Annotated in this window: 87 protein-coding genes and 1 pseudogene (2 of these 88 only partly in view); 36 read left to right on the top strand and 52 right to left on the bottom strand. The window is 60.0% G+C overall.

What is annotated here, in order from left to right; genetic code table 11:
• The 3 genes from KUV52_RS03970 to KUV52_RS03960 all read left to right on the top strand — a co-directional run.
• A protein-coding gene (locus tag KUV52_RS03970; protein WP_222524622.1) for an HAD-IIB family hydrolase crosses the window boundary here: on the top strand, positions 1-469 show its 3' portion. It extends 371 nt beyond the left edge of the window; only the last 469 of its 840 coding nucleotides appear in the window; its start codon lies beyond the left edge, outside the window; the stop codon is at positions 467-469.
• Positions 470-537: 68 nt separating this feature from the next.
• Positions 538-1,767 (top strand): glycosyl transferase, encoded by a 1,230-nt coding sequence (locus tag KUV52_RS03965; RefSeq protein ID WP_222524621.1) that lies wholly within the window; start codon positions 538-540, stop codon positions 1,765-1,767.
• A 1-nt stretch (position 1,768) separates the two neighbouring features.
• Positions 1,769-3,508 carry an alpha-amylase family glycosyl hydrolase gene (locus KUV52_RS03960; RefSeq protein ID WP_315900176.1) on the top strand — a complete coding sequence of 580 codons (1,740 nt, stop codon included), beginning with the start codon at positions 1,769-1,771 and terminating at the stop codon, positions 3,506-3,508.
• Here KUV52_RS03960 and KUV52_RS03955 read toward each other — a convergent pair.
• From KUV52_RS03955 to KUV52_RS03875, 17 genes are all read right to left on the bottom strand, one after another.
• A complete protein-coding gene (locus KUV52_RS03955) occupies positions 3,488-4,174 on the bottom strand; it encodes an adenine nucleotide alpha hydrolase (RefSeq protein ID WP_222524620.1) in 687 nt (228 codons plus the stop codon). The genes KUV52_RS03960 and KUV52_RS03955 overlap by 21 nt on opposite strands.
• Positions 4,175-4,322: 148 nt before the next feature.
• Positions 4,323-5,699 carry a hypothetical protein gene (locus tag KUV52_RS03950; protein WP_222524619.1) on the bottom strand — a complete coding sequence of 459 codons (1,377 nt, stop codon included), beginning with the start codon at positions 5,697-5,699 and terminating at the stop codon, positions 4,323-4,325.
• Between the two features lie 260 nt (positions 5,700-5,959).
• A complete protein-coding gene (gene hypD / locus KUV52_RS03945; protein WP_222524618.1) occupies positions 5,960-7,060 on the bottom strand; it encodes a hydrogenase formation protein HypD in 1,101 nt (366 codons plus the stop codon).
• Complete coding sequence (gene hypC / locus KUV52_RS03940) at positions 7,057-7,335, bottom strand: HypC/HybG/HupF family hydrogenase formation chaperone (protein WP_222524617.1); 279 nt, start codon at positions 7,333-7,335, stop codon at positions 7,057-7,059. The genes hypD and hypC overlap by 4 nt, the downstream gene beginning before the upstream one ends.
• Positions 7,326-8,429, bottom strand: coding sequence for a hydrogenase nickel incorporation protein HypB (gene hypB / locus KUV52_RS03935; protein WP_222524616.1), 1,104 nt, complete (start codon positions 8,427-8,429; stop codon positions 7,326-7,328). Before hypB ends, hypC begins: the two co-directional genes overlap by 10 nt.
• On the bottom strand, positions 8,430-8,765 hold the full coding sequence (gene hypA / locus KUV52_RS03930) for a hydrogenase maturation nickel metallochaperone HypA (RefSeq protein ID WP_222524615.1): 336 nt from the start codon (positions 8,763-8,765) through the stop codon (positions 8,430-8,432). It abuts the gene before it with no gap.
• The gene (locus tag KUV52_RS03925; protein WP_222524614.1) at positions 8,758-9,702 is read right to left on the bottom strand and encodes a hypothetical protein; all 945 of its coding nucleotides are present in this window, start codon (positions 9,700-9,702) and stop codon (positions 8,758-8,760) included. The genes hypA and KUV52_RS03925 overlap by 8 nt, the downstream gene beginning before the upstream one ends.
• A complete protein-coding gene (gene hypF / locus KUV52_RS03920; protein ID WP_222524613.1) occupies positions 9,699-12,020 on the bottom strand; it encodes a carbamoyltransferase HypF in 2,322 nt (773 codons plus the stop codon). Before hypF ends, KUV52_RS03925 begins: the two co-directional genes overlap by 4 nt.
• 1 nt (position 12,021) lies before the next feature.
• Positions 12,022-12,264, bottom strand: a complete 243-nt coding sequence (locus KUV52_RS03915) for a HypC/HybG/HupF family hydrogenase formation chaperone (protein ID WP_222524612.1) — start codon at positions 12,262-12,264, stop codon at positions 12,022-12,024.
• 13 nt (positions 12,265-12,277) lie between these two features.
• Positions 12,278-13,960 (bottom strand): hypothetical protein, encoded by a 1,683-nt coding sequence (locus KUV52_RS03910; RefSeq protein ID WP_222524611.1) that lies wholly within the window; start codon positions 13,958-13,960, stop codon positions 12,278-12,280.
• Positions 13,944-14,504 carry a HyaD/HybD family hydrogenase maturation endopeptidase gene (locus KUV52_RS03905; protein WP_222524610.1) on the bottom strand — a complete coding sequence of 187 codons (561 nt, stop codon included), beginning with the start codon at positions 14,502-14,504 and terminating at the stop codon, positions 13,944-13,946. The genes KUV52_RS03910 and KUV52_RS03905 overlap by 17 nt, the downstream gene beginning before the upstream one ends.
• Positions 14,505-14,555: 51 nt before the next feature.
• Positions 14,556-15,224 (bottom strand): Ni/Fe-hydrogenase, b-type cytochrome subunit, encoded by a 669-nt coding sequence (gene cybH / locus KUV52_RS03900; RefSeq protein WP_222524609.1) that lies wholly within the window; start codon positions 15,222-15,224, stop codon positions 14,556-14,558.
• 8 nt (positions 15,225-15,232) lie between these two features.
• On the bottom strand, positions 15,233-16,936 hold the full coding sequence (locus KUV52_RS03895; RefSeq protein ID WP_222524608.1) for a nickel-dependent hydrogenase large subunit: 1,704 nt from the start codon (positions 16,934-16,936) through the stop codon (positions 15,233-15,235).
• A complete protein-coding gene (locus KUV52_RS03890; RefSeq protein WP_222524607.1) occupies positions 16,933-18,078 on the bottom strand; it encodes a hydrogenase small subunit in 1,146 nt (381 codons plus the stop codon). Before KUV52_RS03890 ends, KUV52_RS03895 begins: the two co-directional genes overlap by 4 nt.
• A 33-nt stretch (positions 18,079-18,111) precedes the next feature.
• Positions 18,112-18,276: a hypothetical protein gene (locus KUV52_RS03885; RefSeq protein ID WP_222524606.1), complete on the bottom strand. Its 165-nt coding sequence runs from the start codon at positions 18,274-18,276 to the stop codon at positions 18,112-18,114.
• Positions 18,277-18,298: 22 nt separating this feature from the next.
• Positions 18,299-19,318 (bottom strand): hydrogenase expression/formation protein HypE, encoded by a 1,020-nt coding sequence (hypE, locus tag KUV52_RS03880; protein WP_222524605.1) that lies wholly within the window; start codon positions 19,316-19,318, stop codon positions 18,299-18,301.
• Between the two features lie 325 nt (positions 19,319-19,643).
• Positions 19,644-21,182, bottom strand: coding sequence for a sigma-54-dependent Fis family transcriptional regulator (locus KUV52_RS03875; RefSeq protein WP_222524604.1), 1,539 nt, complete (start codon positions 21,180-21,182; stop codon positions 19,644-19,646).
• Between the two features lie 427 nt (positions 21,183-21,609).
• Here KUV52_RS03875 and hutH point away from each other — a divergent pair, with 427 nt between their 5' ends.
• From hutH to KUV52_RS03855, 4 genes are all read left to right on the top strand, one after another.
• Positions 21,610-23,217: a histidine ammonia-lyase gene (gene hutH / locus KUV52_RS03870; protein WP_261389881.1), complete on the top strand. Its 1,608-nt coding sequence runs from the start codon at positions 21,610-21,612 to the stop codon at positions 23,215-23,217.
• A 402-nt stretch (positions 23,218-23,619) separates the two neighbouring features.
• Complete coding sequence (locus tag KUV52_RS03865) at positions 23,620-25,179, top strand: flavocytochrome c (RefSeq protein ID WP_222524602.1); 1,560 nt, start codon at positions 23,620-23,622, stop codon at positions 25,177-25,179.
• 17 nt (positions 25,180-25,196) lie between these two features.
• Positions 25,197-25,592, top strand: a complete 396-nt coding sequence (locus tag KUV52_RS03860; RefSeq protein WP_222524601.1) for a cytochrome c3 family protein — start codon at positions 25,197-25,199, stop codon at positions 25,590-25,592.
• Between the two features lie 209 nt (positions 25,593-25,801).
• On the top strand, positions 25,802-26,902 hold the full coding sequence (locus tag KUV52_RS03855) for a porin (RefSeq protein ID WP_222524600.1): 1,101 nt from the start codon (positions 25,802-25,804) through the stop codon (positions 26,900-26,902).
• Positions 26,903-27,028: 126 nt separating this feature from the next.
• Here KUV52_RS03855 and KUV52_RS03850 read toward each other — a convergent pair whose 3' ends face one another.
• Complete coding sequence (locus KUV52_RS03850) at positions 27,029-28,162, bottom strand: alpha/beta hydrolase (RefSeq protein WP_222524599.1); 1,134 nt, start codon at positions 28,160-28,162, stop codon at positions 27,029-27,031.
• A 310-nt stretch (positions 28,163-28,472) separates the two neighbouring features.
• Between KUV52_RS03850 and KUV52_RS03845 the strand changes: the two genes are divergently transcribed.
• Both KUV52_RS03845 and KUV52_RS03840 read left to right on the top strand, forming a co-directional pair.
• Positions 28,473-29,405 carry a LysR family transcriptional regulator gene (locus KUV52_RS03845; protein ID WP_222524598.1) on the top strand — a complete coding sequence of 311 codons (933 nt, stop codon included), beginning with the start codon at positions 28,473-28,475 and terminating at the stop codon, positions 29,403-29,405.
• A gap of 362 nt (positions 29,406-29,767) precedes the next feature.
• Positions 29,768-30,439, top strand: a complete 672-nt coding sequence (locus KUV52_RS03840; protein WP_222524597.1) for a hypothetical protein — start codon at positions 29,768-29,770, stop codon at positions 30,437-30,439.
• A 61-nt stretch (positions 30,440-30,500) separates the two neighbouring features.
• Here the strand turns inward: KUV52_RS03840 and KUV52_RS03835 are convergent, their stop codons facing one another.
• The 3 genes from KUV52_RS03835 to KUV52_RS03825 form a co-directional block, all read right to left on the bottom strand.
• Complete coding sequence (locus KUV52_RS03835; RefSeq protein ID WP_222524596.1) at positions 30,501-31,682, bottom strand: MFS transporter; 1,182 nt, start codon at positions 31,680-31,682, stop codon at positions 30,501-30,503.
• 198 nt (positions 31,683-31,880) lie between these two features.
• Entirely contained in the window at positions 31,881-33,272 is a 1,392-nt protein-coding gene (locus KUV52_RS03830; RefSeq protein WP_222524595.1) for a thioredoxin family protein, read from the bottom strand.
• A gap of 245 nt (positions 33,273-33,517) precedes the next feature.
• Complete coding sequence (locus tag KUV52_RS03825) at positions 33,518-34,069, bottom strand: YSC84-related protein (protein WP_222524594.1); 552 nt, start codon at positions 34,067-34,069, stop codon at positions 33,518-33,520.
• A gap of 206 nt (positions 34,070-34,275) precedes the next feature.
• Here KUV52_RS03825 and gndA point away from each other — a divergent pair, with 206 nt between their 5' ends.
• The gene (gene gndA / locus KUV52_RS03820) at positions 34,276-35,799 is read left to right on the top strand and encodes an NADP-dependent phosphogluconate dehydrogenase (RefSeq protein WP_222524593.1); all 1,524 of its coding nucleotides are present in this window, start codon (positions 34,276-34,278) and stop codon (positions 35,797-35,799) included.
• A 95-nt stretch (positions 35,800-35,894) separates the two neighbouring features.
• Here gndA and katG read toward each other — a convergent pair whose 3' ends face one another.
• Both katG and KUV52_RS03810 read right to left on the bottom strand, forming a co-directional pair.
• Positions 35,895-38,084, bottom strand: coding sequence for a catalase/peroxidase HPI (gene katG, locus KUV52_RS03815; RefSeq protein ID WP_222524592.1), 2,190 nt, complete (start codon positions 38,082-38,084; stop codon positions 35,895-35,897).
• 315 nt (positions 38,085-38,399) lie between these two features.
• Entirely contained in the window at positions 38,400-39,863 is a 1,464-nt protein-coding gene (locus KUV52_RS03810; RefSeq protein ID WP_222524591.1) for a pyridoxal-phosphate dependent enzyme, read from the bottom strand.
• Between the two features lie 225 nt (positions 39,864-40,088).
• On the opposite strand from KUV52_RS03810, the gene KUV52_RS03805 reads away from it, so the two are divergent.
• Positions 40,089-41,423, top strand: coding sequence for a DUF3943 domain-containing protein (locus KUV52_RS03805; protein ID WP_222524590.1), 1,335 nt, complete (start codon positions 40,089-40,091; stop codon positions 41,421-41,423).
• Between the two features lie 6 nt (positions 41,424-41,429).
• On the opposite strand, the gene KUV52_RS03800 is transcribed toward KUV52_RS03805, so the two are convergent.
• A complete protein-coding gene (locus tag KUV52_RS03800; RefSeq protein WP_222524589.1) occupies positions 41,430-42,410 on the bottom strand; it encodes a lipid A deacylase LpxR family protein in 981 nt (326 codons plus the stop codon).
• A 311-nt stretch (positions 42,411-42,721) separates the two neighbouring features.
• On the opposite strand from KUV52_RS03800, the gene KUV52_RS03795 reads away from it, so the two are divergent.
• Positions 42,722-43,900 carry a chemotaxis protein gene (locus tag KUV52_RS03795; protein ID WP_222524588.1) on the top strand — a complete coding sequence of 393 codons (1,179 nt, stop codon included), beginning with the start codon at positions 42,722-42,724 and terminating at the stop codon, positions 43,898-43,900.
• Positions 43,901-44,533: 633 nt separating this feature from the next.
• Here the strand turns inward: KUV52_RS03795 and KUV52_RS03790 are convergent.
• Positions 44,534-45,280, bottom strand: a complete 747-nt coding sequence (locus KUV52_RS03790; protein ID WP_222524587.1) for a hypothetical protein — start codon at positions 45,278-45,280, stop codon at positions 44,534-44,536.
• 222 nt (positions 45,281-45,502) lie between these two features.
• On the opposite strand from KUV52_RS03790, the gene KUV52_RS03785 reads away from it, so the two are divergent.
• Positions 45,503-47,725 (top strand): S9 family peptidase, encoded by a 2,223-nt coding sequence (locus tag KUV52_RS03785; RefSeq protein ID WP_222524586.1) that lies wholly within the window; start codon positions 45,503-45,505, stop codon positions 47,723-47,725.
• A gap of 540 nt (positions 47,726-48,265) precedes the next feature.
• Here the strand turns inward: KUV52_RS03785 and KUV52_RS03780 are convergent.
• Complete coding sequence (locus tag KUV52_RS03780) at positions 48,266-49,978, bottom strand: amidohydrolase (protein ID WP_222524585.1); 1,713 nt, start codon at positions 49,976-49,978, stop codon at positions 48,266-48,268.
• A gap of 174 nt (positions 49,979-50,152) precedes the next feature.
• On the opposite strand from KUV52_RS03780, the gene KUV52_RS03775 reads away from it, so the two are divergent.
• From KUV52_RS03775 to KUV52_RS03750, 6 genes are all read left to right on the top strand, one after another.
• Positions 50,153-50,452 (top strand): DUF134 domain-containing protein, encoded by a 300-nt coding sequence (locus KUV52_RS03775; RefSeq protein ID WP_222524584.1) that lies wholly within the window; start codon positions 50,153-50,155, stop codon positions 50,450-50,452.
• A complete protein-coding gene (locus KUV52_RS03770) occupies positions 50,449-50,928 on the top strand; it encodes a NifB/NifX family molybdenum-iron cluster-binding protein (RefSeq protein ID WP_222524583.1) in 480 nt (159 codons plus the stop codon). Before KUV52_RS03775 ends, KUV52_RS03770 begins: the two co-directional genes overlap by 4 nt.
• Positions 50,929-51,030: 102 nt before the next feature.
• Positions 51,031-51,435: a hypothetical protein gene (locus KUV52_RS03765; RefSeq protein ID WP_222524582.1), complete on the top strand. Its 405-nt coding sequence runs from the start codon at positions 51,031-51,033 to the stop codon at positions 51,433-51,435.
• 238 nt (positions 51,436-51,673) lie between these two features.
• On the top strand, positions 51,674-53,962 hold the full coding sequence (locus KUV52_RS03760) for a multiheme c-type cytochrome (protein WP_222524581.1): 2,289 nt from the start codon (positions 51,674-51,676) through the stop codon (positions 53,960-53,962).
• A gap of 96 nt (positions 53,963-54,058) precedes the next feature.
• Positions 54,059-55,297, top strand: coding sequence for a transcriptional regulator (locus KUV52_RS03755; protein WP_222524580.1), 1,239 nt, complete (start codon positions 54,059-54,061; stop codon positions 55,295-55,297).
• 292 nt (positions 55,298-55,589) lie between these two features.
• On the top strand, positions 55,590-59,972 hold the full coding sequence (locus tag KUV52_RS03750; RefSeq protein WP_222524579.1) for an ImpA family metalloprotease: 4,383 nt from the start codon (positions 55,590-55,592) through the stop codon (positions 59,970-59,972).
• A gap of 78 nt (positions 59,973-60,050) precedes the next feature.
• On the opposite strand, the gene hemL is transcribed toward KUV52_RS03750, so the two are convergent.
• The 5 genes from hemL to KUV52_RS03725 all read right to left on the bottom strand — a co-directional run bounded on the left by hemL (position 60,051) and on the right by KUV52_RS03725 (position 66,164).
• A complete protein-coding gene (hemL, locus tag KUV52_RS03745) occupies positions 60,051-61,340 on the bottom strand; it encodes a glutamate-1-semialdehyde 2,1-aminomutase (RefSeq protein ID WP_222524578.1) in 1,290 nt (429 codons plus the stop codon).
• A gap of 260 nt (positions 61,341-61,600) precedes the next feature.
• Complete coding sequence (gene pyrI / locus KUV52_RS03740; protein ID WP_222524577.1) at positions 61,601-62,065, bottom strand: aspartate carbamoyltransferase regulatory subunit; 465 nt, start codon at positions 62,063-62,065, stop codon at positions 61,601-61,603.
• Positions 62,066-62,076: 11 nt separating this feature from the next.
• Complete coding sequence (gene pyrB, locus KUV52_RS03735) at positions 62,077-63,006, bottom strand: aspartate carbamoyltransferase (protein ID WP_222524576.1); 930 nt, start codon at positions 63,004-63,006, stop codon at positions 62,077-62,079.
• A 483-nt stretch (positions 63,007-63,489) separates the two neighbouring features.
• Positions 63,490-64,395: a winged helix-turn-helix domain-containing protein gene (locus KUV52_RS03730; protein WP_222524575.1), complete on the bottom strand. Its 906-nt coding sequence runs from the start codon at positions 64,393-64,395 to the stop codon at positions 63,490-63,492.
• 98 nt (positions 64,396-64,493) lie between these two features.
• Complete coding sequence (locus KUV52_RS03725) at positions 64,494-66,164, bottom strand: chloride channel protein (protein ID WP_222524574.1); 1,671 nt, start codon at positions 66,162-66,164, stop codon at positions 64,494-64,496.
• A 65-nt stretch (positions 66,165-66,229) separates the two neighbouring features.
• Here KUV52_RS03725 and KUV52_RS03720 point away from each other — a divergent pair, with 65 nt between their 5' ends.
• Entirely contained in the window at positions 66,230-66,982 is a 753-nt protein-coding gene (locus tag KUV52_RS03720) for a DUF6776 family protein (RefSeq protein ID WP_222524573.1), read from the top strand.
• Between the two features lie 67 nt (positions 66,983-67,049).
• Complete coding sequence (gene erpA / locus KUV52_RS03715) at positions 67,050-67,400, top strand: iron-sulfur cluster insertion protein ErpA (protein WP_222524572.1); 351 nt, start codon at positions 67,050-67,052, stop codon at positions 67,398-67,400.
• 50 nt (positions 67,401-67,450) lie between these two features.
• Here the strand turns inward: erpA and KUV52_RS03710 are convergent, their stop codons facing one another.
• From KUV52_RS03710 to KUV52_RS03700, 3 genes are all read right to left on the bottom strand, one after another.
• Positions 67,451-69,739, bottom strand: a complete 2,289-nt coding sequence (locus KUV52_RS03710) for a prolyl oligopeptidase family serine peptidase (RefSeq protein WP_222524571.1) — start codon at positions 69,737-69,739, stop codon at positions 67,451-67,453.
• Positions 69,736-70,311, bottom strand: coding sequence for a hypothetical protein (locus tag KUV52_RS03705; protein WP_222524570.1), 576 nt, complete (start codon positions 70,309-70,311; stop codon positions 69,736-69,738). Before KUV52_RS03705 ends, KUV52_RS03710 begins: the two co-directional genes overlap by 4 nt.
• Before the next feature lie 138 nt (positions 70,312-70,449).
• Positions 70,450-71,595: an energy transducer TonB gene (locus KUV52_RS03700; RefSeq protein ID WP_222524569.1), complete on the bottom strand. Its 1,146-nt coding sequence runs from the start codon at positions 71,593-71,595 to the stop codon at positions 70,450-70,452.
• Between the two features lie 225 nt (positions 71,596-71,820).
• Here KUV52_RS03700 and KUV52_RS03695 point away from each other — a divergent pair, with 225 nt between their 5' ends.
• The 3 genes from KUV52_RS03695 (at position 71,821) to KUV52_RS03685 (ending at position 76,982) form a co-directional block, all read left to right on the top strand.
• On the top strand, positions 71,821-72,891 hold the full coding sequence (locus tag KUV52_RS03695; RefSeq protein ID WP_222524568.1) for an efflux RND transporter periplasmic adaptor subunit: 1,071 nt from the start codon (positions 71,821-71,823) through the stop codon (positions 72,889-72,891).
• The gene (locus tag KUV52_RS03690; protein WP_222524567.1) at positions 72,888-76,007 is read left to right on the top strand and encodes an efflux RND transporter permease subunit; all 3,120 of its coding nucleotides are present in this window, start codon (positions 72,888-72,890) and stop codon (positions 76,005-76,007) included. Before KUV52_RS03695 ends, KUV52_RS03690 begins: the two co-directional genes overlap by 4 nt.
• Positions 76,008-76,166: 159 nt before the next feature.
• A complete protein-coding gene (locus KUV52_RS03685) occupies positions 76,167-76,982 on the top strand; it encodes a DUF4097 family beta strand repeat-containing protein (protein WP_222524566.1) in 816 nt (271 codons plus the stop codon).
• A gap of 73 nt (positions 76,983-77,055) precedes the next feature.
• Here the strand turns inward: KUV52_RS03685 and KUV52_RS03680 are convergent, their stop codons facing one another.
• The 3 genes from KUV52_RS03680 to KUV52_RS18990 all read right to left on the bottom strand — a co-directional run bounded on the left by KUV52_RS03680 (position 77,056) and on the right by KUV52_RS18990 (position 80,902).
• Positions 77,056-78,726, bottom strand: coding sequence for an Ig-like domain-containing protein (locus KUV52_RS03680; protein ID WP_222524565.1), 1,671 nt, complete (start codon positions 78,724-78,726; stop codon positions 77,056-77,058).
• A gap of 152 nt (positions 78,727-78,878) precedes the next feature.
• On the bottom strand, positions 78,879-79,523 hold the full coding sequence (locus KUV52_RS03675; protein WP_222524564.1) for a response regulator: 645 nt from the start codon (positions 79,521-79,523) through the stop codon (positions 78,879-78,881).
• Positions 79,523-80,902: a sensor histidine kinase gene (locus KUV52_RS18990; RefSeq protein ID WP_222524563.1), complete on the bottom strand. Its 1,380-nt coding sequence runs from the start codon at positions 80,900-80,902 to the stop codon at positions 79,523-79,525. Before KUV52_RS18990 ends, KUV52_RS03675 begins: the two co-directional genes overlap by 1 nt.
• Before the next feature lie 179 nt (positions 80,903-81,081).
• Here KUV52_RS18990 and chrA point away from each other — a divergent pair, with 179 nt between their 5' ends.
• Positions 81,082-82,227 (top strand): chromate efflux transporter, encoded by a 1,146-nt coding sequence (gene chrA / locus KUV52_RS03665; protein ID WP_222524769.1) that lies wholly within the window; start codon positions 81,082-81,084, stop codon positions 82,225-82,227.
• Between the two features lie 39 nt (positions 82,228-82,266).
• Here the strand turns inward: chrA and KUV52_RS03660 are convergent, their stop codons facing one another.
• A complete protein-coding gene (locus KUV52_RS03660; protein ID WP_222524562.1) occupies positions 82,267-83,370 on the bottom strand; it encodes an anhydro-N-acetylmuramic acid kinase in 1,104 nt (367 codons plus the stop codon).
• Between the two features lie 10 nt (positions 83,371-83,380).
• A complete protein-coding gene (locus KUV52_RS03655) occupies positions 83,381-84,622 on the bottom strand; it encodes a peptidoglycan DD-metalloendopeptidase family protein (protein WP_261389840.1) in 1,242 nt (413 codons plus the stop codon).
• A gap of 251 nt (positions 84,623-84,873) precedes the next feature.
• Between KUV52_RS03655 and tyrS the strand changes: the two genes are divergently transcribed.
• Positions 84,874-86,061: a tyrosine--tRNA ligase gene (tyrS, locus tag KUV52_RS03650; protein ID WP_222524560.1), complete on the top strand. Its 1,188-nt coding sequence runs from the start codon at positions 84,874-84,876 to the stop codon at positions 86,059-86,061.
• A 63-nt stretch (positions 86,062-86,124) separates the two neighbouring features.
• On the opposite strand, the gene KUV52_RS03645 is transcribed toward tyrS, so the two are convergent.
• Positions 86,125-87,087 (bottom strand): TDT family transporter, encoded by a 963-nt coding sequence (locus KUV52_RS03645; protein ID WP_222524559.1) that lies wholly within the window; start codon positions 87,085-87,087, stop codon positions 86,125-86,127.
• A gap of 91 nt (positions 87,088-87,178) precedes the next feature.
• On the opposite strand from KUV52_RS03645, the gene KUV52_RS03640 reads away from it, so the two are divergent.
• The gene (locus KUV52_RS03640) at positions 87,179-88,063 is read left to right on the top strand and encodes a LysR substrate-binding domain-containing protein (protein ID WP_222524558.1); all 885 of its coding nucleotides are present in this window, start codon (positions 87,179-87,181) and stop codon (positions 88,061-88,063) included.
• On the opposite strand, the gene KUV52_RS03635 is transcribed toward KUV52_RS03640, so the two are convergent.
• From KUV52_RS03635 to KUV52_RS03610, 6 genes are all read right to left on the bottom strand, one after another.
• On the bottom strand, positions 88,053-89,963 hold the full coding sequence (locus tag KUV52_RS03635) for an alpha/beta hydrolase family protein (RefSeq protein WP_222524557.1): 1,911 nt from the start codon (positions 89,961-89,963) through the stop codon (positions 88,053-88,055). The two genes, KUV52_RS03640 and KUV52_RS03635, sit on opposite strands and share 11 nt — an antisense overlap.
• A 93-nt stretch (positions 89,964-90,056) precedes the next feature.
• The gene (locus KUV52_RS03630) at positions 90,057-91,847 is read right to left on the bottom strand and encodes an acyl-CoA dehydrogenase C-terminal domain-containing protein (protein WP_222524556.1); all 1,791 of its coding nucleotides are present in this window, start codon (positions 91,845-91,847) and stop codon (positions 90,057-90,059) included.
• Positions 91,848-92,009: 162 nt separating this feature from the next.
• Positions 92,010-92,732, bottom strand: a complete 723-nt coding sequence (locus tag KUV52_RS03625; protein WP_222524555.1) for a hypothetical protein — start codon at positions 92,730-92,732, stop codon at positions 92,010-92,012.
• Positions 92,733-93,065: 333 nt separating this feature from the next.
• Positions 93,066-93,899, bottom strand: coding sequence for a S1 RNA-binding domain-containing protein (locus tag KUV52_RS03620; RefSeq protein ID WP_222524554.1), 834 nt, complete (start codon positions 93,897-93,899; stop codon positions 93,066-93,068).
• Between the two features lie 60 nt (positions 93,900-93,959).
• Positions 93,960-94,619, bottom strand: a complete 660-nt coding sequence (locus KUV52_RS03615; protein ID WP_222524553.1) for a potassium channel family protein — start codon at positions 94,617-94,619, stop codon at positions 93,960-93,962.
• Positions 94,620-94,640: 21 nt separating this feature from the next.
• The gene (locus KUV52_RS03610) at positions 94,641-95,333 is read right to left on the bottom strand and encodes a pseudouridine synthase (protein ID WP_222524552.1); all 693 of its coding nucleotides are present in this window, start codon (positions 95,331-95,333) and stop codon (positions 94,641-94,643) included.
• 169 nt (positions 95,334-95,502) lie between these two features.
• Between KUV52_RS03610 and epd the strand changes: the two genes are divergently transcribed.
• The 4 genes from epd to KUV52_RS03590 all read left to right on the top strand — a co-directional run bounded on the left by epd (position 95,503) and on the right by KUV52_RS03590 (position 99,778).
• Positions 95,503-96,528 carry an erythrose-4-phosphate dehydrogenase gene (gene epd / locus KUV52_RS03605; protein WP_222524551.1) on the top strand — a complete coding sequence of 342 codons (1,026 nt, stop codon included), beginning with the start codon at positions 95,503-95,505 and terminating at the stop codon, positions 96,526-96,528.
• A 20-nt stretch (positions 96,529-96,548) separates the two neighbouring features.
• Entirely contained in the window at positions 96,549-97,727 is a 1,179-nt protein-coding gene (locus tag KUV52_RS03600) for a phosphoglycerate kinase (RefSeq protein WP_222524550.1), read from the top strand.
• Between the two features lie 110 nt (positions 97,728-97,837).
• A complete protein-coding gene (gene fba / locus KUV52_RS03595; RefSeq protein WP_013346584.1) occupies positions 97,838-98,905 on the top strand; it encodes a class II fructose-bisphosphate aldolase in 1,068 nt (355 codons plus the stop codon).
• 120 nt (positions 98,906-99,025) lie between these two features.
• On the top strand, positions 99,026-99,778 hold the full coding sequence (locus tag KUV52_RS03590; protein ID WP_222524549.1) for a YdiY family protein: 753 nt from the start codon (positions 99,026-99,028) through the stop codon (positions 99,776-99,778).
• A 321-nt stretch (positions 99,779-100,099) separates the two neighbouring features.
• On the opposite strand, the gene KUV52_RS18985 is transcribed toward KUV52_RS03590, so the two are convergent.
• The 4 genes from KUV52_RS18985 to KUV52_RS03570 form a co-directional block, all read right to left on the bottom strand.
• Positions 100,100-100,654 carry a type II secretion system protein gene (locus KUV52_RS18985; RefSeq protein ID WP_222524548.1) on the bottom strand — a complete coding sequence of 185 codons (555 nt, stop codon included), beginning with the start codon at positions 100,652-100,654 and terminating at the stop codon, positions 100,100-100,102.
• A gap of 155 nt (positions 100,655-100,809) precedes the next feature.
• A complete protein-coding gene (locus KUV52_RS18980) occupies positions 100,810-102,966 on the bottom strand; it encodes a PAS domain-containing protein (protein ID WP_222524547.1) in 2,157 nt (718 codons plus the stop codon).
• 98 nt (positions 102,967-103,064) lie between these two features.
• On the bottom strand, positions 103,065-104,393 hold the full coding sequence (gene srmB / locus KUV52_RS03575) for an ATP-dependent RNA helicase SrmB (protein ID WP_222524546.1): 1,329 nt from the start codon (positions 104,391-104,393) through the stop codon (positions 103,065-103,067).
• Positions 104,394-104,398: 5 nt separating this feature from the next.
• On the bottom strand, positions 104,399-105,103 hold the full coding sequence (locus tag KUV52_RS03570; RefSeq protein ID WP_222524545.1) for a tRNA1(Val) (adenine(37)-N6)-methyltransferase: 705 nt from the start codon (positions 105,101-105,103) through the stop codon (positions 104,399-104,401).
• A 367-nt stretch (positions 105,104-105,470) separates the two neighbouring features.
• Between KUV52_RS03570 and brnQ the strand changes: the two genes are divergently transcribed.
• The 4 genes from brnQ to KUV52_RS03550 all read left to right on the top strand — a co-directional run bounded on the left by brnQ (position 105,471) and on the right by KUV52_RS03550 (position 113,018).
• Positions 105,471-106,799 (top strand): branched-chain amino acid transport system II carrier protein, encoded by a 1,329-nt coding sequence (gene brnQ, locus KUV52_RS03565; RefSeq protein ID WP_222524544.1) that lies wholly within the window; start codon positions 105,471-105,473, stop codon positions 106,797-106,799.
• A gap of 222 nt (positions 106,800-107,021) precedes the next feature.
• Positions 107,022-109,433, top strand: coding sequence for a TonB-dependent receptor (locus KUV52_RS03560; RefSeq protein WP_222524543.1), 2,412 nt, complete (start codon positions 107,022-107,024; stop codon positions 109,431-109,433).
• Between the two features lie 48 nt (positions 109,434-109,481).
• Positions 109,482-111,455 (top strand): alkyl/aryl-sulfatase, encoded by a 1,974-nt coding sequence (locus KUV52_RS03555; protein ID WP_222524542.1) that lies wholly within the window; start codon positions 109,482-109,484, stop codon positions 111,453-111,455.
• Between the two features lie 36 nt (positions 111,456-111,491).
• Positions 111,492-113,018, top strand: coding sequence for a DUF1254 domain-containing protein (locus KUV52_RS03550; protein ID WP_222524541.1), 1,527 nt, complete (start codon positions 111,492-111,494; stop codon positions 113,016-113,018).
• Positions 113,019-113,057: 39 nt separating this feature from the next.
• Here the strand turns inward: KUV52_RS03550 and KUV52_RS03545 are convergent, their stop codons facing one another.
• Complete coding sequence (locus KUV52_RS03545; RefSeq protein WP_222524540.1) at positions 113,058-114,074, bottom strand: AraC family transcriptional regulator; 1,017 nt, start codon at positions 114,072-114,074, stop codon at positions 113,058-113,060.
• A gap of 359 nt (positions 114,075-114,433) precedes the next feature.
• Between KUV52_RS03545 and KUV52_RS18815 the strand changes: the two are divergent.
• Positions 114,434-114,574, top strand: a pseudogene (locus KUV52_RS18815) (excalibur calcium-binding domain-containing protein); the annotation flags it as partial.
• 42 nt (positions 114,575-114,616) lie between these two features.
• Here KUV52_RS18815 and KUV52_RS03535 read toward each other — a convergent pair.
• On the bottom strand, positions 114,617-115,343 hold the 3' end of the coding sequence (locus tag KUV52_RS03535) for a leucyl aminopeptidase (protein ID WP_222524538.1). It continues 791 nt past the right edge of the window; 727 of the gene's 1,518 nt are visible here — the last part of the coding sequence; its start codon lies beyond the right edge, outside the window — the gene reads right to left on this strand; it ends in the stop codon at positions 114,617-114,619.

Below are 115,343 nucleotides of genomic sequence, written 5' to 3'. Positions count from 1 at the left end.
TTCCGACTGGGACAGGGATACCCTGATCCAGCACACCGGGCTGGACCCGGACAGCGCCGCCCAAGCGTTGGACCGGCACTTCTCTGAACCGCTGCTTTGGCAGGGCAGCGATGCCGAGCTCAAGCTGCTGGAGCGGGCACTGCGGCGACACGGATTGCGGTTGCTGAAGGGGGGCCGGTTTGTGCATGTGATCGGCCAAAGCGACAAGGGGCGCTGCCTGGGACCCTTGCGACGAGCCTATCAGCGCCACTGGGGCAGCATGCCCCGGGTGATCGCTTTGGGGGATGGGGAGAACGATGTGGCGATGCTGGACGCGGCGGATCATCCGGTGCTGGTGCGCTCTCCGGTCAACCCGCTGCCCCGCCTGAGCGCCGCAGCCCGCCCCCGAGCCTACACCCCCGAGGCGCTTGGTCCCGAGGGCTGGAACGACGCCATCGAGCGTCTGCTGGCACACTATCAGCTGCGCTGAAAGCAGGGTGGCATTCCCCTTGCTAACCTTGGTTAGTGCATTGAAATGTCACGACACAGGGAGGCGCCATGGGTGACTTTTATCAGAACGGCATCATTACCACGCTGCACAATCTGACTGACCGGTCGGTGGAGGATCTGGAAGCTGAGCTGCTGATGCACAGCAAGTCGAGGCCCATGTCCCTGGTGCTGCCCTCCCTCTACAGTGAACTGACCGGCCCGGCTCTGGACAACATCGTTAACGAACTGACCCAGGTGCCCTACCTGTCCGAAGTGGTGATCGGTCTGGACCGGGCGGACAGGGAACAGTATCAGCATGCCCTGTCCTTCTTCAGCCGACTGCCACAAACCCACCGGGTGCTCTGGAACGATGGCCCGAGACTGAAGGCGATTGATGCCCGGCTGCGGGCTGAGGGTCTGGCTCCCACCGAGATGGGGAAGGGGCGCAACGTCTGGTACTGCCTGGGTTACGTGCTGGCCCGGGGCCAAACCGAATCGGTGGCGCTGCACGATTGCGACATCGTCACCTACGACCGCAGCCTGCTGGCAAGGCTGATCTACCCGGTGGCCAACCCCACTTTCAACTACGAGTTCTGCAAAGGGTTTTACGCCCGGGTGGCGGAGGGCAGCCTGAATGGCCGGGTCACCCGCCTGCTGGTCACGCCGCTGCTGCGCTCTTTGAAGAAGATCTTTGGTCCTCTTGATTACCTGGAGTATCTCGATTCCTTTCGCTATCCGCTGGCGGGGGAGTTCTCCTTCCGCATCGATGTGATCAACGACATCCGCATCCCCAGTGACTGGGGCCTGGAGATTGGTGTGCTGTCGGAGATGAAGCGCAACTACGCCACCAACCGCCTCTGTCAGGTGGACATCGCCGACCGCTATGATCATAAACACCAGGATCTCTCCCGCGACGATGACAGCGGCGGGCTGTCCAAAATGTCCATCGACATCAGCAAGGCGATCTTCCGCAAACTGGCCACCAATGGTGTGGTGTTCTCCTCGGAAACCTTCCGTTCCATCAAGGCCACCTACTACCGCATCGCCCTGGACTTTATCGAGACCTACCGTAACGACGCGGTGATCAACGGTCTGGATTTCGATGTCCACAGCGAGGAGGAGTCGGTGGAACTGTTTGCCGAGAACGTGCTGAAGGCGGGACTGCACTTTCTCGAACACCCCAAGGAAAAGCCCTTTATTCCCAGCTGGAGCCGCGTACGCAGTGCCATTCCGGACATCTTTGAACAACTGGTGGACGCGGTAGAGGCCGACCACCGGGAGTTTACGGAGGGCCGCTAGGGTGCATACCAGCCTGGACGAACTGCGGCAGCGGGTGGAGGAGCATCTGCAGCTGATCTACCCGGAGCGGGAGGCTGCTCCGCTGGCACGGGAGCTGATTGAGGCGCTGGGCAGCGAGGGGCACTGCGCCATGCCCAAACCCCGGGACGAACCCTGGGATCAAACCGACCTGATTGTGATCACCTACGGGGACAGCCTGAAGCGGGAGGGGGAGGCGCCCCTCCACACCCTGAAGGAGTTTCTGGATCACTACCTCGCCCATGTGGCGACCGGAGTCCATATCCTCCCCTTCTTTCCCTACAGCTCGGACGATGGCTTCTCCGTTATCGATTACGCCAGGGTCAATCCGGCACTGGGTGAGTGGGCCGACATTCGTGCCATCGCTGGCGGTTCCCGGCTGATGGCCGATCTGGTGATCAACCATTGCTCCAGCCGAAGCCGTTGGTTTGAACAGTTCAAGGCGGGGGAGATGCCCGGCAAGGAGTACTTTATCTGTGTGGATCCCGAAGCCGATCTGCATCAGGTGGTGCGGCCCCGAACCTCACCGCTGTTGAAGCCGGTGCAGACGGTCGACGGGAAGCGGCATGTCTGGTGCACCTTCAGCCATGATCAGGTGGATCTCAACTTTGCCAATCCCCGGGTTTTGGTGGAGATGGTCAAGATCATCCAGCTTTATCTCAGCCAGGGGGTGACCCTTTTCCGCCTGGACGCGGTGGCCTTTCTTTGGAAAACGCCGGGCACATCCTGCCTCAACCTGCCGCAGACCCATGAGATCATTCGCCTGCTCCGCACTCTGGTGAGCTTTTACGACCCCCGCATTCTGCTTATCACCGAAACCAACATCCCCAACCGGGAGAATCTGGCCTATTTCGGCAATGGCAACGAGGCGCACGCCATCTACAACTTTTCCCTGCCGCCCCTGCTGCTGCATACCCTGCTGACCGGGGACTGCAATGCCCTCAAGCTGTGGCAGATGAGCATGCCACCGGCGCAGATGGGCACCACCTACCTCAACTTTATCGCCTCCCATGATGGCATCGGCCTGCGTCCGGTGGAGGGGCTGCTGGATGAGAAGGCGATCGCCGACATCGCCACCACCATGGAGGCGTTCGGGGGGCGGATCTCCTGGCGCAGTCTGGGCGAGGGAGGGTTGCGCCCCTACGAGATTAACATCGCCCTCTATGACGCCATGAAGGGAACGCTGAAAGGGGAGGATCACCACCAGCGCGACCGCTTTCTCTGTGCTCACGCCATCATGCTGTCGTTGGAGGGGATGCCCGCCATCTATCTGCACAGCTTTCTGGGCACCGGGAATGATCAGGACAAGGTGGTCCACACCGGCAACAACCGCAGCATCAACCGCCATTGCTGGGATGCGGATCAGCTGGAAGCCCAATTGGAGTCGGTGGAGAGTCACCACCATCAGGTCTTTGTGGGGCTTTGCCAACTGGTCCGGCTGCGTCAGCAGCAACCGGCGTTCCACCCCAGCGCTACCCAGTTTGTGCTGCATCTGGGTGAAGCCCTGTTCGGGGTATGGCGTCAGAGCCGGATGCGGGACCAGAGCATCTTTGCGGTGGCCAATGTCACCGACCAGCCACAAATCCTGCGGCTGGCCAGCCTCAACCTGATTGGTACTCAACTCTGGTGGGATCTGCTCACTGGGGAAGATTATCCCGACCTGCATGGGGAGATAACCCTGGCCCCCTACCAGAGTGTCTGGTTAACCAACACGCTCCGATAAGGGCAGCAGATCCACAAAACTGGCCCACTCCTGAATCACCCGCTCCCCGGTGACCACCGGCAGGGGGTAACGAAACATCGGGCCATCCCAGGCAAAGGTGTGGAACTCGCCATTCTCGCCGCAGGGGTCGATCCCATCCGGCAGCGTGTCGAGCAGCGCGCTATCAAACTCCCGCCCCAGGAACTCTTCGCTGAGCTTGTCATTCTGGATGCAGGATAGGGTGGCCCTCAGCCCAGACGCCACCATGGTGCGGGCCAGCGCCCCGGTGTCCTCTCCCCACAGCGGAAAGCGTGGCTCAAGGCCGGTGCCTTTCAGGATTTCAATGCGGTAATCCCGTACGTCCTCCAGCAACAGATCGCCAAAGGCGACCGCCTCAACCCCCATTGCCACCGCCTGCTGATGAAAGCGGGCCATGCAGGCCTGGTACGCCTCATTGCTGCAGGGGTAGGGCAGGGGGATGACGTAGAGCGGCAGGCCGAGGCTTTGCGCCTGAGCCTCCAGCAGCGACTGACGCACCCCGTGAATCGCCACCCGTTCCGCCTCGCTGTTGACCGTGGTGAACAGCCCGACAACGTCAATGCTGGGATCCTGACGCAGGGTATGCAGTGCCCAGGCACTGTCTTTGCCACTGCTCCAGGAGAGCAGGGTCTTAACGGGACGGGTCATGATAAGGCTCGGGGATGGTCAGGGCTGAAAAGAGAGTAGGGGGATGGTAGAGGGAAACGGTCCGGGAACCAAGGTGGGCTCCAAATGAGTACCGTACAGGGCCAGCCCCTGAGAGAGGCTGACCCTGTACGAGCCCCTGAGTGCGTAACTACAAACAGGCAGGATCCGTAAAGCCGCTGCAGTTATCCGGTGTGTTGTTGATCAGGCTGGTGTTGAACAGCAACACCTCACCGGGTGGACTGGCTGTGTCATCGAGCCAGATGCCACCGGTGATCAGCCCCAGGTTGCCCTGAACTCGACTGCCGGTGAGGATCACCCGGGCTTGTTCGCCGATATGGACACTACCGGTCTGGCCTTCGTTATTTCGGATGATCACCTCGTTGCCGTAAAACTGGCTGTCGTTGCTCACCAGCAGTGCGCCGGCATTGGCCCCGGTTGGGCTTAGGGAGGCCAGGTTGTCGCGGATGGTGGTTCTGAGCAGGCTAGCCCGGGCGTTTCCCCGCACGGTCAGGCCCGCCGCGCCACGATGATAAACTCCCGGAGCCAAGTTGCCCCGGATGGCGCTGTCCATCATCTCAAGCACGCCACCTTGTACCAGCAGCCCTCCGCTGCCATCGGTGTCGCCGGTTCCCAGCAGTTGGTTATTGCGGATCTGGGTATGCTTCAGCACCGCATGGCCAAGAATGACGCCGCCACCGGCAACCGACGTATCCCAGCTGCTGCGATTGTCCTGGACCCGTACGCCCTCCATCAGCAGGAAACCATCTCGCCAGACTGTGAAACCTGCGCCGCTGGAACCTGAGTCGCTGCCAGTTTCGTTATTGCTGATATGCCCGCCCTGCATGATGCAGTGGCCGTAACACTCCAGACCGCCGCTGCTGCCCCCATCGGTCAAATTGAAGTTGCCACTCAATTCGGTGTTGTACAGTTGCAGATACCCCTGAAGTCCAAGATGCAAGCCTCCGATCACATGCCCGTCGAGGGAGATATTGCTGATACCGTTGTTAATGATGGCGGAGTTCCGCAAGGTCAGCTTTACCGGGCCAGAGGTCCCTACCCCACAGGCTCCGAATGCGTCGCCATCATTGCCGGGTAGGGTGTTATCAGCGATGGTGACGTTCTCCAGCTGGGCGATAAGGGGCTCACTGGCGCTGTTGAGCAGCAACAGCCCCCCCGCGGCCATTGGTGCAGTCAGATCGGTTGGCCCCAGACCACCGTTTCTTATCTCAAGATCCTTCAAGTAAATCAGGGGCGGGGTAGTGCCATTGGTCAGCGTCAGCACAGTGCCATCACCAATGCCGGAGAGAACCGCTGGTGCGCCCAATATGGTGAGATCCTTATCGACAGTGAAATGGCCCTCACACCAGCCGGTTAATCGGATCACCGAGCCCGGATGCGCTGCATCAATGGCTTCCTGTAGGGGGTGGGTGCTGCAATCGACCTCAGCAACTGTTGGGGCAGGCCAGGCGGCCGGAGTGAGGAGCAGCGACAACAGCAGGAGACCGCGCAGGTAAGTTGCGAGCATGGAATACCTCCTTTTACAGCGAATCAGGTGGCAGGTTCGATTTGGCAAAGCGGCGAGAACTTTAGGTCAGGGCTGAAAGATGGGCCAGGTTAAAAGTTGATCTGGATCACATTTTGGGCGGTGTTATTCCCGGCCTGAGAGCGGGCACTGAGCCTAAAATCCGGGCAAGCTGCTGTATTACTTTGCCCCTTGCCCGATTGCGACAACTGCAAAAAAAAACGCCCCGAGTCGGGGCGTTTCTTTGCTGCAGATGCGGCGTATCAGCGGTACTGGAAGTACGCCGCGCAGGCGCCCTCGCTGGAGACCATCAATGCCCCCACGGGGGTTTGCGGCGTACAGCGCTGGCCGAACAGCGGGCAATCCGCCGGTTTGATCTGGCCGCGCAGCACCTTGGCGCAACCGCAGCCCTCCGGCTCCTCCACATGGGTGGGCTTGAGGCCGAAGCGGCGCTCGGCGTCAAACTCGGCAAAGGCCGGGCTCAACATCAGGCCGGACTCGTCGATGGCACCCAGTCCGCGCCAGTCGCTTTTCGGCGCCAGGGTGAACACCTCCGACATCGCCCGCTGGGCCACCGCGTTACCGGCGCTTTGCACCGCCCGGGTGTAGGCGTTCTCCACCTCAGCACGCCCCTCGGCGATCTGGTGCACCACGCCCAGTAGGGCGGTGAGGAAGTCGATGGGTTCGAATCCGGCGATCACCACCGGTTTGCCGTAGTCATCAACGATGAACTGGTAGGGAGACTGCCCCACTACCATGGAGACGTGCCCCGGTGCCACCAGGCCGTCCAGGCGAACACCCGGATCATCCAGGATCGCTTTCAGCGGTGGGCCGATGGTGATGTGGTGGCACAGTACTGAGAAGTTCTCAACCTGCTGCTGGCGGGCCTGCATCAGGGTGATGGCGGTGGCCGGTGCGGTGGTTTCAAAGCCGATGGCAAAGAAGATCACCTGGCGGTCGGGGTTTTGTTTTGCCAGCGCCATGGCGTCCAGCGGAGAATAAACAATGCGCACATCCGCACCGGCGGCTTTGGCGTCCAGCAGGGAGCCCTGCTCGCCGGGCACCCGCACCGCGTCGCCGTAGCTGCACAGAATGGTGCCGGGCTGTCGGGCGAGGGTGATGGCGTCATCGATGCGGCCCCGGGGCAATACGCAGACCGGGCAGCCGGGACCGTGCACAAACTCGATCCCCTTGGGCAGCAGCTTATCCAGACCAAAGCGGAAGATGGCGTGGGTGTGGCCACCGCACACCTCCATGATCTGAAGTGGCTGGCGGGCGGGATCAACCCGCTCCAGCACCCGGCCAATTTCGGCAATCAGCTGTTTGACCGCTTCCGGATCACGAAACTCGTCAACAAACTTCATTGCGCGGCTCCCAGGCCGGCAAAGTCGGCCATCTCATGTTCCTCTGCGCCCATGGCAGCGAGCGCCTCCAGGGTTTGGGCGGCATCTTCTTCCGACAGCAGGGCCATGGCGAAGCCTACATGGATCAGCGCCCACTGGCCGATCAACTGCGCCGGTTCATCCGGCCAGACGCAACTGGCGTTCACCTCCCTCAGCACGCCGCTGAGGGAAACGGATACTTGCTGTGTGTCCGCATCAACAATGGCCTCAATGCGGGCCGGTACTCCTAAGCACATACGGCAGTCTCCTTGCTGGAGATCCGCTCGGCGATCCAGCTCAGCCAGCGATCCATCCCTTCGCCGCTGGTGGCGGAAAGGCAGATCACTTCGATATTGGGGTTCACCTGACGCGCGGACTCAATGCAGCGGGGCAGGTCGAAATTGAGGTGGGGCAGCAGGTCGGTTTTGTTGATCAACACCAGATCGGCGGCCGCAAACATGTCGGGGTACTTCAGGGGTTTGTCCTCCCCCTCCGTCACCGACAGAATCGCCACCTTGTGACTCTCGCCAAGGTCGAAACTGGCGGGGCAGACCAGGTTGCCGACGTTCTCGATAAACAGAACGCCACCGGACTCCAGCGCCAGTCGATGGTAAGCGGTATCCACCATGGCAGCGTCCAGATGGCAGCCCTTACCGGTGTTGACCTGAATGGCGGGCACACCGGTAGCGCGGATGCGATCGGCATCGTTGGCGGTTTGCTGGTCGCCCTCGATCACCGCTACCGGCAGTTGGCCGGAGAGCTGCTTGACGGTTTCGGTCAGCAGGGTGGTTTTGCCGGAGCCGGGGCTGGAAACCAGGTTGAGCACCAGTTGCTGGTCAGCCTGGAAGTGGGCCCGGTTATGGGCGGCAATGGCGTTGTTCTTGCCAAGAATGTCCTGCTCAATCTGCACCATCTTGTGCTGGCTCATGCCCGGGGCGTGGGCGTGGGCCGGGCCATGGCCGTAGTGCAGATCTTCCCCCTGCTGCTGCGGCTCAAAGGCATGATGGTGATGATCATGGTCGTGCTCATGATCATGATGCTCATGGCTGTGGTGATGGCCATGGTCATGGTCGTGGCTGTGCTCATGATCCTGGCTGTGGTTATGGGGCGCCTGGGCCGGTGCGCTGGCGCCATGGTAGTGGATATGCACATCACCTTTGTTTTTGAAGTGGTAGTGGTGGTGCACCACGGTTACTGCGCCATGACTATGGTCATGGGCATGATCGTGAGAATGGTCATGAGAGTGGCCATGGTGGTGGTCATGGTCGTGTGAGTGGCTGTGATCATGATGTTCATGATCGTGACCCTCAATCCGGGTATTGCCTTCGGCGCAGCCGCATACGGTACACATTCAGTCGATCTCCAGGTATTTCACTTTCATCTGATCCCCGCCCACCACCGTCAGGTGGTAGCCCTCACACCGGGGGCAGGCATCGCCTCGGCGTGAGAGGGGGATCTGAGCCAGGCAGTCAAAGCAGAATGCACTGCCCGGCACGGTTTCAATTTCCAGTGCGGCTCCCTCGGCACAGCTGTCCCGGGTTACCACGTCAAAACAAAACTTTAGCGAATCCAGCTCCACTCCGGCCAACTCCCCGACACTCAGGGTGACACTGTGGACCTTGGGGCTGTTCTGGGCCTGGTCCTGCACAATCTGCAGGATCCCTTCGGCCAGAGACATCTCATGCATGGGTCGCCTCCGTGACATCAACGATGGCCACCTCCAGACAAGGGGCATGGGCCAGGATCCAAACCCCCAGTCCGGTCTTCCAGTTATCCATATCCGGCATCGGCATGTCATCCAGACTTTGGGCGATAGCGGTCAGGGTATCCTGAGTGGGGATCTGGATCTGGTAGTGGTCGACCCGGTCACCCAGCCATTGGCACTGGTGGGTAAGCGTACCCCGGGCGGCGGGGATCCGGCCGGGCGATACCGGCTCCGTCTGGCCGTCTGTTCCGGTCAGGCTGCCGGGATAGCACAGGGCTTCGGCGGCCTGCCACATCTCAACCCACAGGGCGGTAAGGCGATGGCTCAGACGGGGGGAGTGTTGTCCGGTTCGGGAGGCGGGCCCACTCTCATGGCGATGGATGGCGGCAGGGGTAAAAAACAGCGCGTTCCAGTTCTGGCGCTCCACCTCGGCCAACAGGGGTTGCCAGACCCAGCGATCCCACTCACCGACCCACTCTTTCAGGGAGCAGAGCGCCACCGGCGATACGGCGGCTCCCGGCAGATGGCGCAGGGCACAGAGGGCATCCCGGTGCTCGGTCAGGGCCTGACGCCAGCGGGTCAGCAGAGTCAGACGCTCCTGGCAGGGGGGCAGCACTTCGTGGGCGATGCGCCACAGCTGCCAACTGTGCTCGGTGAGCCACTCCAGCGCCAGAGCCTGGTCGCGGGCTGCGTGAGTTACCGCCTTGGGCCGAACGCCCTGGGTTTCCTCTATCAGGCTGACGGCAGCCCAGCGCTGGGCCTCGCCGCACTGACGGTAGATCAGGCTCAGTTTGGCAAGGACCTCCTCGCCATTCAGCCCCTTGAGCAGGCTGGCAACGGGAGGAAGACGCAACTCGGTGCGGGCGCACAGCTTGCCCTCAACGCTGGATAGATGCAGTGTCGCGAGAGCGGGGGTCATGAGTGTCGCTCCTTGCTGGTTTGATGGCGGGCCCAGCCGATCAGGGCCTGACCCAGTGCCAGACCACCATCGTTGGCGGGCACCTGGTGGTGGCGCAGCACAATCAGTTTGTGAGCCTTAAGGCCCTGCACCAGCAGACGCTGCAGCAGACGGTTCTGCATCACACCGCCGGAGAGGGCGATGCGATCCACCTGATGATGTTTGGCTTGATAGACCAACCGGCCCACCAGCGCACCGGCGAGTTCCTGATGAAACTGCAGGGCCAGACTGGCGGCACTGTGGCCAGCGTTAAGCCCCTCCAGCAAACCGTACCAGATGGCGCTCAGGTCCAGGTCGTCCCGCTGCGGCAGAGTCAGTTTGCGCTGGTCGGCGGCTTGCCAGGCCAGGGCTTCCAGCACCATGGCCGCTTCACCTTCAAAGTGCTGCTGCTCAAAGACGTCGGTCAGCAGGGCGGCCACCGCATCAAACAGACGACCGGTGCTGGAGGCTTCGGGACAGTTCAGGCCGGACGCGATCCCCTGACGAAGCAGGCCAAGGGGTTTCTCCCGCAGCCGATCCAACACCGGCAGGGGCAACTCCTCCCAGTCGTGGCAGGATTCGTCCAGGTGTGCCACCAGGTTGCGCCAGGGCGCTTTGGCGGCCAGGTCACCACCGGGCAACGCCACCGGCGGCAGCCCTTCCAGGTAACGACACTGGTGGTAATCCCCCAGCAGGATCTCGCCGCCCCAGAGGCGGTGCTCGGTCTCCTTGCCGCCCCAGCCAAGCCCGTCCAGTACCAAGCCCAGCACCGGTGCGGTGTGCAGCGGTTGGGCGTTGTCCGCCAGACAGGCCGCGAGATGGGCATGGTGATGATCAATGGCTTCCAGGGGGAGGTCGTCCTGCTGTGCCCCCTGCTGAGCCAGTTGCTGGCTCAGGTAGCCCGGGTGGCTGTCACAGGTGCGCAGCGCCAGATGGAAGTCAAACAGGGCGGGGAACCGCTCCAGGTTTTTCTGGTAGGCGGAGAACAGATCCGGATCCGCCAGGTCCCCCAGGTGCGCAGAGAGCAGTGCCTGGCCATGGCGCAACACGCAGAAGGTGTTTTTCAGGTCCGGCCCGTAGGCCAGTACGCCGTCAGCGTCCTCGAACCCCTTGGGCAGGGCGATGGGGCTGGGCACGTAGCCTCGGGCACGGCGCAGCAACTGAGTCTGCCCCTCCTCCACCATCAGAATGCTGTCGTCGGCCCGGTTGACGATATCGCGGTTGTGCATCAGCAGCTTGTCGGCGATGGGGCCGAGTTCACGCAGGGCCTGGGCATCGTCGATGCAGGGGGGGCGGCCACTGGCGTTACCGGAGGTCATCACCAGTGGGCGGCCCATTTGCGCCAGCAAAAGATGCTGTAACGGGTTGCTCGCCAGCATCACCCCCAACCGGGCCATCTTCGGCGCTACAGAGGGGGCCAGAGGGGCATCGGACCGGGGGCGCAGCAGGACGATGGGAGCGGCGGCGCTGGAAAGGGCCTGCGCTTCTGCCTCCTCAATGTGGGCCAGAGTGCTGGCCATGGCGCGATCCGCCACCATCAGGGCAAAGGGTTTGGTGGGGCGGTGTTTGCGTTCACGCAGACGGGCGACGGCGGCTTCATTGCTGGCGTCTACGGCCAGGTGGTATCCGCCCAACGCTTTGATGGCGACAATCTCGCCCGCTTTCAGGGCGGAAACCGCATCGCTCAGAGCGTGATGGGTTTGGGCCAGTTCCGTGCCGTCCGGGTCTTGCAGTGTCAGGGTCGGGCCGCACACGGGGCAGGCATTGGGCTGGGCGTGGAAGCGTCGATCCGCCGGGTCCTCGTACTCCCGCTGACAATCGGGGCAGAGGGGGAAGTTGGCCATGGAGGTATAGGGGCGGTCGTAGGGCACCTGACGGATAATGGTAAAGCGCGGACCGCAGTGGGTGCAGTTGGTGAAGGGGTAGCGGTGGCGTCGGTCTTGAGGATCCTCCACCTCCGCCAGGCAGGCCGGGCAGGTGGCGGTATCCGGCGCAATGCGGGTGTTCACCGTGCCCCCGACGGAGCGGGTGATGGTGAAATCGCAGGGCTCCGGATCGAGGCAGCAGGGACTCAACTCCACCGCGTCCACCCGGGCCAGCGGCGGCAGGCGGTCGCGCATGGTGCGGACAAAGGCGTCCCCATCCACTGGGTTGCATAAGCGGATCAGCACGCCATCACTGTCGTTAAACACCTCTCCTCTGAGCTGTGCTTCCCTGGCCAGTTGCCAGATAAAGGGGCGAAATCCCACCCCTTGAACCTGGCCGCGGATCCGTATCGCGATGCCGTTGCAACCGTTCATGTCAGGCCTCCCCTCGTTCCATTTCCTGGATCAGCTCCCGGTAGAGCTCCAGGCTGTCCAGAGCCCGCTCCTCGCTGATCTTTTCCATGGCAAACCCGGATTGGATCAGCAGGTAATCCCCTTCCGAAAGTGGCTCAGTAATCAGGTGTACACTGACCTCCCGCTCGCGTCCCAGGGTATCGATCCGCGCCATCTGGGCGGAATTGTTCAGGGCGATAATGCGGGAGGGAATGGCAAAACACATGGGCGTTTCTCCTTTAGCCCGTCAGGGCCTGGGGCACAAACAGAGCACCGATGGCCAGCGTCGTGGGGCCAAAGTCTGCGGGCAAGCGCAGTGTCATGTTTTTGCCCAGGCGCAGTCGCAGCCGCTCCAACAGCACCGGGTTATCAAATTCGTCGCCGGCCAGGATCACTTCTTCCAGGCCGATGTTCATGTCCAGTTGTTCCACCCAGTTGCAGACAAAGTCGCAGAAGGAGTCGATGACGCCGAACGCGACGCCGGCGCGTTGCTCCGGATCCGCCAACCGGTAGGAGAGGCAGGCTTGCAACGCCCGGCGCCACTGCACCAGCAGGGTGCCGTCGATGCGATCTACCGCAAAGTCGATGCGCGGTGCGGCCTGCTCGGTAAAGCGGCTGGCCAGACAGAGAAAGGCTTCGCCCGCCAGATCCGGGTCCGGATCCTGGGATACGCCACTGAACCAGGCCGCCATCGCCAGCAGGTGATGGAAGCTGCCGTTCAGGTCGGTTTGGGGCAGATCAGCAAGGGCTTGAAGGTGAGCGGCGTCTACCTCCTGATAGCGATTCAGCAGTCGCTCCCCTGTGGCACTGCCGGCACGGATCGCGTCCAGCATGGCAGTGGGGTTCAGGGGCCCTTCCGAGGCATCGGGGAGACGAACCAGCCACTGGTATTCGCCCTCGCTGTCCTGATAGAGCAGGCCGGAGCGGTGCTGGCGGCTCAGATAGAGCACGGCACTGCGCTTGGGGGCGCGGTCCAGCTGGCGCACGCCCTCCAGGGCACAGGCGGCGGCCCAGTCAGGGTCCGGCTGCAACTGTTGCTCCGTGCGGCTCAACCGCACCCGTCCATCCTGCCATTGAGCCCGGTAACCGAGCAGTTCCGCTTCGTGGCGCAGCGGCTCGTGGGTGGCCAGCGGCGCAGGGGGACGGTTGTTCTCCAGTGCCACCAGAGTGTCGCCGTAGGTGGTCAGCAGCATCGGCGGTTGGCTCTGTTCGATCCCTACCGCGATCACGCCCGCCTGACTCAGTTTGGCGGTCAGGGCGAGGGTCAGACGATCCGCCGCTTGCTGTACCCGGTAGCGGGCACGGGGCAGTTGGTGTTGCTGGGCAAACTCCGCTCGAGGGGTCAGTCGCAGACTGGGCTTTTCAATGCTGCCCAGCTGTTTGATCCCCTGCTCACTGATGTGAAGGGCGTGGTTAAGAGATTCGATGGCGCAGAACAGCAAACTGTCATCTTCTGCCCGAAGGGTGTCCAGACGGCGCAGTGTGATCCGGTTCTGACCGGTGCGGTATTCGACCTCACCCTGGGTCAACAGCGTCTCAGCCAGAGTATCGAGCAGGGGCTCGATGGGCTGATCTTTCAGCGTGGGTGTGGCGCCGCAGTGGGGGCAGAGGGTTTTCGGGGTTTCCAGGCAGTGCTGGCAGTAGGGAAGCAGGGGCGGCGGATCATTGATGTCCCGGGCCTCGCCCTCGAACTCGGTAATGGGTTTCAGGCTGGAGTCGGTCAGCCAGCAGGAGAGCGGAAAGGTGCGGCCAATCAGGTCCGCCAGGGCGCTCAATTGGGCTTCATCGCCCTCTGCTTCAATAAAGTAGCCACTGGGGTGACGGCCAATCGCCTGCACCTGGGGATGGCGCAGAAACTGGTTACAGAGCCGACCATAAAGGGGAACGGGTCGGGAGGTAGCAAAATCAAACCGCAACTTCATCTGGACTCTCCTGGTCGCAGGACTGTTGGGCCACCACCCGGATGTCCGGGTCTGCCACCTGGATTGCGGCAAAGCCAAGGGTGGCAAGGTGATCGAGCAGCGCCTGTTCCATCAGGGGCACGGCGGCCATAACCCGATCCGACAGCTCGAAGCTCATCGCTTCCAGCACTTCGGGGATCACGCCGAGAATGTGAGTTGGGGGACGGTCACCCACCATCTCCATCATATTGAGGGTTTGCAGCATCTCCACTTCGTGGGCGCTGCCCTGGAAATCGATATGGTGGGGCACCTTATCGAAATCGAAGAAATAGACGTTACCGATCTGTCCTTCACTGGAGTGAACGGTATCGATGATCAGCAGTTGATCGTAGGGGGCGATCAATGGGATCAGGGCGTGGGCCAGGGTGCCCCCATCCATAAAGTCGAGCTGGTGCGGCCCTTCAAAGCGGTATTTCTGCTGGAGGTAGTTAAGCATGTGAACGCCAATTCCTTCGTCGGCGTAGAGCACATTACCAATCCCCAGTACCAAAAGTTTTTGAGTCATGAAATCTCCAAGATAAAAAAGGGCCTGCCCCAAAGGAGCAGGCCCTCAGACTCAGTGCTTGGCTTTGTGAACGTCGTAGCCGGACACGATGGCGTCAACGGAGTTCTGCTTGAAGCGGATGCCGCTCCAAACCGCCATATAGACGTGGATCACCGTAAAGATGATGAATACCCAGGTCATGATATGGTGCCACTCCCGTACCGGTGCCAGTCCCCCCATCAGGCCGATAAACCACTCGGCGAAGGGGTAGAGCGCGCCGCCCAGCCCGTCATGGTAGACGTTGGCGTGCAGCGCCAGACCGGACAGACACATGAACACGATCACCAGCGTTACCGCCAGGTAGGTCACGAACTGCAGCGGCCCGTAAACCCCGGCCTTATGCAGCTTGCCCATCCACAGATAGGACTTGAGCTGCACAATCCAGCTGTTCACGCTCATCACATCCCGGAACGAGCGACGCTCGATATCACTGCGGCTGAAGAAGTACAGGTAAGCCCGGGCCAGGGTGATCCCCACCAGCACAAAGCCAGCGATCAGATGCACCAGCCGGACCCAACCCTGCTGCAGGTTATCGGTTCCGCCGTACGGGGTGAGGAAGGGCCAGGCGATGTAGAACCCGGTGATCACCAGAAGCACAATGGACAGGGCCCGAAGCCAGTGCATGATCCGGATGGCCGGACTGAACACATAGTCGCGGGTGTACAGTGTTTCGGTTGTCATACGCCCTCCTAGGCCGCGTTTGGCCCAACCTGGAACTCACCCAGATCCTGCCCCTTGTAATCCATTACATGCACCGCACAGGCCATGCAGGGATCGAAGGAGTGGATCACCCGGATGATCTCCAGGGGTTTGCTGGGGTCTTCCAGTTTCATGCCGATGAGTGCGGCTTCGTAAGGACCGATCTTGCCGTTGGCGTCCTTCGGCCCGGAGTTCCAGGTGGTGGGAACCACAGCCTGGTAGTTCTCGACCTTACCGCCCTTGATCCGCACCCAGTGGCTCAGCATGCCGCGCGGTGCTTCGATCATGGCGTGGCCAACGTACTCCTGGCTCGGATCCATCTGCGGCTCGCGGTAGGTGCTTTCGTCGACCTGGATGTTCTGCACCAGGGCATCGAAGGTCTCCAGAGCGGCATCGCACACCAGCAGGGTCTGAAGCAGACGGCCCGCGGTACGTCCCAGAGTGGTAAACAGCGCTTCTACCGGCAGGCCGGTCATCTCCAGCAGGCCGTTGACCGCGTCCACCACTTTTTCGTTGCCACGGCCGTAGTTGACCAGCAGACAGGCCAGCGGGCCCACTTCGATCGGTTCGCCGTTATAACGGGGGGATTTCACCCAGGTGTATTTGCCGTCGCCGTCCACAGTCGGCAGTTCGCCGTACACGGTATCGCGCTTGGTGAAGCCGGTGTAGTTCGGCTCGGTGACCCCATCATAGGGGTGCAGGGCCGGACCATCCTTGTACCAGGCGTGGGTCACGTCCTCTTTGATCAGGCTGGGATCGATGTCGGTCACGTTGGCCAGGTCGCCATTCATGATCACACCGCCCTGGAACAGGTACTGACCATTGCCGATGGCAAAGTCCTGACAGGCCAGGAAGTTCATGACACCGACGCCGCCCAGTACGGAAGGCTCCGCTTTGTAAGCCGCCGCAGCCATCAGCACATCCGGCAGGTACGCGCGCAGAATAAAGTCGTGCACCTGAGCGTGCTTGGCTTTCCACTCCTGCAGACGAGCCGGACTCAGCATATCGCGAACAGAGGTGACACCACCCACCACCAGAGACTGGGGATGGGGCTGCTTGCCACCGAAGATCGCCAGCATCTCAGCCGCCACCCGCTGCACTTCCAGTGCCTTCAGGTAGTGGGAAACGGCGATCAGGTTCTGCTCCGGCGTCAGCTTGTAGGTGCCATTGCCCCAGTAAGCGTTGGCGAAGGGCCCCAGCTTGCCGGTGGCAACCAGTCCGCCGACGCGCTCCTGTACCGCACGGAGCTCCCCTTCACCGGCGGCGACCGGCTTGTCGGTCCAGCGCAGGGCTTCCTGCGCGGCGGCAGCCGGATCCGCAGAGAGAGCGGAAACCACATCCACCCAATCCAGGGCGTGCAGGTGATAGAAATGCACCAGGTGGTCATGCATGTAGAGGGAGGACTGCATCAGGCTGCGCAGGTACTCGGCGTTCACCGGGATTTTCAGGCCAAGGGCGTTCTCTACGGCCTCGGTACTGCAGCGGTAGTGTGAATAGGTGCATACACCGCAGATACGCTGGGTCAGCAGACCGGCGTCCATCGGAGTACGGCCCTTCATGATCACTTCGATGCCCCGCCACAGTGTGGAGGAGGACCAGGCGTTGGTGATGACGTTGTTCTCGTCGACTTCCACTTCCACCCGAAGGTGGCCTTCGATACGGGTAATGGGGTCGACCACGACACGTTTGCTCATTGCCCCTCCTCCTTATTGTCCTTGGCGAAAACGCTGGCAACGGCGTGAGCACCGATGCCGGCAACGGTCAGACCCAGAATGGCGCCACCAACGAAATCAGCGGTCTTATCCAGGCTGTGCAGCTCCCGACGTCCCAGTGGCTTCTCAAAGTCCGCCATGGTGTCCCAGAAGTTGGGCTCGGAGCAGCCGATGCAGCCGTGTCCGGCCAGAACCGGCCAGCTGGTGTGGTGGTTGAAGCGCTCGGTCGGACAGTTGTTGTAGGTGTAGGGGCCTTTGCAGCCCACCTTGTAGAGGCAGTAACCCTCTTTGGCGCCTTTGTCACCGAAGGTCTCAACAAACTCACCGGCGTCGAAACGGCCACGACGCTCGCAGTTGTCGTGAACCCGGGCGCCGTAAGCCCACTTGGGACGGTTAAACATGTCCAGAGGCGGCAGTTTTCCGAACATGATGAAGTACATCAGGGTACCGACGATGTTCTTCTCACTGGGCGGGCAGCCACCGAGGTTGACCACCGGCTGGTGGATCACCTTGTCTACCGGACGGGCTTCGGTCGGGTTCGGCGCAGCGGCCTGAACACCACCAAAGGCGGCACAGGTGCCGACAGAGACGATGGCAGCGGCGTTGGCGGCGGTCTCGTGGATGATCTCCATGCCGGTGTGGCCTTTGCAGCCGACGGTCAGGAAGTGGCCGTTGTTCGCGGTCGGGATCGCCCCTTCCACGGCCAGCAGATACTGACCTTTGTAGGCTTCGAGGGCGTGCTCCAGATTCTCTTCAGCCTGCCATCCGGCAGCGGCCATCAGGGTCTCGTGGTACTCGAGGGAGATGTAATCGAACAGGACGGTGTCGATGGTGGGGGTGTCGCAGCGGATCAGCGACTCGGAACAGCCGGTGCACTCGGCCATATGCAGCCAGATCAACGGAACGCGGTCAGCCACCTCAGCGGCCTTCGCCACCATGGGCGCAAACTGCATCGGCAGTGCCAGCGCCGTGGTGGTCACAGCGGACCATTTCATAAAGTCGCGGCGGCTGATCCCCTCCGCTTCCAACCGCTCCTGGAGCGGGACTGGTTTTACCGGGGCCTGTTCGGCCAGTTTCTCAAGGCGAGCTTCGCAGCGCGCCATCAAAGCTTGATAGTCGGACACGTTGGGTTCCTCCTTAGTGGGCGGTTGCTGTCCTTAGCGCCGCTTGTAGAGTTGCCAACCGGCCACAAGGGCGGCCACCACGACCAGCATCACTACCACGTCCCAGGCGTGGTGGAAAATGCCCAGGCCACCATGACCCGGGTGGGCGTAAGCCAGCGATGGAGCTAGAGCTGCCAGCATTGCGATACGTTTATTCATTGTTCTCTCCTTAGACTTCGAACTAGCAAATGCGGGGCAACTGCTCCCCAACCGGCATCAACAGTTGCCGACAGGTGCCGTACAGCCCCTCAACCAAAACCTGGTGGGTCTCTGCGCGTTCCACCGCGCCGATAATGGCAGCCTCACGGCCTGCCGGATGAGCACGCATGGCGGCCAGAACCGCTTCAGCGTGTTGCTCGGCGACAAACGCCACCAGCTTGCCCTCGTTAGCCATCAGCAGCGGATCCAAGCCGAGGATTTCGCTGATTCCCCGAACCTGGGGATGGATGGGAAGGGCGGATTCTTTGAGGGTGAGGCGCACGCCGGCAACCTCGGCAATTTCGTTGCAGACTGCGGCGACACCACCTCGGGTGGCATCGCGCATGGCATGAATGGGGCCGGCGGCCAGCATCGCTTCCACCAGACCGTTCAACGGCTGGCAATCGCTCTCCAGGGTGCCACTGAGGGCCAGTTCACCCCGGGCCTGTAAAATAGCGGCACCGTGGTCGCCCAGGGTGCCGTTCACAATGATTTGATCGCCGGGACGAACCTGACAGGCGCCCAGCTGCCGGTCAGCGGGGATCACGCCGACGCCACTGGTATTGATGAAGATCTTGTCGCAGCTGCCGCGGTGCACCACCTTGGTGTCGCCGGTAACAATCTGAACACCCGCTTCACGGGCGGTGGCTGCGAGGGAGGCGATCAAACGCTCCAGTACGGCAAGTTCAAGGCCCTCTTCCAGAATCAGGCCCACACTCAGGCTATGGGGCAGGGCGCCGCCAACAGCAAGATCATTGACGGTGCCGCACACCGCCAGTTTGCCGATGTCGCCGCCGGGGAATTCGATGGGATCCACTACAAAGGAGTCGGTGGCAAAGGCCAGGCGGTCTCCCTGCTCTGCCATGGGGGCTAACGCCAGTTGGGCCTGATCTTCCATACGGGCCAGCTCGGCGTTATCGAACTGGGTCAGGAACAGCTCTTTAATCAGCCGTTGCATGGCCTGGCCACCGCTGCCGTGGGCCAGGGTGATGCGATCGGTCATGGGTCTCTCCTGAGCGGGCCGAGCCGCTCCTTCCTTGAATGACGTTGGTTAACCGAAATTTAGAGGAGACTAATAAATTAGGGCATGAGCCAGATCAAATCAGACGCGGCAAGATGCTTGATCGACATCAAGAAAATGCGGGAAAGATGAGCATGTTCTGTTTTCGTAACGGTTATTGGTGAATTCTTTTTGTTTATTAATCAAACGGATGAACCGTATTTTTGACGTCGGAGGGCGGGCTTTGTTCTTGCGAGTGAAATGGGGGCTTTCTGCCGGAGAAAACAGAAAAGCACCCCCATTTGGGGGCGTTGTCTCGGCGCGAAGGTTACAGTAAACCCAGCTTTTTCATCCGACTGCGCAGGGTGTTGGGGTGGATCTTCAACCGTTCGGCGGCGCCTCCTGGGCCGTGAATTTTGCCGCCGGTCAGGCGCAGGGCGTGCTCCAGGTATTTGGCGGTCATGGTGTCCAGCGGCACCAGCATGTCGGTGGCGTGGCTGGGGTCGATGATCACCGGTCGCTCGTTTTCGTCGCTGGTCTGGTGGGCGCCGGCGACGGGGCAGGCCAGGAAGCGGAAGTCCAGAGGGGCACCCCGGGATTGAATCATCGCCCGCTCCACCGCATTCACCAGTTCACGTACGTTGCCCGGCCAGGGGTGGTTCTGCAGGCGCATCATATCTTCGGCGCTGATGGAGGGCAGTTGCTTAAACCCGAGTCGCGGTGACAGCTGCTCCATAAAATGGTGCACCAGCAACGGGATGTCCTGGCGGCGCTGGTTCAGACAGGGAATATTGATGGGGAAGACGTTCAGGCGGTACCAGAGGTCTTCACGGAAGTTTCCGGCCTGAACCATCTGGGCCAGATCCCGGTGCGTGGCCGCCACCACCCGGATATCCAGTTCCACCGGCTCGATGCCGCCCACCCGGACAATGGTGCGGTTCTGCAGAACCCGCAGCAGACGCACCTGGGCAGAGAGCGGCAGTTCACCCAGCTCATCCAGGAAGATGGTGCCGCCATTGGCCTGTTCAAAGTAACCCTGTTTGCGCTTCTCTGCGCCGGTAAAGGCCCCTTTCTCATAGCCAAACAGCTCGGAGTCGATCAGGCTGTCGGGGATCGCACCGCAGTTCACCTTAATAAAGGGTTTGCCGGTGCGGGGGGAGCGCTGATGGATGGCGTTGGCGATCACCTCTTTACCGACACCGGTCTGGCCGGTGATCAGCACGGTGCTCTCCAGCGGGGCGATCGCTTCCACCTGCTCCATGACACTCTTAAGGCCGTTGCGAGCGCCGACCACCTCATCCTGTCCGGCGATGGAACGACGCAGCGCCCGGTTTTCAGAGGCGAGCAGAGCGTTGTCAGCCAGGATGTTTCGGCTCTGAAGGTTAAAGGCGGTCACCAGTGAGAAGGGCGCTTTGAACTGGCTGAACAGGGCGCTGTGGCGGTTGTTGAAGGCCCCCTCGCTATGAGCATAAAGGGCCACGACGCCCAGATGGGTGTCGTTAATCTTGAGTCGCACCTGCAACACGGAGCGGGCCTGGGGCAGCACCTGGCTCAGTACGTGGTGGGTCACCGGATCCTGGCGCACGTCGGTCAGGATGCGAACCGGCGGGCGCTCCGGGTCCTGAAGCAGTTCACACATCTCTTCGGTCAGGGCGATGCGGCGGTCCAGCTGCTTGGCGCTCTTGGCGTCAGCGATGGCAACGCTCTGGATCTCCTGACTGGCCGGCATAAAAAGGTTGATGTAGATGCCATCGGCAGGGAAGTGGGGCTGGAGCTCGGCGAAACACGCTTTCAGAGCAACTTCAATCTGAAGACTGCTGGAGAGGGTTTGAGTGACTTCCCGGTAAAGCGACAACTCCAACGACATATACGACCTCCTTATGTGCATCGGCAGTGACGCAGTGTAGCGACACAATTCGATACACTTCCGAGGTGAACGTCATATCTGAGTCATCATCGCAGCGAAATAATTCATCTTTTGTTGACAGGATCACGATACTTCGTGAATCGGGCCGCTGTTGGCATTTTCGTCGTGCAGGTGTGCACGATATTTCAATGAGGGTTTCTGCATCTCGTTATCGCCCACGATATCTCGTGTTAAATCAGCACGACATTTCGGAGCTGGTTGCGCTTGATCCCGATTCAATGCTTTTGACGCGCCGAGAAGACGGCTGGCACATAAACTGCCTTCCTCATCGTCAGACACCGGCATAGGCCAGTGAACGATGAATGTTGAAAGACCAACGGAGTGTGCAGTGAACACCGTAACCAGCAAGATTGCTCTGGCAGTACTGATGACCCTGGGCGCCACCAGCGCCTACGCCAAAGACACCATTGTCCTGAATGGCTTTGATATGACCCTGGACCAGGCCTGGGAGATCGCCGAGGGCGATGCCGAGGTGAAGATCGACCGTAAGGCCGAGAAGCGTCTGGAAAAAGCCTACGACACCCTGATGACCGCCGCCCGTACCGGCAAGCCGGTCTACGGCCTGACCGTGGGTGTGGGTCTGAACAAGGACCACAAACTGTTCGACGCCAGCGGCGAGATGACGCCGGAAGCGCTGAAAGCCTCCCGCGAATTCCAATACAACGCGCTGCGCTCTCACAGCGCCGGTGTGGGTGAGCCGATGGACGCCGAAATGGTGCGTCTGGGCATGGCGGTTCGTCTGAACACCCTGCTGCACGGTCAGACCGGCGTTCAGCCGGAAGTGGCCGACCTGTACGTTGAGTACCTGAACCACGACATCATTCCGGTGATCCCCTCCCGCGGTACCGTGGGCGAAGCCGACATTCTGCTGGCCTCCCACGTTGGCCTGGCGATGATCGGTGAATGGGATGTGTTCTATAAGGGTGAGCGTGTCAGCTCCGTCGAAGCGATGAAAGACGCGGGCATCGAGCCGCTGTCCCCCATCGGTAAAGACGCGCTGTCCATCCTCTCCAACAACGCGTTCGCCACCGCTTACGCCATGAAGGGCCTGAAGCAGGCTGAGCAGGTGATGGACGTGGCCCCGACCACCTTCGCTCTGTCTCTGGAAGCGCTGAACGGTAACGTCGCGCCTTACCTGCCGCAGACCAACGACGTTCGTCCGTTCCCGTCTGTACAGGCAATGTCTGAAACCATTCTGGAGCAGCTGGACGGTTCCTACCTGTGGGATGCCAACGCCAAGCGTCCGCTGCAGGATCCGCTCTCTTTCCGCACCACCGGCTACACCTTCGCCATGGCGCAGAAAGCCGCCGACGAACTGGAGAAGATGCTGCTGATCCAGGTGAACGCTTCCGACGATAACCCGGCAGTGGTGCTGGAGCCGTCCAAGAAGTACCTGAAAGAGTCTCAGCTGCAGCAGTACCTGGTGGACGGTAAAGGTGGCGTGTTCCCCACTGCCAACTTCAACCCGCTGCCGGTGGCCATGGCGGTTCAGCAGCTGAACATCGCTCTGGCCCAGGTGTCTCACAACACCGCCATGCGTACTCTGCGTCTGTCTGATGACCACTTCACCGGTCTGCCGCGCTTCCTGACTGCCCCGGGCAACATGGGTCACGCGTTCGGTGCTGTGCAGAAGACCTTTGCTGACCTGCACACCCGCAATAAGCATCTGGCTCAGCCGGTGACCTTCGAAGGCATCGCCATCGCCGGAAACATCGAAGACACCTTCACCAACCTGAAGCTGGCTTCCGACAACCTGATCGGCATCACCGACAACCTGTACACCATGTTCGGTGTTGAGCTGCTGCACAGCACTCAAGCCATCGACCTGCGTCGCATGGAGAACCCGGACCTGAAACTGGGTAAAGCCACCGAGAAGCTGTACGACGCCTACCGCGCCAAAGTGCCTTTCGTGAAGGTTGACCGTCCGTACACCCCGGACATCGCCGCTGGCAAACTGGTTGTTGAGCAGTACTGATTTCATCACTCCCCTGTGAGTCGACCCAAAACCGGTGCTTAGGCACCGGTTTTTTTATGGGTTCAGAACGGAGGGATGAAGACGGGCCGCAGTAACCCTAAGCCAAACCGCCCTTTACGGCACAGGCTCGTCCGCTTTTTCTGCGTGGAAAAACAGCGGAATAACGGTATCTCGTTAAACACCGTTCGGGCGCACGAAAAATCGGGATCCGGATCCCGCCCGCATCTCGAAAGTAACGAGGTTCGGTGTCGTGATACGAAATGTCGTTTTGGGCTTTGACGAGATCTCGTTACTGGCGGGGGTGGATCATATATTCCGCCTTTTTAGACCGGGTTTGGCCTGCTGGCACGGGGCGTGCAATCAAGTTGGCATAACACGCAGAAGACCTATTTGGAGCAATCCATGTCAAACGACAAGCCCATGCTGGCATCGCGTCGCGCGATGCTGAAAAAGACCGCGGCCCTGGCTGCGGGTGGTGCCACCCTGATGGTGGCTGGCCCGAGCCGCGCCAGCGAGTGCAAGCCCGCGCCCCTCAAGTTCGATGAGATCTACGACATCATCGTCGTGGGCTCCGGCTTTGCCGGCATGGCCGCCGCCGTACAGGCCGCGGAAGATGGCGCCAAGGTGCTGGTGATCGACAAGATGCCGGTATTTGGCGGTAACTCCACCATCAACGGTGGTGCCATGGCAGTAGCCGGTTCCCGCCTGCAGGAGAAAGAGGGCGTTAAAGACAGCGTTGCTCTGATGGTGGAAGACATGCTTGCCGCTGGCCGTGGCATGAACGACAAGAAGATGCTGGAACTGGTGTGTGATGGCACTTCCGAATCCGCCCAGTGGCTGGAAGAGCGCGGCACCGTATGGAAGCCGTTCGTACAGCACTTCGGTGGCCACTCCGTTCCCCGTATTCTGCAGACCCGCGAAAGCTCCGGCGCCGGCATTATCCGTCCGTTGATCAAGGTGGCGAACAAGAAGGGTGTGACCATGTACACCCAGACCGAACTGCGCGGCTTCGTGAAGAACGAAGAGGGTCGCGTCGTGGGCGTTCAGGTCCAGTCCGACTACTTCTGGCCGAAGAAACGCTCCGGCACCCCGAAGATGTATGGCGCTCGCAAGGGCGTGATCATGGCCACCGGTGGCTTCGGTCGCGACATCGACTTCCGTCAGATCCAGCAGCCCTCTCTGACTGACGAGCTGGACTCCACCAACCACGCTGGTGCCACCGCCGACGCGCTGAAGCTGATGATGCTGGCAGGCGCCAACCCGGTTCACCTGGACCAGATCCAGCTGGGTCCCTGGTCCTCCCCGGACGAGAAGGGCTTCGGCACCGCTTCCCAGTTCAACACCATCGCCACCTACCAGAACGGCCTGGTGGTGGACGTGCGTACCGGTGAGCGTTTCTTCAACGAGCTGGCGGACCGTAAGGCCCGTGCCGACGCCATCATGACTCGTCGCGATGAGAACGGTAAGCCGGTTTACCCGGTTGGCTTCACCAACGCCAAGGGTGCCGCTCAGGCGCAAACCCTGGCCTGGGGTCTGAAGTACGACGTGATCAAGAAAGCCGACACCCTGGAAGAACTGGCCGCGCTTTACGGTATGCCGGCAGAGAAGCTGGTGGCCCAGGTTGAGCGCTGGAACGAAGCGGTTCGCACTGGTGAAGACAAAGAGTTTGGTCGTCCGCTGATGCAGGCGTTCGAGCTGAAAGAGGGTCCGTGGTACGGCGTACGTATGTGGCCGAAAGTGCACTACTGCATGGGCGGTGTGCGTGTGAACACCCACTCCGAAGTGCTGCACCTGGTCACCAACAAGCCGATCGCCGGTCTGTACGCCGCCGGTGAAGCCACCGGTGGTATCCACGGTGCTTCCCGTCTGGGCGCCTGTGCCGTGGCAGAGGGTGTGGTAACCGGCCGTAACGCCGCCAAGCACGCGTTCGCCAGCGACACCGTTCAACTGCAACTGGCCTGAGAGAAGCCGAGGATAAGATGATGAAACGTAACCTGACTCTGCTGGCCGGTCTGTTCCTGGCCCTGGGCGTCAACCACGGTGCCATGGCGGCCAAGATGCCGATGAAATCCTACCACCAGGAGATGTTCACCTCTGCCGATGGCAGCGTGGACTGCCAGGCCTGTCACGGCGACCAGAAACCCTACAGTGCCCCGGCGACCGAAACCTGCCTGGGCTGTCACGGCCCGATGGAAGACCTGGTGGAAGCCACCAAGCGTCCCGGTCACGGTGCCGAGTTTGAGCCGAACCCGCACGATTCCCTGCACTATGGAACGGATCTGAACTGTGCCTACTGCCACGCAGAACACAAGAAGCCTCAGGTGTACTGCAACCAGTGTCACGAGTTTAAGTATCCGGATATGAAACGGAAGTAATCCTCCGTTGTTGTTAAAGGGCCCTTCGGGGCCCTTTTTTATTGCTCTATCTCGTCACCGCTTACGAGATTTCGTGTTGCGATTTCACGCCATTTCGTTGTTTGCCCGCGGAACTCAAAAAAAACGGCGTAGAGCCCCGGATTTGGCCCTCTGGCATGGCTTTCGCTCTCCAAAGGGTAATTCCATCGGATCCAACAAAGGATTAAAGCGTGAAAAAGTCCATTCTGTTTCTGTCTGTCGCGGCCGCCATGGCCATGCCCGCCCAAGCGGTTGAACTGTACAACGACGGCGTCAACCAGATCACTCTGGGTGGCCACCTGACCGCACAGATCAGCAACGTAGACTGGTACCAGGGTGTGGATGTCGACACCCAGCTGCGCCCCAACTCTCCGCGCATCAACTTCGGCTTCAACCGCGATATGGGCAACGGCTTCGATCTGGATGCCAAGATCGAGACCGGTTACACCATGATGACCTCCGGTAACTCCTTCAGCACTCGTCTGGGTTACATGGGCATCAGCCACGAAGACTACGGTCGTCTCTCTCTGGGTAAAGAGTGGTCCACCTACTACGACGCCGCCTGGTGGACCGACATGCCGGTGGTCTTCAGCTCCGACCAACTGGGCATCTACACCGGTGATACCGATGGCGGTGACTCCGGTATGGGTCGTGCCGATAAAGCGGTTCAGTACCGCAAAGGGTTCAGCCTGGGTGACTTCGGTAACCTGAACCTGGGCCTGCAGTGGCAGGGCAAAAATGGCGCGCTGGACCAGCGCATCGGCGGAAGCCTGATCTACCAGATCGGCCAGTTCAAGCTGGGTACCTCTTACGTGGGTGGTGACATCGACGGTGAGTACAAGATCTACGGCAAAACCGTGGTGGATTCCGCCAAGCATGAGGCGGAACTGAGCTCCTGGCAGGTGAGTGCCGCTTACGGTCAGTGGGGCAAGGATCTATACCTGGCTGCCTCTTACCAGCAGGGCACCAACACCGAAGCGGGCATGCGCTTTACCGGTGACTCCATCGGTATGGAAGCGATCGCCGCTTACGGCTTCAAGACCAACACCACCGCGTTTGTCTCCTACCGTCAGCTGGAAAGCGATGGCCCGGTTGAGATGACCTACACCAACGATGACCGCCCTGGTTTTGCCGACAACGGTGACGGCGAATGGAACGAATCCTTTGTTTCCTTCGGTGTGCATCAGAACCTGAGCAGCAACACCCTGCTGTTTGCTGAGTACAACATCAGCACCGGTGACGACCGTGACGGCGACAACCAGTACGCCGTGGGCTTCCGCTTCTTCCTGTAAGCGCCCGCTTTCCCATGTCACTGGTCGGGACCGGTTCGCCTAACCCCGGACCCGACCGGTGACCCTGGGATTGATTATCGCCGCCTTGTGCGGCGATTTTTTTTGCCTGCAATCCAGCTTATCGGCTCAGTATGCGGTGGAGGTGGGGATCGCCTGAGGAAGCGTGTCCAAGTGGGCGGCCTCTTTCTCAGAGGAGGGCGCAGAGAGGAACTCAAGCACAAATCGGTTGAGCTCGGCGTAGTGCTCCGCCGACTCCGGCGTCTTCATGGCAACAATGTAGTCCGCGTGTCCCTGTCCCTCATAGACATGCAACTGGGCTTCCACACCGGCCCGTCGCAGCGCACGATGCGCCCGCACGGTGTCACTCAGCAGCAGGTCGCGGGTGCCGGTGATGAGGTAGCTGGGCGGCAGGTTGGCAAAGTCGCCGAAGATGGGGGATACGTAGGGATGGTCAAGGCCCAGTTCGCCCGCATAAAGGTTCATGGCTTCGACCGCAAACGGCCCCATGGTTACCAGGATGCGGTCAGCCTCCTCATTGAGATGGCGGCTGTCACCCGCTTCCGCGTTCAGGTCAACGGTGGGGGTTCCGATATAGAGTGCGGCAGGTACAGGCAGTCCCAGCTCAACAAATCGCTGATTGGAGGCCAGGGTTATGTTGGCCCCCGCAGAGGTACCCCCCATCACCATGGCGTTATTTGGTCGGGTCTCAAGCAGTGCCTTCCACACCGCAATCACATCATCGCTGGCGGCAGGAGCGGGATGGTTCGGCGGCATCCGGTAATCGATGGAGACCACGGGCATTCTGAGCCTGGCAGCAATAAGGGAAGGCTCGACGAGGCCCGCCTTACCGCCGTTGTAGACGTAGGCGCCCCCGTGGATATAGACGAACAGGTGATTCTGATGCACTGCATCGGTCTCAGGGGGCGTGAGCCAATGCACCTTTACACCCGCCAGTTCGGCCTCTTTGATCGTGACATTCAGGGCGTCAGCGATGGCCACCGCCACTTTCGCTGTGGCGGCGTCTTTCTCCTCAATGTGCTCAAGCCACTGTGCGTCGTTGGCGGGCACAAAGTCCATCGCCGTAGGATCTAACTTAGGGGTATTGATCTGTGACTGACGAAACGCCTCACTGACGCCCACCGAAGGTGGCAGTGTTCGTGCCCCAATCTCCCAGACGCCTTCCTGGGCGGATAACGGCAGGCTGGACGTCAGGTAAGCCAGCAGCGCAATAAGAGGGGTTTTGGCGGTTAATGCTTTCATCGTGAACTCCATAGTGATATTGACGGCGACCGGGTTATCCAGCGTGCGCTAAGGCACACCGAATGCCCGGAGGCGGTGTGGCGGATGGCCACTTTCTCCACGACTCGTTCCCCCCTGATACTGCTGACACCGGGGCCGTTGAGCCTGATTTTGGTTACAGACTAGTCAGTTGAACTGCGCGATTCTGCACAGGACTTTCGTCAAATTTGATTAGGTTAAGTGTCACTTCTGAACAAATTTGACTTGATGGGCGAGCGAGCCACTGCCACAGTCATTGGCAGAAGCGTCTTTGGACGAAAGGAGAATCGGTATGAAGATGGCTCTGGATCTGAACCTGATGGGGTATCTGGTGGTGCTGTCCCGCTATCCGCGTTTGAGTGCAGCCCTGCAGCAGCTTGGGGTCAGCCGTGCCACCCTCAACCGCGGATTGGCACAGTTGCGGGACCACTACGGTGATGACCTCTACCTCCTGGTGAATGGTCAGTTTGAGCCCACCCCGTTTGCCCGCGAGCTGGTTCAGCAGCTGGGCCCGGCCTACCAAACCCTGCAGACGGCATTCAGCCAAACCAAGACCTTTGACTTCAGTGCTCTTAAAGGGGGGCTCAAGCTCTATGCACCGGCTACGTTGGCCGAGGTGTTTACGCCCGAGCTGATTGGCTGTCTGAAAGCCGCCAATAGCGAACTGATGCTCGAAAGCATCGCCTGGATGGGACAGGGTGCGGCCCCTCTACAAGCGGGGGAGATGGCCTTCTGTGTGGATCTCTTTCCCCTTGAGCTGAACCGGGATCTGGTACAGCGTCGAGTCGGCAGCATCCCCATTGGACTGTACCTGCACCCTGACCACCCGTTGCTTAACCGGCAGGCGATTGAGGTGTCCGATCTGGCCGCCATCCCCCTGGTGCGGCAATGGGCGGGTGAAGTGTCGAAGTATGGTGACCGCGCCAGGCAGTCCCGCATGCTGATGCCGAACGTGGCGCTGTCGGTGACCACGGTACTGGCAGCATTGCGCTGTGCTGAGCGGTACGGTTATGGCCTGGTGGCGGCGAGGGTTTACGACGCTGAAGTGGGGGATCGCTTGTGCTGGCGTCCCATCGTCAATCAGGGCGAGCCGGTTGAGCTGGAATACGGCTTCTACTTTCACCGCAGCTGGTACCAGCACCCCTTTATTCAGGAGATAGAGGGGATGCTGAAGCAGTGCCATCGGCAGCTGCTTGGCGATGTGGCCGAAGCAAACCGACATTGAGTTCTGCTGAATATCGCCATAAATAAACCGCCCTCTGGCGTTTTTTTATGGCTCCGGTGTTTATTCACCGTAGGGTGGGTCCCTGTTTTGGAGAGCGGCTTGGTGGCGCGGGCTGCCATGATCAGCATGGCGTGGCCAAACCGCATTTCGTGAGGGCCACTACTCTGGTTCTGATGTCTGCCAGACGCGTGGAACGGACGCGTCAAGGTTTGGGTTTTGATCCTAATCACCTGATATTTATGTGGAAATTCTTTGACTAAAGTTCGTGATCTTGCGCTTGTATTTGATCTGTTCAAGCAGTAACGTCGCGAAGAAAGAGGCAGGGAATCGCCCGCTGCTGTAAGGAGAATAGGGTACCAATAGTGGAGTTAGAGCCGTTTACTAGGGCGTTAAGTCAGTTGGAGGAGGCGCTCGGTCGCTTTGTTGATCCGGACAACGCTGATGGATTTGTCCGCGATTTTGCCCTTTGGGTGATTCAGCAATGGTCCTATCGTGACCTGTTTGAAGACCGGATCGAAAACGCGTCCTTTCCCTGCTCACGCTATCAGGGCAAGTTGCATCCTCACCCATCACAGCCTGCAACCTACAAAGATTTTCTTGGTACATGCAGTGCGGAAAAGGCGGCCAGCCACTGCCCCCTCAGTGGCAAAACCACCCAGGACAGCGATGATGGTCTGTACCAGGTCTATGGTGACGCCTGTGCCCGAGAGCTTGAACGATTGGTGCAGCAGCAAGGGCTCACCCTGCCAGCAGAGCTGGGCCCGGGCAGCGTGTCAGAGTTTGTTTGGGCACTGCGCGCCGAGCCTGAGCGCCATCCCGACTTGTATGAATGCTGCGAGTCGATAGTTAGCCGCTTTGGGCTGGGTGGCACCGATATTGAGCCCTATCTCTCGGACGTTGCCTGCCCTAAGGATGAACCCGCCTGGCAGGGCCAGCGTTTTTCCCGCTGGACCCTGGCAGACTTTCAAAAGGCAGTGGCTGAGGGGAACCCAATGCTGGATATACGAACCTCAGTGGTGAGTCGCTCGCGCTGAACAAATCGGTTCAACAGCCATAAAAAAAGCCGCCTAGAGGCGGCTTTTTTGCCCCCTGCGATCACTCGCCGGAGGGCGGGTCCATGTTGATGGAGACCGGCTTGGTGGCGCGGGCAGCCATAATCAGCATGTAGATGCAGGTGGCGGCCAGACAGGTGCCCAGGTAGAGGGGCAGGCCCTCCCGCAGCGGCGTCATCTGGCCAGCTACCAGCGGGCCAGCCACAGAGCCTACGCCGTAGCACAGCAGCATCAGCTCGGTGATGGAGACGATGCGGGCGCTGTCCTCTCCCTGGCACGCCTGGGTGATGGCGACCGGGTAGAGCGCAAAGGCGCAGGCGCCCAGTACCAGGTAGCAGGCGCTGACCATCAGCAGGTCATCGGCGGACAGCATGCCCGCCACCGCCAGCGTGCCCACGGCGCACAGCAGGGCCATCAGCAGGGATTTGCTCATCCGCGGTGACAGGTAGCCGGTGATGGGCTGAACCACCATGCCCCCCAGGATCACCATCGCCATCAGGGCGCCGGTGTGCTCCATCAGCCAGGGCTGGTTATGGATGTAAAGCGGCATCAGACCATACAGCGGCCCCAGGATCAGACCGGACACCAGACAGCCGATCACCGCCGGACGGCTCAGATGGCGCAGCGCCTTGAGCGGCACCGGGTCGTGCACTTCCAGAATCGGTGCACCGCGCTTCACCAGCAGCGGCGGAAGCACCGCCAGCGCCAACAGGATCAGGATCGCCCCGAAGGGCAGGAAGCCGGTGGTGCCCAGTTGGCCGATGCCAAGCTGGCCCAGAGCGGAACCGCCATACAGGGCAGTCATGTAGAGACCCAGGCGCTTGGCGCGCTGACGATCATCGTCCACCAGCAGCAACCAGGATTCCACCACCACGTAGATGCCGGCACTGGCGAGGCCCGCGACAACGCGGAATGCCAGCCAGGCGATCTCATTCGGGATCGCCAGCAGGCCGATGACGGAGGTGAGCAGCGCCAGCAGGAATACCACAAAAGCGTGGCGGTGACCCAGGCGTGACACGATGCGGGCGCTGATCAGCGCGCCACTGAGCATGCCTGCGTAAAAGGCGCTGGCCAGATAGGCAGCCAGGCTTTTCTCCAGACCAAAATAGGTCAGAGAAAGCGGCAACAGACTCATCAGAAAGCCTGAAGCGACGGCAAACAGGGTCAGGCCGGCAACAGGCACAAACAGGCTGTTGCCGGAACGGATTACAGTGACATCAGACACCGCACGCTCCAGCCGGAAAAGAGTGAGTTTTGGGGGTTCCCCAACAGGGGTGTTGGGGGATTTTGGGCGGCACTATGCGACCAAATGTTGCTCAGGTAAAGCGAGGGATTTTGCTTCTGATGACAAAAAAATCTGTTGCAGGAAAGGGCAAAAAAAATGGCCCCGACAGGGGCCATTTTTGCACTATTTATTCAGGGTTTAACTCTGGGTTGCCTGACGTTTCTCCCAGGCTTTTCGACCCAGTGCAATCACTGTGGTGGCGATGATGGAGGCGACAATCAGGCCGATGGCCAGTACCGCGTTCTGCAGCAGCATCGGGTCGATCACCAGCATGGCGCCCATGCCCATCATCATGATGCCGGACATCAGCTTCAGGGTCTGGCCCTCTTTCTCGGTCAGCTTGCGCTTGCCCATGGTGAGGGAGAACACCAGCACGATCAGCGCCAGCGGAATCACATACACCAGGTTGTACATCACCAGGTAGAAGTAGCGCTCGCTGCTCGGCAGGTCATGCAGGGTCAGTACGCTGGTGTAGATCATCGGGAAGCCCGCGGTGCAGAGCAGCTCATAGGCATTGGCCAGGATGGAGAGCACTACGGTACCGGCGATCATGGTGGACATGCTGCTGGCTTTGGTGAGCTGGCCCATCCGTTTGATCAGGGCGCCCCGGTTTTCCGCCGACATGGAGAGGGAGACATCCCCCTTCTGGGTCACATACTCCCGCAGGTTCACCGCACCCGCCGTCAGCGCCATCAGACCCGCCGCCATCATGATCCAGCCGCCATCGCTGCCACCCAGCAGGGCGAAGATGTTGAGCCAGGCACTCATAAACAGGAAGTAGATGAAGCCGGAGAAGAACACGAAGATGCCGCCGACAATCAGCATGCGGGTGCGGCTCTTGGCGTTCACCATGATGGAGAGCAGGAACAGCAGCACGAAGAAGGCGCAGGGGTTAAAGGCATCCACACCGGCCAGCACCACGGTCAGCAGGGGCAGAGAGAGGGTTTCCGGGGCCACCATGCCGATAAAGGGCAGGTTCACCGGCTGGATGGCAGTGGCTGGTGCGGCTTCACTGCTGTCCAGGCCACAGGTGCCCGGTTCCGCGCTGGCGCCACAGGTGGAGAACATGCCGCCCTGGGCCGGTTCGCTGGCGGCAAACTCTTCGCCCAGACCGGGGTCATTCGGGTCCAGCACGCCACCGTTGCGCTCGTAACATGCCTTCAACTGACTCAGCAGGAACTGGCCGGTGACGCCGTGGCCGTTATAGCCAACCGTGGCCTGGCCACAGTAGGCCAGGTAGGGCACGGAGTTGGCGGGCACGCCGGTTTCCGCTGCCACCTGACGCCAGATAGGCAGGGTTTCCGCATCGGAGACCTTGTGGGATTCCAGCTTGATCCAGGGGTAGTGCTCGGCCAAAGCGTCAACAAAGGGGTGGGCTTCGGCGCAGTGGGGGCAGGTTTGGGACCAGAAGAAATAGAGTGTGATCTCCGGGGAGCCTTGCGCGTCCTTGCCGGTCCAGGTGACGGGCTCTGCGGCGCGGGCAAACAGGCTTAGGCTACAAAGCAGTAGCAGGGTAAAGAGGCGGGCCATGAGGTCTCCTTCGGCCAGGCAAAATCCAAATAGGTCTATAGGGATAGAGCCTATTGTTTCCCGCCAGTTCCGAACACCCCAATTCGGCGTTTCTGATTTGTTAACTGCCTCTCAGAGTTGGGCAAAAAAGGGGATTCTTCTCAACTTTCCCTGTCATTCGAACAGCTTTTTTTACCCTCGCACACAGAGTGAACAGACAGGGTAAAACGCGAGACGCCCACCATTGGGTGGGCGTCGCTGGCGGATCACTCTACTGGGTCAAAGGTAAATGCCTGCCCGCCGATGCTGGCTTCATACATCAGCCCGCCCTTGGCCATGGTAAACACCGCCATGCCGCCGCTGTACTTGTTCTTCGCCTGAGCGGTACCGGCACCGGCACTGGTGCCCTGGCTGCCCGCTTCGGCGGAGGCGCCAGCGGTCAGGGCGACGGCACTGGCCTGCGCACCAAACTCGAAGTTACCGCTGGTGAAATCGTTATAGGCGTCGGCATTCTGGAAGAAGATGATCTGGCTGTACGCCTGTCCCCCCAGTTGCAGACCAAAGGTGACCTGGGCCATTGTGCTGTTGCCGGTGTGCTGACCGCCTTTGAACACCTGCCCTTCACCGTATGCGCCGCCGATACCGATGCCGCCTTTGCCGATAGTGGGAAATACCGCGTAACCGTAAGCGTTGGCAAAGAACTCTTGGGTCGCTCCCGCTTCCTTAAACTTGGCAATGGCCTGATTGACGCTGTCCGCCTGCGCGGGGCTGACAAGCATCAGGGCCAGGGCGGCGACACAGATTGCGATGGATTTCATCTTCTCTCTCCTTAGACCCCGATTGGGCGGGGTGAGGGTGGTTCACTCTGGATCGGCGAATGCCTGGTGATTCGTGCTGAAGCGGCACGCGCTTTTAGCATTGGCGTTTCACTTTGGTGATCCAAGTCTCACTTCAGTTACCTCTTTGAAGCCACTTGAGTATAATCCGCGGCGAATTTTTCGCCGTGCCTAGGGAGTTAAGGTCAATGGAATTGAGTGCCGCGCCGTGTGATGTTGGTTTTATCGGGTTGGGTGTGATGGGCAAAAACCTGACGCTGAACCTGGCGGACAACGGATACCGTGTTGCCGCGTTCGATCTGGACCCGGCAAAGATCGCCGGCGTTGAAGCGCAGGATCGGGCGGAAAGTGGCACAGTCCGGGTAGAGGGCTGCCCTGACATCCCGGCGATGCTGAGCCGCTTAAGTGCTCCCCGTCTGGTGGTGCTCTCCGTTCCGGCGGGGGCACCCGTCGATGCCGTGTGCGAAGCCCTGTTGGAAGCGGGCATCGGCCCGGAGGATGTGGTGGTGGACACCGGCAACAGCCTGTGGACCGACACGGTGAAGCGGGAAGCGCACTATCGCGGGCGCTTTCACTTCTTCAGCACGGCGGTGTCTGGCGGCGAAGTGGGGGCGCGCTTCGGGCCCTCTCTGATGCCCTCGGGTGACCCGCTAGCCTGGGCGCGTCTGGCCCCGTTGTGGCAGGCGATCGCCGCCAAGGTGGATCCCGCCACCGGCAAGCCGATCGAGCGGTTTGAGCCCGGCAATCCGGTGACCGAAGGGGAGCCCTGCGCGGCCTACATCGGTCCGGCAGGCGCGGGCCATTACGTGAAGATGGTGCATAACGGCATCGAGTACGCCGACATGCAGCTGATCTGCGAGGCGTATCATTTGCTGCGCAGTGCACTGGGGCTGTCTCCCGCCGAGATTGCGGCGATCTTCCGACGCTGGAATGAGGGGGTTTTGGATAGCTACCTGATGGATATCAGCGCGGAAGTGCTGGAAACCTGGGACGAGCAGAGCGATGGCCCGTTGGTGGATGTGATCCTGGATAAGGCCGGACAGAAGGGCACCGGTTTGTGGACCGCCGTCTCCAGCCTGGAGTTGGGCTGCCCCGCCCCGACCATTGCTCAGGCGGTGTACGCCCGAGCGTTGTCAGGTCAGAAATCGGAGCGGGTCGCTGCGGCGGAAGTTCTGCACGGGCCGGAGTCGGAGCCCCTGACTGGTGAGGCCGCCGATGCCCTGATTGAGCAGCTTCACGATGCGCTTTACTGCGCCAAGATCTGCGCTTACGCCCAGGGCTTCCAGTTGATGGCGACGGCAGCTCAGGCACAGGGTTGGACCCTGGATTTTGCCGCCATCGCCCGGATCTGGCGGGCAGGCTGCATCATTCGCGCCGTGTTCCTGCACTCCATTGCGGAAGCCTACGAGCGGGACGGCAACCTGGCCAATCTGCTGGTGGATCCCTTCTTTACCGAGCAGTTGCACCGCTATCAGGGTAACTGGCGCCGCGCCGTGGCCCAGGCCACTCTGTTGGGCGTGCCCTGCGGCGCACTGAGTGCGTCGCTGGCCTACTTTGATTCCTACCGTCTGGCCACCCTGCCTGCCAATCTGCTGCAGGGGCAGCGCGACTTCTTCGGCGCTCACGGCTTTGCCCGCATCGACGCGCCGGAAAGCGAGCGCTTCCATGTGGACTGGAGCGCACCGGCGCGACCGGTCAGCCGAAGTCAGTGATAAGGCCCCCCAGCCCCTCTCCGGGCGGTTGGTTTAAAGGGAAAGCCACAAAAAAGCCCACCGCATGCGGTGGGCTTTTGCATCTGTTGGAGCGCTTACGCTAGGTCAAATCGGTCGGCGTTCATCACCTTGACCCAGGCGTCGACGAAGTCGCGGACAAACCGCTCCCGGTTATCATCCTGAGCGTACACCTCGGCGTAGGAGCGCAAGATGGAGTTGGAGCCAAACACCAGGTCGACCCGGGTGGCGGTCCATTTCACTTCACCGCTGGCGCGCTCAACAATCTGGTACAGGTTGCGGCCTGCAGGCTTCCAGTTGTAGGCCATGTCGGTCAGGTTAACGAAGAAGTCGTTGGACAGCACGCCGACGCGATCGGTGAATACGCCGTGAGCGCTGCCGCCGTGGTTGGTGCCCAGTACGCGCATGCCGCCAACCAGTACGGTCATCTCCGGTGCGGTCAGACCCATCAACTGGCTGCGGTCCAGCAACATCTCTTCCGGGGTTACTACATAGTGCTGCTTTTGCCAGTTGCGGAAACCGTCGTGCAGTGGCTCGAGCACCTCAAAGGAGGCCGCATCCGTCATCTGCTCAGTGGCATCACCACGGCCTGGCATAAAGGGCACTGTGATGGCGACACCAGCGTCCTGAGCGGCTTTCTCTACGGCGGCGCTGCCACCGAGCACAATCAGGTCCGCCAGGCTGACCGGCTTGCTCAGACCGGACTGGATCCCCTCCAGTACCGCCAGCACTTTTTGCAGACGCTCCGGCTCGTTACCCACCCACTCTTTCTGAGGCGCCAGGCGGATGCGGGCACCGTTGGCACCGCCACGCTTGTCTGAGCCACGGAAGGTACGGGCGCTGTCCCAGGCGGTGCTCACCAGCTCGGAGATGGAGAGGCCAGAGTTGAGGATCTTGGCTTTCAGCTCGCTGATCTCGGTGTCATCCAGGGTGTAGTCCACCGCCGGTACCGGATCCTGCCAGATCAGGTCCTCCGCCGGCACGTCAGTGCCGAGGTAGCGGCTCTTTGGCCCCAGGTCGCGGTGAGTCAGCTTGAACCAGGCGCGGGCAAAGGTTTCGGAGAAGTAGGTCGGGTCGTTGTAGAAGCGCTCGGCGATCTTGCGGTACTCCGGGTCCATCTTCATCGCCATGTCGGCATCGGTCATGATGGGGTTGAGGCGGATGGAGGGGTCTTCCACATCCACCGGCTTATCCTCCTCACGGATGTCGACAGGCTCCCATTGCCAGGCGCCCGCCGGGCTCTTCTTCAGCTCCCAGTCGTAGTTCAGCAACAGGTGGAAATATCCGTTGTCCCACTGGGTCGGGTTGGTGGTCCAGGCACCTTCGATACCACTGGTAACGGTATCGCGGCCGACACCACGGCTGGTTTTGTTGTTCCAGCCCAGACCTTGCTCCTCGAGTTCTGCCGCTTCTGGTTCCGCACCCAGGTTCTCGGCACGGCCATTGCCGTGGGCTTTACCGACGGTGTGGCCCCCGGCCGTCAATGCGACGGTCTCTTCGTCGTTCATCGCCATGCGGGCGAAGGTGATACGCACATCCTGGGCGGTCTTCAGCGGATCCGGATTGCCATCAACACCTTCCGGGTTCACGTAGATCAGACCCATCATCACCGCAGCCAGCGGGTTGTCCAGGTCGCGCTCGCCGGAGTAGCGGCTGTTTTCGCTGCCGGAGGGCGCCAGCCACTCCCGCTCGGAGCCCCAGTAGATGTCCTTCTCCGGGTGCCAGATATCCTCACGGCCACCGGCAAAACCAAAGGTTTTCAGGCCCATGGATTCATACGCCATGGTGCCGGCCAGGATCATCAGATCGGCCCAGGAGAGGCTGTTGCCGTACTTTCTCTTGATGGGCCACAGCAGACGCCGAGCCTTATCCAGGTTGGCGTTGTCGGGCCAGGAGTTGAGGGGGGCAAAACGCTGGTTGCCGGTGGCGGCGCCACCCCGCCCGTCGGCGATGCGATAGGTACCAGCGGAGTGCCATGCCATACGGATCATCAGACCGCCGTAGTGGCCCCAGTCCGCAGGCCACCACTCCTGACTGTCGGTCATCAGCGCTTTCAGGTCGGCTTTGACCGCTTCCAGGTCCAGTTTGCTGAACGCTTCGGCGTAGTTGAATTCGGCACCAAGCGGGTTGGTCTTGCTGTCGTGCTGATGAAGGATGTCCAGGTTCAGGGCTTTGGGCCACCAGTCATGATTGATCTGCTGGTTACTGGTATTGGCGCCGTGCATTACCGGACAACCGCCGGCCGGTCGGGTGGTTTCCTGACTCATTGAGAACTCCTTTGAGGGTGGGCTCCCACACCAACCGGGCAGAGTGTTCTCTCGAATCGTCGGGTCAGTGCAGGTCATGATTTGGCTCGGAATAAAGTTAGCAGAGGGAAATTTTTAACAAGCCCGCTCTGGATCAATAAAAGTGGCCAGAGCGTGAGGACGTTCGCGCAAGTGGCTGTGGCGTGAGCGGTCTCACGATGGGGTTGTCGCAAAAGTGTCCTACTTCTCATCAGGTTGGGGTGAGACAGGGCAAAGGCCCCCTTGCCGGGGGCCGGTTAACCGCGGTGGGCAGGTTGTCGAGTGGTGACAGTCCCCTCAGCGAGGATGCAGCCAACTGGGCAGCTGCTTGTAGGGGTCGGCATCAACGGTTTGATCGAACGGGATCCCTCCCTGTTTCAGCCGTTCGGCCAGGCTGCCATCGCGGATCTGATCGAACAGGTCGGTACAACCGCCGATAAACTCGCCCTGGATAAAGATCTGGGGCAGGGTGTTCCAGCCGGTTTTGTCCTTCAGCACCGCCCGGATCTTGCCGCCCCGGTTGTCGCTTTGATACGCCACGGAGTCCAGGTCTACCGAGCGGTACTCAATGCCGTACTGCTTAAACACCTTGCGCACCGACCAGCAGAATTCACACCACTCCAGCGCGAACATCACCACCGGGTGCTGAGCATCGGACAGCAGCGCGCTGACCTCCTCCACCGCTGCCTCGTCCAGTGGTTGCGGCGCATCCTGAGTCGGGGGGGGCGCAGCATGGCTGGCGTCAAAGCGGTAACCCGGGGTGGAGCGGGAGATCGCCATCTCCTCCTCCGTCATCTGCTCCGGCACCTCGGCAAACAGCGGCGTGGAGAGGTAGCGCTCGCCGGTGTCCGGCAGCATGCAGAGAATGGTGCTGCCTGCCGGGGCATCCCGGGCAACCGCCAGAGCGCCGGCAAAGGTGGCCCCTGCTGAGATGCCGACAAAGATCCCCTCCTTCTGCGCCAGATCGGCGCAACATTGAAGAGCCTCATTGCCATCAATCGGCAGGTAGTGATCGATGCGGGCACCATCCAGTACCTGCTGGGCCAATTGCGGAATAAAGTCCGGGGACCAGCCCTGCATCAGATGAGGGCGGAAACTGGGATGGCTGGCGTTGTGGGGCTGGGCCAGGCCACTGGCCAGGATCGGGGCGTTATCCGGTTCGCACACCATGATTTTGGTGTGGGGGCTCTTCACCTTCAGCACCCTGGAGACGCCGTTCAGGGTACCGGCGGTACCAAAGCCGGTGACCCAATAGTCCAGTGAGAGGTCTTCAAAGTCCCGGAGGATCTCCACCGCGGTGGTGCGTTCATGGATGGCGGCGTTGGCAGGGTTCTCGAACTGGCGGGATTGCCACCATCCGTGGGCCTTGGCCAACTCTGCCGCTTTGGCCACCATTCCGGAGCCCTTCTCGTGGGCCGGAGTTAACACCACCCTGGCACCAAGAAAGCGCATCAGTTTGCGCCGCTCTACGGAGAAGTTTTCCGCCATGGTGACGACCAGGGGATACCCCTTCTGCGCGCACACCATCGCCAGACCGATGCCGGTATTGCCACTGGTGGCTTCCACCACGGTTTGTCCCGGCTTCAGTTCGCCCCGGGCTTCGGCGTCTTCGATAACGCCAAGCGCCAGGCGGTCCTTGACCGAGCCCATGGGGTTGAAGGCTTCAATCTTGACGAAAAGGTTGGTGCCGTGGGTGTCGATATTGTTGATGCGCACCGATGGGGTATTGCCGATGGTGCCTAGGATGCTGTCGTACCGCATGGCGGGCTCCTCGCACAGACTCAACCCTCCAAGGCTAGCAGTCGAAGGGGGCCTGTGCGGAGCGGACCGTTGAGTGGAAGGGGTGGTGAATCATTCGCAAAGGCAATTTTTCTTCGAAGATGGAGCGATAACTCACTGTCTTCTGGATATTAATGTAAATTTAGAACTGGGCTGAGGTGGGCGGTTTGGTCCACGGGACAGGGATTTAGGGATTGGAGTCGACGGATGAAAACGACGGGATTGGCGTTGGCACTGCTTTTGGTGGCAGGCACGGTTTGGGCGGAAGAGGCTGAGATTGTTCGTCCCGCTTTTACTAACACGAGCTGGGAAGACAAGGCGATTGAGGCGAGCGTATACGCCGACCCTTATGCGGTGTCGCTGTTCTCCGCGCCCCATGGCGAGGATGCGGAGCGGGTGTGGTCCCAGACTAAGTCCGTGGCCTGGTACGGCGTGGGTGTCGCCGGTTTTCTGGCCCTGTTGCCCAGCGACTTTACCAATTGGGATAAGAGCGACGATCGCCTGCTTGAGAAGTGGTGGGATAACGTCCGCGAAGGGCCGGTATGGGACCGGGATGTCTGGTACATCAACTACCTCGGCCATCCCTATTTTGGTGGCGTCTACTACCAGGTGGCGCGCAAGTCCGGCTACCGCCAATGGGACGCCTTCGTTTACTCCTTCCTGATGTCCACCTTCTACTGGGAATACGGGATTGAAGCATTTGCCGAGGTGCCCTCGATTCAGGATCTGGTGGTAACGCCGGTGCTGGGTTGGGTGTATGGCGAATGGGCCTTTAATAAGGAGCGGGAGATCATCGAGCGGGGCGGTACCGTCTGGGGCTCTGAAGGGTGGGGCAGCACCGCGCTGTTCTTCCTTGACCCAGTGGACAGCATTGGCCGTGGCGTCAACCGGCTGTTTGGCAAAGACCTGATCAAAGCGGGCACCGGTTACTTCGGCGTGCAGGAGGTGCCGATGACCAATGGCCGGGTGGATACTCAGTTCCAGGTGAATCTGCGCTACGCCTTTGGTGGTGGGGAAGCAAGCCCGGGGGTCAGCCAGGTGCAACGCAGCAGTGGGGTTCGCCACGCCACCGATCCGGTGGACTTTGGCATGGTGGGGATCACGATCGGTGGGGGTTACCTGAACCTGGACGACAAGTGGCAGGTGAGTAACGAATGGACCCCGGTGATCAGCCTTGGGGTTTACTTCACCCGCGCCTTCTCCGCCCGATTAAGTTACGCCCGCACGGAACTGACGGACGGGCAGACCGGCGAAACCCTGACCTACGAAAACTACAGCCTGGATGGCCAGTACTACTTCAACAGCCAGGCTGATCTTCGCCCCTATGTCACTCTGGGGATCGGCGAGGCGCTTAGGGACCAGGATCGCGATCGCAAAACCTTCCAGGTTAACGGGGGCGGGGGCCTGCACTATCGTCTGAGCCCCAACTGGGCGGTGCAGCTGGATTGGCGTCACTACTACAGCGGCCGCTTCCACACCAATGATGACCTGGTGAGCGGGCAGTTGGTTTACCGCTTCGGCAAGGGCGAACGGGCGCTGTAGCGGCGCTCAGGGAAAGCGCCAGAACAGGGTGACAGAGCCATAGCCATCCACATTGTGGTCCGCCTCCCGGTAGGCGCGGCTGTGGGCTTCAAAGGTGACGCTTGCCCCCCAGCGGGGACGGTAGAAAACATAGCCCAGTACCAGGCTGGCCTGTAACGGCTCGATCGTGGTGTCGGGCACGTCCGGTGGGCGGCTGCCCTCAATGGTGATGTCATTGAAGCGGTAGCGCGCCTCCAGGCCGGTAAAGAGAAACTGCCCTTTTGCACTGCCCGCCAGAGCGCCCGGGTCCACCAACTGGCCCGGCTGGAAACCGGCGCTGGCAAAGCTGCTTCCCAGTCCCTCCCCCCAGCGAAACATGGCGCCCATGGCAGCCTCACTCTGGAAGTTGCCAGCCCGTGCCCGGCCGATGACGCTGATCTCCGGCGTGCGGCCCCAGTCTCCCGGACTCTGTGCCAGACGTCGATCCCCCCGGTAATCCAGGTTGAACACCAGTTGGTTCTCAATCTGCGAATCCCAACCCATGGGTTCATCGGAACCGATCAGAAAGTGGATAAAGCGTTGCCCCTGCTCCGCCAGGGCATTGGGGCCGACAGTGCCAAACAGCAGTTGGTATCGGTCGGCGCGATCCTCCGCATAGCGCGACAACCCGCCCTCCAGAAACAGCAAGCCCGCGTAGGGACGCTCTCCCGGAGGCGGCAGGGGTTCTTCGATGTGTTCCGGCGTCCACATCTGCTGCCCCAGCCGAAGGGAGGTGGCCACGCTCTGACGATCACTGCCGGGCAGAAAATCCGCCATCGTTGCCATCCAGTCGGGGGCCTGTTGCAGAGCGTAGTGGGGGCTGTGATAGCCCAGGAACAACCCGCTGGAATAGTCCCGGTCACTGCCAACCGCCCCGTCATTGTCGATCCCGAATGACAGGGTAGAAGCGTTGTACGCCAGGGCCGGAGCCGCGGCCAGTGCCAGCAGGGTGGTGAACAGAGACTTCATTGAGGTTCCTCCCGGGGCCAACTTAACAGCTTTGTTTGGGGCTGGCGATTGCCCAGTCTCGACCGAGAATCAAACTCTCGCGGTTTGTTGGGCTCTAACTCAAAAGACCCGGAAGCGGGAGGAAGCTGACCATGACCCGGTTTGCAGAAAACGGCGCAACCTGCTCAAATTTCACGCACTTCTATGGTGGAAAATTCCTCAAGCTGCGATCCAGGTCACTGGCGAGCGCTGCCACAGCGAAGACAATACTCCCCCTTTTCTGTCCGGCATTGTCGCTGGCGCCTGACCCATTGAAGTGGATGAGTAATATGATGAGAAACGCGTGGCGAATGCTGATGGTAGGACTGTTGGTGATCGCCTCTTCAGGCTGCTCCCTGCTGGAGATCAAACTGGAGAGCGGCATTGAGCCGCTGCCCCAGGAGCAGCTCAACATGCGGGTGTTCAGCCGGGATTTCTCCACGGTCTTTTATAGTGGCGTTGAGCTTGCGGCAGACCGAATGGTGGCGATGGAGCGGGAGGCGGCCGAGCGGGAAGGGCGGCCGGTGAACATCCTGATCGAGAGCCATGCCCTGATGTGGAAGATTGGTGCGGAACAGGCGCTTCAGCGCAGCATTTTCCAGGCCTCGCCCATCGCTTCTATGGTGGACACCTGGGCACTGACCGGACAGATGGCGGCGTTCTTTGATGGCGGTGACGGGGCCGATCTGTTCGGGCCTTATCAATTCGTGGCAGTGGCAGCCAGCCACGCTCTGGCTGAGGAGTTTGAGTCCACCAGCAAAGGGTTTCTGAGCCGCTCTGACTTTGCGTCTCATCGTCAGTTTATTGCCGACTACGTGGCCGCTAACCCCATCGTGGACCTGAGTTTCCCCCGCACCAGTGCCTTTAATGACTGGCTGGCGTTCCGTGGCATCAGCGAACTGGAAGCGATCACCACTTTCGGTACCGTGCCGGAGGTGATGAGCGACATCTCCGACCGGATGGCGATGATGACCGAGCAGACGCCGAAGATCCTGGGGTGGAAAGCGCAGTTGTATGCGCTGCACGCCAATATCAATGCCGATGAGGTGCAGAAAACCCTGGTGGAGATCAGTGCCACCTCCCGACAGTTCCAGCGGTTGATGGCCCAGTCGCCGGAGATGATGCGGACTCTGGCGGAGGACATGAACCGGGAACTGATGCCGCTGGTAGAACGCCTCGACGAGATGAGCAACGACAAGCTGGCTCAGCTCTCTGTGGAGCGGGAAGCGCTGGTGCTGATGGTTCGCGCTGAACGTCAGGCGTTGGAGGAGATGGTGACCCGGGAGCGGGCCGCCGCCGCGGCGGACCTGGACCATATCGCCCAACAGGCGGTGGAGAAGGCGTTCCAGCAACTGACCACAACCCTGAAGAGCCTGATCCTCTACTTTGTCCTGTTTGTTCTGGTGATCTTCTTCGCCCCACTGGGCCTTGGCGTCTGGCTGGGCAAACGGATGGCGGTGAAAGCCAACTGACAGAAAAAAACGCCACCTTAGGGTGGCGTTTTTTTTCAGCCTAAAGCTGTTGCCTGTCAGAGGTAAGGGCGTCCATTTTCCGAAGTGCTAGGTGTCTCAATGGCACCTAAAAGCAGGTCCTCAAAAAGTAGCGAATCGACTCAGTTTGATGCTGTGCACTGAGCTTTCACGGCGATAGCCGTCCACCTACGCCGACTCGCGGCGCCGAGCGGGAGCGACTGGATATGAAGCCGAGGGCCAGGGGTGAGAGCCGATAGGCACGAACGCGAAGCCAAGGATGGCGTAGCCGGGCTTTTGAACGGAGCAGGGACTGCGCAGTGAAAAAGGCCCGAGTGGCCAGCCGAGCATGGGTGAACGCCGATAGGCGTGAACGCGGAGCCATGGAGGGCGGAGCCGGCTTTTTGGAAAGGGTATGGATAGCCCTTTCCAAAAACGAGTCTGGCCAGAGCTGAAATGAGAAGGAGAGGGAGAGAGGGGCATTCGCCGCGCCGGAGGCATAGGGGAGTCCAGAGGGGCGATAGCCCTTCTGGCGGCCGCCGGGCCGCTCCTGGCAAAGGGGGTTAATGGGTCCTCTACAGTCACTTGCCGGTGGCATCCCCAAAATCAGCAAACCTCATTAGAAAATGGAAAAGTCTACGAATGCCTCGTCATCGGCTGGCCTATCAGGGCTGCCAGGCGGCTGCGGTGCTCACTGCCCAGCCCCTCAAACAGCGCGTCATCCTGCCGGTTGAGCACGTTCTCCAGGACATTGATGGCGTCTTCAATAGCCCGCCGGTGGGCACTGCGCTGGGCGCCCTCCTGCTCCGGGGTGCTCTCCAGCAGAGCCGCCAGCAGACTGCACTGCTCCACCACTTGTTGCTGCAGTGGCGTCAGGCTGTCCCAGTCGCGGGCCTGGCTGGCATGCACCTCGTAGGCCTGCTGCCCATCCAGCATCGCCTGCCCGCTGCGGGCCAGGGTCTGGGCCATTCGGCCTCCCCCCAGCATGCTGGAGAGACCAACGGCAGCCTGACCCTGTCCGGATCCGGGTCTGCCCAGCTGAATACCCATCGCTTGCGCGAGTCCCAACAGCCCCCCCAGTTTGGGGTGAGCGGCAAGCACTGAGGGCACCAGCCCGACCATTTCATCCATCAGGTAGTAGGCCTGACTGCGTGGGGTTTGCAGCAGGCAAGCGACCAATTCACTGAGCTGATATTGCAGCGCTTCTTTGGGGTGGGTTGCCGGGTCGGGCGCGCCTTTCAGGCCGCTCTCCGTCAACAGGTGTCCGGTGGCGGTGCGGATCTCATCCACCGCGGGCTGAACCTGAGGTTTAACCGTCTCGATCAAGCCCTTCTCCAGCACGCCATCGCGCAGCATCTTGCCCAGTAAATTGCCCCAGCCCATGGTGTTCTCGTGATGTTGGTGTTGTGCTCAGTATGCGTCAGAGGGAAAACCGGGGGAAACCTTCTCGCGTTACTCTTTGGCCAGGATCACGGCACCCGGGTGCGACGTTCTGCTGGACGGTTACGTAAAGGTTAATCCGGCGTTGCGGATGTCTGACCCGGCCAGCCCTGCTACAATGGCGCCACTTTAGGGATGACAGGCAAGGACAAGCCTTTGTTAAACATGAAGATACTAAAAAAAGTACTGGCGCTTTCCCTGTGTGGCAGCAGCCTGATGGCACTGGGTGCCGCTCAGGCGGAAACCCTCACCATCGAGCGGATCTTTGGCAGCCCCAAACTGGCTGGCAGCACCCCCCGCGCCCTGGCCTACTCACCGGATGGCAGCCGGGTTACCTACCTGAAGGGCCGGGAGTCGGACCAACACCGCTATGACCTGTGGGAGTACCACATTGCTGATGGCGAAAACCGCCTGTTGGTGGACTCCGACAAACTGCATCAGGGTGAAGAGCAACTGTCCGACGAGGAGAAAGCGCGCCGCGAGCGTCAGCGCATCTACGGCAGCGGCATCATGGAGTACCGCTGGTCTGACGATGGTCAGGCCCTGCTGTTCCCTCTGGCCGGGGACGTCTTCTATTACGATCTGGGGGAATCCCAGGCCCGCCGCCTGACCGAGACCGAAGCGTTTGAGACCGACATTAAGGTCTCCCCGAAAGGCGGTTACGTCTCCTTTATCCGTGACCAGAATCTCTACCTTGTGGATCTGAGCAGTGGCGAAGAGCGCCAACTCACCCTCGACGGTGGCGGCGCCATCAAGAACGGCATGGCGGAGTTCGTGGCTCAGGAGGAGATGGACCGGATGACCGGCTACTGGTGGTCACCGGACGACGCCCACATCGCCTTTATCCGGGTGGATGAATCCCCGGTGGATGAGGTGACTCGCTCCGAGATCTACGCCGATCGCATCGAGATGATCACCCAGCGTTATCCTGCGGCTGGCCGCCCCAATGTGACCGTGAAGCTGGGCGTCGTCCGGCTGGCGGATGGGCAGATCACCTGGCTGGATCTGGGCAAGGAGCAGGACATCTACCTGCCCCGGGTACGCTGGGCCAACGCCTCGCAACTGAGCTACCAGTGGCAATCCCGGGATCAGCAGACTCTGGCGCTGCGCCTGACTGACGTCACCAGCAACAAAACCCGGACCCTGCTGACCGAACGCAGTGACAGCTGGATCAACCTGCACAGCGACCTGCGTTTCCTGAAGAGTGCCAAGCAGTTTATCTGGGCGTCTGAGCAGGATGGGTTCAAGCACCTCTATCTGTATGGTCTGGATGGGAAGCGGGTGCGTCAGCTCACCTCCGGCACCTGGGTGGTGGACAAGCTGGAAGCGGTGGATGAGGAGCGGGGGCTGGTCTATTTCACCGGCCGTCGGGATACCCCGCTGGAGCGCCACCTTTACCGGGTACGGCTGGATGGTGAAGGCAAGATCAGCCGCATCTCCGATCGACCCGGCATGCACAGTGTGACCTTTGCCAAAGACGGGTCCGGCTACATCGATACCTTCAGTGACCCCCGTACGCCGCCTCAGGTTTCTCTGCACGATGCCAAAGGCAAACAGCTGACCTGGCTGGAGCAGAACCGAGTTGAACCGGGACACCCTCTGTTTCCCTATCTGAGTGACTGGGTAAATCCCGAGTTCGGTTCCATCCGGGCGCCGGAGGGGCACAGCCTCTACTACCGCCTCTACAAGCCCGCAGGTTTCGATCCCAACAAGCGCTATCCCGCCGTGGTCTATCTCTATGGCGGTCCCCATGCCCAGCTGGTGACCAACAGCTGGGATAAGCCGTTCCACCAGTACCTGGCGCAGCAGGGTTACGTGGTGTTTACCGTGGACAATCGGGGCTCCAACTACCGTGGTAAGGCGTTTGAAACGGCGCTGTACCAGAAGATGGGCACGCCGGAAGTGGCGGACCAGGTGACCGGCGTGAAACACCTGGGCGCATTGCCCTATGTGGATGCTGAACGCATTGGTGTGTTTGGCCACAGCTACGGCGGCTACCTGAGCCTGATGATGATGTTTAAGGCGGGCGATCACTTTGCTGCTGGCATCTCCGGGGCACCGGTAACCGACTGGCTGCTGTACGACACCCACTATACCGAGCGCTATATGGGCCACCCCGCCAAGGTGCCCCAGGCGTACGAGCAGGCGTCGGTGTTTCCCTACGCCGAGGCGCTGGATAAGCCGCTGCTGATCTATCACGGCATGGCGGATGACAATGTGCTGTTCACCAACACCACCCGACTGATCAAACAGCTGCAGGATGGGGGCAAGCAGTTCGACCTGATGACCTATCCCGGCAAGAAACACAGCCTGCGGGGGGAGGCGACCCGGGTCCACTGGCACACCATGATGGCGCAGTTCTTCGACCGCCACCTTAAGCCAGAGTAAAGAGAAGCCCGCCAACTGGCGGGCTTTTTGTTTTAATTTGATTGGTTAGGGGATGCCGTTGGCATGATGACTCGTTGATCAGTTCAATCTCTTTGCCGGGTGTGCCCCGGCGGGCACCAAAGGGGCCTTGCCCCTCTGGACACCCCTTTGCCTCCGGCGCGGCGAAAACCCCTCACTCCCTCTCCTTCTCATTTCAGCTCTGGCCAGACTCGTTTTTGGAAAGGGCTATCCATACCCTTTCCAAAAAGCCGGCTCCGCCCTCCATGGCTCCGCGTTCACGCCTATCGGCGTTCACCCATGCTCGGCTGGCCACTCGGACCTTTTTCACTGCGCAGTCCCTGCTCCGTTCAAAAGCCCGGCTACGCCATCCTTGGCTTCGCGCTCGTGCCTATCGGCTCTCACCCCTGGCCCTCGGCTTCATGCCCAGTCGCTCCCGTTCGGCGCCGCGAGTCGGCGTAGGGGGGACGGCTATCGCCGTGAGGGCCTTGCGTAAAGCTCTCGTGATGCATTGGAGAGTAGCTCCTGTCGGCACAGAGTTCGTCAGCGAACCGGGAACCAGCGACCCTCAAACACGGTGCCCATCACCTCGATCTGGTTCAGCTTTTTCGGAGGGACCTTGTAGGGGTTCTGGTCCAGCAGGGTAAAGTTGGCGATCTTGCCTGCCTTGATGCTGCCCAGCTCCTGCTCCATCCGCCAGGAGTGAGCCGCGTCGATGGTGATGCCACGCAGGGCGTCGTCCAGGCTGATGGCCAGGTCCGGGCGCAACACGTTGCCTTCATTGGTTTGCCGGTTAACGGCACACCAGACCAAAAACAGAGGATCCGCCGGCGCCATGGGCAGGTCGGAGTGGAGGGAGAGGGGGATTCCCGCCTCCACCACCTCCGCCAGTCGCACCATGGCGTGGGCCCGCTCCGGGCCTAATCCCACTTCCGCGTATTTATTGCCAAAACCGGTGATGTAATAGGGGTTGGCGCTGACGATAGCGCCCAGTTCGGCTATCCGTTTCACCTGCTCCGGGGTGGCGTTGGCAAAGTGCACCACCGTCAATCGGTGATCCTTTCGCGGACGGCGCTTCTGCTGCGCTTCCAGAATGGCGAGCAACTCCTCCAGACCTTGATCACCATTGGTGTGAACCAGGATCTGATAGTCCTGATCCCAGAAGGTTTCGATGATGGCGCGGGTCTGTTCCGGATCCTGGATCCACTCCCCTTTATGCCCATCCAGGTAGCCGTCCTTCATCTGCATCAGCTGGGAGATGATGGCGCCGTCAAACAGGATCTTCACCTGCTTGTCGAAGTAGCGCACCTTGCCGGTTTCCGGCAACAGGCGGGTCTGCGCCTCAACTGCGGCCACCAGCTCCGGTCCGGCCCCATGCTTGAGATAGGGGGACTTGGATTCGGCGGTAAAGAAGGAGTACATCGGTGTGCTGTCGGCGGCCAGGATCTCCGTGTAGAGATCGGCGATGGCGGGCACCACCAGGGCGCCGGGTTCGTTGTAGGCGGTAACCCCATTGCGGTGCAACATGGTGATCATCGAGTTCAGCCCGGCCCGGAAGCGGGTTTCGGAAGCGAGATCCTCAATCACCCGTGGCAGAAAGAAAACCAGGGCCCCGTTTTCATAGAAATGCCCCTTATCCAGATCCGTCTGGGCCTGGGCATCTGCGGGGGCTGTGGCCAGCGCTTCTTCCGTCAGGCCGTACTTTTCCAGCAGGGCGGTATTGGCGTAGAACTCATGCGCTGAGCGGTGCCAGACACCAATGGGGCGGGTACGGCTGATGCCATCCAGCATGGCGCGGTTAAGGCGGCCATGGTAGAGGTGGTGGTAACCCCAGGTCCACAGGGTGGCGTTGGGATCGGTCATCTCGGTTTCCGCCGTTTTCAGGGCGGCCAGGTAATCAAACTGGGCCGTGACCGCAGGCCAGGTGCGATCCGGTAGCTCCCAGGCTTCCGGGGCGATCACCGGCACAGACAGTGCCAGTGCCCCCAGAATCGGATGCAGGTGCTGCTCGATAAAGCCCGGCATCAGGGTCTGCCCCTTGAGGTCATGGGGGCTGGCGTCCGGATACCGTTTCTGCGCTTCGGCCAGCGTGCCGACAAACTGGATTGTGGGCCCCTGGGTGACCACCGCTTCCGCGCTGGGCTGCTCCGGCTCCATGGTGATGATCGGCCCGCCAAAGTAGAGGGTCTCGCTGTCGGCGGCCAGCAGAGCGGGAGTGAACAAGGTGAACAGTAACAGCAGCCAGATGGTTTTCATTCGAAGCCCTTTATACAGAAATCGTCGCATCGTCAGTGTAGTCATTCACTTAGCCCGTGGTGTGGCGGTTGAGCCTTTCGTCGGTTTGCGATCGATTTCACAGCGCAGGATGGCGTTCCCGGTCAAGATGGTTATTGGCATATGCCAATAACCATCTTTTGAGACGGAGTGTTGATGGTACGTCCACGAAAGCCCAGATGCCTGTGTGCCACCGCGCCCTGCAGCCTGTTTAAGCCCAACGGCATTCCCGCCCGGGACCTGCCGCGCCAGCGTCTGACCGCCGAGGAGTTTGAGGCCATCAGCCTGGTGGATGCTCAGGGGCTGAACCAGTTGCAGGCGGCAGAGCGCATGGGGGTGTCGCGGCAGACGCTGGGCAATGCTCTGGGACGGGCGCGGCGCAAGATAGCGGAAGCGATCACCCGGGGACACGCCATTGAGCTGCCGTCTGAGTTCGAAGGAGTGTCTCCCCAATGATTGCCATCCCAGTAGGACGTGAACGTCTGGCCCCCCATTTCACCCGTTGTCAGGAGCTGGCGTTCGCCGACGCTGCTGGCATTCGTCAACGCATGACCAACCCGGCGCTGAAGGGTGGCTGCGCGGACAAGAAAGCGATGCTGAACCTGATTAAACAGCAGGGGGTGGCCGCGGTTGTGGTGGATCAGATCGGGCAACGGCTCTTCGGCAAGCTGAAGGCAGCGGGGATCGAGGTGCTGCGCGCGCCCAGGGGCGTGGACCCGGATGCGGTTATCTCCTTGTGGCGACAGGGCTTGCTGTTGGCGATGCCGGAATCGGCGGTTAACCCCTCCCGGCAGCATGACAAGAAAGGCGGCTGTGGCGGGGGCTGCGGTGGAGGGTGTGGTTGTGGTGGCCATGAGTCCGCTGCACCGCGTCTGGCGCCTGCCAACGCGCCGCACTCAGGCTTTACCATTACCGGGCTGAAGCGGGGATAGTTTACCCGGACCTGAACGGAGCAGGCGTCCGGGCCCGTGAAACTTGCATCCTCGACTGGCTCATGCCAATGTGGCCAACATTTGAACACCGGAGGAGAGACCATGAATCGTGGGATGCTCGCGGGCGCGGCGATGACGCTCGCCGCCGCAAGTGCGGCCGCAGAGGCCAAAATTGAAGTGGGTTTTGGTTATGACCAGGGCCTGGGTGTGATGCTGCAGTTGAACGACACCATCAACGGTTTTGTCGGCAATGATGGCATGACGGTGGACTACCTGTTTGCCCGTGGTAACGCCACTCAGATCGAGAATATGCCGCTCAACTGGTACGTCGGTGGCGGTGCGTTCGTTGAGTGGGATGATGGCTATGGGGTGCGTGTCCCCTTTGGTCTGGAACTCCATATGACTCAGCGCTGGAACGCCTACGTTCAGATTGCCCCCGAACTGGACTTCGACGGTAAGGATAAGTTTGGCGTCGACGGTGCCATTGGCATCCGCTACACCTTCTGAGTGGCTTCCGGTCGCTACCCCGTTAACAAAAAACGCGCACAGCAATGTGCGCGTTTTTTGTGCCTGAACACTAAAAAGTTCTCAAAATCCCTCCTTAAAACCTCTTAAAGCTGCTTAAAAACCCTGTTTAACCCCCAGTTTGTTACCAAGTTGTCGTTTATTCACAGAACCGGCTCTTGCCCTTCGTCATGCTTCGTTTCGCGCCCGGCGAGGCGCCAAGAGATGATGAGGACAGATGATGAAGTACGCAGTAAATCGATGGTCTGCGACGCTGGCGACCGCCATGCTGCTGGGCCTGACTGGCTGTCAGGACGGCAAGGATGGCGCCCCGGGCGAGGATGGTGGCCTGGTATCACCGGTTGCCGAAGTGCTGACCGTTGCGATCACCGACACCCAGATGGTGGAGGGGCGCCTGGCACTTGAGTTTGATGCCCGCAATGAGCTGGACTTTCCGGTGATTCGGATTGAGGGCCTTAAGGTTCAGGCGGTTCAGCTGCAGCCCTATGCGGATGGCGAGCGCTCCCAGTGGCAGGTCCTGGGTTATGAAAAGTGCCAGCCGGGCAAGTGTGCCGGTACGCTGGAAGAGCTGGGCGACGGCCAATACCGCTATACCTTCAGCGGCAAGCTGGATGGCCTCTACAATACTGAATTCCCTCAGCGGGTGCTGTTGACCGTACCCGCCACCAGCCGCTACCCGGAAGCCACTGCCCGTCTGGACGCCATGGCGGATGGCACGGAACCGACCGAAACCCGCAATATCATCGATGACGCGCGCTGCCTGAGCTGCCACGAGTCTATCGATACCATTGTGCACGGTGGTGACGAGACCGCCAGTTGCGCCAGCTGTCACGCTGGCAACAAGATGAGCGACGCCGACAAGGTGTGGCCGGTACTGGCTCACCAGGTACATATCGGCCTGAGCTCCCGTCCGGTGGGCAACTGCTCAAGCTGCCACGAGACTGAAGCCCGGACCGACCTGGCGCAGGCGCTGAACTGGCAGACGGTACCGACCCGTGAAACCTGTGAAAGCTGCCACGATCTGGCCAGCAACCCCATCTATGACCATGCCGGTCAACCCACCAACGAAAACTGCGTTGAGTGCCACAGTGCGCAATCCATCAATGACGCACACCTTGGCGGCTACCAGAAGGCTCAGGCTGAAGATCAGCGTGGCATCGTGACCGTTGACGTGGAAGCCGCCAAACTGGTGGATGGCGCTGAAGTGGGTGAGGCGGCCGGTGAGCACTATGCGCTGATCAGCTTCTCGCTGCGTGACCGTGCCGGTGAGCGTCTGGTTCTGGACGCGGCCAACCCGGGCAACGCCACCTGGATCAAAAACCTCCAGATGTACGTTAACTGGGGTGCCTCCGTGGACTTCACCAACTCCCGCGGTTACAGCATCTTCGTGAAGAGCAACAAGAAGCACGGCGATTCCATCGACGGCGGCTACACGCCGGACGGTGAGCGTCCGCGCACCAAGCCCTACCTCGGCGGTGAACAGCAAGCGGGCGTCTACGTCTACAAGCTGGGCCCCATCGTGACTCAGGATGCGATCTCCGGTGACCTGCTGAACGACAGCGGCTTTATCTCCAACCGCCTGATCTACTGCTTCGATCCAGAGCAGAATCTGGTGGATTGTGACACTGCCGGTCACGCTAAGAATGCCGCCTATAACGAACGCTGGTACTTCACCAAGGATGGCCTGACCGATGCTGAAGCCGACGCCCGTCCGATGATCGTCAGCAACGCCAAGTGCGGCAGCTGCCACGGTTACGACGAGGCCAGCGACAACACCGAACTGAGCTGCCGCAACTGTCACAGCCGCAAGACGGAGATGAACAAGGCGCTGGCGGACACCACCTGCTTCTCCGGTCACGATGACGATGAGTTGGGCGAGCACCTGCTGCCCCGTATGGAACGTGCGATGGCGGTTCGCAGCCAGTCAGGCTTTGTCAGCTCCACCGCCGATGCGGTAGACCCCTGTCTGGCCTGTCACAACCCGAACACTCCGCCAACTCAGGCGATTCGCGAACTGCACACTCAGGCCGGCGACAAGTACTTTGTGGAAGAGCTGACCGTGACCCACCCGGATCACAAGGTGTGGATGCACTCCCTCCACGCCAACCAGCGCGCCACTCAGTCGATGGAAAATGGCGTTCGTAACGTGGAGTACCCGGCGGATCTGGCCAACTGTACCCGCTGCCACGAAGGCGACAGCTTCGGTGTTGACCGTCTGAGCCAGGTAGGCCGCCCGCTGGCGTTGGATCTGGACTACAACCCGGATTCCCAGGCGCACCCGGCCACTGACATCAGTGTGGATGCCTACGTGTCTCCAGTGTCTGCCACCTGCTACGCCTGTCATGCCAAGAAGCCCAATGCACAAGGCCAGCTGGAGATCGTTCCGGCGGTGCGTGCCCACATGGAGCAACATGGTGGTCGCTTTGGTGTGCCGCTGGAGCAGCTGGAAGTGGAATCCTGTGCGGTTTGTCACTCTGTGGACAATCTGAAACAGGCTCACAAGCTGTAACCCTACCCCCCTGCAAATACCGATGTTAGGATGCCTCACCCCACCTTGGGTGGGGCATTTTTTTCCCATCTTTCGGCGCATTACCGGAGGCTGCCTGTGCGACTCTCCCCGCAACTGCGATTCGACCCCGACAAGCTGATTCTGGTGGACATTTCCACCCAACTCTCGACCGAACTGACCTTTACTGAGGCTCGTATTCTCGAGGCGTTGCACGCCGAATCCGGCCAGGTGGTCAGCAAAAGTGCGTTGATGGAAGCGGGCTGGCCCGGTCGCGTGGTGGGTGACTCCTCGTTGCAAAATGCGCTGAGTACCCTGCGGAAAAAACTGGCCCCTTACCCGGACATTGAATTGAAAACCGTGCCCCGGCGCGGCTACATCCTGCACCTTCCCGAGTCCCAGACCCACGTAAAACGGGTACCCCTCAAACCGCTGCTGGCCGCGATGGTGCTGGTGATTCTGGCGCTGCTGGTTGGGGTTCTGCTGTGGCTGGATACCTCACCCCGAGCCCGCTACAACGAGCAGCATCTGCCGGGGCGGGTCAGTGGAGTGGCGGGCCCGGTGTGGGTGCTTACGGAGCCCGGCACTGCCCCGGTTGATGCCAGCGTGTTGTCAGGTCGAATTGCCAATCAACTGGTGCCGGAGCCCGGCTGGAAGCCGCCCTTTGAGCGTTTCCAGGGCATGGCTCTGCTGACCGGGCAGGGAGACAGTCTGGTGATCTGCCCCGGCTATACCGATGGGCAATGTCCCGGACAGAGCCTGATCAGCATCTTTGGCGCCGCGGATAACGGCGGCCAACAGCAGTTGTCGGAGTTTCTCTCCACCAAGATCCGGATGGAGGAGAAAACCTATAACGCTCTGCGCTTCGAAGAGCTGGGTGAGGACACCGGTGGCATGGTTGAGCAGCTCTATTTTGGAGACGCCTACTTTAAGCTGGATCAGGATGAGCGCCTGGCCCGGGCCGACCTTCGCATCTCGGCGGTGCCCCTCGAAGCCCACAGCGGTCTGTTCTATTTTGCCGCCTGTGTGACCGATGAGGATTGCCATACCACGCCGGTGAAGTACCGGGTTCGTGGCCGTTACATTGAAACCGAAGAGCGCTGGGGCGAGCGGCGCGTGACGCGTTATACCGTCACTCCTACGTCGGTGGAGCTTTCCTCACCCAATCGGCTGTCTGACATGGCGAAACGGCTCTATCGCGAGTTCAGAAAAAGCGAACTGGGCCGGGAAGAGCTGGTGTTCTATCGCCTCTACCTGGATGACCGTACCGCCATCTGGATGCTGCCCTTTGCCGACCACTCCATGGTCTGGACACAACGGCGTACTCTCTATCTCTGATGCCGCCCATCGGTGCCACCCAATAAGAGGTGGCACTCTCTGCTCTTAACGCGCTTGCCCAAATTCCTCCTCCTGCTGGCGAGAACTCTGACCAGTCGCGCCTCCCCCCTTTTAATACAAGCAGCATACAGCGGGCACCCTAGCGCCCCGATAACATATCGTTCACTTCTTGTTTTTCATCTCTTCTTCAATAACAAGGTGTTGAATCCACTGTCCGCAAAAAGAAGCGAACTCCCTCAAACGGGCAGTGCGGAATGCGCCTGGCGAGTGATTGTTCATGTATCGAGTGGGAATGCTGCTACTGCTGGCGCCGTTGATCGTTGGGTGTGTTGAGGACAGTGGGACGGAGAGTGCGGGTTCTGGCGATGCGCCAGGCACCAGTGAATCGGTGCTCTCAATTCAATACCAGGCAAAAACCGTAAGCAGTCAGGGAGGCACCCTGACGCCGGACTCGCTTCTTCTGCGACAAGGCGAAAGGGGCCTTTTTTCCGCAACAGCATGGGACGGCTACCAGCTTACTTCGATTTCAGGCTGCGGAGGTCAACTGAGCGAAGCGGGCTTTGTGATTGAGTCCATCAAGAGCGACTGCACCGTACGGGCGACCTTCAGTGAGCGCCGCTACAGGATCCACACCGAGAGCAGTGAGGGTGGGCGCCTCTTCCCGCCCATCCTTATTCTGAAGAGGGGGGAGACCGGCCAACTCCGATTGATCCCCAGTCCCGGGTATCAACTGGAGCAGGTGGTCGGCTGCGGAGGTAACCTGAGCGGACGGATTTATGAGGTGACCGCGGAAGCAGAAGATTGCACCGTCTCCGCAAGCTTCACCGAGTTGTCGGATGCTGACGTCAATCCGAATCCGGAGCCAGAGCCAGAGCCAGAGCCAGAGCCAGAGCCAGAGCCAGAGCCAGAGCCAGAGCCGTTACTTCGCTTCCTGGCCAGCACTCAGAGCTCAACCGGGGGAACGCTGCACCCCCAAAGCCTGGAGATTGAAGCGGGCCAGCAGGGAACCTTCTACCCGATGGCGGACGAGGGGTATCAGCTTGCTGCGATCGAGGGCTGTGGTGGTGCTCAGACGGAGGAGCGCTTTGTCACCGCCCCCATGGTGCAAGACTGCACCATTGTCGCCAGCTATAGCCTGAACCAATACGCCCTCACCACCAGCGTCAGCGAAGGGGGCAGCCTTAGCCCTACGACGCTGACGCTGAACCACGGTGAACAGGGGCAGTTTACCGTGACACCGCAAGCGGGTTATCAGCTGAATGCCATCTCAGGCTGTGAGGGCACCTTGGTGAATGGGATCTACACCACCGGTATTGTCACTGGCAGTTGTTCGATTGACGCCAGCTTCTCTTTGAACCAATACACCCTCACCACCAGCGTCAGCGAAGGGGGCAGCGTTAGCCCGGCGACGCTCATGCTCAACCATGGCGAGCAGGGGCAGTTTTCCGTGACGGCTGACCCCGAATACCAATTGGCGTCCATTTCGGGATGCAATGGCGTGTTGGACAGTGGGGTGTATACCAGCGGTCTGATCAGTCAAAGCTGCGAAATCGAAGTGCTGTTCTCGCCGGTTCAGTACCAGCTCAACACCGATGTGGGAGAGGGGGGCAGTGTCACCCCTGCGCAACAGTTAGTGGATTCCGGGGAACGCCTCACCCTGAATATCCAGCCGGATGTGGGCTATGTGCTGGATGAGATAAGCGGCTGCGGGGGCAATCTAAGCGGGGATACCTACCAGACCGATATTGTGCGGGCCGACTGTACCGTAACGGTGCGTTTTCTGACTCACGCGCAAAATGCGCTAAAACATGGCGATCATCGGCTTGCCAGTGAGCAGGAGCTGATTGACCATCTTCGGGGGGCGATTACCGAACGTGAGCAGAAGCGCCTGGCTCTGGTCAGCGAAGTCTATGAAGGGCTGGATACTCTCTCCTGGCACCCCAGCCACGATTCGGTGGTTTTTGACAGCTATCTGCCCTACAACACCTGGCCGCTGCTGCGAACCAACGTCAATAAGTACGGTAACCCCTCCAATCTGGGGTTGGTGATGATCCATGAAAGAGCTGACCGGCGCTGGGCGGCGATGGCGACCAGCATGTTTGGCGTGGGTCGTAATGATGGAACCGACCTTTTCCTCAAACGCCTGCTGGCATGGCTGACCCAAGGTGAGGATGAACAGGAGGGCTTCCATGTCGTGGCTTCCCATGTCTCCAGGCAAGTGGATGATTACTATTTTCCGCATTACGAGCGGATGGTTGAATGGCTCGCTGAGTTTTATCCCGATGCCCACCAGATTAATGAGGCCAGAGCCTGTGATGGCGCGGCATTGAGTAGCTGCATCAATGAGCAGGAACCGGACCTGATTGTGTTGGGAGGCTACGACGCGGGTGGAGGCGGCTATGAGGCGATAGCCGATGCCCTTGAGGTCGCGGTGGATAGGGGCATTCCTGTACTAACCACCAACTACTATCGCAACCCGGGTGAAATATTGGGGCCAGTCTATCGAGAGATGGGGCTGCGATGGTGGAATAACTACTGGTCCAAGAATAAGGCCCAGAATCTCAATATTGAGCAGTACCTGATGGCTGACGATGAGAAGGTCAAGGTTATCAGTGATCTGGTGACCCGCCTTGAGGCGGGGGAGTTCAGTACCACGGTTCTGGACAGCTGTTCAAAGAACTTCATCAACTGCACTGATGCCCCGTTTACTGAGGCTTTTCGGGCTGGCGCAGATCCGTTCCGGATCAGCTCACAGCAGTTGGATTACTCGGGGACCAATCTGTTTGATATCCCCTCCGTCGATATCGTCGGGTCCGGAGTGCTGCTGGCCGATAAGTATCGATCAGAGATCGATTATCCCATCTCCATGTCCGAAACGGTGGCGGTGCAAAGGGCACTGTTTGCAGACTGGGTGGTGCACTATGCCAGGCCGAACAATCTGGCTCAGCCCGATTTGGGGGTATACGTCATTGACCGCTCCCAGGTTATCAAAGGGGAAAACGCCCATTACGCTTACCCTGAAACCACCAGTTCCAGGCGTCAGATTACAGTGCCCTACCGAAACCAGTGGACCACAACCGGATGGTATGCGCTGCCTGGCCAGACGGTGACGCTGACGCGCCATGATGATAACGACACTGTGGTGAAGGTCAGATTGAACTATCACCGGGCAAACACCAATCGAACCCATCAAACCAATGTCTATCGGGGGCCACTCGAGGTGGCCACGCAGCGACTCACTCTCCCCAAAGGGGGCTCAGTGAGCTTCTCCACTCCTTACGGTGGGCCCATCTATCTGCACCTCGATGGCACCGAAACGGCTCTGAGCACCGATGTTACTGCCAGTGGCATTGTTCACCATCCGGCGGTGATGGACTTTAACGATCAGGGCCAGATTGCCGCATTCCTGCAAACGATGGAGAACACCGAGATCCCCCATGTTGATCTTCGGTCCGATGTGGCGGAGCAGCACATGAGGCGGGACAAGTTCAGTTCCGCAATTGGTTCCCACCACCCCGATCTGGCTGCGCTGCTCGCCAGCATTGGGCGGGATCATATCGACTCGGTTTACTCTCTGGCAGGCTTTAAGATTCCAGGGAGGAGTTTAAGTGAATCTCTGCCGAGTGACGTCAAATCGGCTTGCGAGAACCTGTTTGGTGAAGACTGCGTCGATGACAGCATGCATACGCGCTCTATCATTCAGCACGCCAACTACGATCAGAATGCGAACTGCGCTTCCGGGTGCAGCGGGAACCCCTGGGACGCGTCCTGGAACATCAATCCCACAGGCTGGGGGGATAACCATGAGCTGGGGCATAACCTGCAGACAAACCGCCTGAATGTGCAGTACGCCACGGCTGAAAATCAGGAGCGATGGACGGGCTACGGCAGTCGGGCTGGAGAAAACTCCAATAACGTCTTTCCCTATTACGTTCGTTGGCGGGATCACTATGTCCAACGCCAGAACACGACCCCTATCTCCGACGGCCACGCCAATCAGAAGGAGTTGTTCTATGCCTTTATGTCCGACGTGGGCCAATTGCAGAACAGCTCAGGAGAACGGGTGGTGTATAAAAGCACCTCCTGCAGTCGCTTCGGCACAGGAAGCCGTTATGACGCGGTATGGGCGAGCAATGCCTATGCGGTCAACAACGGCTACCGCATGACGTTTTACCTGCAGATGGTGCTGAGGGCTCACGGCATGACACTGGCGGATGGCACCCAGTTGGACAATGGATTCGGGATCATCACCCTGCTGTATCTGCACAACCGGATATTCGCCCGGTACGCGTCGAATCAGCAGGACTGGGAAGCCAATCGGGACCAACTGGGGTTCAACCTGTTTCCCTACGAGGGTCATGAGGTGTATGGCGGACGGAAGGTTAAAGACATTCCGGGTAATGACTTTATGCTGGTGGCTTTGAGCAAGCTGACGGCGATCGATTGGCGCAGTCACTTCGATCTGCTGGGACTGCGCTACACCAACCTGGCCAGTCAGCAGGTTCAGGCTAATGCCACGTCGGGCGCCTTGCCGATGGGGATGTTTGTGCTGGAAACCGATCTGCCCCCGGCGAACATGAGTGACGGACTGACCTTTCTGCCCCTGTCGCTCAACGACAGCACGACACTTTGGCCGAGAGACAACAGCTCGCCGACACAATGCAGTGCTCCATAGTCACTGCGGATTCGGCTGACCGGGACAACAATAAAAAACCGCCCGATTGGGCGGTTTTTTTGATCAGGCGCGAACGCTTCAGGCCGCGGCGATCTTGGCCAGCACACGGTCAGCTGCGGCGATAGTGGCCGCAATGTCTTCGTCGCTGTGAGCCATGGAGAGGAAGCCTGCTTCAAAGGCGGACGGCGCCAGGTTTACGCCCTCATCCAGCATGCCGTGGAAGAACGCTTTGAAGTGGTCCATGTTGCACTTGGAGACCTGCTCGAAGGTGTTCACTTCCGTTTCGTCGGTAAAGAAGAAGCCGAACATGCCACCCACGTAGTTGATCGCCATCGGTACGCCGTTCTTATCCGCCGCCGCTTTGAAGCCCTTGATCAGGGTTTCGGTCTTCGCGGCCAGTTCGTCGTACAGGCCGGGGCGCTGCAGCAGTTTCAGCTGAGCTTTACCCGCCGCCATGGCAACCGGGTTACCGGACAGGGTACCGGCCTGGTATACCGGGCCGTTGGGGGCCAGGTGAGCCATCACGTCGGCACGACCACCGAAGGCGCCTACCGGCATGCCGCCGCCAATCACCTTACCCAGACACACCAGGTCCGGCTTCACGCCGTAGTGGCCGTGAGCACAGTCCAGAGCAACACGGAAGCCGGTCATCACTTCGTCGATGATCAGCAGAGCGCCGTACTGGTCACACAGGGCACGCAGGCCTTCCAGGAAGCCCGGGACCGGCGGGATGCAGTTCATGTTGCCGGCAACCGGCTCCAGGATTACGGCAGCGATGTCATCCGGGTTGGCTTCAAACAGCGCCTTAACGGAATCCAGCTTGTTGTAGTCGGCAGTCAGGGTGTGCTTGGCGAAGTCAGCGGGTACGCCCGGGCTGGTGGGCTCACCAAAGGTCAGCATGCCGGAGCCGGCTTTTACCAGCAGGCAGTCAGCGTGGCCGTGGTAGCAACCTTCGAACTTGATGAACTTGTCACGGTTGGTGAAACCACGGGCCAGACGCAGTGCGCTCATGGTGGCTTCGGTGCCGGAGTTCACCATACGGACCTGGTCCACTGAGGGCAGGATTTCGCACACCAGTTCCGCCATCTCCACTTCGGAAGCGGTGGGGGCGCCGTAGGAGAGACCTTTCTCTACCGCAGCCAGTACCGCAGAGCGGATCTCAGGATGGTTGTGACCCAGAATCATCGGGCCCCAGGAGCCAACGTAATCGATGTAGCGTTTGCCATCCACATCGTACAGGTAGGCGCCATCGGCGTGGTCAATAAAGACCGGAGTGCCGCCTACGCCTTTAAAGGCACGAACCGGGGAGTTAACGCCACCGGGGATGGTTTTCTGGGCCTGTTCAAACAGGGATTCGCTGCGGTTCATGGTTCTCCTTACTGGATCCTTTCCGGCCAACTCTGAGGTTGGCTCAACAATGGCTGAAATGGTGGGCGGAAACCGGCACTGGCCAGCGGCTCTGCACGGTTTCAGGTTGCCGTCCTGTGGTGGTGAGAGTGTCACTTTTTGGCGCGGATGATCAAGCGGCGTGATCACAGGGTGGTGGAAAAGCCGACATGGCTGGAAAAAATGGGGGGAGAAAGCGGACATCACGCCACCGGATGGCAGCGTGATGTTCGGGGTGTCGCTTAGCGGCGCTCGCTCATGCTCTCGCGGGTAAACGCCTTTTCACAGTAGTGGCACTTGAGTTTGATCGGGTCGTGCTTGCTGCTGAGGGTAAAGCGGCTGGGTACCGGCTCGCTGTGGCTGATGCAGTTGCTGTTGGGGCACTGGAACACGCCGACCACCTGCTCTGGCAGGGAGAGCTGCAGCTTGCGCACCACCTCGTAGTCTTCGATCTGGTTGACCGTGCAGTTCGGGGCCAGCAGCGCCAGCTGGTTGGCCAACTCCTCGTCGATAAACAGGTTCTCAATCTTAATGAGATCCTTATGGCCCAGTGCCGAGGAGGGCAGGTTCAGACCGATGGTGATGCGGTTCTCAGACTTGTGCAGTTGGAACAGGCGCAGCACCTTGATGCCGGAGTGTGCCGGGATGTGGTCGATGACGGAGCCGTTCTTGATGGCTTCTACCTGAAGTTGGGTATCTTTGGTCATGGTCGGCTCCGTTACAGGGACTCGTTAAGCACCAGGGCCAGCAGGGCCTGACGGGCGTAGATGCCGTTTTCCGCTTGCTGGAAGTAGTAGGCGTGGGGGGTGGCGTCCACGTCGGTGGTGATCTCATCCACCCGGGGCAGCGGGTGTAGCACCTTAAGGTTGGGACGGGCGCCCTCGAGGGTGGCGGCGCTGAGTACGTAAGCGGATTTCACGTGGGCGTACTCGGACTCGTCAAAGCGCTCCTTCTGTACCCGGGTCATGTAGAGGATATCCAACTCGGGGATCACCTCATCCATGCTGGTCAGCACGTGGTAGGTGAGGCCCGCGTCATCCAGCTCTTCGCAGATGTAGTCCGGCATCGCCAGCGCTTCCGGGGCGATGAAGTAGAAGGTCACATTGTTGAACTTGGCCAGGGCCTGGGTCAGGGAGTGAACGGTACGGCCATACTTCAGGTCACCCACAAAGGCGACGTTGAGGTCATCCAGCCGTCCCTGGGTTTCGTACAGGGAGAACAGGTCCAGCAGGGTCTGTGAGGGGTGCTGGTTGGCGCCATCGCCGCCGTTGATCACCGGTACGCCGCCGGAGAATTCGGAAGCCAGGCGGGCGGCGCCCTCCTGGGGGTGGCGCATCACAAAAGCGTCCACGTAGGAGCTGATCACCCGAACGGAGTCCGCCAGAGTTTCGCCCTTATTGGCCAAAGAGGTGTTACCGCCACTGTCGAAACCGATGACGCTGCCGCCGAGGCGCTGAATGGCGGTCTCGAAGGAGAGGCGGGTGCGAGTGGAGGGCTCAAAGAAACAGCTGGCCACCACCTTGTTCTGCAGCAGGGTCGGGTTGGGGTTGGCTTTCAATTCACCCGCAGTCTCGACGATACGTTCCAGCTCTTCTCGAGTGAGCTCGGGAATGGAGATGATGTGCTTCTTATACAGCGAACTCGCCATAAGATGTGCTCCCGGTTGGCCTGTAGGGTCTGATTGTTATGTTCATAAAAAAGCCCCCTTAAAAAAGGAGGCTTTCTTGAGAAACAACAAGAATAAAGGGGGAACCGGCCGACGGGCGGCTGACACTCTGAGAACGGCGCTCAGTGAAACGGTTCATTTTTTATCCTGTGCTGTTCGATTTTCCGGGGGATTATACCCCCAATTTCCGGTGGCGCAAGGCGGGGAGGGGGAGCCAGGTCCCAGTTCGAAAAGAGATTAAGTGACGGAATTTAAAAGGCGATTCGATTTTTCAGAGGCGGGTCGAAAGGGCAAAAAAAAAGCCGACAGAAGGAGGTTGCTGTCGGCGAGAGAGCGAGCCCGGTAAGGGGCTTGGTTGCGCTAGATCCGCTCACTGTGCTGAGCACCGTAAGCAGAAGAAGTTATAGCGGGCGTTCTGGCGCTTTGTCTTTGAATTATTTGGAATTGTTTTGAATTACTTATTTATCAAAGGTTTAAGCCTTCATTATCCTTGGCGGCCAGCTCGGGATCCAGGGGGATATGCTTCGCAACCTGTTGAAATAGAAGGGAACTGTCTACCGCCACAGACTGTGCGCCATGGGCGAGCGCCTGCTCCGACATCGCGTCGGAGGGCATGATGGTGTAGAGCAGGTAGGGCGTGTCATCACCGGACTCCCGCAAGGTTTTGACCAGTTTCAGTCCTGCCAGAGGATCCCCCGCCCGTCCCATGTCCGAGATGATCAGGTCGTAGTGATAGAGGTCGAGCAGCATGATCGCTTCGTGGCTCGATGTGGTGGTGTAGACCGCCACCCTTTGACGCTGCAGCGCACGGCGTTCTGACAGATTGTTGTCCGGGTGGTCATCCACCCAGAGTATCCGGGCCACGGGGTGGGCGGGTTCGCCTATACGCAGTTCGGGATCCGGGGCACTCCAGAGTTGCCACCCCAGCAAAGCGATCAGCACCACCTGTCCCAGCAACACGATTCGGATTGGCCAGGAAAGCGAGTGTCCGGAGTCAGCCGGAACGGGCTTCTCCGTGTCCTTCGGCTCGTCTCTCAGGGCGTGGTGATCGTCGGGAAGGAGTCGGCGCTGGGCTTCAACGGCAAAGCGGTAGCCACGACCGTGCAGGGTTTGAATGACGGAGAAGTCGGCACCCGCGTCCTTAAACAGCTTGCGGGCATCGGAGATCAGGCGGGAGATGGACCAGTGGCTGACATGGGTGTCAGGCCACAGTTCATTGAGCAGGGTATCCGGCGTAACCGGTTCGGGTGCCGCCTTAATCAGCAACTCGAGGAGTCGGATAAGGCGGGGATCGCTGCTGAGTAGCGTTTTATCGCAGGTCAGGCGTTGATGGCTCAAATCCAGAGTAAAGCGGTCAAACCGGTATTCCATGATGCCAACTGGGATGTTGCAAAGATGTAACCATTCAATCCCAGCCAGGCTCCGGCGTCAATTCACCCCCATCTACACCTTAGTCGCAGAGCGTCCTCTCACACCTCGCCATCGCGGAAGAAACGATAGAGCATCGGCCAGGTGATCAGGCCGACCGGGGTGTCCGGTTGGTCCATGTAGACGTACACCGCGCCACCACGCTTGGGCTCCAGTAATCGGTACGCTTCGGCCAGGGTACTGCGCTCGGGCAGTCCGGGGATCGATTCCCGCTTGAGGGCGCTGTTGCTCTCATCGGTAAAGTTGGCGTGCAGGGTGATCATCTCCTGCCCCTCTTCGGTGGCGCGCAGCAACCTGTGGTGCTCGGCGCTCTTGAGCAACTCCATCAACTCTTCATCAGCCAGGCCCGGCCGGGCCAGAATGATGTTTCTGTCCATCAGGGCCAGGACACCGGTTTTTTGCAGCGCCTGCTCCAGAGGGGGCACCCGGTACTCCAACCCCATAATGTCCAGCTGTCGCAGGAAGATGGCGCGGGCGCCCAGCCCCTCATGGGCCAGCAGGAAGCCCGGCAGGGTGACCAGCAGGTAGGGCAGAATCAGCGAGGCGTCGTCGGTCAGCTCCACCAGGGCCAGCAAGGAGGCCATCGGTGCATTCAGGCAGACCCCCATCATGGCGGTCATGCCGATGGCGGCGTAGATCCCCTGGTACTCCTGGAGTTGGGGCAGCATGGGGCTCAGGATCAGCGCCACCATGGCACCCAGCAGGGCACCCATACCGTATAGGGGGCCAATCAAACCACCGGGGATGCCAAAACCGATGGCGGCGATGGTGGCGAGGATCTTGGCGGTCAGCAGAATCAGCAGACCCAGAATGGTGGCATCGGCGCTGTGGGCCAGGGTAACCGCACTGTGCTCCCCGCCCATGGCGCCCGGCACGATGGCGGCGATCACGGCCGTTGCCAGACCGGCAATGCCAAACCGGGTTGCCAGGTTCAGGGTGCTGGCCCGTTGGGTGACATGCAGCAGTGCGTGGTTGAACAGGGCAGCCACGATACCCAGCACCAGACCAAACATGATCAGCGTGGGGTACTGGTCCAGGGGCAGACGAACCAGTTCAAGGTGGCTGTAGACATGAATGTCGCCGAATACCGCCCGGTAGATGATGGCGCCGGTGATGGCGGCCAGCATAATGGGCAGAAAGTAGTGGATCTTATAATCCCGCAACACCACTTCCAGAACGAAGATCACACCGGCAAGCGGGGTGTTAAAGATCGCCGCAATTCCCGCCGCTATGCCGCATGAGGAGAGGATTCTCATGGTGTTGTCCGGCAGCGCCCAGCGCTTGGACATCATGGTAGCAGCGGTGGCGCCGATGTGAACGGCCGGCCCCTCTTTACCGACGGAGAAGCCGCAGGCGAGGGCGACCGCCGCATGGACAAACTGGCCTACGCCGCTGGTCAGGGAGATGCGCCCATAGTGGCATTTGACCCGGTGGATCACGTAAGCGATGCCCATCCGGCGATAGGCGGTTTTGGTACGACTGACCAGCAAGTAGATGATCAAGGCTCCCAGAATTGGCAGGCTGGCTCGCATCCAAAGGGGTAGCTCAGTAAAATCATCGGATTGAATGAGTACCAGGTGCTGCAGTCCCGCCACCGTCAATTGAAACAGCACGATCAATCCACTGGCCAGTGCGCCCACAAGCAGACCCAGCAGACAAAGCTGCAGGCTGATTCGGGCATTGGCCAGTTTGAATTTGTAGTCGGCGATCATGGCTTCTGGACGTGGTTGACGGCTGGGACGATGATAGCACTGGTAATGATAACAAGTAGATAGTGATGCAGAAATGGAAGCACCGCTGGCACGCCCTGTGTCAGTTCGAACAGGGGTTTAAGCCCCGAGGTTTGATCCTTGTTGCCCTGGCTTTGGCGGTTGCCCTGGTGGGGTACAGCGTGGGTTACGTTGAACAGTGGTCGCTGCACAAGCAGGTGGATCACTATCAGGATGCCGAAACCGACTGGGAGAAGGAGCGCCTGGCGCTTGAGCGCGAACTGGCCACCCGTGGTCTTGAAGTGCGGATGGAGCAGCAAAGCCAGCTGGAAACCCGGGAGATGATGTCTCATCAGCAGCAGCGGATCGATTCCCTGGAGCGGGAACTGGCCTTCTACCGCAACGTGATGGCCCCGGAGAAAACCGCCGATGGCGTGCAGATCCACGATCTGGTTCTGGACGACACCGCCGACGTAAACCGCTACCGCTATCGACTGCTGCTGACCCAGCAGAAGATCCGCAAACGCTTTGTTAAGGGCACGGTCAAGCTGACCCTGTTTGGCAGCGAAAATGGCCAGCCGGTCAGCCGCGACCTGACTCAACTGGGCGTAGACGCCAACAGCCTCAAGTTCTCGTTCCGCTACTTCCAGCAGTTGGAGAACGAGTTCACCCTGCCGGAGGATTTCCTGCCGGAGCGCCTGGTGGTTGAGGTTCGCCTGCCTAAAGCGTCGGGCCAAAAGGCGTCCAGCACCGAAGCCAGTTTTGCCTTCTCTGATTTGGTGAGCCAGCCCACAATGGCCCAGATCCACAACGCACACTGATCGGCCAATGCTTGAATGCTTTGGTCGGGTATTGGATAATCGCCGGGCTAAATACTGAGAGGTAAAGATGACTGTCGAAGCCGCGCAAGCCATGCCGATCAAATTCTCCGACGCTGCTGCTGCCAAAGTGAAAGCACTGCTGGCGGAGGAAGAGAACCCCGAACTGAAGCTGCGGGTCTATGTGACCGGTGGGGGTTGTTCCGGGTTCCAGTACGGCTTTACCTTTGATGAGAAGGTAAACGAAGGCGATTTCACCATTGAGAAAGAGGGCGTGACCCTGCTGGTGGACTCTATGAGTCTGCAATACCTGGTTGGCGGTGAAGTGGACTACACCGAAGGCCTGGAAGGCAGTCGCTTCTTTGTGAATAACCCCAACGCGACCACCACTTGTGGTTGCGGCGCCTCCTTCTCCATCTAAGGCGCACCGAGAACATCAAAACGCCCCCGGCAATGCGGGGGCGTTTTTTGTTACAGGTTCCAGGATTCGAGATATTCGCCCGCCCGTGTGGCGACCCAGTCGTCACCCTGTTGCAAGGTACGCATCATCTCAATCGCACGCGGTTTGTCCGCCTCGACATGGCGTCCTTCGTAATAGCAGTCTGCCAGGTTTAAGGAACCTAACCGACTGCCTTTCTCATGCGCTTCCTGATAGAGGGAAAAGGCTTTATCGGGGCTTCCCACGCCCCCCAGCGCGTTGTCATACATAAAGCCTAGATTGGCGATGGCATCGACACTGCCGAGATCGATGGCCAATTGGTAAAGCTGGCGGGTAAATATCGGATCCTTGTGTAACCACCGGCCCTGATTGTAGTGGTAGCCCAGCGACATAATTTCATCAGCCAGAATGGCCCGATCTTCTGGCGCTGATGGCGGAGCCAGGTTCAACGTCCGCCGGATAAACTCATCAACCATGGTCAGCTCAAGCCGATGGGGAGTCCAGTCGTCGTGGCCGTGGCCGGAGCGCTTAAATAGGGAACTGTTGTAGGGCTTCTCCAGGCGATCCAGTTGCATAGTCAATCGATGGAAATGCTCAGTATCTACGGTCTTATCTTGTAAGCCGATGTACAACAGCAAAGGTACCTCGATCTTATCCGCCTGCTGAATCAGTGAGCGGGGACGCAGTATCAGATCCTGGTCAGGGGCATCGCCATAGGTCCGTTCAACGGCTTCACGCAGTCGACCATGCACTGCAAAATTGCCACTGTTGTAGATCAGGGAGAGATCGGTCAGACCGAACCCTGAAATGGCACAGTGGTAGAAGCCGGGATTCTGGATAGTGAGTGCTATGGCGGAGTAGCCGCCGTAGCTGGTGCCAAAAGTGCAGCGGTGGGTAAAGTTGTAGCGGGCTTGAACTTGCTCCGCCACCGCCTGAATATCCGCTTCAATCTCTCTGCCCTGCTCTCCCACACCCAGTTCCATAAAGGACTGTCCCCTGCCGCTGGAGCCTCGGTAATTAACACGAAGGGTGCTGTAGCCCCGTGAGACAAAGTACTGCTGGTCAGGGTTGAAGTTGCGGTCGTCCTGAATGCCAATGGGACCGCCATGTGGCATCACCAGAAGTACGCCATTGGAGACCTCGGGTCGCATCAGAAAAGCCTCAATCTCGATACCGTCCGGACGAGTTACAGATAACACCTCGGATTCGAAGAATTGGAACGCCTCATGCTGAGGTTGCTGCTCAAACAGCTTTCTCAGTACTCCGTTTCGGCGCAGATAAACGCTGCCGGAATGTGACTCTGAAAAAGCGACCAGCAAATCTGTGCCCTGCTGACTGTCTGCCAGTGCAACCTGATGTTCTGAAAGTTCGCTCTGGAGTTCGGTGATTAGGGATTGATGGGAGGTGCTGAGATAGCGGATCTGAAACTGACCAAACTGATAGTAAGAGACCGCGACCAGATTGCCATCGGGATCAAGGGTGGCGTCAATAATGTCCAGGCCATCCAACTTGAAGAGGGGTTCAGCCAGCGTTTTTTTATCGAGATCGTACGCGTACACTCCGGTGGTGCCGTTGCCCTCTCTGGTCAGCACCGCGATCCGTTCCGGGTCGATAAAGCCCACCGGTGTCATCCACTGGTCGTTTTCACTGAATTTGTGGCCGAAGCGCCAGGGCTCATCGCTGGAGGCTCGGAACACCAGGCTCAGCCGGTCGCCGCGCATTATCAAGCCCAACCGCACCTCCCCGTTATGGTCGGCTGTCAGCAGTATGGCGTTGTTGAGTTGCCCTGATACCAGGTGTTTGTCTTTCAGTTGAGGTTCTAGCGGTTCGTTAATATTCACGCGGTAAGCGGCGACGCCTTTGCTGCCCGATCGTTTTGCCATGACCAGAATGTGGTTCTCATCGTCTGGCAGCGCACTGATGATATGAGGCGAATCATCCAGATCCTGGCCACTCCATGGCTGCTCAGTGTTTTGCGCCTGGTAGTGGTAGAGAGTGAGGCGCTGTTTGCCTCTATTTTGGTGCTGGATTAGCAGCGTGGTGGGGTCAACCCAATGTACGCCATCAATGGTGGTGGGCTTGTCGGATAGCCGTTCGGTAATACTCAGCAGGGGATACTGCTCCTGGCTATCCACATGTTGAATCTGCCAGGTGATCTCGTTTCCCTGACGCTCAAAGTAGGTGACCCACTCTCCATCCGGGCTCAGTGCAGCTCGGCCATGATGGGAGTTCAGATGGGTTTTTTGCAAAGGAAAGTAGGCGGCCTGCAGTGGCAAGGCGGCCATTATCAAGGTAACAGTCGCGAGCAATAACGATTTCATCTGATCACCTCGAACAGGTCGTCACGACCCGCGCCGGAGTACGTCAGCGGGTAGAGTGTCAACAATTCAGGGAGTTGCTTCTCGCTGAAATCGAGCGCAAAGGAAGCGCGATTGGTGAAGTGGATCTGCTCCAGATAACCCTGCCTGGACACCTGGGTGTAGAAGTCGCCGATGTAGTTGATTCGATTGGCTTCGACCCGGAAAGACCATAGGCCTGGATTCTCCTCTTCGCTCAGTTCGGCCCAGCTTTTGGTGGAGCCGACGTAGCGAATCACTTCGGAGATACGGTATTCGCCAGCGGGCATGCTGAACAGGAAGTAATGGCCCTGATACATATAGGGCGAGGAGTAGCGATGGAAGGTCTGAAGTGCGTACCAGTCCAATAAGAAATCACCTTGGTCACCGGCGATCTTAATCTTACTGAGTGCCCAGTGATTGGCTAGCCTCATTAAGACCAACCCCTCCTGCGGCTGAAGGGCGATGTTAGGGTGCTGCTCCTGATTGTAAGTGGTGAGTTTGGTGGCGCACCCCTGCACAACCAACAACGCCACTATTAGCATTATCCGTTTCACGACTGACTCCCAATCCTTGGATTCCGAAACAGACTAACGCGGTTAATGGTTTGTTAATAGTGGCGTGAATTTGGATGGAGTGAATGTAGGTCAGAACCGAAAACGCCCCCGCAATGCGGGGGCGTTTTTTGTTGTCAGTTATTGACCCGGTCTGCCCAGAGAGAAATCGAGCCGCACCAGGGATTTGGCCGGAACCGCCTGGCCATCCTCAAACCTGGGGGCGTATCGCCATTGCTGGAGGGCCTGAATGCTCTCCCTCTCAAAGTCTTTACCCCCCTCGGATTCGATAATCTTGGGATCGGTGACAAACCCCTGCTCATCAACAGTGAACTCCAGCACGGCGAAGCCTTCACGGCCTTTGCGTGCGGCTTGCAGCGGATAGCTGGGCTCCTTGCGATAAAGCGGCACCTGTTCCTGACTCTCTTGCCAGGGGCGCATCTGGCCAACAGCAACACAGTGCTCAGTGGCTTTTTCCCGATCACCCTGGCGTTCGTACAACACCACCAGACGGGTTCGTGAGGCCAGGCTGAGGGGGTGGTCAAAGTCCAACACTTCATACTGCTCGACAACCCCTTCAAGAGCGTCAATTGCCTTATTTCGCTTGCCCAGGGCGGCATACATCATGCCCAGCCTGAATTCGGCTTCGATCCGGCTGGAGTGATTTTCCGGCAGCTGTTTCTGATACACCTCTATCGCATCCAGCAGATGGGATTTGGCGGCTTTGACGGTCTCCGGGTTTTGCTTGAGCCGGTCGAACGCCAGTATCTGGATACTGGCCTGACGCAGTGGCGTGCCTTCACTGATTGCGATGGCACGCTGATAGTAGGCGTTGGCCTGGCGAGCTTCCTTACTCAACGCCCCCAGGCCGAGCAGTGGCTCGATCAGTTGCTCGCTCTCTTTACCCTCAATCCGCTCGTAGTGAGAGAGGGCGTCCTGATAGCGCTCAAAGGCTTGTTCCCGCACCTGCTTTCGGTGAGCCAGGTAGGCTTCGCTGTCCATGCCTTCGGGGCGCTGTTTTGCCAGCGCTTCCAATGCCCCCGCCCAGTTCATGGCCAGTGCGGCGATTTGTGGAGTGCTTTCATCAAGGAGCTTAACCGCGAGCTGGTAAGCCTCGCGGGCATGGGCCTCGGTCTGTACCGGATCGTTGGCTTCCAACGCCTTCAGGTAGTGCTGGTAGGCGTCCAACACCTGTTGTTCGCTGGCATAGCCAACTGGGGCGAGGCTGAGGGTGGCGCACAGTGCGACAATGACGCTCAATCGCGCCGGAAGGGGCCTTACATCCATATAGGTTTCCTTAAGTCTGACGTCCTGTCAGCGTTCATCCTATTGAGTTGTTTGGTGGATGTATAGCTGCGGCATTGCCTGATCGTCCGGGGCGGGAAAGCGTGAAGAGGACTCAGTTTCTCGCACGGCTGTGCGGATGTTTGCCAAATGTAACAAACTTGTGTTCCTTTGGGCTGATTCGCCCATTATCCTGCTTCCATTGCGAAATGTGCTGGAGCCCTGTTCATGTCTTTTATTCGCCACCCCTATGTTTTGGCCTCGCTGATCGCCCTGGCGTTGGCCGCCTGGATCCTGTCCGGCGTGGGTAACGCCCCGGAGCAGACCAAGCGAGCCACCCTTGGCGATGCCGATAAAGCCACTGAGGTCACTGCCCGCAGAGTGCAGGCGGAAACGGTAATGCGGGAGGTGAACCTTTATGGCCGCACCCAGCCGGACCGAATGGCCACCTTGCGCGCCGAGGTTAAGGGGCGGGTTCTTGAGGTGCTGGTGGAGCGGGGGGCCCGGGTGACATCAGGCCAGCCGCTGCTGCAACTGCATCAGCGTGACCTGCCGCAACAGCTGGCCCGTGCCCGGGCGGAGCTTAAACAGCGCCAGATCGACTTTGATGCCAGCAACAAACTGGCCCAACAGGGGCTTCAGGGACGGCTGCGACAGGCAGAGGTGGAGACCGAGCTGGTCAAAGCCCGGGCGGAGGTGAAGCGCCTGGAACTGGATCTGGCCCACACCACGGTACGGGCGCCGTTTGATGGGGTGCTCAATGATCGTTTCGTGGAGGAGGGGGATTACCTGGCGATCGGTGACAAGATCGGCACTGTAGCGGACCTGGACCCCTTGGTGGTGAATGCGGAGATCACCGAAATGGATGTGGTTGGTGTTGCCGTCGGGCAGACGGCTCAGGCCAGCTTTATCGGTGACGCTCCCGTGGCGGGCACCGTCCGTTATATCGCTTCCGTTTCGACCGAAGGCACCAACACCTTCCGCATTGAGGTGGCTCTGCCCAACCCGGATGGGCGGCTTCGGGCGGGCAAGAGCACCGAGCTTCAGCTGCCTCTGGAGGCGAGCAAGGCGATCTACATTACTCCGGCGCTGCTGGCGCTGGATGAGCTGGGTAACCTGGGGGTGAAAACCGTTGAGGCAGACATCGTCCGCTTCCTGCCCATCGAAGTGGTGAAGGCGGATGGGGACGGGATCTGGACCGGTGGCGTGCCGGATGAAGTCACCCTGATCACCATTGGCCAGGGCTTTGTCCGCGATGGCGATCCGGTGCTGGTCACCTACGAGGAGGCCGCGCAATGACCGGAGTGATCGCCGCCGCGCTGGCGCGCAGCCGCAGCGTACTGATGGTGTTTGTACTGCTGTTGATCGCCGGGACCCTGACCTACCGAAGCATCCCCAAAGAGTCGGAGCCGGACATCACCATCCCGGTGATCTACGTCTCCATCGTGCACGATGGGATCTCCCCGGAGGATGCGGAGCGGATGCTGATCCGACCGATGGAGCAGGAGCTGCGCAGCATTGAGGGGATCGACGAGCTGCGGGCCACCGCAGCCGAAGGTCACGCCAGTCTGGTGATGGAGTTCGATGCGGGCTTTGATCCCAAGGTGGCGCTGGCGGATGTGCGGGACAAAGTGACTCTGGCCAAGGCCAAGCTGCCTGCGGATACCGAGGAGCCAACGGTGCATGAGGTGACGCTGGCGGAGGAGAACCCGGTGATCACCGTGACCCTCTCCGGGCCGATCCCAGAGCGCACCCTGGTGCAACTGGCCCGCACCCTGCGGGACAAGCTGGAGTCCCTGCCTGAAGTGCTGGAGGTGGAGATCGGTGGAGACCGGGAGGACCTGCTGGAGATCCTGATAGACCCGCTGCTGCTGGAGAGTTACCAACTGGAGGTGGGTGACATTACCTCTTTGGTTTCCCGCTCCAACCGTTTGGTTCCGGCAGGCACTATGGACACCGGAGAGGGCCGATTCGCCATTAAGGTGCCCTCGGTGTTTGAGTCTCTCAAGGACATTCTGGAACTGCCGGTGAAAGTGCAGGGGGACCAGGTGGTCACCGTCGGCGACATCGCTACGGTGCGACGAAGCTTTAAGGATCCCAACTCCTTCGCTCGCCTGAATGGCCAGCCAGCGCTGTCGCTGGAAGTGAAAAAGCGGCCGGGGGAGAACATCATCTCCACCGTCGCCAAGGTGAAGGCGATGATGGCCGCGGCACAGAGCCAGTGGCCGCAAGCGTTGGAGGTGACCTTTACCGGTGATCAGTCGGAAGACGTCGAAAACATGCTGACCGACCTGCAGAACAACGTGCTCTCGGCGATTCTGTTGGTGGTGATTGTGGTGATTGCGGCCCTCGGCGCCCGCAGTGCGGCACTGGTGGGTTTGGCGATCCCCGGCTCCTTCCTGACCGGGATTCTGATCCTCGCCACCATGGGGCTGACGGTGAACATCGTGGTGCTGTTTGCCCTGATCATGGCGGTGGGGATGCTGGTGGATGGCGCCATCGTGGTTACTGAGTACGCCGACCGCCGGATGAGCGAAGGGGCGCCACGCAAGCGCGCTTATGCAGAGGCCGCGCAGCGGATGTCCTGGCCCATCATCGCCTCGACGGCCACCACCCTGGCTGCCTTTGCTCCGCTGCTGTTCTGGCCCGGGATCATGGGGGAGTTTATGAAGTTCTTCCCCCTGACCCTGATCGCCACCCTGACCGCATCGCTGCTGATGGCGCTGATCTTTGTGCCGACCCTGGGGGGCGTATTCGGCAAGCCGCTGCCCCTGAGTGATACGCAGCGCCGAGCCATTCATCAGGCGGAAGCGGGGGACATCACCACGCTGCCTGGTTTGTCCGGTCGCTATGTTCGCGCCCTGGACAAAGCGATTGAACACCCCTGGAAAGTGCTGGGAGCAGTGATAATGGGCTTGGTGCTGATTGTGGTGGCCTATGGCCGCTTTAACCATGGCACTGAGTTTTTCCCCAAGGTGGAGCCGTCGGGGCTCAACCTGTTTGTTCGGGGGTACGGCGACCTCTCCATCCATGAAAAAGACCAGTTAATGAAGCGGGTCGAGAGCCGTCTGTCGGACATGCCGGAGCTGGAAACCCTCTACGCCCGTACCGACAGTGGCGACCGTATCGGCTACATCCGACTCAATCTGGTGGAGTGGGACCAGCGGGAAACGGCTGACGAGCTGTTGCCTCTTATCCGACAGCGACTGGAGGGGCTGGCTGGACTGGAGATTGAGGTGCGTAAAGATCAGAACGGGCCCTCCTCCGGTAAGGCGCTGCAGTTGGAGTTGGCTTCCCGATTGCCGGACGCCCTGAATGACGCCGTCTTTAAGGTGCGGCGGATGCTGGAGAGTGACAGCCGCTTCCTCAATATCGAGGACACCGGCTCCAAGCCGGGGATCGAGTGGCAGCTGCTGGTGGATCGCGCCAAGGCGGCCCGTTTTGCAGCGGACGCCACCTCAGTGGGGAACACGGTGCAGTTTGTGACTTCGGGGCTGAAAGTCGGGGAGTATCGGCCGGACGATGCTGACGAAGAGCTGGACATCCGTGCCCGCTTTCCGGCGGATAAGCGCCATATCCTGCGGCTGGATCAGCTGCGCCTGAACACCCCTTATGGCCAGGTGCCGGTCTCCAACTTTGTTGAACGGACTGCGGCCCCCAAGGTGGACAGCATCCGCCGCATTGATGGTCGGCGGGTGATGACGGTGAAGGCGGATCTGGCACCCGGTATCCAACTGGGCGAGGTGATGCCGGAGCTGCAGGCGCTGCTGCCGGAGCTGAATCTGCACCCCTCGGTGGAGTTGGGCTTTACCGGTGAAAATGAGGAGCAGGCAGAGTCTCAGCAGTTTCTGGTGAATGCCTTCGGGGTGGCCCTGTTCATTATGGCGGTGATCCTGGTGACCCAATTCAACAGCTTCTATCAGGCGTTCCTGATTCTCACGGCGGTGTTGCTCTCGACGGCCGGTGTGCTGCTGGGACTGATGATTGCCGGCAAACCATTCAACATCGTGATGTGTGGGCTTGGGATCATCGCTCTGGCGGGGATCGTGGTGAACAACAACATTGTGTTGATCGACACCTACAACGTGCTGAAAGCCCAGGGCATCAGTGCACGGGAAGCGATTTTGCGTACCGGTGCCCAGCGTCTGCGGCCAGTGATGCTGACCACCATCACCACCATTCTCGGCCTGATGCCGATGGTGCTGGAGACCAATATCGACCTGATCCACCGGGTGGTGCAGGTTGGGGGGCCCTCAACCCAGTGGTGGAGCCAGTTGGCCACGACGGTGGCGGGCGGGTTGGCGTTTGCCACCCTGCTGACTCTGGTGTTGACGCCGGTGTTGCTGGCCCTGAGGGCGCACCGCCTCGAGCAGCGCGAGCCGCCGGAACCCGAGCCGATTCCAGAGGGGGCGTAGCCCTTGGTCAAATCCCCCACCCATAGGTCAAAATGCCGAGTGGGTGGGGAAGTCCTGTTTTTAACCATTTGAAAAGTAACGATTGTTAATCTTGGTATGGCTTGTGCACTCAGTGTGCCACTTAGGGAATTCGCCCAGATCAATAACAAGGACGCGATGATGAACTGCCGCTACGCTCTGCTTACTCTCCCCCTGTTTCTGTCCGGCTGTGTGGTCCACCTGGGGCCCGGTAGCTGCACCGGCGCCGATTACGTTACGGAAGAAACCCTGGAACTGACCGCCTCTGACCTCTCCCGTTTAAAAGTGATGGCTGAGGCGGGGGACATTCGCATTGAGGGTGAACCGGGCCGCGACACCATCCGGGTGGACGCGAAGATCTACCAAAGCGAGCCGGGCGCCAATGAGCACGATTTCCGACTGCTGAGCGATGGCAATACCGCCCACCTGTATGCGACGCAAAGCTACTCTGCGGGCTGCTGGAGTAACACTCCCCGCATCGACATGGTGGTGAAGGTGCCCGCTGAGATGGCTCTCGATCTGGAGGATGGCAGCGGTGAGTTGGTGATTCTGGGCATGGCCGGGACACTGAACGTCGTCGATGGCAGTGGCGACCTGACCATTGATGGCGGCCAGGAACTGGTGCTGAACGACGGCTCCGGCGACGCGCGCATCAGCAACATTCAGGGCAATGTCGAGGTCGATGACGGTTCCGGCGAGCTGTGGTTGAGTGCCATCGGCGGCGATCTGACCCTCGACGACGGCTCCGGTGACCTGTCGGTGCAACAGGTGGCCGGGAGGGTCACCATCGAAGACGGTTCCGGTGACCTGAGTGTTGAACAGGTTGAGGGGATGGTGACGGTGGATGACGGCTCCGGGGATATCCAGGTGCGTCAGACCGGTGGTTTCAACCTGATTGATGGGGGCTCCGGAGGCTTGAGCCTGGAACAGGTCAATGGCAGCGTCACCTTGAAGTGAGTTTATCCCCTACAAAGAAAGCGGCCCTTCCGGGCCGCTTTTTCGTTTGCAGGGACTTAGGTTACTGCAGGGATCACGGGTGCATCTTGCCGCCGTGGTTTTGCATCAGCTTACCGGCATAGTCGTCCGCTTCAGCGTGGCACTGGCCACAAGCAAACTTCTGCTGCAGGTAGGGATACATAAAGGTGTCCTTGGCTTCCGCATCAACCAGTTGGCCCTTCTCGTTGTAAAGGTCGATGGCGAAGGTGTGGATACGGATATCACCACGCTTCTCTTTGGTTTCTCGGCCATCACCAGTGACGTAGCCAGAGGTACCGTTCTTCACCACTTCCGGCATATGGCAGGTGATGCAGTCGAAGTTGGCGTGCAGGGTGGAGTTGAACCCCTTGGCGTAGTCGCCGCTGTGGCAGTCAGTACAGGCGGTGACCGCACCCTGGTGAATCGCTTCGTCCTGGTTCAGGGTGGACTTGTGCGGGTCGTGGCAGACGGCACAGGCGTTCTCGGCTCCGTAGTAGAGCGGGAACTTGATGTAGTGCTTACCTGTGATCTCACCGGTTTCCGGGTCGATCGCCATCAGCTCATCGTGAGTCTGGTGGTGGCGGGGCAGGCCGCTGCGAACCATCACGCGGGCACCGTACTCAGGGCCATCCGGGAACGCTTTGTTAAAGCTGCTCACGAAGTCGTTGCCATGTTTACGGTCACCATCACGGGTGTGACACTCGGCGCAGTGCACCGGCTGGCCGTAACCCATGCCTTCGCTCTGCAGGTCGGCGGTCAGACGCGGCGTGGCATTACGGGTAATGTTGTCAGCGCTCGGAGCCTTGGTGTGGGCCAGACCGGCACCGTGGCAGCTTTCACACTGAACGCCTGCGGCCACAAACGTACCGGAGATACCTGGCAGGTCATCCTGGTGCTGCGGGTTCAGGGTTTCATCGAAGGGTTTCCAGCCGGTGGTGTGGCAGTGGCCGCAATCCCAGGGCTTGTTCACGGAGCCAGCGTTGTAGTTGACCATGATCTGGTCATCCAGTCCCAACGCTTCCGCATGGAGGTTGTGCTGAGCCTGGGCGCCGGTGACCAGGTAGCCATCCTTATCCATCCAACGCAGTTTCCAGCCGTAACCACCAGAGGTGTAGGACACATCCGCATAGGTTTGCGGCGCGCCCAGAGTGTTGTCGGTGGGGTTGCCGTCGTTGTCGATCTGCTCCAGTGCGCCGCTCACGTCGGTGTAGGGGAACTCGGGCATCTGATCGTCGGCGATCTTCATGATCTTGAAGTTGTGACCGTGCAGCTGGTGGCTGCTCATATCACCCAGAGAGGGATTGCTGTGGCAGCCCAGACAGCTCTGGCTACCGGCGTAGATCGCCTCTGCAACACTAACCGTGATGGTGCCGCTGGCTTCATCGGTGCCGTCGCTGACGGTGTAGGTGATGGCCGCGTCACCGACAAACCCTTTGGGCTCAAACAGGATGCGGTCAGCGTCGATGGCGACGGTGCCGTTCTCGGTAGTGGCGCTCACCAGGGTCAGAATGTCGTCCTGGTCCTCATCCGTGACGTGCAGCATCGGGTTGATGGTCAGAACCAGGTTGCTGTCGGTCATGCGGGTGGCGTCATTGGCGACCGGTGGCGTGTTCTCCGGCGGCGGCTCCGGCGGATCGATGGGATCTTTGTCGTTATCACTGCTGCAACCAACGATGGCTACGGAGCTCATAAGCAGAGCCAGTGCGGTTTTATTGAAGGCTTTCATCATCATCTCCTGCGACGCTTTAAGCGTCTTTTATTTGCAGGTTCAGTATCCGAAGCCGGGAGTGGGGCGGCCAGATAAGGGGATTTCCCCTACCGGACCAGGCTGTGAAGTTGCCTTATCAAAAATAAGTTAAGGCGATGATTTTAAATGTGTTAATCCACCTCTTCCTGGAGCAGGAAGTGACACATTTGCTGCCCCTCAGTTGTCAGAAAGTAGACCTTGTTCACATTCTGCTGGATCAGCCCGCTCTGCTTGAGTTGGCGCATATGGAAGTTGAACTTGGTGTGGTCCTCCACCCCCACCAGGCGGCACAGATCCATAAAACGCAGTTGGCGGTGACGAACCAGTTGCAGCAGGGCCTGACGCCGGATTGGGTTGGACAGGGCGGAGAACACCTTATCGGCGGTTTCATCTGCCAGTTTGGGTTGGGGCTGGCGCTCGGCATTGACCCGACGCACCGTGGTGGCCAGAGCCGTCAGGTTAAAGGGCTTGGCAAGAAACTCGTCCGCCCCTTTCTTCATGGCGTCCACGGCGGTGTCTACGGTGGCAAAAGCGGTGGTGATGATCACCCCCATGCCCGGCTGCAGACGTCGCAGATTGGCGATCGCCTCGACGCCACTGAGGCCCGGCATCACCAGGTCCAGAATCGCGACGTCAAACCCCTCCTGTTCGGCGGCGTCCAGTGCCGACTCCGCACTGTCACAGGCGCACACCTGCATCCCCTCCAGGGTCAGGGCTTCCTCCAGAGTCAGTCTCAGCTCAAGGTCGTCTTCCGCTAACAGGATGTTGAGGCTCATCAATGGCTCCTGGGTAAAGTGATGGTGACACACAGGCCGTGCAGCCAGTTGTGAAGGCAGAGTTCGCCATGGTGCTGCTGAATGATCTGCTGGCTGATGGCCAGTCCCAGCCCGGTGCCGTTCGGTTTGGTGGTGTGGAACGGGCGCAGGCTGGCGCTCTGTTGTGCTTCGGGAATGCCACCGCCGTGGTCGCGAATGTGGAGCAGGACTTTGTCGCCGATGGATTCGGTGTGGATCTCCAGCCGTCGTTCATCCTCGCACGCCTCAATGGCGTTAGTGATGACGTTGATCAACACCTCCTCCAGCTTGACCGGGTCCCCCACCACCTTCAGGTGCGGGTCGAGGTTACGGTGGATGGTGAACCCCTTCAGGCGGTGTCCCATCAACTCCAGCGTGGAGTGGATCACCGACTCCAGAGACACCGGTTGCAGGGGTTGTGCGGAGGGACGGGCGAAGTGCAGCACCTCCTGCGCGATGTAGGTGGCACGCTCCAGCCCTTTTCGGATGCGATTGAGTTGTGGCTGGGAGCGGTTCTCCGGGGGCAGCTGCTTCTCCAGCAGATCCACCCCCAGCGTGGCGTAACTCAGCGGGGTTTTGATCTCATGGGCGATGCCGGAGGCCAGTTCGCCCATGGCTCGCATCTTTTCCCCGCGGAACAGTTGACGCTGCTGCGCTTCGATCTGCGCTTCCCGCTCCCGATCAAAGATCTTCAGGGCCTGGTACAGGGTGACCAGAATGGCGAAGGCACACAGAGTGCGCAGTACTGGCACCCAAAGCCCGGAGTCGGTTGAGAGCAGACCGGCGGCGAGACCGTATGCGACCAGAGCCACCCCGCAGTAACCGAAGTAGTGGCCCGCCAGGCGGCGTTCACGGTATTGCTGGCGGGCGTAGTAGACCATCGCCAGGCCCGCCACCAGGCTGGCGCCCAAACCGAATATCCAGCGGATCAGTACCCCTGCCAGACGCAGGAAATCATCCAGCTCCATCAGCGGGAAACTGGCCACCAGATGGAGAACAAACACCAGCTGAGCCAGGGCCAGACTGGCCAGCGCCCAGGGTTTTCGGGCGATGCCGGTGATCACCAGCATCTTCCAGGCGAACCAGGCCAGAGCCAGGAAGGAGATCCACAGCTTCAGTACCCGCAGAATCTTCATCTCCGAGTACCACAGCATCGGCGTGTAGGGCCCCATCAACTGAAGATAGAGTTCCGACCATTCATGAAAGGCGTGGATAAAGCCAAAGGCGGCCAGTGAAGGGAGGGCAGAGGCGATGGCCAACTGACTGAGGCGAAGATTGCGAAAGGCGATCAGGGAGCCGATGGTAAAAAATACCAGTCCGTAAAACAGGTAGATATTAAAAACCAGCAACGAATCAAACACGGAACCCTCCCTTTACCGCAACCCAGTATGGCGCTGTTACCCCCGTGCTTACTGTGAGGTACACAGAGTTATTGCAGTCGCGGGTGAAAAAGTGGCCGTTTTGGCTGTCATCTTTCTGTCATCGAAACCGTTACAATAACCTCCACGCTTCCCTGATTTTCCCGAACGCTGTGACTGTTATCCGTACCGTTTTTATCCCCTTCTTCCTGCTCGGCTGGGTCAGCTTCGGCGGTCCCGCCGCCCATATCGGCTACTTTCGGCGCAAGTTTGTGGAACAGGAGAAGTGGCTGGATGATGAGGCGTACGGTCGTCTGGTGGCGCTGTCTCAGTTTCTGCCCGGGCCGGGCTCCAGCCAGGTGGGGTTTGCACTGGGGTATCGCCGTGCGGGGGTGCCGGGGGCGATGGCCGCTTTTCTGGGCTTCACGCTGCCCTCCTTTATCCTGCTCTACCTGCTGGCCACCCTGAGTGTGGATGCCCTGGACAGCCCGCTGGTGGAAGCGGTGATCCACGGCCTTAAGCTGCTGGCGGTGGTGGTGGTGGCCGATGCGGTGCTGGGGATGAGCCGAAGCTTCTGCAAAAGCGCCTTGCACTGGTCACTGGCGGCGTTCAGTGCCGCACTGCTGCTGGTGTTGCCTGGATTGACCACCCAGTTGCTGGTGCTGGGGTTTGCCGCACTGATTGCCGCCTGGCGTACGCCGGTTGAGGCGATGGCGGTGCCCGCTGCGAAGGCCAGAGTGCAGTGGCTGCCGCTGCTGCTTTTTGCCGGGGCCGTTGCGCTGGCGCTGATGCCCGCCAGTGGCTGGCTGCACCAGATCTACGCCGACTTTTTCCAGGCCGGTGCCCTGGTGTTTGGCGGCGGGCATGTGGTGCTGCCGCTGTTGCAGGAAACCACCGGCGGTTTGATATCACCGGATCGCTTCCTGACCGGCTATGCCGCGGCTCAGGCGGTACCCGGCCCCATGTTTACCCTGGCCACCTTCCTGGGGGCGGACCTGGCCCCGCAAGCGCCGCTGCTGGGCGCTACGGTGGCTACCCTGGCCCTGTTCCTGCCTGGCATGCTGTTGGTGCTGGTCCTCTATCACGGCTGGGAAGCGCTGGCGGCCCGCCCCAGAGTGGCCGCCGCCGCAGCCGGTATCAATGCGGCGGTGGTGGGACTGTTGCTGAGTGCGCTCTATCAGCCTGTGTTTGTCAGTGCGGTACTAAGTGCTGCCGATATGGCGATGGTGGTGGTGGGGTTCTACCTGCTGCGGGGCCGTCAGTTGCCGATCCTTTGGCTGATTGTCGCCATGCTGGGGATGAGTCTGGGTTACTGGGCGCTGCGCTGAGCTGAAAACAAAAACGGGAGCCGATGGCTCCCGTTTCTACTACTGCGCTGGATACCAGCCCCCTAATACCGCCTCCCGGCTGGCGCCGGTGACGGCGGGCAGGTTACCCGGCAGGCCATTAAGGTGGCGCCACGCCAGCCAGGCAAAGGCGGTCGATTCCACCCACTTGGGCGGCAATCCCAGGGCTTCGGTGGTGTCGATGGTGAAGCCCGGCAGAGCGGCCGCCAGGGTGCGACGCAGCTCCTGGTTAAAGGCGCCACCGCCACAGAGATAGAGTTCGCCCTGTTGAGCATGCTGGCGAACGCTGCTGGCAATGCTCTCCACGGTCAGCGCCATCAGCGTGGCCATCACATCCTCGGCGGGCAGGTTGGCGTCGGTCTCCAGATGTCCCCAGAGCCAGCTGGCGTTAAACAGCTCCCTTCCGGTGCTTTTAGGCGCAGGCTGGGCAAAGTAGGGGTGGGTTAACAGCCGGGCCAGCAGGGTCTGGTTGACCCGGCCCCTGGCGGCAATCGCCCCGTTGTCATCATAGGGCAGGTTAAAGCGCTCACGGGCCCAGGCGTCCATCAGGGTGTTGCCCGGGCCGGTATCGAATCCCATCACTTCACTCTTCTCACCCGGCAGGCAGGTGAGGTTGGCAATGCCGCCGATGTTCAGAATAAAGCGGGGGGTGTCGGCGGCAAAAAGCGCCTGGTGAAAGGCGGGTACCAGGGGCGCGCCCTGGCCACCCAGTGCGATGTCCTTGCGGCGGAAATCCGCCACCACATCGATGCCGGTTGTCGCGGCCAGGGTGCTGGGGCAGCCCAACTGCAGGGTAAAGGCGTGAGGTCCCTCCGGCATATGGCGAACGGTCTGGCCGTGGCTGCCGATGGCGGCGATGTCGCCGGGTTGCAGTTCGGCTACCGCCAGCAGGGTGTGTACCGCTTCGGCAAACGCCAGCGCAATCGCTCTGTCAGCCCGCCCCATCCGGTCGATCTCCTTATCGTGCGGTGTGCAGAGCCGATGCAACTCGGCCAGCAGTGGCGGCGGGATCTCGATGCTGTGATGGGCCTTGAGGGTCGGTTTACCCTGCTCGTCAAACGCCACCAGGGCAGCATCAATGCCGTCCATGGAGGTGCCGGACATCAGGCCGATGCAGTAGGTCATGCAGAGCTCCTTACTCGGCAGTCGGGGCGCCCATCGCCAGCAGGATCGACTGACGGTGAGCAAGCTGGGCCAGACGCTCGCTGGCCAGGACGTCAAAGGCGGCCCGTTCGCTCTTGGCGATGGGGCGCGATTCCGGCAGTTTGACGGTTCTGGGATTGCGATGCACGCCATTCACCAGGAATTCGTAGTGAAGGTGGGGGCCGGTCACCCGACCGGTGCCCCCCAGCTTGCCGATGGTTTGCCCCTGGCGCACCCGCTGCCCTTTGCGTACCTGACGTTTGGAGAGGTGCAGGTACTTGGTCACATAGGTGTTGGAGTGTTGGATAAACACGTAGTGGCCGTTCAGGTTGTTGTAGGCGGAGGCGATCACCGTGCCGTCACCGGCAGCCATGATGGGGGTGCCCACTGGCGCCACATAGTCGGTGCCTCGGTGGGGGCGGACTTTGCCGGTCACCGGGTGGAGGCGACGGGGGTTGAAGTTGGAGCTGACGTAGTTGAACTGCACCGGCGCACGCAGGAACGCCTTGCGCATGGCGTTGCCTTTGTCGTCGTAGTAGTTGCCGTCGCTGTAGCGAACCGCTCTGAAAGTCTCGCCCTGGTTGCTGAACTCGGCCACCAGAATGTCACCATCCCCGGCGAACTGGCCGTCGATGTAATCCTCTTCGTAGATCACGGAGAAGTGGTCTCCGGCCCGGATATCCAGGGCAAAGTCCACGTCCCAGCCGAAGATCTCCGCCAGGCGCATGATCTGGTTGGCGGAAAGGCCCGCATCCACCGCCGCATTCCAGAAGTTGGAAGTGATGTCGGCGCTGGCGAAGAACTGGCGCTTCTCGATCGCTTTCTGTTCAAGTTGCTCCTGGTAGCCGTCGCCCTCTGCAGATACCACCAGAGTGCGTTGAGCGTTTATCTGATAGCTCAGCCGGGCCAGCTCGCCGTTGGCAAAGCCCAGCTCAATCATCTGTCCCGGCATGATTCGGGTCAGGACTTTACCCGCTTCAGGCAGCTGACTGATGGCGTAGAGGGTTTGGGGAGATAGGCCTGCCCGGTCAAACAGCCTGGCCAGGCTGTCGCCGGATTGCACCTCAAATCGCTGCCAGTCCAACTCTGGCTCAGCAGCAAGCTGAGCCGGGGCGGGCAGGGTGATCGGCAACGGGTGGCGAGTGGCCACCTCAATGGGGTCACTGTGGCGGGCCGCAAGGCTCTGGCCGGAGGGCAACATCAGGATGATGGCCATCAAAACCGTGACCGACATGATCATTCCCCGATGTGCTCGGGGAAGGGCTTGAAACAGGTTCCACAGCCGTGTCGGCAGAGCCGCGGCCGGGTGGGAAGATTTAACCGTTGAACGGTTCGGTTTTCGAGACACTTTCCTTAATTCTCAACCGTCGTGAAAACTGGACTCCCAGAGGGCTGGGCGGCGCTATGCTACACCCTTTTATTTATGGGTGCTAACCAGTAACATTATCCGCTTTGCTAACAGATTCAAACCGAGCGGAATGTTGTATGACTGATTTGGACAAGGCCCTGGCCGAAATCTGCCGCGGAACCGATGAGATCCTGGTGGAAGAGGAGCTTGTTGCCAAGCTGAAGCTGGGCCGCCCTCTGCGGGTGAAGCTCGGTGCCGATCCGACGGCCCCGGATATCCATCTGGGCCACACTGTGATCCTGAATAAACTGCGCCAGTTCCAGGAACTGGGGCACGAGGTGATCTTCCTGATCGGTGACTTCACCGGCATGGTGGGTGACCCGTCCGGTAAGAACAGCACCCGCCCGCCGCTGACCCGCGAGCAGGTTCTGGCCAACGCCGAGACCTACAAAGAGCAGGTGTTCAAGATTCTGGACCCGGCCAAGACCCGCATCGAATTCAACTCCTCCTGGCTGGGTGAGCTGGGTGCTGAGGGGATGCTGCGTCTGGCGGCCCAGCAGACCGTTGCCCGTATGCTGGAGCGTGACGACTTCAAGAAGCGCTTTGGCAGTGGCCAGTCCATCGCCATCCACGAGTTCATGTACCCGCTGCTGCAGGGTCACGACTCCGTAGCGCTGGAAGCGGACATCGAACTGGGTGGTACCGACCAGAAGTTCAACCTGCTGATGGGTCGTGAACTGCAGAAAGACGCTGGCCAATCTCCGCAGGTGGTGATCACCATGCCGCTGCTGGTGGGTCTGGACGGCGTGAAGAAGATGTCCAAGTCTGCCAACAACTACATCGGCGTATCCGATGCGCCCAGCGAGATGTTCGGCAAGATCATGTCCATCTCCGATGACCTGATGTGGAACTACTACGAACTGCTCTCCTTCCGCCCGCTGGAAGAGATTGAACAGTTCAAGGCTGACATCGCCGCCGGGACCAATCCCCGCGATGTGAAGATCGCCCTGGCCAAGGAGATCATCGCCCGTTTCCACGACGAGGCCGCTGCCGAAGCCGCGCATCAGGACTTCATCAACCGCTTCTCCAAGAACGCCATCCCGGACGAGATGCCGGAGTTCGAGTTTGAAGCCGGTATGGCCATCGCCAACCTGCTGAAGGAAGCGGGTCTGGTGAACACCACCTCCGACGCCATGCGCATGATCAAGCAGGGCGGCGCCAAGATGGATGGTGACAAGATCGAAGACACTAAGTTGGTGCCGGCTGCCGGTACTGCGGTGTATCAGGTCGGTAAACGCAAGTTTGCCCGCGTGACCCTGAAGTAAGTCGACAGGGAAACAGAAAGGCCGCCCATTGGGCGGCCTTTTTTGTGTCTGTGTGTTTTCCCGTTATTGGCTTACGGCTGTCGGGTTGGCCGGGGCTTTTGGCCAGTAGGCGATCAGGTAGCGCAGGGCGACGTAGCTGACCACGGCGGTGGCCACCAGCAGTTCGCCGTCTGCCATTCGGTGCAGCAGCGTGTGCTGGCTCAGACCCCAGTGCTCGAACAGCTTGGCGCATTGGTACAGGGCGGTGGCACCGATCACCATGGGGAAGGTGAAGGCGGCGTAGCCCGGACTGAACGGCAGGCGCATCAGGTGGAAGAACGCCAGGTAGATCAGGGCGGTCATCAGCAGTGCGATGCCCAGAAGCAGGGCCACGACCAGCGCAGACGGCTCACTCACCAGATTCAGGTAACCTGCCAGGGAGAGGCTGGCCGGTGCCGCCATAATGGCGATGGTCGGCTTGGCCGGATCCGGCACATTGGTGTGGAAGATCAGGCGATACAGCATCAGCGGCAGCATGATGGCGTAGGCGATCATGCCGCCATACAGCAGGATGGTGGCCAGCGGCTTCACCGCTTCACTGGGGCAGGTAACAGCGGCCACAATGATGCCCACCGGTGGCACAAACCAACTGGGAACCATATGGTGCCAGCCCGGCTCTTGGGCGCGGTGATAGAGGAAGCCGAGCAGCAGCGCCAGATGCAGGGTTACCGCCACCAGCCACAGCAGCTGCCCCTGGAAGGGCATAAAGCGGTAGAGGCTGGTGGAGATCACCATGGTGGCCATGGCAAAGGTGGGGATCACACTGCCTACCACGGCGTGCGCCACATCCAGCTTCAGCTGACCGGGGTTCAGTACAAACTTCACCAGCAGGGACAGCAGCAGAACGCTGCTGATAAGGGCACCGGCCAGTTGCAGGTGACCCTCGGCGCCAAAGCGACCGTCCAGGCAGAGGCCCAGGCTGGCGATCCCCAGGGCAAGGCCAGCCAGGGGGGTGGGGATGCGATTGAATTTTTCGGCAAGAGACATGGTTCGACTCCTTCTGAGATGCCGCTATTGTGCGCCTCTTGCTCGTTTAATAATATCGAATGATATTGCACATACTATTTAGTGAAACTAAATGGCGGATCTCTCCCTCAGACAGCTTCGAATCTTTGTCTCGGTGGCCCATACCGGCAACCTGGGGCGCACCGCCGATGCCCTCTATCTGACCCGTGGGGCGGTGTCACAGGCGATCAAAACCCTTGAAGAGCAGCTGGGCGTGGCGCTGTTTGAACGGCGGGCTCAGAGACTGGTGCTGAACACTCAGGGGCGTCAGTTGCTGCCGATGGCCGAGGAGCTGCTGGCACGGGAACAGGGCGTAATGGCCCTGTTCCAGAGCGGTCTGAGCGCAACGCCCCTGCGTCTTGGGGCCAGCGCCACCATCGGCAACTACCTGCTGCCGGGGTTGCTGGCCAACCACTGGCCGTCGGATTGGCCCCTGCCAGCGGTAACCCTGGCCAACAGCTACCAGTTGCAGGAGCAACTGGCGGAGCGGGCACTGGATCTGGCGTTGGTGGAGAGTGAAAGCATCCACGGGGAGCTGGTTCGTCACCTCTGGCGGGAGGATGAGATGGTGTTGGTGACGCCGCCAACACATCCGCTGGCGGGGCAGACGGTGCCCTGGTCGGCGCTGAATGATCAGCGCTGGGTATTGCGGGAGGTGCACTCCGGCAGCCGGGAGCAGTTTGATCATCATCTGGCCCCCCGGCTGGAGCGGTTCAGGGTGGTGCTGGAACTGGGGCAACTGGAAGCCGTCGTGCGTGCGGTGGAGGCGGGTCTGGGGCTGTCACTGGTCTCCCGCCTGGCCTGCGACGACGCCTTACGGCAGGGCCGGATCGCGGAGGTGTTTTTGCCGCAGCCCGTTTATCGCCGCTTATCTCTGGTGCATCCGCCGGGCAGCGAGCACCTGCCGCAGTTGCAGCGGGTGCTGGCGCTTTTGGCACAGGAGAGGACTACATCTTGAGGTGCTTATCAAAGAACTCAGCCATTGCACTCATCGCCTGCAGACGGTGCGCCTCGGCGCTCAGACTGTGATTGCCGTGTTCCAGCTCAATGTAGGTCACCGCTTTGTCGGCGGCCTTGAGTGCATTCGCCATAGCCCGGCTCTGGGCCACCGGCACAACCTTGTCGTCGCTGCCATGAATCAGCAGCACAGGAATGCCGACGCGGCTGGCCTGACGCAGGGGTGAGCGCTGATCCAACTGACTGCCCAGTTGGCGCTTGATCACCTCGTAGTGAGTAAAGCGTCGTGCATTATTGAGGATGCCCTGTAGGTCAGTAACCCCCGCGATACTGGCGGCGCAACGGAAGGTATCAGTCTGTTTTACTGCGGCCATCAGTGCCGCATAGCCGCCGTAACTGCCGCCACCAATGCAGATGCGCCTGGCATCGGAGACCCCCTCTTTGACCAGAAAACGGGCGGCATCCTCCAGATCATCCTGCATTGCACCACCCCAGTCGCCGATCGATTTCATCGCGAATTCAAAGCCGTAGCCGGTGGAACCACGGAAGTTGGGTTGGAATACGGCGTAACCACGATTGGCCAGCCATGCGCTCCAGTAGTCGAAGCTGGCGGTATCGTGGCTCATCGGTCCGCCGTGAGGCAGGATGATGGTGGGCAGAGGGGTGTCCACCGGGGCGCCCTTGGGGCGGGTCAGATAGCCCTCAATAGCCAATCCGTCGCGGGCCTTGAAGTGGAGTTTGACCTTACCGGCATACTGGCTTTCATCGACCATAGGGTACTGGCTGCCCAGATAATCCAGCGTGCCTGTCTTGCGGTTACCCAGCAGATAGTCGCCGGTAAATTCGGCCGACCTGGTGTAGAGCACGTATTGGGTGAGGTCATTGCTGACACTGACAATCTGATTGTTGGCGTCGGGGAGTGCGCTATTCAGTGCGGTTTGCAGCTTGAGGTACTCGTCGTCCCAGTAGGTCCAGCCACCGCTAAATCCCACCACCTCTCCGGATTTGGCGGAATAGATCAGATAGCCTGTCATGTCGTAGGTCGGGTCAGAGAGCAACAACTCCCGTTTTAGCTCCGGGTCGCTGAGATCCACTTTGAACACGCCGTAGCGGCCTTCGTGTTCTGCGCGAATGTAGAGAATGTCCGGATTCTTGTCGAAGCCCAGAATCCGGATGTCAGGGGCCTCAAGCAGTTCGAACTCCCAGAGGTTGCGGACAAAATTGCCTTCGATGTCCATCAAGCGGAAAAAGGCTCGGGTGTCGTCACGACCAATGCCGATGCGGACGCGTGCCTGTTCATCCGTGACCCAATGGTGAATATGACTGCGAGCCCGATACTCCAGCGTGTAGGTGCCGCGCATGATGTTGACCTTGTATACCGAGGGCAGGCCGGGTCGATCGAAGTCGGCGCTCAAAAGGATGTGGTCAGGCTGGTCTGGCAGGAAATGGATGACCCGATCCAGAAATTGCGGTGTGTAGCCTTTGGATGATTTGGGTCGCACCGCGACTTTGGGCTCACTGTCCTCGCCCATGGTGATCTTATACAGCTGGGTATGGGTGTATTTCACACCGGTTCGCCATTTGGTGCTGCCTACCCCAAACAGCAGGGTGTCGTTGTTGGCCCAGGTGTACCAGTTCAGCGTGACTTCAAGGTTGTCGGCCTTAAACAACCATTCGGTATCGCCGGTGGTCAGGTCGGTGACTGCCAGCACCAGGTGTCCTTCGACATTGCGCAGCATCGACAGGTAGCGGCCGTCGGGTGACAGCTCCATGTCGCTCATATGAGGCAGTTTGCCGTAGGCCGTAACGGGTAACGGCGCTTTGGTTGCGGCAGTGGCAGAGAGTGGCAGTAACAGCCCCACCAGGCTGACGATGAGCAGGGAGAAGGAACGAAAAGCCATGATGATCATCCTAAAGGGTTGCGGGGCTATCCATTGCCCATAGCCGCATCATCATGGCTTTTATATTACTTATCAAGCTGTTGCCCATATTTATTATGAGCGGAATTGGCTGCTGTCGAGCTGCATCAGAGAGTCGCAGCTCTGTCCGGCCAAGAGGGCATGGCTGGCCGCTTTGGGCAGCAGTCGAGTAAAGACGAATTGCGCGGTGACCTGCTTCGCCTGCCACAAGTCCGGATCGTGACTTTTGAATGAATCGGCAACCAGCGCCATACGAAGCCACTGATGGGCCAGCACCACGTAGCCTGCGAACATCAGGTAATCCACCGAGGCCGCGCCAATCTCATCCGGGTTTTTCTGAGCCCGCAGCGCGATGCTCTGGGTCAGTTCGCCCCACTGTTGCAGGTGGGCCAACAGCGACTGCCGCAGCGGCAACAAGGCGTCGGGCAGTGATTGCGTCATCCACCACTGGGCCAGTTCGGTGCAGTAGCTCTCCAACAGGGCTCCACGGCTGCCCAGCACCTTGCGGGCCAGCAGGTCCAGTGCCTGGATACCGGTGGTGCCCTCATAGAGGCAGGAGATCTTGGTGTCCCGCATCAGCTGCTCCATGCCCCACTCGGCCACATAGCCGTGGCCACCAAACACCTGAACCCCCAGACTGGTGGCTTCAAACCCCATCTCGGTCAGGAACGCCTTGGCGATGGGGGTCAACAAACTGAGGCGGTCGCTGGCCCGCTGCTTAGCGGCTGGGTCAGCGCTGGCACTTTTGGTGATGTCCACCCAGGTGGCCATCTCGTACACCATCGCCCGTCCTCCCTCAGCGATCGCCTTCTGGGTCAGCAGCATACGGCGCACATCCGGGTGAACAATGATGGGGTCCGCTGCTTTTTCAGGGCATTTGGCGCCGCTGAGTGAACGCATCTGCAACCGCTCCCGGGCATATTCCAGCGCGCCCTGGAAGGCGGCTTCAGCCGCAGCTACTCCCTCCGTCGCAACGCCAACTCGGGCGGCGTTCATAAAGGTGAACATGGCGCTGAGCCCACGATTGGGCTCGCCAAGCAGATAGCCGGTAGCGTCGTCGAAGTTGATGACGCAGGTGGCGTTGCCGTGGATCCCCATCTTGTGCTCAATCGAACCGCAGCTGACGCCATTGGGGGCACCCAGTGCGCCATCCTCCTCAACCTGGATTTTGGGTACCAGGAACAGGGAGATCCCCTTGGTGCCTGCGGGAGCCCCCTCAATGCGGGCAATCACGATATGGACGATGTTCTCCGCCAGGTCATGGTCGCCGGAGGAGATAAAGATCTTGGAGCCGCTGAGACGGAAGCTGCCATCCGCTTGCGGCACGGCTTTCGTACGCAGCAGGCCAAGATCCGAGCCGCTGTGGGCTTCGGTCAGGCACATGGTACCGGTCCACTCCCCTGAAACCAGCTTGGGCATAAAGCGGGCCTGCAGGGACTCATCGCCATGGGCCATCAGGGTGGCCTGAGCGCCGTGGGTGAGTCCGGGATACATGGCAAAGGCGTGGTTGGCGGCGGACTGCATCTCGGCACAGACCAGATTGAGGGAGTAGGGCAGGCCCTGGCCGCCATACTCTGTCGGCTGGGCCAGAGTGGGCCAGCCCGCTTCCACATACTGCTGATAGGCCTCCTTAAAGCCCTGGGGCGTGGTGACCTCGCCATTTTCAAAGCGGCAGCCCTGCTCATCACCCACCCGGTTCAGAGGCGCGATCACCGATTCGGTGAACTTGGCGGCCTCCTCCAGTACGGCATCCACCAGTTCAGGGGTGGCGTCGTCGTACCCTAAAGTGGCGTAGTGATTCCCCAGGTTCAGCAGGTCATGGAGGACAAACTGCATCTCTTTGAGGGGGGCGTGGTATGACGGCATTGTGCGCTCCTTGCATCCGTTGCGGGGCCGATCCGACCCAGGGTTTAAACGTCCGTTTAAACCCAAAGCTGCCAGAACCCGGCTGCCGTTACCAGTAGGAGCTGACTAAAAAATGGACGCAAAAAAGCCGCCCGAAGGCGGCTTGTCCGAGCAGATATGAGGTTACTCGGAGCCGTTGGAACCATGGACTTCCCAGACACTGAGAGTGCCTTTGCCCAAGGAGGCGCTGGCAGCAACCGAACCGTCGCCCTCAACCACTTGCCCACCGTAGCTCACCCGAGCTTCCGCACGAATGGTGTGGGAGCCGGAGCCGATGTCGTAGGCCAGGAAGTTAAAGGTGTGGGCGGCGGCGGTATCGAGGATCAGCCCGATCTCTTCCTCGGTGAGGTTGCACTCATCGAAGGAGATGATGCCGTCGTAGTCATCGGGCACGCCGTCACCGTCGGTATCAACGGTCAGAGTGTCTGCGCAGTCCAGAACGCCACCGAGCTCGGCCCACAGGGTCTGGATCCGCTTATCGAAGATCACCTCGCCAGGGGCGGCAAGTTTGTCATCTACAAAGACGCGCATCTCAATAACGGCATCAGCGGTGGCTTCGCTCTTATTGCCGCCCTTGCTGCGGACCACGGTTTCGGTCATCAGCATGGTTTCAAAGGAGAGGCCGATCACCAGGTCTTTCGGTGTGCCTGAGTTTTTCAATTCCGTGTTCAGTACAGTGACAAATCCTTCGTCACTGGTGCCCAATGTGCGGATCGCGGCGGCGCCGAGCATGGCCGCTTGTCCGTCGTCGGTAAACGCGGAAGCGGTATTGTCGGCATAGGTCAGGGGAGACGCGGAAACACCCGCAAGGATCAGGGCCAAAGAGACAGATTTCAAAGATTTCATTGGAAACTCCACGACGGGCAGTTTGGCTGCCCCATTGAGTCATCAACGGTTATGAACCCTTGGCTCTGCAAAAACAAACGGCTACAGGGGCCTCGTGTACCTCCATACACCCCACGACGGGTTCCACTGAGAATTGAAAAAGCCCCTTGAGTGAGTCGATGGCCATAAAAGCCAGAAAGACCCACTTGGGAGCGAAGAAAGTGTAGGAGTGTTTGCTTGGTTTTGCTGAAAAGTCAGAAAAAAACACCGCTAAAAAACCGTAGCTAGCGGTGCCTTTTGTCTGTTAGGGAGTCCTGGTGGCGGAAATCGTAGTGCGTCCGCGCTAAAGGGCGATTAACGCAGTTCGATGCCGTTATCCAGGATGGTGATGCGCTCAGCCTTGTAGAGGCCACCGATGGTGCGCTTGAACACCCCTTTGGAGACGCCAAACAGTGCCTTGATGGTTTCCGGGTCGGCTTTGTCGTTGAGGGGCGCAAAACCGTTGGGCTGGGTACGCAGGTAGGCCAGGATCTTCTCGCCCAGCGCATCCACCTGTTTGGCTACCGGCGGATTGACGCTGACATCCAGGCGTCCCCCGTCACGCACCTTGGTGATGGTGCCCGGCAGTTGCTGGCCATTGCGCAGCGGCTTGAACACAGTGTCGAAGTAGATCACGCCCCAGTGGCTGTTGTTGATGATCGCCTTGTAGCCCAGGTCCGATTTGCCACCGATGGTAACGCGTACCTTGTCGCCAACCTTGTAGTTGGCCGGGGTTTTGTCGAGGAAGCGATCCAGCTTGCCTGAGGCGGCGATGCGGTCGGTGTGCTGGTCAACGTAGAGGTAAACCAGATAGTAGCGACCCGCTTCCATCGGCTGCTTCTGCTGGTTGAAGGGCACCAGCAGGTCCTTATCCAGGCCCCAGTCCAGGAACGCGCCGTAACGGCCCACTTCCTTACATTTCAGGGAAGCGAACTGACCCACTTCGGCCTTAGGCTTCTGAGTGGTGGCGATAAACTGGTCTTCGGAGTCGAGGTAGATGAACACCTCCAACTCGTCTCCCGGGTTGGCGTCCTCGGGGGCCCATTTCTTCGGCAGCAGGATCTCACCCAGATCGCCGCCATCCAGGTAGAGGCCGAAACCGACCCGCTTGGTGATGGTGAGGGTGTTGTATTGACCGATGTTGACCATGTCTGCTGCCTTAACTGTCAGTGGGGCGCGAAGTATACCCCTTTTTTACCAGAGCGTCTGTTACCCCGAACTCTGTTTGGCACTGACCAGACTGGCCACCACGACGGCCAGATAGAAGGTGCCGATGATCGCCTCAAGATAGACCGCCGTCTGGGACAGTGCATGGGCGGGGGTGATCTCGCCATACCCCAGTGTGGTGAGGGTAACAAAGCTGAAGTAGATGGCCCGGTTGAGGTTGTCCTGCCAGGGGCGCGGCTCCATCCCGTTAAAGGCTTCCGGGGAGAACTCGATGATCACCAGGTAGATCAGGGCCCAGACCAGCCCAAGCAGCAGGAACAGCGCCAGCGAGCCCACCACCTGGTTGCCGGAGATGGGGCCACCGGTAAAGAGGATCTGCCGGACCGAGGCTTTGAGGGTGCCAAGGAAAAAGCAGAGCATCATGGCCAGGCCCAGAAGGTCAAACAGGGCGACATGGAGCCAACGCTTCAGCAGGGCCAGGGCAACCCAGCACAGCACCAGCGTCAGCAGGAAACGGGACCAGCCGGGCTCAAATTTCAGGCTGACCAGACAGATGGCGAAGGTCAGCAGCGTGACGCCCTGTATCACCTGCTCCAGCAAGCCGCTGGGCAGCACCTGCTCCAGGGCGCTGGTCAGGAGCAGAATGATCAGGGCCGTGGTCAGAAAGAAGAAGTTGTTTTCCGGGGTGATTTTGCTGCGCATAAGGCACCTCCCCGGACAAGTCTAGACGCTGGCAATCTCTTCGTCGGTCAGGGAGCGGAATTGACCCGGCTGCAGGTTGGAATCAAGGCGGATCGCCCCCATCGCCTCCCGGTGCAGCGCGATAACCGGATTGCGGAAGCGACCGAACATCCGCTTGATCTGGTGGTAACGCCCCTCATAGATGGTCAACCGGCACTCCGTGTCGCTCAGGCGCTCCAACTTGGCCGGAGAGGTAGTGATGTCCTCAAAGGGGAAATGGATCCCTTCGGCAAACACCTTTTCGGTATCGGGGTGGATCGGATTGCCCAGCGTCACCCGATAGATCTTGGGGGACTTGCGCTCCGGGTCCGTGGCCCGACGAGACCATTGGCCGTCGTTGGTCAGCAACATCAGACCGGTGCTGGCGCGATCCAACCGTCCACCGATGTGCAACTCTTTGGCCAGTTCTGGCGGCAGCAGATCCATCACCGTGGGGTGCACCGGGTCATCGGTGGCACTGAGAATGCCAGCGGGCTTGTTCAGCATCAGGTAGTGGGCCGCTTTGCCGGGCTGTATCAGCTCGCCATCGGCCAGCACCGTATCAAAGGCGGTGACCTCCAGCGTGGGTGAGTGCACCACCTGTTGGTTCACCTGCACCCGTCCCTGCACCAGCAGACCCAGCACATGGCGGCGGCTCCATTTGGGGTGTTGGCAAAGCAGGCGATCCAGTCTCATGTTGGTTTATTTCATCATTTCGTGATTGGCAGGGCCCATTATCGGTGTTTTGTTCGTTTCTATACGCATCTTTTTTGCAAAGGTACGGCAAGGCTTTGGCTGATAAGGGTTCTGGGCTAGAATGGCGCCCGCTTTTAAACAGGATGCTCCCACCAACCACAAGGCTGTCATGACCCTACGCGTTGCCATTAATGGCTTTGGCCGAATCGGCCGTTCTACCCTGCGTGCGCTGTACGAAAGCGGACTGCGGGAGCGGATCTGCGTGGTCGCGATCAATGAACTGGCCAAGCCCGAAGCGATCGCTCACCTGACTCAGTTTGACACCACCCATGGGCGCTTTGCCCAGCCGGTCAGTGTGTCAGAGGGGGTACTGCATGTGGGGGGAGATGACATTGCCCTGTTCCACCAGCCCGAGGTCAGCCAACTGCCCTGGCAGGAGCTGGATATCGATCTGGTGCTGGAGTGCTCCGGTGTCCTGAAAACCCGTCAGCAGTGCGAGGCGCACATCGCCGCCGGTGCCCGTCAGGTGTTGATCTCTCATCCCGCAGACAGTGCTGTGGACGCTACCGTGGTGTTCGGGGTGAACCATGAGGTTCTGACCGGCAACGAGCGCGTGGTCTCCAACGCCTCCTGCACCACCAACTGCTCGGTGCCGGTGATCACTCTGCTCAATGAGGCCTTTGGCATTGAGCGCGGCGCCATCACCACCATCCATTCCGCCATGCACGATCAACAGGTGATCGACGCCTATCATGACGACCTGCGCCTGACCCGGGCCGCCAGTCAGTCGATCATTCCCGTGGACACCAAACTGGCCCGCGGCATCGAGCGGATCCTGCCTGAACTGAGCAACAAATTTGAAGCCATTGCGGTGCGGGTGCCGACCACCAACGTGACCGCGATGGACCTCTCCCTGACCCTGCGTGATCGGGTCGATATTACCAGCGTTAATGCGCTGCTGCAGGAGGCGGCTCAGGGCCGTTTCCGGGGGATACTGAACTACACTGAGGCTCCACTGGTCTCCATCGATTTTAATCACGATCCCCACTCTTGCGTGGTGGATGGCACCCAGACCCGGGTGTCCGATGGCCACCTGGTGAAGTTGTTGCTCTGGTGCGACAACGAGTGGGGTTTTGCCAACAGAATGTTGGACACCGCGCTGGCGATGGTCAGTGCGCGAACTGGATCTGAATGACATCTTACGAGGGAATCACCATGACCGTACTCAAGCTGACTGATCAGGAGCTGGCCGGTAAACGCGTACTGATCCGCCAGGATCTCAATGTGCCGGTAAAGGATGGCGTTGTTACTTCCGATGCCCGCATTCTGGCGTCTCTGCCGACCATTGAGCTGGCCCTGAAAGCGGGCGCCAAAGTGATGGTGATGTCCCACCTGGGCCGCCCCACTGAAGGCGAATACGATGAGGCCTTCTCCATGGCGCCGGTTGTGGCTTACCTGAAGGCCAAACTGGATGCGCCGGTACGTCTGGAGAAAGAGTACCTGAACGGCGTTGAGGTCGCGGATGGCGAGCTGGTGATCTTCGAGAATGTTCGCTTCAACAAGGGCGAAAAGAAAGATGACGAGGCGCTCTCCAAAGCCTATGCCGCTCTGTGTGACATCTTCGTGATGGACGCGTTCGGCACCGCCCACCGCGCCCAGGCTTCTACCCACGGTGTGGCCAAGTATGCCCCGATCGCCTGCGCCGGTCCGCTGCTGGCGGCGGAACTGGACGCGCTGGGCAAGGCTCTGGATAACCCGGCCCGCCCGATGGTGGCGATTGTGGGTGGCTCCAAGGTTTCCACCAAACTGACCGTACTGGAATCCCTCTCCACCAAGGTGGATCAGCTGGTGGTGGGCGGCGGCATTGCCAACACCTTTATCGCTGCAGCCGGTCACCCGGTGGGCAAGTCCCTGTACGAAGCGGACCTGATTGACCAGGCCAACACGCTGACCGCCCAGGCCCAGAGCCGTGGTGGTGACATTCCGGTGCCCACCGATGTGGTGTGCGGCAAGCAGTTTGCCGAGGACGCGGAAGCGACACTGAAGCCGGTGGCCGAGGTGGCAGAAGACGACATGATCTTCGACATCGGTCCAGACAGTGCCGAAGCGCTGGCGGCGATCCTGAAAAACGCCGGCACCATCGTCTGGAACGGCCCGGTGGGTGTGTTCGAGTTTGACCAGTTCGGTGAGGGCACCAAGCGCATCGCCCAGGCGATCGCGGAGTCTGACGCTTTCTCTATCGCCGGTGGTGGTGACACCCTGGCGGCGGTCGACAAGTACGGCATTGCCGACAAAATCTCCTACATTTCAACTGGTGGGGGCGCGTTCCTGGAGTTCCTGGAAGGCAAAACCCTGCCCGCCGTCGCGATGCTGGAGCAGCGCGCCAACGGCTGAGTTTTACGGGGCCATTGAATGGCCTTTTGGCCCGCCGCAGTGTACGGCGGGCACCATGGGCACAGGAGGTGCCCTGACCCGTTTCGTTCTATCTACTGGAGTCTGACAAGATGGCTTTGATCTCTCTGCGCCAGATGCTCGACCACGCCGCCGAGCATAACTACGGTGTACCCGCTTTTAACGTAAACAACCTGGAGCAGATGCGCGCCATCATGCAGGCCGCCGAGGAAACCGATTCTCCGGTGATCGTGCAGGCCTCCGCCGGTGCCCGTAAGTACGCTCGTCCCCAGTTCCTGCGTTACCTGATGAACGCTGCGCTGGAGCAGTACCCGGACGTTCCGGTCTGTATCCACCAGGACCACGGCACCTCCCCGGACGTGTGCCAGCGCTCCATCCAGATGGGCTTCAGCTCCGTTATGATGGACGGCTCTCTGCGTGAAGATGGCAAAACTCCGGCGGATTACGGCTACAACGTGCAGGTGACTCAGCGCACCGTGGCGTTTGCCCACGCTTGTGGTGTGTCCGTTGAGGGTGAAATCGGCTGTCTGGGCAGCCTGGAAACCGGTATGGCCGGTGAAGAAGATGGTGTTGGCGCCGAAGGCGTACTGAGCCATGACCAACTGCTGACCGATCCGGAAGAGGCCGCCCGCTTTGTGGCTGCCACCAAGGTGGATGCCCTGGCCATCGCCATCGGTACCAGCCACGGTGCCTACAAGTTCTCCAAGAAACCGACCGGTGACGTACTGCGCATCGACCGCATCAAGGAGATCCACGCCCGTATCCCTGATACCCACCTGGTAATGCACGGTTCCTCCTCCGTACCGCAGGAGTGGCTGGAAGTGATCAACCGCTTCGGTGGTGAGATCCCGGAAACCTACGGTGTGCCGGTTGAAGAGATCGTGGAAGGCATCAAGTACGGTGTTCGTAAAGTGAACATCGATACCGACCTGCGCCTGGCCTCTACCGGTGCCGTGCGCAAGTTCCTGGCGGAGAACCCGTCTGAATTCGACCCGCGTAAGTTCCTGCAAGCCTCTATGGTCGCCATGGCAGGCATCTGTAAGGATCGCTACGAAGCCTTCGGTTGTGCTGGCATGGGCTCCAAGATCAAGCCGCTGTCCCTGCAGGCGATGTACAAGCGCTACCTGTCCGGTGAACTGGACCCGAAAGTGCACATCTGATTCAGACTCAGCCGAGAAAACGCCTGCTTTTGCAGGCGTTTTTTTTGCCTGATGGTGTGATGTTGGTAGAATGTTGCTGTTTTCCGGGCGTTGTGTGATCCGGAGTTTCAGGGAGTGAACATGAAATCGATTACCACAGTAACCGCCGGTGTACTGCTGGCCATGAGCGTTTCCGCTCCAGCCATGGCGGAAGATGAGCCGTCACCACCGCCTCCGCCGTTCAGTGGCGGCGTCGAGCTGGGTGCCACCATCGTTTCCGGCAACACCGAAACCACGAACATCAAGGGTAAGGTGGACGCCACCCACATCATTGGCGACCTGAAAAATCAGTACCTGCTCGACATTCTGTACGCCGAAGACACCGGCGAGCGCTCCGCAGAGCGTTACTACGCACTGTACCAGGGGGACTACCCCGCCGAGGGCAAGCAGTACTTCTTCGGCATGGTGGACGGTGAGATCGATAAGTTTACTGACTACGAATACATCATCAGTTCCGCGCTCGGCTATGGTCGTCGCATCATTGAGCAGGACACCATGACCCTGATCGCGGAAGCGGGCCCCGGTTACAGCTTTAAGAAGTACGATGATGACCTGCGTCCGGATGACGAGGATGAGAGCGATCTTATCGCCCGCGTGAAAGTGGATTTCTGGTGGCAGTTCTCCGACAGCGCGGAGTTTGGTCAACTGGTTACCTCAAACATCGCTCTTGGTGACGGCTCCACCATCACCCGTAGCGAGACTTACGTTTCTGCCGCTCTGGTAGGCAGCCTGGCAATGAAACTCTCCTACAGCGTCAAGCACGACACCGATCCGGGCCCGGGGAACAAGAGCACGGACACCACACTGGCCGCGACACTGCTCTACAAGTTCTGATAACGAAAAACACCGCCATCCGGCGGTGTTTTTTTTCCCAGCCTTACACCAACTCCTATGGAGGTGGTGATCGTTCCATCGGGGCCCTGCCCGCAGAGCTGAAATGAGAAGGAGAGGGAGCGAGGAGCGTTCGCCGCGCCGGAGGCATAGGGGAGTCCAGAGGGGCGCTAGCCCTTCTGGCGGCCGTCGGGCCGCTCCCGGCAGCGGGGGTAATGGCGTCGCTACAGTCACATGCCTGTGGCATCCCCGAAAACAAAAAGCCGCCCTTGAAGGGGGCTAATCAAAGCCACCTGCTATGCAGGTAAATATTTACTCTCTGGATTACGGCACCGGATTACCATCCGGTGTGTACTCCGCATCATCCCGTACCCGGATATCACCGGTAAGGTTGTCGTAGGTCATCTGTAGGGTGGGCTGGCCTTTCTGGACAAAGTGCGCGGCAACATAGATGCAGGTATTGCCGCTGTATGTCACGCCCACGTCGGAATCGATCTGACCAATGTGGTTAACGCTGTCAGTGCCCTCGGCGGTCAGGTCGGTATCGGTCAGGCCATGCCAAAGCTCGACACACGCATCAAACTGGTGCGCATTGGCGGTGATGCTATAGGGCCAGCCGGTGTCAGTGGAATCGACATCAGCGTCTCCAAAGCTGGGCAGGTCTTGCACGGCAGAGGTGTGTCCGGCGGCCAGCCAGCCGTTATGGTAGAGCCGGGTGGCACTTTCAAACGCGGCAAATTCGGTGCGGATAGCGCTCGCTCTAGCCTCATCCTGAAGGTCGATAAAACGGGGCAGGGCGATCACCGCCAAAATCCCCAGAATGATAATTACGACAACCAGTTCGATGAGGGTAAACCCTCGGCTTTTGGATACTGCCATACTGCCTCCCAATGCGCTTCAGGCGCCGATTATGCGCCGAACACTTTATGAGTCAAATGAACTCGAGTTCATCTTGGCGTTATCTGCTGAGCGAGTGATTTAGCGCAAAAAAGCCGCCCTTTAAGGCGGCTTTCGTTAAATCGGTCTGGGGAGAATCAGGCGCTGTTTCGGGTGTGGGCCTGGCAGTAGGCTTGCCCGGACAGCGTCGCCCGAACCACCGCAGCCCGGGCATTGTCCAGTACCTGGTGCCAGGACTGCCCCGGATGACTTTGCGCCAGGCCGATGGTCAGGTCCTCCCGCAGCCCGCCCTCCTCAAGAAGGTGGAGCAGGTTGGCAGCCAGGGTCGTGGCGTCACTGTCGTTCCAGCCGGGCAGCAGAACCGCCGTCTCGCCGACCTCCCCCTCTTCACCCAGCATGGCGTCTTTGGGCAGCGCACCATCCAGTAACTGAATCAGTTTGTGCTGTCGGAACAGCAGCGCGTCCGAGTCATTGAAGGTGGCAAGGGCGTTGGGGTGGCTCTGGCTGAACAGGATAAGCGCACTGCTCAGATGGCCGGACTGTTGCAGCACCCGCGCCAGGTTGTGATGGGGACGCAAGCCGGTGCTGTTGACCGAGTCATCCAGCTTCTGATCCATCAGGGGGGTGAGGGTGAGCACCTGGTAGCTGTCATCCTGGCCAAAGGCGTCACCCTGCTGGAGATTGACCAGACAGCGAACCACGCCACCATCGCCCCGGCGGAACCAAAGGGCGCCCTGCCAATATCCGCGATTGACCAATTGATGGTGCAGGCTTTGCTCCAGATCGGGGTTGGTCAGTTGCAGCAGAGAGAGCCACTGGGTCCCCTCAAGGCGCTCCTGTGGTTGGCTGAGGATTCGGCCCATTGCTCGGTTGATCACTTTGATGCGCTGGTTACTGTCGATCAGAGCCAGGCCGCTGGCGCTGTCCGTCAACTGCTCCAATCGGCGGATCTGCCGCTCCTGATCCTGCTGATGCTGCCCCTCTTCCAGGGTCAGCAGATAGATGCGTTCATTATCATCAATGGGGATAGCGCGAATGGTGGTTTTGACCACCAGCTTAGGCTGGTGGCGCACAACCAGCCGTCCCTCCCAGTAACCGGAGCCGCGCATCAGTTGCCAGATCATATCGACGCCGAGGCTGTCACTGTCAAACAGGTGGCTGAAGCGTCTGTCCTGCAACCGTTCGGGCGTCAGGCTCAGTTGGTCAGAGGCGGTGGGGTTGGCCGTGATGCAGCGACCATCGACGCTGAAGATCAGCAGCCCCTGGCTGCCGTGGTAGAGCTGTTCAAGCAGGCGCTCTGCCCGGGCGCGTCCGCGGCTGTGATCCTCCTGGTAGCGGCGGTGCCACATCAACCGGGCCAACACCAGAATCAACACCAGAGCGGCAACGGTGATCTGTCGCTGGTAGCGTTGCACCAACGGATGCTGCGCCTCGTTGTCCAGGTAGGTCACCAGATAGAGCGGTGACTGGGAACCGGGGCGAACCTGCATGTAGATGTAGTGGTAGTTGCCCTTTTGTAATTGGCCGAAATCGTTCTGCTGCATGCTCTTCCACAACTCGGGATGGCGACCGGGAAGGGGAGAGTGGCCGATCTCACCACTGCGGTTGATGCCAAAACAGTTGCCGCGGGAATCCACCAGAACCAAGGGGGTGCTGTTGGAGTTGTCCACCGCTTTGAACTTTTTCCAGGTCTCCGCCATCTCGACAGTAAACAGCATCGCCCTGGCACCGTGGGGGCTGCCAGACACGGGGGCGACCATGTAGCGGTAGGCTTGGTTGCCCTGCAGTTGAAGCGGCGAGCTGAACACCTCACCGGGATCCAGTTCACTGATGATCTGCTGGAGGTGGCGACGGGAAAGGTGGAAATGGGGGTCCTGGCCCTGGCTCAACATGATGCTGCCTTCGCCATCAAGAATCGCGATGCGGCGGAAGCTGTTTTCTGTGGTGAGCAGTTGCTGAAGAAAGGCTTTAAGGGGGTCGATATCGAGAGTGGGCTGTTTGAGCAGGTGGGAAGCGATGCCGTATTGGGCCATCAACTGAGCCCGGGTTTCCAGACGAAACATGCCATCGTTGATGCGATCACTGAACACCTGGAGTTCACTGAAGCGGTGCTCGGACAGGCGGGCCCGAAGCATCTCCGCATTAACACTCATGGCACCGAGGGCGATCCCGGCGATCAGCAGAACCATCAGAAGCAGCTGCCAGATAAAGGGCAACTGTTTATGAGAGGTGGCGTGCTCAAAGCCTGCCAGGACCCTGCTCAGGTCCGCTCTGGTTTCGGTGGATCCAGACACATCGGCCATCCTTGCGCAAAAGGTGGCCCGATGTTAGCACGAGGTTGAGAGCCTGAGCCAGTTGGGTTGGCTCAGGCTGTGGCGTGGTTACCGAAGAATTACTCGGTGCCTTTGTCCGCGTTGGGGGAACGGCGTTTGCCGATGTTCTTGCGGTCGCGATGACGTTGCTTTTTCGCCTCTGGAGCGGCTTTGCTGCTCTTGGCGTCCGCTTTCCCTTTACCGGTGCGTTTCTTCTTTTTCCCCTTGTCGTCGGCCTTTTTCTTCGGCTTGGTGAACTTCGGGGTCTTGGTGCGAGGTCTCAGAGACTCAATCACACGGGGTTTGATCGGCTCATCCACGTAACGCTGGATCTTATCCAGCATCGGCATGTCGTGCGCTTCCACCAGGTTGATGGCGGTGCCTTTGGCGCCAGCGCGCGCGGTTCGGCCGATGCGGTGCAGATAGACATCACTGGTGCGCGGCAGATCGTAGTTGAAGACGTGGGTGATGCTGGGGATATCGATGCCACGAGCGGCCACATCGGTTGCCACCAGCACCTGCACATGACCCGAACGGAACCGCTCCAGCGCGTCATCCCGCTTGCCTTGCACCATCGCACCCTGCAGCACGGCAGTACGGATCTTGGCGGCAAACAGTTTGGCGTGCAGCTCGGTGGCCTTTTCCCGGGTCTTGGTGAAGATCACCGCGCGGGTGCACTCCGGATCGGCCAGCAGACGCTTCAGCAGCTTGAACTTGTGGTCAACGTCATCGGCACGGTAGTAGTACTGAGTGATCTTTTTGCGCTCACTGCGGGGCGGGTTGGCATGGCAATGCACCGGGTCATCCAGCAGTTCACGAACAAAGTTGTCCAGACCCGAGCCCTCCAGCGTGGCGGAGAACAGCATGGTCTGCTTACGCCAGCGGGTCTCGGCGGCGATGCGATCCACTACCGGCATAAAGCCCATGTCGAGCATCCGGTCGGCTTCATCGATGATCATCACTTCCACCTGGCGGGGATCAAACTTCTCCTCCTCCAGGTACATGATCAGACGACCGGGGGTGGCCACCAGGATGTCGAGGTTCTGCTTCAGCAGGTCCGCATCCAACTGGTAGTCCTTGCCGCCAACGATGGCGCCGATCTCCAGGGAGGTACCAGCCAACAGTTTGGCGCCGTACTCCTTCACCTGCTGGGCCAACTCGCGGGTCGGTGTCAGTACCAGCACCCGGGCATGGCCGGACTCCCGACGGGGGAAGTCGAGCAGATGCTGCAGGGCCGGCAGCAGGTAAGCGGCGGTCTTGCCGGTGCCGGTGGGGGCACTGGCCAGGACATCGCGCGCCTCCAGCGCGGCTTCCAGAACGGCGCGCTGAATGGTAGTGGGTTTGGTGTAACCGCTCTTGGCCAGCGCCTTTTCCAGGCGCGGATCCAGATCAAAATCGGTGAAACTCATGAAAATCAGGATCCCATCTTGAGATAGAAGTCTTGGGTTAAGGCGCAAAACGCCTCGCTGTAGCCGCCATCCTGGCCGTGGATCATCAGATCCTCCTGCTGAACCTCAGCAGTCTGTGCGCCAAACTGCAACAGCCAGCGCTGGGCCGGTTTGCCTGCCCGACTGGACAGGGCGCAGCGACGCTGGAGGTGGAGGCCAAAATCGGTTGCCTGTTCGATCAACTGTGCTGCTTCAACAACGGGCAGGATCAGGCTGGCACAGCCCTCTGGGTGAAGCAAGCGAGCCAGTGCATTCAACAGCGCCGAGTGACTCAGCGTGTCCACATGGCGAGCCAGGGCCCGGGCGTCAGAGCGTTGGCTTCGCTCACCACTGGTGAAGTAGGGCGGATTGCAGATGATGGCATCAAAGGGGACTGCCACCTGCCACTGTCTGATGTCCGCCTGAACCAGAGCCAATCGCTCGGGCCAGGGACTGGCTTCGAAGTTATCTTGCGCCTGCCGGGCGGCGGCTTCATCCAGCTCTACCGCCGTAATGTGGGCAGCGCTTCGCTGCGCGCACATCAGTGCCAACAGGCCGGATCCGGTGCCGAGATCGAGCACCCGACCAGTATCCGGCAGTCTTGCCCAGGCCCCCAGAACCACCCCATCGGTGCTCACCGGCATGCCGCAACCGCGATCATCCACGTGAAACTGTTTAAAGGTGAAGGGCATCAAGGTGCTCCGGAAATTTAAGGCGGCAGACTCTAGCAGATTTTCGCCAGTTTGGCTGTAGCCTCGTTGAGGGGCAAATGTAGCGGCGGTGTATTCAATGGTTAAGGTTTGGGTTTTGCTATTGTGGTTGTAGGTAGGGGCTGGTATTAGTTGCAGCCGTTAGTCAGCACCCCGCGTCGCCAGTGAAGAACAAAAAGTGACCAGAAGGTCATTCGGCGACATCGGAATGCGGCACGTTGATGAAAAAATCGCCAAGTGATGAGGCGATGTTGGGGTCCGGAGGTGTCAACCTGGCTTTACAGGTTTGGTCGCGCAACGGACAGTTTCAAGTAGTGATAACAAGAACATGCCGCAGTAGAGGTTTATTTTGAGCAAGCGATTAACCACCACCGATACCTTAAGCTTAGGTTTCATGTTGTTCGCCTTCTTCCTGGGCGCGGGCAACATCATCTTCCCGCCGATGGCTGGTATGAGCGCGGGTGAAAACCTGCTGCCCGCCATGTTGGGCTTCCTGGTCACTGCGGTGGGTCTGCCTCTGTTGGGCCTGATCGCCGTTGCTAAGGCCGGGGGCGGCATTCCCGTTATCACCCGCCTGCTGCCCGCCTGGGTAGGCACCGCTGTCGCCGTGGCGATCTTTATCGTGATTGGTCCGGCGTTCGCCGCACCTCGTACCGGTCTGGTGGCCTATGAAATTGGCCTGCTGCCCTTCCTGAGCGAAGGCACCGCCATGACCCAACTGGCCTTTACCTTTGTCTTCTTTGTTCTGGCGGTTGGTCTGGCTCTGCGCCCCGGCAAGCTGCTGGATACCGTTGGCAAGATGCTGACTCCTGCCCTGATTCTGTTGCTGGCGGTACTGTCCATCTCTGTACTGGTGGCGCCTCAGGATCCGATCGGCGCAGCGTCCGGCGCCTGGAAAGAGAGCGCCTTCACCACCGGCTTCCTGGAAGGTTACATGACCATGGACGCCCTGGGCGCCCTGATGTTCGGTACCCTGATGGTGGACATCCTCCGTCGCAAAGGGGTTTCTGATGCCGCCAGCCAGGCAGGCTACCTGATGAAGGCTGGCGTGATCGCTGCCATCGGTCTGGCCGTGGTGTACATCTCCCTGTTCTACCTGGGTGCTACCAGCTCTGTACTGGCGGCGGGCTCTGAGAATGGCGGTGCGGTACTGAGCGCCTACGTGATGAAAGTGTTTGGCACTCCGGGCCTGTTCATCCTCTCTGCCGTGGTGACTCTGGCCTGTCTGACCACCGCTGTAGGTCTGATCTCCGCCTGTTCCGAGTACTTCAACGAGCTGCTGCCGAAAGTGAGCTACCGTAACTGGGTACTGATCAACGCTACCGCTTGTGCCGTAGTGGCCAATGTTGGCCTGGCTCAGTTGATCACCATCTCCATCCCGGTACTCTTTATCGTGTACCCGGTGGCCATGGCTCTGATCATGTATGCCTTTGCCAGCAAGCAGATCAGCCAGAAGAAGACCGTACTGGGCGCCATGATTGCCGTTGCCTTCAGCACCGGCGTACTGAGTGGCCTGAATGTGGCTGGCGTTGCTGAGCCGCTGGTGAACGCCTTCAGCTTCCTGCCGCTGTACGATAAGCATATGGCCTGGTTGCCGCTGACCCTGATGGTGGCGGTTGCTGGTATCGCCTACAAGCGCGGCGAGCGTGCTGTGGTTGCTGAGCCGGTACAGGGTTAATTCACTGCCCAATGTTCTTCAAGCCCCGCCTGATGGCGGGGCTTTTTGATCGCGCTTTGGGTAAGCGGTAAATCAACGGTTTACGTCAACGGCATGCCGAAAAGTGTCGCGCTACGACAAAAAGTTGTCAGCTGGTAACAATTCTGAAACCTGACATTGAGTTAGGTTGGCCTCCATGGAACTGCGTCAATCAGGCGCTGCAACTAGGAAGGCTGCACACTCATGTCCCATTCATCAAGAATCCCCTTTGCGCCCTCGTTGTTGGCGAGTCTGATCGCCCTGAGCTTTTCCCCCGCCACCCTGGCTGAGGCTGATGCTGATGCCCTCTCCGAGGTGGAGCGCAAAACCCTGGAAGTGATCGAAGTCCGGTCCCAGAAGCGGGTCGAGAGCCTGCAGGATGTGCCGGTGTCCGTTTACACCATGGATGGCGCCATGCTGGCCGAGAACAGCATCTCCCAGATGGAGGAGCTGTCGGCCTACGTTCCCAACTTCTCAGTGACCAAGTCCGGTCAGGGTTACAACATCTATATGCGTGGTCTGGGCTCCGGCGCGAATCAGGGCTTTGAGCAGACCGTCGGAACCTATGTGGATGGCATCTACCGTGGCCGCGGCATCCTGATGCGCAGCGCCTTTGTGGATCTGGAGATGGTGGAGGTGTTGCGCGGGCCGCAGAGCACCCTGTTTGGCATGAACACCACGGCCGGGGCGCTGAACCTGACCACCAAGAATCCCACCGACCTGTTTGAAGCGGGCATCACCACCAGTTACTTCACGGAGGGGGACAAGGTGGACGTTGAGGGCTACCTGTCCGGCCCTCTGACCGACACCCTGAACGCCCGGTTGGTGGCCAAGTATGAAAACGACCAGGGCTACATCTACAACGCCGCCACCGACGACACCATGCCTGCCCGGGAAAGTGTGGTAGCGCGTCTGACCCTGGATTGGCAACCGACGGATCGTTTCAACGCCAACCTCAAGCTGCAGTTTGATGACGACAGCACCGAAGGACGGCCGCTGGTGGTGGTGGCGGAACCGGCGCTGATTGCGGCGAACGACCCGGTGCTGGATCAGCTTGGTTACTACACCTTGAGCCACGAAACCGCCCGCACCAATCCGGCCATCGGTGAGGAGGAGCGGGAAGACGCCAGCATCCACTACGCCACGCTCAATCTCAGCTATGACTTCGACAGCCACACTCTGGATGCGCTCACCGGCTGGCTCAGCTATACGCTCGATGGCAGCAAGGACCAGGACTCCACCCGCCGGGTGCTGATGTACTCCCCCTTCTTCGAGGAAAGCTATGACCAGTTCAGCCAGGAGCTGCGGCTGACCTCCAATCTGGATGGCGACCTGAACTACATCGTCGGCGCCTATTACCAGAGTAGCGATCTGAGCTACCAGGAGGACTCGGCGGTCTATCCGCTGGCGGTGCGTGGCCTGCGTGACTTTGAGAGCGACTCTGACCTGTGGGCGTTGTTTGCCCAGCTGGATTACCAGTTGACCGAGCGCTGGAGCACCACCCTGGGGCTGCGTTACAGCGACGAACAGAAGTCGGGCCGAAAGCGGATGGACCTGGTGGATCCCTTCAGCGGCACGCCCGTTGCCGAGATGCCGCTGGTGACGCCGCCCGCTCTCGCTTCCACCCTGCAGGCGCTGAATATTCCTGGTCTGCCCGGTGCCGCTTACGTGGCGATGCTGGGGCCCAATCTGCCCTACCTTGATCCCTTGCTGTTCGGCACCCCGACGCAAAATGTGCCCAACCCCTTGCTGGGCACCATTGAGCCTCATGACATTGCTGCGGAGCGGGATGACAGCCACCTGACCCCTTCTCTGACCCTGAGCTACGACACCGGCAACAGCCTGCTGTACGCCACGGTCGCTACGGGCGTGAAGGCGGGCGGCTTTGATGCCCGTTCCAACCTGGCGGGTAACTTTGAGTTCGAATCGGAGGAGGTGATCTCCTACGAAGTGGGCAGCAAGCTGACGCTGGGGGGCGGCATCGCCGACCTCAACATCGCCGCCTTTGTGATGCAATTTGATGACCTGCAAACCTCAACCTTCGACGGCCAGGTGGGCTTCGTGGTGGAGAACGCCGGGGAAGCCACCACCAAGGGCATCGAGGTGGATGGGCGTTGGTTGCTGACCGATGAACTGATCCTCTCCGGCAGCCTGGGCTGGCTCGACTTCAATTGGGACTCCTTCAAAGGCGCCAAGTGTTTCACCAGTACCGTACTCAAGCCCGACAACGTCGAACCCAATGGCCGCACCTGCGACCTGACCGGTGAAACCAACATCCTGGCGCCGGAACTGAGCGCCAGCCTGCGCCTGGATTACGCCCGCTACGTGTTTGACAGCCTGGAGTGGCGTACCACCTTCGACGTGAACTACCAGTCTGAGGTGTACACCTCTACCGATCTCAACCCGCTGACTCAGCAGGACGCGTTCGCCAAGATCAATGCCCGTACCGCACTGGTATCCGACGATGGCTGGGAAGTGGCACTGGTGGGGAAAAACCTGACCGATGAGATCACCAGCAACTTCTCATTTGATACCCCGTTCACTCCAGGCGTGTACAGCCAGATGGTGGAGCCGGGTCGCAGCATTGGCGTTCAGCTGCGTTACACCTTTTACTGACAAAGCATTGGGCACCCATCGGGGCCCGTCGGAAGGAGCCGTTAATTCATGAATCTCTCTCCCTTGGCGCTGTGCCTGGCAGCCAGCGCCCTTGTTCTTACCGCCTGTTCCCGGCCGGAGCCTGTGCCGGTGCCGAAAGGCGAGGCCTCCGCGAACACGGTCGCGGCCCAACAGCAGGTGCGGGACACCCTGCCCTTTGATGACGAAACCGATTTCACCCTGGCCCGGCGCGGCCTGATCGCGGCGGCCGAGGTGATCGATATCCACCGGGGCGAGGAGCGGATCTGGTCCGCTCAACAGTTCGATTTTCTGGCGGAAGCGGCTCCGGATACCGCCAACCCCAGTCTCTGGCGCCAGGCGCAGCTCAATAACCTTCGTGGTCTGTTTGAAGTGGTGCCGGGGATCTACCAGTTGCGCGGTTTCGATCTGGCCAACATGACCCTGATCGAGGGGGAGAACGGCTGGATCGTGGTGGACCCGCTGACGGCCAAAGAGTCCGCCCATGCGGCGTTGGAGTTCGCGTTCGAGCATCTTGAGCGCAAGCCGATCTCCGCCATCATCTTCACTCACGCCCACATCGACCACTTTGGCGGCGCGCTGGCGGTGGCTTCGCTGAAACAGGTGCAAAATGGCGAGGTGCCGGTGATCGCGCCGGAGCATTTTATGGAAGCGGCCACCAGCGAAAACATCATTGCGGGTGTGGCGATGGGGCGGCGGACTCAGCTGATGTATGGCACCGAGTTGCCTGTGGCGGCGGATGGCTACATCGGTTCCGGCCTGGGTAAGGGGCCGGTGATGGGCAGCTTTGGCATCCTGCCTCCGAGCCGGGTGATTGAAGAAACCGGAGAGCGCCTCACCATCGATGGCGTCGAGATGGTGTTCCAGCTGACACCGGAAACCGAGTCCCCCTCTGAGTTCACCTTTTACCTGCCGCAATACAAAGCGTTCTGCGGTGCTGAACTGGTGTCCCGCAATATGCACAACATCTACACGCTGCGCGGAGCCCAGGCGAGGGATGCCCTACGCTGGAGCCACTTTATCGATGAAGCGCGACAGATGTTCGACGAGTCGGAAGTCTACTTTGCCAGTCACCACTGGCCCCTCTGGGGGCAGGGTGAGATCCAGGACTTCCTCACCAAGCAGCGCGACATCTACAAATACGTTCATGACCAGACCGTGCGCTGGTTCAATCAGGGCCTGAATGCGGAAGAGATCGCTGAGCGAATCACTTTGCCCGAGTCGCTGGCGCAGAACTGGTCCACCCGTGGCTACCACGGCTCGCTGAAGCACAACGCCAAGGCGGTATACCAGTTCTACCTGGGCTGGTATGACGGCAACCCGGCCAATCTGGACCCACTGCCAATTGAGGCGAAGGCGGGACGGTATGTGGCCCTGATGGGGGGCAGTGAAGGGGTGATGGCGGCGGCGCAGCAGGCGGTGGACAGCGGTGAGTATCGCTGGGCAGCAGAGCTGCTTAACCACCTGGTGTTTGCCGAACCGGAGCACCAGAGTGCCCGGGCACTGCTGGCTCAGGCCTATCGCCAACTGGGGTTCCAGGCGGAAGCGGGCTCCTGGCGTAACAGCTATCTGGTGGCGGCACAGGAGTTACAACAGGGTGCACCGAAGCGGGGGGTCGATCTGGCGGCGATGCGCGATGTGCTGGCTCAGACCTCCGTCGACAAGTTCTTCCAGTCGATGGCGGTACGCCTGAAGGCGGAGGAGGCGGAAGGGGTCGACACTCAGGTCGCTATCCGTTTCAGTGACCTCAACCAGCAATACCGGCTGTGGGTGGAGAACGCAGTGATGCACTTCCGGGCCGTGCCGGTTGGTGAGGTGGCCGACGCCGACGTCACCCTTACCCTGACTCAACCGTTGCTGGTGGATATGCTGACCGGCCAGCTCGGTCTGAGTGAGACTCTGTTTTCCGATTCCCTGTCCGTGGATGGCAACCCGCTGACATTGCTTAACTTCTTCCGTCTGTTCGACCAGCCGGATGGTCGATTCAACCTGGTGACGCCTTGAGCAGGCGGCGCCCAACGCACAGAGTAAGGGACGACAATGACAACAAAACTTGCAGCCATCGGGGCCGCAGTTGCGGCCAGTCTGACGCTGGCCCAGCCCGTGATGGCGGCCTCCCAGCCTGAGGCAACCCGTGCGCCGACCCACCCCATCCTGCAGATGTTCCGGGTCAACAACCACGAGTTTGAGGGGATGATCAAAGAGGCGGACGCCCGTGCCAAAGAGGAGTGGGCTTATGCCACCGGGATCCAGGCGTTTATGTTCGCCATCCCCATGGTGATGATGGATATCCAGCGCGATATCCGCATGAATCCGGCGCTGCTGGAGCGGATCAAACACACTTGTCCCTGTGCGGCACCCGGCGAGTGGGGTCATTACTCCGGTTTGGCGACCGCAAAATCGAAGATGCCCTATACCCCCAACCCGGATACCGTCTACTCCGGCCTCTACGCCCATCTGTCGGATGAGCCCACCATCCTTAAGGTGCCGGACATTGACGATCGCTACTTCTCGATTCAGATTGCGGATGCCTACCTGACCAATCAGCACTACATCGGCACCCGGGCGACCGGCGGCAAGGGCGGCTACTTTGCCCTGGTGGGGCCGGATTGGCAGGGCACTCTGCCGGACGGCGTCGCAGAGATGCGGATGCCCAACAACTCCGCCATTGTGGCGCTGAGGATCGCTTCCTATTCCAATGAGGAGGCGGAAGTGGCGCAGGTGCGCGAGTTGCAGAAACAGTTTGATGCGATGCCGCTGTCGCAGTTCGGCATGAGCAAAGCGGAGCGCGCCAAACATCCGGTTCAACTCGACCTGGCGCCCACCCGTCTGGGCCAGGGTGAGTTGGCGTTTTACCACTACCTGTCGCAATTGCTGCGGGAAAACCCGCCGCAGGGCGAGAACCGGGCGATCCTCAACAGCTTTAAGCTGATTGGCCTCAGCGACACTGAACCTTTCGATCCCGCCAAACTGGATGAACCGACCAAGCGGGGTCTGGCGCGTGCCATGCAGGCGGGGATCGACATCATCAAGTGGAAGGTGAAATTCCGCGGTACCCAGTCTGAGAACAAGTGGAACGTCGACTTTGTCGGTGGAGATTACGGCACCGACTACCTGGCTCGGGCGGAAGGCGCAGTGCAGGGACTGTTTGTTCACTCACCCGAGGAAGCGGTCTACTTCCACACCTACTCCGACATCAACAACGACCTGCTGATGGGCGGTGAGAACCAGTACGTGCTGCACTTCGACAAAGGCCAGTTGCCCACCTCCTACGAGGGCGGTTTCTGGTCCATCGCCCTCTATGGCGACGACTACCAATTGGTGGATAACCCCATCGACCGTTACGCCATCCGCAAAAGCACGGAGGGGTTGAAGTACAACGACGATGGCTCCCTCACCCTGTATCTGCAGAGCAAGGCACCGGAGGGGTGGGAGTCCAACTGGCTGCCGACGCCGCCACAGGGGATCTTTCGTCTGAATATGCGGGTCTACCTGCCCACCGATGAGGTGCGCAGCTGGGATACCGTGGAAGGGTTTCTGCCCGGCGTGACGCCAGTCGGGGAGTAAGGGCAATGGCCCCGCTCAGAGTGGCGGGGCCGCAGTCCCTCAGGCGCTGTACTGCTTGGGAGAGACGCCGGTCCACTGACGGAAGGCGCGGGTAAAGCTGCTCTGGTCGGCGAAGCCCAGCATATGGGCGATCTCCGTCAGTGGCAGGTTCTTCTCCGCCACCAGTTTGATGGCCAGATGGTGACGGCATTCGTTCAGCAGCTGGTTAAAGCTGATCCCCTCCTTTTTCAGCCGACGCTGCATGGTACGAACACTCATATTGAGCTGGCTGGCCACGCTTTCCGCATCCAGTGGTTCAAACAGAAGATGGTCGAGCAGATAGCGTTGAACCTGAGTGGCAAACTGGCTTTCAGTAAAGTGAGAGAGCCGCTCGGTGATCCATTGATCCAGTGACGCGGCCAGGGCCGGGTTGGCAAACATATGCGGTTTTACCAGCGTACTGCGGGTAAACAGCAACTGAGTCTGGGCTTCGCCAAAGGCCACATCACAGCCAAAGAAATCACGAAAAGCCCGGGCTTTCTCTGCCGGGGCGTCATGCTCGAAACTGACCCGATCCGGGCAGAACTCCTCATCCAGCATCAATCGGAACAGCCGCACTGCGGTCGCGCAGTAGGCCTCTACTGCCTCGATGGCGCAGGGCTGATTCTGAGGTGGAATGCTGATGGCCAGCGCCAGTTGCTCTCCCTGCTCCTGTAACTCGATATGAGCGACATCCGTGGTGTGGCGGAAGTAGCGGATGCAGCGCTGCAACCCCTCCAGCACATTGCGGCTTGATACCATCGCCAGGCCCGGCGCGCTGTAGGTGGAGGGCTGAAAGTAGCGGGTCAGGGTCAGGGCGATGCAGGGATCGCCGGTTCGTGTTACCGCCAGCTCCCAGACCTGGGCCATCTGCCGAACCGGGAAGCGGGTCTCACTGTCTCGCCGCGCTTCCTCCAGGCACAGGCCCGTTTCGGCAAACAGCGCGTCAGCGTCGACACCGTAGCTTTCGATCGACTTGGCCATAAGCAGCGCCCAGGTGCCGATGGTGGAAGGGGTTTTGGGGATAAGAGTCGTCACGTTGTTGTTGGTTTTTTTGACGGTTTGATTGGTATATCACAATTGGTTCACAAGCGACAAATGGCCGAGTGAGCGCGCCAGGTGGGTTTGCTGACGACCTAAGCGGTTGTTTGGAGATTGAGTGAGGCGTGGGTTGATGTGCTTGTGGCAGCGAGTGGTTGGCGTAGGCTGATGGCAGGCAGGGCGAGTGAAGGTATGACCCTGCGGATAAGGACATCACGATGGAACGACTGGTTTTAGTGCTACTGGTGCTGGCGGGTGTTTACCTGCTCCAAAGCAATCTCCTGCTCCCCTCCACAACCGAAACACCCCCTGTTGAGCTGCAGTATCCCGAGGCGCGACATGAGCCGACAGGGCAACGGTTCCAATGCGATGGCCGCCGCTATTGCAGTGAGATGACCTCAAGAGAGGAGGCGGTGTTCTTTATCCGCTACTGCCCCGACACGAGGATGGATGGTGACAGGGACGGCATCCCCTGCGAGAACGATTCACGCTGGTAGAACGAAAAGGGCGCCTTGCGGCGCCCCTGTTGTTTTCGGTGATTACTTCGCGCTGGCCTGATCGGTCAGCCAGTAGCTCAGCAGACGTACACCGTGGCCGGTGGCGCCTTTGGGGGCGAAGTCATTGCCGGTGCTGGTCAGGGCATCGCCAGCGATGTCCAGGTGGGCCCAGCGGCTGTCACCCACAAACTCCTTCAGGAACATGGCCGCTACGGACGCACCAGCGCTTTTACCGGTGTTTTTCAGGTCGGCAATGTCGGATTTGAGCTCATCACCGAACGCCGGCGCCAGCGGCAGACGCCACAGTTTTTCACCCACGCGCTCGCCGGCGTAGGTCAGCTCCGTGACCATGGTGGCGTCATCGGAGAACAGGCCGGTGAACTCACGGCCCAGCGCTCGTACCTTGGAGCCGGTCAGGGTAGCGACGTCGATGATCATCTGCGGCTGGTAGAACTCCCGGGCGTACCAGAGACCATCCGCCAGGATGAGGCGGCCTTCGGCATCGGTGTTGGTGACCTCAACGGATTTGCCTTCGCCGGTGACCAGGACGTCACCCGGGCGCAGAGCACGCTCGGACACCATGTTTTCCGCCAGCGGCATTACGGCAACCACGTTAACCGGGGCCTTCTGCATCGCCATCGCTTTTACGGTGCCCAATACGGTGGCCGCGCCCGCCATATCGGACTTCATGTGAACGATGGAGGTGCCGGTGGCCTTGATGTTGTAGCCGCCGGAGTCGAAGGTGATCCCTTTGCCCACCAGGGCGATG

It is taken from the genome of Ferrimonas balearica, from assembly GCF_019802055.1.
Taxonomy (GTDB): Bacteria; Pseudomonadota; Gammaproteobacteria; order Enterobacterales; family Shewanellaceae; genus Ferrimonas; species Ferrimonas balearica_A.
Note: the sequence above shows the minus strand (reverse complement) of the source record. Positions and strands in the feature narration are given on the sequence as shown.

What these genes read in the sequence shown, in the direction of transcription:
- fba (WP_013346584.1), top strand. Translation starts at nt 97,838, where the DNA reads ATGGCTTTGATCTCTCTGCGCCAGATGCTCGACCACGCCGCCGAGCAT.
- KUV52_RS03675 (WP_222524564.1), bottom strand. Translation starts at nt 79,523, where the DNA reads ATGAGCCTCAACATCCTGTTAGCGGAAGACGACCTTGAGCTGAGACTG.
- hemL (WP_222524578.1), bottom strand. Translation starts at nt 61,340, where the DNA reads ATGAACCGCAGCGAATCCCTGTTTGAACAGGCCCAGAAAACCATCCCC.
- KUV52_RS03640 (WP_222524558.1), top strand. Translation starts at nt 87,179, where the DNA reads ATGGCGGATCTCTCCCTCAGACAGCTTCGAATCTTTGTCTCGGTGGCC.
- KUV52_RS03750 (WP_222524579.1), top strand. Translation starts at nt 55,590, where the DNA reads ATGCTGCTACTGCTGGCGCCGTTGATCGTTGGGTGTGTTGAGGACAGT.
- epd (WP_222524551.1), top strand. Translation starts at nt 95,503, where the DNA reads ATGACCCTACGCGTTGCCATTAATGGCTTTGGCCGAATCGGCCGTTCT.
- KUV52_RS03570 (WP_222524545.1), bottom strand. Translation starts at nt 105,103, where the DNA reads ATGCCCTTCACCTTTAAACAGTTTCACGTGGATGATCGCGGTTGCGGC.
- KUV52_RS03710 (WP_222524571.1), bottom strand. Translation starts at nt 69,739, where the DNA reads ATGAAATCGTTATTGCTCGCGACTGTTACCTTGATAATGGCCGCCTTG.
- pyrI (WP_222524577.1), bottom strand. Translation starts at nt 62,065, where the DNA reads ATGACCAAAGATACCCAACTTCAGGTAGAAGCCATCAAGAACGGCTCC.
- KUV52_RS03860 (WP_222524601.1), top strand. Translation starts at nt 25,197, where the DNA reads ATGATGAAACGTAACCTGACTCTGCTGGCCGGTCTGTTCCTGGCCCTG.
- KUV52_RS03955 (WP_222524620.1), bottom strand. Translation starts at nt 4,174, where the DNA reads ATGACCCGTCCCGTTAAGACCCTGCTCTCCTGGAGCAGTGGCAAAGAC.
- KUV52_RS03695 (WP_222524568.1), top strand. Translation starts at nt 71,821, where the DNA reads ATGTCTTTTATTCGCCACCCCTATGTTTTGGCCTCGCTGATCGCCCTG.
- erpA (WP_222524572.1), top strand. Translation starts at nt 67,050, where the DNA reads ATGACTGTCGAAGCCGCGCAAGCCATGCCGATCAAATTCTCCGACGCT.
- KUV52_RS03700 (WP_222524569.1), bottom strand. Translation starts at nt 71,595, where the DNA reads ATGGATGTAAGGCCCCTTCCGGCGCGATTGAGCGTCATTGTCGCACTG.
- KUV52_RS03915 (WP_222524612.1), bottom strand. Translation starts at nt 12,264, where the DNA reads ATGTGTTTTGCCATTCCCTCCCGCATTATCGCCCTGAACAATTCCGCC.
- KUV52_RS03895 (WP_222524608.1), bottom strand. Translation starts at nt 16,936, where the DNA reads ATGAGCAAACGTGTCGTGGTCGACCCCATTACCCGTATCGAAGGCCAC.
- KUV52_RS03630 (WP_222524556.1), bottom strand. Translation starts at nt 91,847, where the DNA reads ATGCCGTCATACCACGCCCCCCTCAAAGAGATGCAGTTTGTCCTCCAT.
- KUV52_RS03785 (WP_222524586.1), top strand. Translation starts at nt 45,503, where the DNA reads ATGAAGATACTAAAAAAAGTACTGGCGCTTTCCCTGTGTGGCAGCAGC.
- KUV52_RS03925 (WP_222524614.1), bottom strand. Translation starts at nt 9,702, where the DNA reads ATGACCCCCGCTCTCGCGACACTGCATCTATCCAGCGTTGAGGGCAAG.
- KUV52_RS03730 (WP_222524575.1), bottom strand. Translation starts at nt 64,395, where the DNA reads ATGGAATACCGGTTTGACCGCTTTACTCTGGATTTGAGCCATCAACGC.
- KUV52_RS03775 (WP_222524584.1), top strand. Translation starts at nt 50,153, where the DNA reads ATGGTACGTCCACGAAAGCCCAGATGCCTGTGTGCCACCGCGCCCTGC.
- KUV52_RS03795 (WP_222524588.1), top strand. Translation starts at nt 42,722, where the DNA reads ATGAGAAACGCGTGGCGAATGCTGATGGTAGGACTGTTGGTGATCGCC.
- KUV52_RS03725 (WP_222524574.1), bottom strand. Translation starts at nt 66,164, where the DNA reads ATGATCGCCGACTACAAATTCAAACTGGCCAATGCCCGAATCAGCCTG.
- pyrB (WP_222524576.1), bottom strand. Translation starts at nt 63,006, where the DNA reads ATGGCGAGTTCGCTGTATAAGAAGCACATCATCTCCATTCCCGAGCTC.
- KUV52_RS03830 (WP_222524595.1), bottom strand. Translation starts at nt 33,272, where the DNA reads ATGGCCCGCCTCTTTACCCTGCTACTGCTTTGTAGCCTAAGCCTGTTT.
- KUV52_RS03845 (WP_222524598.1), top strand. Translation starts at nt 28,473, where the DNA reads ATGAAGATGGCTCTGGATCTGAACCTGATGGGGTATCTGGTGGTGCTG.
- KUV52_RS03600 (WP_222524550.1), top strand. Translation starts at nt 96,549, where the DNA reads ATGACCGTACTCAAGCTGACTGATCAGGAGCTGGCCGGTAAACGCGTA.
- KUV52_RS03905 (WP_222524610.1), bottom strand. Translation starts at nt 14,504, where the DNA reads ATGACTCAAAAACTTTTGGTACTGGGGATTGGTAATGTGCTCTACGCC.
- KUV52_RS03790 (WP_222524587.1), bottom strand. Translation starts at nt 45,280, where the DNA reads ATGGGCTGGGGCAATTTACTGGGCAAGATGCTGCGCGATGGCGTGCTG.
- KUV52_RS03610 (WP_222524552.1), bottom strand. Translation starts at nt 95,333, where the DNA reads ATGAGACTGGATCGCCTGCTTTGCCAACACCCCAAATGGAGCCGCCGC.
- tyrS (WP_222524560.1), top strand. Translation starts at nt 84,874, where the DNA reads ATGACTGATTTGGACAAGGCCCTGGCCGAAATCTGCCGCGGAACCGAT.
- KUV52_RS18985 (WP_222524548.1), bottom strand. Translation starts at nt 100,654, where the DNA reads ATGGCAGTATCCAAAAGCCGAGGGTTTACCCTCATCGAACTGGTTGTC.
- KUV52_RS03910 (WP_222524611.1), bottom strand. Translation starts at nt 13,960, where the DNA reads ATGAAGTTGCGGTTTGATTTTGCTACCTCCCGACCCGTTCCCCTTTAT.
- KUV52_RS03720 (WP_222524573.1), top strand. Translation starts at nt 66,230, where the DNA reads ATGCAGAAATGGAAGCACCGCTGGCACGCCCTGTGTCAGTTCGAACAG.
- KUV52_RS03645 (WP_222524559.1), bottom strand. Translation starts at nt 87,087, where the DNA reads ATGTCTCTTGCCGAAAAATTCAATCGCATCCCCACCCCCCTGGCTGGC.
- KUV52_RS03615 (WP_222524553.1), bottom strand. Translation starts at nt 94,619, where the DNA reads ATGCGCAGCAAAATCACCCCGGAAAACAACTTCTTCTTTCTGACCACG.
- KUV52_RS03950 (WP_222524619.1), bottom strand. Translation starts at nt 5,699, where the DNA reads ATGCTCGCAACTTACCTGCGCGGTCTCCTGCTGTTGTCGCTGCTCCTC.
- KUV52_RS03850 (WP_222524599.1), bottom strand. Translation starts at nt 28,162, where the DNA reads ATGAAAGCATTAACCGCCAAAACCCCTCTTATTGCGCTGCTGGCTTAC.
- KUV52_RS03685 (WP_222524566.1), top strand. Translation starts at nt 76,167, where the DNA reads ATGAACTGCCGCTACGCTCTGCTTACTCTCCCCCTGTTTCTGTCCGGC.
- KUV52_RS03660 (WP_222524562.1), bottom strand. Translation starts at nt 83,370, where the DNA reads ATGACCTACTGCATCGGCCTGATGTCCGGCACCTCCATGGACGGCATT.
- KUV52_RS03780 (WP_222524585.1), bottom strand. Translation starts at nt 49,978, where the DNA reads ATGAAAACCATCTGGCTGCTGTTACTGTTCACCTTGTTCACTCCCGCT.
- KUV52_RS03760 (WP_222524581.1), top strand. Translation starts at nt 51,674, where the DNA reads ATGAAGTACGCAGTAAATCGATGGTCTGCGACGCTGGCGACCGCCATG.
- KUV52_RS03555 (WP_222524542.1), top strand. Translation starts at nt 109,482, where the DNA reads ATGAATCTCTCTCCCTTGGCGCTGTGCCTGGCAGCCAGCGCCCTTGTT.
- hutH (WP_261389881.1), top strand. Translation starts at nt 21,610, where the DNA reads ATGACCCTGGGCGCCACCAGCGCCTACGCCAAAGACACCATTGTCCTG.
- KUV52_RS03680 (WP_222524565.1), bottom strand. Translation starts at nt 78,726, where the DNA reads ATGAAAGCCTTCAATAAAACCGCACTGGCTCTGCTTATGAGCTCCGTA.
- cybH (WP_222524609.1), bottom strand. Translation starts at nt 15,224, where the DNA reads ATGACAACCGAAACACTGTACACCCGCGACTATGTGTTCAGTCCGGCC.
- KUV52_RS03875 (WP_222524604.1), bottom strand. Translation starts at nt 21,182, where the DNA reads ATGTCGTTGGAGTTGTCGCTTTACCGGGAAGTCACTCAAACCCTCTCC.
- srmB (WP_222524546.1), bottom strand. Translation starts at nt 104,393, where the DNA reads ATGAGTTTCACCGATTTTGATCTGGATCCGCGCCTGGAAAAGGCGCTG.
- KUV52_RS03620 (WP_222524554.1), bottom strand. Translation starts at nt 93,899, where the DNA reads ATGGTCAACATCGGTCAATACAACACCCTCACCATCACCAAGCGGGTC.
- KUV52_RS03825 (WP_222524594.1), bottom strand. Translation starts at nt 34,069, where the DNA reads ATGAAATCCATCGCAATCTGTGTCGCCGCCCTGGCCCTGATGCTTGTC.
- KUV52_RS03550 (WP_222524541.1), top strand. Translation starts at nt 111,492, where the DNA reads ATGACAACAAAACTTGCAGCCATCGGGGCCGCAGTTGCGGCCAGTCTG.
- KUV52_RS03690 (WP_222524567.1), top strand. Translation starts at nt 72,888, where the DNA reads ATGACCGGAGTGATCGCCGCCGCGCTGGCGCGCAGCCGCAGCGTACTG.
- KUV52_RS03765 (WP_222524582.1), top strand. Translation starts at nt 51,031, where the DNA reads ATGAATCGTGGGATGCTCGCGGGCGCGGCGATGACGCTCGCCGCCGCA.
- KUV52_RS03625 (WP_222524555.1), bottom strand. Translation starts at nt 92,732, where the DNA reads ATGAAATCTTTGAAATCTGTCTCTTTGGCCCTGATCCTTGCGGGTGTT.
- KUV52_RS03965 (WP_222524621.1), top strand. Translation starts at nt 538, where the DNA reads ATGGGTGACTTTTATCAGAACGGCATCATTACCACGCTGCACAATCTG.
- hypD (WP_222524618.1), bottom strand. Translation starts at nt 7,060, where the DNA reads ATGAAGTTTGTTGACGAGTTTCGTGATCCGGAAGCGGTCAAACAGCTG.
- hypB (WP_222524616.1), bottom strand. Translation starts at nt 8,429, where the DNA reads ATGTGTACCGTATGCGGCTGCGCCGAAGGCAATACCCGGATTGAGGGT.
- KUV52_RS03590 (WP_222524549.1), top strand. Translation starts at nt 99,026, where the DNA reads ATGAAATCGATTACCACAGTAACCGCCGGTGTACTGCTGGCCATGAGC.
- KUV52_RS03865 (WP_222524602.1), top strand. Translation starts at nt 23,620, where the DNA reads ATGTCAAACGACAAGCCCATGCTGGCATCGCGTCGCGCGATGCTGAAA.
- KUV52_RS03560 (WP_222524543.1), top strand. Translation starts at nt 107,022, where the DNA reads ATGTCCCATTCATCAAGAATCCCCTTTGCGCCCTCGTTGTTGGCGAGT.
- katG (WP_222524592.1), bottom strand. Translation starts at nt 38,084, where the DNA reads ATGAGTCAGGAAACCACCCGACCGGCCGGCGGTTGTCCGGTAATGCAC.
- KUV52_RS03655 (WP_261389840.1), bottom strand. Translation starts at nt 84,622, where the DNA reads ATGTCGGTCACGGTTTTGATGGCCATCATCCTGATGTTGCCCTCCGGC.
- hypE (WP_222524605.1), bottom strand. Translation starts at nt 19,318, where the DNA reads ATGACCGATCGCATCACCCTGGCCCACGGCAGCGGTGGCCAGGCCATG.
- KUV52_RS03770 (WP_222524583.1), top strand. Translation starts at nt 50,449, where the DNA reads ATGATTGCCATCCCAGTAGGACGTGAACGTCTGGCCCCCCATTTCACC.
- KUV52_RS03800 (WP_222524589.1), bottom strand. Translation starts at nt 42,410, where the DNA reads ATGAAGTCTCTGTTCACCACCCTGCTGGCACTGGCCGCGGCTCCGGCC.
- KUV52_RS03885 (WP_222524606.1), bottom strand. Translation starts at nt 18,276, where the DNA reads ATGAATAAACGTATCGCAATGCTGGCAGCTCTAGCTCCATCGCTGGCT.
- KUV52_RS03810 (WP_222524591.1), bottom strand. Translation starts at nt 39,863, where the DNA reads ATGCGGTACGACAGCATCCTAGGCACCATCGGCAATACCCCATCGGTG.
- KUV52_RS03805 (WP_222524590.1), top strand. Translation starts at nt 40,089, where the DNA reads ATGAAAACGACGGGATTGGCGTTGGCACTGCTTTTGGTGGCAGGCACG.
- hypA (WP_222524615.1), bottom strand. Translation starts at nt 8,765, where the DNA reads ATGCATGAGATGTCTCTGGCCGAAGGGATCCTGCAGATTGTGCAGGAC.
- hypC (WP_222524617.1), bottom strand. Translation starts at nt 7,335, where the DNA reads ATGTGCTTAGGAGTACCGGCCCGCATTGAGGCCATTGTTGATGCGGAC.
- gndA (WP_222524593.1), top strand. Translation starts at nt 34,276, where the DNA reads ATGGAATTGAGTGCCGCGCCGTGTGATGTTGGTTTTATCGGGTTGGGT.
- hypF (WP_222524613.1), bottom strand. Translation starts at nt 12,020, where the DNA reads ATGAACGGTTGCAACGGCATCGCGATACGGATCCGCGGCCAGGTTCAA.
- KUV52_RS03635 (WP_222524557.1), bottom strand. Translation starts at nt 89,963, where the DNA reads ATGGCTTTTCGTTCCTTCTCCCTGCTCATCGTCAGCCTGGTGGGGCTG.